The organism is Salmonella sp. NW38, assembly GCF_051807745.1.
Classification (GTDB): domain Bacteria; phylum Pseudomonadota; class Gammaproteobacteria; order Enterobacterales; family Enterobacteriaceae; genus Salmonella; species Salmonella enterica.
On record NZ_JAMMTO010000006.1, the window covers coordinates 173,015 to 288,357 of the forward strand.

General features: G+C 53.2%; 108 protein-coding genes, 1 other RNA gene, 2 pseudogenes and 1 other annotated feature (2 of these 112 running past the window's edge). Of the genes and pseudogenes, 60 read left to right on the top strand and 51 right to left on the bottom strand.

The window, feature by feature from the left end; all coding sequences use genetic code 11:
- From ribD to pgpA, 5 genes are all read left to right on the top strand, one after another.
- On the top strand, window positions 1-768 hold the 3' portion of the coding sequence (gene ribD / locus NA624_RS12620; protein ID WP_001150230.1) for a bifunctional diaminohydroxyphosphoribosylaminopyrimidine deaminase/5-amino-6-(5-phosphoribosylamino)uracil reductase RibD. The gene continues 336 nt to the left of window position 1, outside the view; only the last 768 of its 1,104 coding nucleotides appear in the window; the start codon falls outside the window, past its left edge; its stop codon occupies window positions 766-768.
- An 88-nt stretch (window positions 769-856) separates the two neighbouring features.
- Window positions 857-1,327 (top strand): 6,7-dimethyl-8-ribityllumazine synthase, encoded by a 471-nt coding sequence (gene ribH, locus NA624_RS12625; protein ID WP_001021370.1) that lies wholly within the window; start codon window positions 857-859, stop codon window positions 1,325-1,327.
- 20 nt (window positions 1,328-1,347) lie between these two features.
- A complete protein-coding gene (nusB, locus tag NA624_RS12630; RefSeq protein WP_000801129.1) occupies window positions 1,348-1,767 on the top strand; it encodes a transcription antitermination factor NusB in 420 nt (139 codons plus the stop codon).
- Window positions 1,768-1,845: 78 nt separating this feature from the next.
- Window positions 1,846-2,823, top strand: a complete 978-nt coding sequence (gene thiL / locus NA624_RS12635) for a thiamine-phosphate kinase (protein WP_000752148.1) — start codon at window positions 1,846-1,848, stop codon at window positions 2,821-2,823.
- On the top strand, window positions 2,801-3,316 hold the full coding sequence (gene pgpA, locus NA624_RS12640; RefSeq protein WP_000154063.1) for a phosphatidylglycerophosphatase A: 516 nt from the start codon (window positions 2,801-2,803) through the stop codon (window positions 3,314-3,316). Before thiL ends, pgpA begins: the two co-directional genes overlap by 23 nt.
- Before the next feature lie 4 nt (window positions 3,317-3,320).
- Here the strand turns inward: pgpA and NA624_RS12645 are convergent.
- From NA624_RS12645 to xseB, 5 genes and pseudogenes are all read right to left on the bottom strand, one after another.
- Window positions 3,321-3,412: pseudogene (locus NA624_RS12645) on the bottom strand (hypothetical protein); the annotation flags it as partial.
- 7 nt (window positions 3,413-3,419) lie between these two features.
- Window positions 3,420-4,394 (bottom strand): aldo/keto reductase, encoded by a 975-nt coding sequence (locus tag NA624_RS12650; RefSeq protein ID WP_001199877.1) that lies wholly within the window; start codon window positions 4,392-4,394, stop codon window positions 3,420-3,422.
- A gap of 56 nt (window positions 4,395-4,450) precedes the next feature.
- A complete protein-coding gene (gene dxs / locus NA624_RS12655) occupies window positions 4,451-6,313 on the bottom strand; it encodes a 1-deoxy-D-xylulose-5-phosphate synthase (RefSeq protein WP_000006786.1) in 1,863 nt (620 codons plus the stop codon).
- A 23-nt stretch (window positions 6,314-6,336) separates the two neighbouring features.
- Window positions 6,337-7,236 carry a (2E,6E)-farnesyl diphosphate synthase gene (gene ispA, locus NA624_RS12660; protein WP_000348074.1) on the bottom strand — a complete coding sequence of 300 codons (900 nt, stop codon included), beginning with the start codon at window positions 7,234-7,236 and terminating at the stop codon, window positions 6,337-6,339.
- The gene (gene xseB, locus NA624_RS12665) at window positions 7,237-7,479 is read right to left on the bottom strand and encodes an exodeoxyribonuclease VII small subunit (RefSeq protein WP_001124944.1); all 243 of its coding nucleotides are present in this window, start codon (window positions 7,477-7,479) and stop codon (window positions 7,237-7,239) included. It lies immediately after the preceding gene.
- Window positions 7,480-7,688: 209 nt separating this feature from the next.
- Between xseB and thiI the strand changes: the two genes are divergently transcribed.
- Window positions 7,689-9,137, top strand: coding sequence for a tRNA uracil 4-sulfurtransferase ThiI (thiI, locus tag NA624_RS12670; protein WP_000668655.1), 1,449 nt, complete (start codon window positions 7,689-7,691; stop codon window positions 9,135-9,137).
- Between the two features lie 43 nt (window positions 9,138-9,180).
- Here the strand turns inward: thiI and phnV are convergent, their stop codons facing one another.
- The 5 genes from phnV to phnR all read right to left on the bottom strand — a co-directional run bounded on the left by phnV (window position 9,181) and on the right by phnR (window position 13,889).
- On the bottom strand, window positions 9,181-9,978 hold the full coding sequence (gene phnV, locus NA624_RS12675; RefSeq protein WP_000909791.1) for a 2-aminoethylphosphonate ABC transport system, membrane component PhnV: 798 nt from the start codon (window positions 9,976-9,978) through the stop codon (window positions 9,181-9,183).
- A gap of 2 nt (window positions 9,979-9,980) precedes the next feature.
- Entirely contained in the window at window positions 9,981-10,841 is an 861-nt protein-coding gene (gene phnU, locus NA624_RS12680) for a 2-aminoethylphosphonate ABC transporter permease subunit (protein ID WP_000052716.1), read from the bottom strand.
- A 2-nt stretch (window positions 10,842-10,843) separates the two neighbouring features.
- Window positions 10,844-11,953, bottom strand: coding sequence for a 2-aminoethylphosphonate ABC transport system ATP-binding subunit PhnT (phnT, locus tag NA624_RS12685; protein ID WP_000928795.1), 1,110 nt, complete (start codon window positions 11,951-11,953; stop codon window positions 10,844-10,846).
- A 5-nt stretch (window positions 11,954-11,958) separates the two neighbouring features.
- Complete coding sequence (gene phnS, locus NA624_RS12690; protein ID WP_000778014.1) at window positions 11,959-12,972, bottom strand: 2-aminoethylphosphonate ABC transporter substrate-binding protein; 1,014 nt, start codon at window positions 12,970-12,972, stop codon at window positions 11,959-11,961.
- Between the two features lie 197 nt (window positions 12,973-13,169).
- Complete coding sequence (gene phnR / locus NA624_RS12695) at window positions 13,170-13,889, bottom strand: phosphonate utilization transcriptional regulator PhnR (RefSeq protein ID WP_000836268.1); 720 nt, start codon at window positions 13,887-13,889, stop codon at window positions 13,170-13,172.
- A gap of 139 nt (window positions 13,890-14,028) precedes the next feature.
- Here phnR and phnW point away from each other — a divergent pair, with 139 nt between their 5' ends.
- The 3 genes and pseudogenes from phnW to NA624_RS12710 form a co-directional block, all read left to right on the top strand.
- Entirely contained in the window at window positions 14,029-15,132 is a 1,104-nt protein-coding gene (gene phnW / locus NA624_RS12700) for a 2-aminoethylphosphonate--pyruvate transaminase (RefSeq protein ID WP_000203956.1), read from the top strand.
- 9 nt (window positions 15,133-15,141) lie between these two features.
- Complete coding sequence (gene phnX, locus NA624_RS12705) at window positions 15,142-15,951, top strand: phosphonoacetaldehyde hydrolase (RefSeq protein WP_001550221.1); 810 nt, start codon at window positions 15,142-15,144, stop codon at window positions 15,949-15,951.
- Between the two features lie 5 nt (window positions 15,952-15,956).
- A pseudogene (locus NA624_RS12710) lies at window positions 15,957-16,039 on the top strand (hypothetical protein); the annotation flags it as partial.
- Window positions 16,040-16,047: 8 nt separating this feature from the next.
- Here NA624_RS12710 and yajL read toward each other — a convergent pair.
- Entirely contained in the window at window positions 16,048-16,638 is a 591-nt protein-coding gene (gene yajL, locus NA624_RS12715) for a protein deglycase YajL (RefSeq protein ID WP_001275807.1), read from the bottom strand.
- The gene (gene panE, locus NA624_RS12720; RefSeq protein ID WP_000705816.1) at window positions 16,601-17,512 is read right to left on the bottom strand and encodes a 2-dehydropantoate 2-reductase; all 912 of its coding nucleotides are present in this window, start codon (window positions 17,510-17,512) and stop codon (window positions 16,601-16,603) included. Before panE ends, yajL begins: the two co-directional genes overlap by 38 nt.
- A 125-nt stretch (window positions 17,513-17,637) precedes the next feature.
- On the opposite strand from panE, the gene NA624_RS12725 reads away from it, so the two are divergent.
- Window positions 17,638-18,129, top strand: coding sequence for a YajQ family cyclic di-GMP-binding protein (locus tag NA624_RS12725; protein ID WP_001138913.1), 492 nt, complete (start codon window positions 17,638-17,640; stop codon window positions 18,127-18,129).
- 46 nt (window positions 18,130-18,175) lie between these two features.
- Here NA624_RS12725 and NA624_RS12730 read toward each other — a convergent pair whose 3' ends face one another.
- The 8 genes from NA624_RS12730 to NA624_RS12765 all read right to left on the bottom strand — a co-directional run bounded on the left by NA624_RS12730 (window position 18,176) and on the right by NA624_RS12765 (window position 27,104).
- Entirely contained in the window at window positions 18,176-19,540 is a 1,365-nt protein-coding gene (locus NA624_RS12730) for an MFS transporter (RefSeq protein ID WP_001000935.1), read from the bottom strand.
- 220 nt (window positions 19,541-19,760) lie between these two features.
- Window positions 19,761-20,651, bottom strand: a complete 891-nt coding sequence (gene cyoE, locus NA624_RS12735) for a heme o synthase (protein ID WP_000971352.1) — start codon at window positions 20,649-20,651, stop codon at window positions 19,761-19,763.
- A gap of 11 nt (window positions 20,652-20,662) precedes the next feature.
- Window positions 20,663-20,992, bottom strand: coding sequence for a cytochrome o ubiquinol oxidase subunit IV (locus tag NA624_RS12740; RefSeq protein ID WP_000019878.1), 330 nt, complete (start codon window positions 20,990-20,992; stop codon window positions 20,663-20,665).
- Window positions 20,992-21,606 (bottom strand): cytochrome o ubiquinol oxidase subunit III, encoded by a 615-nt coding sequence (locus tag NA624_RS12745; protein WP_000179833.1) that lies wholly within the window; start codon window positions 21,604-21,606, stop codon window positions 20,992-20,994. The genes NA624_RS12740 and NA624_RS12745 overlap by 1 nt, the downstream gene beginning before the upstream one ends.
- Window positions 21,596-23,587 (bottom strand): cytochrome o ubiquinol oxidase subunit I, encoded by a 1,992-nt coding sequence (cyoB, locus tag NA624_RS12750; protein WP_000467162.1) that lies wholly within the window; start codon window positions 23,585-23,587, stop codon window positions 21,596-21,598. The genes NA624_RS12745 and cyoB overlap by 11 nt, the downstream gene beginning before the upstream one ends.
- Before the next feature lie 10 nt (window positions 23,588-23,597).
- Window positions 23,598-24,554: a cytochrome o ubiquinol oxidase subunit II gene (gene cyoA / locus NA624_RS12755; protein ID WP_001239448.1), complete on the bottom strand. Its 957-nt coding sequence runs from the start codon at window positions 24,552-24,554 to the stop codon at window positions 23,598-23,600.
- Between the two features lie 452 nt (window positions 24,555-25,006).
- Window positions 25,007-26,482, bottom strand: coding sequence for a muropeptide MFS transporter AmpG (ampG, locus tag NA624_RS12760; RefSeq protein ID WP_000098483.1), 1,476 nt, complete (start codon window positions 26,480-26,482; stop codon window positions 25,007-25,009).
- Between the two features lie 43 nt (window positions 26,483-26,525).
- Window positions 26,526-27,104 carry a lipoprotein gene (locus NA624_RS12765; RefSeq protein WP_001539323.1) on the bottom strand — a complete coding sequence of 193 codons (579 nt, stop codon included), beginning with the start codon at window positions 27,102-27,104 and terminating at the stop codon, window positions 26,526-26,528.
- Window positions 27,105-27,407: 303 nt separating this feature from the next.
- Here NA624_RS12765 and bolA point away from each other — a divergent pair, with 303 nt between their 5' ends.
- The 9 genes from bolA to fadM all read left to right on the top strand — a co-directional run bounded on the left by bolA (window position 27,408) and on the right by fadM (window position 37,972).
- Complete coding sequence (bolA, locus tag NA624_RS12770; RefSeq protein ID WP_000973433.1) at window positions 27,408-27,725, top strand: transcriptional regulator BolA; 318 nt, start codon at window positions 27,408-27,410, stop codon at window positions 27,723-27,725.
- Window positions 27,726-28,071: 346 nt separating this feature from the next.
- A complete protein-coding gene (gene tig, locus NA624_RS12775; protein WP_001198406.1) occupies window positions 28,072-29,370 on the top strand; it encodes a trigger factor in 1,299 nt (432 codons plus the stop codon).
- Window positions 29,371-29,616: 246 nt separating this feature from the next.
- Window positions 29,617-30,240, top strand: a complete 624-nt coding sequence (gene clpP, locus NA624_RS12780; RefSeq protein WP_000122257.1) for an ATP-dependent Clp endopeptidase proteolytic subunit ClpP — start codon at window positions 29,617-29,619, stop codon at window positions 30,238-30,240.
- Window positions 30,241-30,491: 251 nt separating this feature from the next.
- Window positions 30,492-31,763: an ATP-dependent protease ATP-binding subunit ClpX gene (clpX, locus tag NA624_RS12785; RefSeq protein WP_000130314.1), complete on the top strand. Its 1,272-nt coding sequence runs from the start codon at window positions 30,492-30,494 to the stop codon at window positions 31,761-31,763.
- Window positions 31,764-31,948: 185 nt separating this feature from the next.
- Window positions 31,949-34,303, top strand: coding sequence for an endopeptidase La (gene lon / locus NA624_RS12790; RefSeq protein WP_001067723.1), 2,355 nt, complete (start codon window positions 31,949-31,951; stop codon window positions 34,301-34,303).
- A gap of 190 nt (window positions 34,304-34,493) precedes the next feature.
- A complete protein-coding gene (gene hupB / locus NA624_RS12795) occupies window positions 34,494-34,784 on the top strand; it encodes a nucleoid-associated protein HU-beta (protein WP_254888479.1) in 291 nt (96 codons plus the stop codon).
- A 290-nt stretch (window positions 34,785-35,074) separates the two neighbouring features.
- Window positions 35,075-36,946 carry a peptidylprolyl isomerase gene (ppiD, locus tag NA624_RS12800; protein ID WP_000969426.1) on the top strand — a complete coding sequence of 624 codons (1,872 nt, stop codon included), beginning with the start codon at window positions 35,075-35,077 and terminating at the stop codon, window positions 36,944-36,946.
- Window positions 36,947-37,095: 149 nt separating this feature from the next.
- A complete protein-coding gene (locus NA624_RS12805; protein WP_000680322.1) occupies window positions 37,096-37,470 on the top strand; it encodes a helix-hairpin-helix domain-containing protein in 375 nt (124 codons plus the stop codon).
- Window positions 37,471-37,573: 103 nt separating this feature from the next.
- Complete coding sequence (fadM, locus tag NA624_RS12810) at window positions 37,574-37,972, top strand: long-chain acyl-CoA thioesterase FadM (protein ID WP_001194543.1); 399 nt, start codon at window positions 37,574-37,576, stop codon at window positions 37,970-37,972.
- Between the two features lie 105 nt (window positions 37,973-38,077).
- On the opposite strand, the gene queC is transcribed toward fadM, so the two are convergent.
- Both queC and NA624_RS12820 read right to left on the bottom strand, forming a co-directional pair.
- Complete coding sequence (gene queC, locus NA624_RS12815) at window positions 38,078-38,773, bottom strand: 7-cyano-7-deazaguanine synthase QueC (protein WP_000817201.1); 696 nt, start codon at window positions 38,771-38,773, stop codon at window positions 38,078-38,080.
- Between the two features lie 64 nt (window positions 38,774-38,837).
- Window positions 38,838-40,538: an SgrR family transcriptional regulator gene (locus tag NA624_RS12820; RefSeq protein WP_001238171.1), complete on the bottom strand. Its 1,701-nt coding sequence runs from the start codon at window positions 40,536-40,538 to the stop codon at window positions 38,838-38,840.
- A gap of 100 nt (window positions 40,539-40,638) precedes the next feature.
- Between NA624_RS12820 and cof the strand changes: the two genes are divergently transcribed.
- On the top strand, window positions 40,639-41,457 hold the full coding sequence (cof, locus tag NA624_RS12825) for an HMP-PP phosphatase (protein ID WP_000113030.1): 819 nt from the start codon (window positions 40,639-40,641) through the stop codon (window positions 41,455-41,457).
- Between the two features lie 49 nt (window positions 41,458-41,506).
- Here cof and cdsH read toward each other — a convergent pair whose 3' ends face one another.
- Window positions 41,507-42,562 carry a cysteine desulfhydrase gene (gene cdsH / locus NA624_RS12830; RefSeq protein ID WP_000987849.1) on the bottom strand — a complete coding sequence of 352 codons (1,056 nt, stop codon included), beginning with the start codon at window positions 42,560-42,562 and terminating at the stop codon, window positions 41,507-41,509.
- 112 nt (window positions 42,563-42,674) lie between these two features.
- Here cdsH and decR point away from each other — a divergent pair, with 112 nt between their 5' ends.
- The 5 genes from decR (at window position 42,675) to amtB (ending at window position 48,589) form a co-directional block, all read left to right on the top strand.
- Window positions 42,675-43,133: a DNA-binding transcriptional regulator DecR gene (gene decR, locus NA624_RS12835; protein WP_000884593.1), complete on the top strand. Its 459-nt coding sequence runs from the start codon at window positions 42,675-42,677 to the stop codon at window positions 43,131-43,133.
- A 40-nt stretch (window positions 43,134-43,173) separates the two neighbouring features.
- Window positions 43,174-44,946 (top strand): SmdA family multidrug ABC transporter permease/ATP-binding protein, encoded by a 1,773-nt coding sequence (locus NA624_RS12840; protein ID WP_001235560.1) that lies wholly within the window; start codon window positions 43,174-43,176, stop codon window positions 44,944-44,946.
- Window positions 44,939-46,720 (top strand): SmdB family multidrug efflux ABC transporter permease/ATP-binding protein, encoded by a 1,782-nt coding sequence (locus NA624_RS12845; protein ID WP_001256070.1) that lies wholly within the window; start codon window positions 44,939-44,941, stop codon window positions 46,718-46,720. Before NA624_RS12840 ends, NA624_RS12845 begins: the two co-directional genes overlap by 8 nt.
- A gap of 212 nt (window positions 46,721-46,932) precedes the next feature.
- The gene (gene glnK, locus NA624_RS12850) at window positions 46,933-47,271 is read left to right on the top strand and encodes a P-II family nitrogen regulator (RefSeq protein WP_000780341.1); all 339 of its coding nucleotides are present in this window, start codon (window positions 46,933-46,935) and stop codon (window positions 47,269-47,271) included.
- 31 nt (window positions 47,272-47,302) lie between these two features.
- Window positions 47,303-48,589: an ammonium transporter AmtB gene (gene amtB, locus NA624_RS12855; protein ID WP_000684917.1), complete on the top strand. Its 1,287-nt coding sequence runs from the start codon at window positions 47,303-47,305 to the stop codon at window positions 48,587-48,589.
- Window positions 48,590-48,688: 99 nt separating this feature from the next.
- On the opposite strand, the gene tesB is transcribed toward amtB, so the two are convergent.
- A complete protein-coding gene (gene tesB / locus NA624_RS12860; protein WP_000084176.1) occupies window positions 48,689-49,549 on the bottom strand; it encodes an acyl-CoA thioesterase II in 861 nt (286 codons plus the stop codon).
- 214 nt (window positions 49,550-49,763) lie between these two features.
- Here tesB and NA624_RS12865 point away from each other — a divergent pair, with 214 nt between their 5' ends.
- Window positions 49,764-50,333 carry a YbaY family lipoprotein gene (locus NA624_RS12865; protein ID WP_000779802.1) on the top strand — a complete coding sequence of 190 codons (570 nt, stop codon included), beginning with the start codon at window positions 49,764-49,766 and terminating at the stop codon, window positions 50,331-50,333.
- A 32-nt stretch (window positions 50,334-50,365) separates the two neighbouring features.
- On the opposite strand, the gene NA624_RS12870 is transcribed toward NA624_RS12865, so the two are convergent.
- A complete protein-coding gene (locus tag NA624_RS12870) occupies window positions 50,366-50,755 on the bottom strand; it encodes an MGMT family protein (RefSeq protein ID WP_000961285.1) in 390 nt (129 codons plus the stop codon).
- A gap of 84 nt (window positions 50,756-50,839) precedes the next feature.
- Between NA624_RS12870 and ffs the strand changes: the two genes are divergently transcribed.
- Window positions 50,840-50,936, top strand: an RNA gene (gene ffs / locus NA624_RS12875) — signal recognition particle sRNA small type.
- A gap of 49 nt (window positions 50,937-50,985) precedes the next feature.
- Here the strand turns inward: ffs and NA624_RS12880 are convergent.
- On the bottom strand, window positions 50,986-52,536 hold the full coding sequence (locus NA624_RS12880; RefSeq protein WP_000213135.1) for an EAL domain-containing protein: 1,551 nt from the start codon (window positions 52,534-52,536) through the stop codon (window positions 50,986-50,988).
- Between the two features lie 224 nt (window positions 52,537-52,760).
- Here NA624_RS12880 and NA624_RS12885 point away from each other — a divergent pair, with 224 nt between their 5' ends.
- On the top strand, window positions 52,761-53,024 hold the full coding sequence (locus tag NA624_RS12885) for a type B 50S ribosomal protein L31 (protein ID WP_000801416.1): 264 nt from the start codon (window positions 52,761-52,763) through the stop codon (window positions 53,022-53,024).
- Window position 53,025: 1 nt separating this feature from the next.
- Window positions 53,026-53,166 (top strand): type B 50S ribosomal protein L36, encoded by a 141-nt coding sequence (ykgO, locus tag NA624_RS12890; protein WP_001197749.1) that lies wholly within the window; start codon window positions 53,026-53,028, stop codon window positions 53,164-53,166.
- Between the two features lie 55 nt (window positions 53,167-53,221).
- On the opposite strand, the gene NA624_RS12895 is transcribed toward ykgO, so the two are convergent.
- From NA624_RS12895 to acrA, 6 genes are all read right to left on the bottom strand, one after another.
- Entirely contained in the window at window positions 53,222-53,692 is a 471-nt protein-coding gene (locus tag NA624_RS12895) for a YlaC family protein (protein ID WP_000136183.1), read from the bottom strand.
- Window positions 53,693-53,809: 117 nt separating this feature from the next.
- Entirely contained in the window at window positions 53,810-54,361 is a 552-nt protein-coding gene (gene maa, locus NA624_RS12900) for a maltose O-acetyltransferase (RefSeq protein WP_001278791.1), read from the bottom strand.
- 178 nt (window positions 54,362-54,539) lie between these two features.
- On the bottom strand, window positions 54,540-54,758 hold the full coding sequence (locus tag NA624_RS12905) for an HHA domain-containing protein (RefSeq protein ID WP_001280991.1): 219 nt from the start codon (window positions 54,756-54,758) through the stop codon (window positions 54,540-54,542).
- A 27-nt stretch (window positions 54,759-54,785) separates the two neighbouring features.
- A complete protein-coding gene (gene tomB, locus NA624_RS12910) occupies window positions 54,786-55,160 on the bottom strand; it encodes an Hha toxicity modulator TomB (protein WP_000344807.1) in 375 nt (124 codons plus the stop codon).
- 495 nt (window positions 55,161-55,655) lie between these two features.
- A complete protein-coding gene (acrB, locus tag NA624_RS12915; protein ID WP_001132508.1) occupies window positions 55,656-58,805 on the bottom strand; it encodes an efflux RND transporter permease AcrB in 3,150 nt (1,049 codons plus the stop codon).
- A gap of 22 nt (window positions 58,806-58,827) precedes the next feature.
- A complete protein-coding gene (gene acrA / locus NA624_RS12920) occupies window positions 58,828-60,021 on the bottom strand; it encodes a multidrug efflux RND transporter periplasmic adaptor subunit AcrA (RefSeq protein ID WP_001039202.1) in 1,194 nt (397 codons plus the stop codon).
- 141 nt (window positions 60,022-60,162) lie between these two features.
- On the opposite strand from acrA, the gene acrR reads away from it, so the two are divergent.
- Window positions 60,163-60,816, top strand: coding sequence for a multidrug efflux transporter transcriptional repressor AcrR (gene acrR / locus NA624_RS12925; protein ID WP_000101755.1), 654 nt, complete (start codon window positions 60,163-60,165; stop codon window positions 60,814-60,816).
- 118 nt (window positions 60,817-60,934) lie between these two features.
- On the top strand, window positions 60,935-64,297 hold the full coding sequence (gene mscK / locus NA624_RS12930; RefSeq protein WP_000178245.1) for a mechanosensitive channel MscK: 3,363 nt from the start codon (window positions 60,935-60,937) through the stop codon (window positions 64,295-64,297).
- 41 nt (window positions 64,298-64,338) lie between these two features.
- On the opposite strand, the gene NA624_RS12935 is transcribed toward mscK, so the two are convergent.
- From NA624_RS12935 to priC, 3 genes are all read right to left on the bottom strand, one after another.
- Complete coding sequence (locus NA624_RS12935; RefSeq protein WP_000440521.1) at window positions 64,339-65,274, bottom strand: Rpn family recombination-promoting nuclease/putative transposase; 936 nt, start codon at window positions 65,272-65,274, stop codon at window positions 64,339-64,341.
- Window positions 65,275-65,343: 69 nt separating this feature from the next.
- Window positions 65,344-65,511, bottom strand: coding sequence for a pleiotropic regulatory protein RsmS (gene rsmS, locus NA624_RS12940; protein ID WP_000051161.1), 168 nt, complete (start codon window positions 65,509-65,511; stop codon window positions 65,344-65,346).
- Window positions 65,512-65,524: 13 nt separating this feature from the next.
- Window positions 65,525-66,052 carry a primosomal replication protein N'' gene (gene priC / locus NA624_RS12945; RefSeq protein WP_001575715.1) on the bottom strand — a complete coding sequence of 176 codons (528 nt, stop codon included), beginning with the start codon at window positions 66,050-66,052 and terminating at the stop codon, window positions 65,525-65,527.
- A 68-nt stretch (window positions 66,053-66,120) separates the two neighbouring features.
- Here priC and NA624_RS12950 point away from each other — a divergent pair, with 68 nt between their 5' ends.
- The 8 genes from NA624_RS12950 (at window position 66,121) to hemH (ending at window position 74,242) form a co-directional block, all read left to right on the top strand.
- On the top strand, window positions 66,121-66,498 hold the full coding sequence (locus NA624_RS12950) for a DUF454 family protein (protein WP_001189860.1): 378 nt from the start codon (window positions 66,121-66,123) through the stop codon (window positions 66,496-66,498).
- A gap of 152 nt (window positions 66,499-66,650) precedes the next feature.
- Entirely contained in the window at window positions 66,651-67,202 is a 552-nt protein-coding gene (apt, locus tag NA624_RS12955; RefSeq protein ID WP_000127350.1) for an adenine phosphoribosyltransferase, read from the top strand.
- A gap of 113 nt (window positions 67,203-67,315) precedes the next feature.
- Entirely contained in the window at window positions 67,316-69,244 is a 1,929-nt protein-coding gene (dnaX, locus tag NA624_RS12960; protein WP_000121958.1) for a DNA polymerase III subunit gamma/tau, read from the top strand.
- Window positions 68,577-68,641, top strand: a sequence feature (DnaX frameshifting element). (Overlaps the previous gene by 65 nt.)
- 45 nt (window positions 69,245-69,289) lie before the next feature.
- The gene (locus tag NA624_RS12965) at window positions 69,290-69,619 is read left to right on the top strand and encodes a YbaB/EbfC family nucleoid-associated protein (protein ID WP_000467098.1); all 330 of its coding nucleotides are present in this window, start codon (window positions 69,290-69,292) and stop codon (window positions 69,617-69,619) included.
- Window positions 69,619-70,224: a recombination mediator RecR gene (gene recR, locus NA624_RS12970; protein ID WP_001195023.1), complete on the top strand. Its 606-nt coding sequence runs from the start codon at window positions 69,619-69,621 to the stop codon at window positions 70,222-70,224. Before NA624_RS12965 ends, recR begins: the two co-directional genes overlap by 1 nt.
- Before the next feature lie 110 nt (window positions 70,225-70,334).
- Window positions 70,335-72,209 carry a molecular chaperone HtpG gene (htpG, locus tag NA624_RS12975; RefSeq protein WP_001543201.1) on the top strand — a complete coding sequence of 625 codons (1,875 nt, stop codon included), beginning with the start codon at window positions 70,335-70,337 and terminating at the stop codon, window positions 72,207-72,209.
- A gap of 241 nt (window positions 72,210-72,450) precedes the next feature.
- On the top strand, window positions 72,451-73,095 hold the full coding sequence (gene adk / locus NA624_RS12980; protein WP_001220239.1) for an adenylate kinase: 645 nt from the start codon (window positions 72,451-72,453) through the stop codon (window positions 73,093-73,095).
- A gap of 184 nt (window positions 73,096-73,279) precedes the next feature.
- Window positions 73,280-74,242 carry a ferrochelatase gene (gene hemH, locus NA624_RS12985; protein WP_001250078.1) on the top strand — a complete coding sequence of 321 codons (963 nt, stop codon included), beginning with the start codon at window positions 73,280-73,282 and terminating at the stop codon, window positions 74,240-74,242.
- Here hemH and aes read toward each other — a convergent pair.
- Complete coding sequence (aes, locus tag NA624_RS12990; RefSeq protein WP_000801786.1) at window positions 74,239-75,210, bottom strand: acetyl esterase; 972 nt, start codon at window positions 75,208-75,210, stop codon at window positions 74,239-74,241. The genes hemH and aes overlap by 4 nt on opposite strands.
- 152 nt (window positions 75,211-75,362) lie before the next feature.
- Here aes and gsk point away from each other — a divergent pair, with 152 nt between their 5' ends.
- Window positions 75,363-76,667, top strand: a complete 1,305-nt coding sequence (gsk, locus tag NA624_RS12995; RefSeq protein ID WP_000671592.1) for an inosine/guanosine kinase — start codon at window positions 75,363-75,365, stop codon at window positions 76,665-76,667.
- 48 nt (window positions 76,668-76,715) lie between these two features.
- On the opposite strand, the gene ybaL is transcribed toward gsk, so the two are convergent.
- Both ybaL and NA624_RS13005 read right to left on the bottom strand, forming a co-directional pair.
- Window positions 76,716-78,392, bottom strand: a complete 1,677-nt coding sequence (gene ybaL / locus NA624_RS13000; protein WP_000546209.1) for a YbaL family putative K(+) efflux transporter — start codon at window positions 78,390-78,392, stop codon at window positions 76,716-76,718.
- A 214-nt stretch (window positions 78,393-78,606) separates the two neighbouring features.
- Entirely contained in the window at window positions 78,607-79,827 is a 1,221-nt protein-coding gene (locus tag NA624_RS13005) for an MFS transporter (protein ID WP_001251593.1), read from the bottom strand.
- 172 nt (window positions 79,828-79,999) lie between these two features.
- Here NA624_RS13005 and ushA point away from each other — a divergent pair, with 172 nt between their 5' ends.
- Window positions 80,000-81,652, top strand: coding sequence for a bifunctional UDP-sugar hydrolase/5'-nucleotidase UshA (ushA, locus tag NA624_RS13010; protein WP_000670403.1), 1,653 nt, complete (start codon window positions 80,000-80,002; stop codon window positions 81,650-81,652).
- A gap of 116 nt (window positions 81,653-81,768) precedes the next feature.
- Here ushA and ybaK read toward each other — a convergent pair whose 3' ends face one another.
- The 4 genes from ybaK to copA all read right to left on the bottom strand — a co-directional run bounded on the left by ybaK (window position 81,769) and on the right by copA (window position 86,812).
- Window positions 81,769-82,248: a Cys-tRNA(Pro)/Cys-tRNA(Cys) deacylase YbaK gene (ybaK, locus tag NA624_RS13015; protein ID WP_000186616.1), complete on the bottom strand. Its 480-nt coding sequence runs from the start codon at window positions 82,246-82,248 to the stop codon at window positions 81,769-81,771.
- A gap of 201 nt (window positions 82,249-82,449) precedes the next feature.
- Entirely contained in the window at window positions 82,450-83,244 is a 795-nt protein-coding gene (locus tag NA624_RS13020; protein ID WP_000421861.1) for a TraB/GumN family protein, read from the bottom strand.
- Complete coding sequence (locus NA624_RS13025) at window positions 83,222-84,157, bottom strand: lysozyme inhibitor LprI family protein (protein WP_000488542.1); 936 nt, start codon at window positions 84,155-84,157, stop codon at window positions 83,222-83,224. The genes NA624_RS13020 and NA624_RS13025 overlap by 23 nt, the downstream gene beginning before the upstream one ends.
- Before the next feature lie 153 nt (window positions 84,158-84,310).
- Window positions 84,311-86,812: a copper-exporting P-type ATPase CopA gene (gene copA, locus NA624_RS13030; RefSeq protein WP_000083913.1), complete on the bottom strand. Its 2,502-nt coding sequence runs from the start codon at window positions 86,810-86,812 to the stop codon at window positions 84,311-84,313.
- 109 nt (window positions 86,813-86,921) lie between these two features.
- On the opposite strand from copA, the gene cueR reads away from it, so the two are divergent.
- A complete protein-coding gene (gene cueR / locus NA624_RS13035) occupies window positions 86,922-87,338 on the top strand; it encodes a Cu(I)-responsive transcriptional regulator (RefSeq protein WP_001026760.1) in 417 nt (138 codons plus the stop codon).
- On the opposite strand, the gene NA624_RS13040 is transcribed toward cueR, so the two are convergent.
- Together NA624_RS13040 and NA624_RS13045 are read right to left on the bottom strand one after the other, a co-directional pair.
- Window positions 87,339-87,791: an NfeD family protein gene (locus NA624_RS13040; RefSeq protein ID WP_000561177.1), complete on the bottom strand. Its 453-nt coding sequence runs from the start codon at window positions 87,789-87,791 to the stop codon at window positions 87,339-87,341. It abuts the gene before it with no gap.
- Entirely contained in the window at window positions 87,788-88,705 is a 918-nt protein-coding gene (locus tag NA624_RS13045) for an SPFH domain-containing protein (protein ID WP_000906146.1), read from the bottom strand. Before NA624_RS13045 ends, NA624_RS13040 begins: the two co-directional genes overlap by 4 nt.
- Window positions 88,706-88,851: 146 nt before the next feature.
- Between NA624_RS13045 and fetA the strand changes: the two genes are divergently transcribed.
- Complete coding sequence (fetA, locus tag NA624_RS13050; protein ID WP_000140191.1) at window positions 88,852-89,529, top strand: iron efflux ABC transporter ATP-binding subunit FetA; 678 nt, start codon at window positions 88,852-88,854, stop codon at window positions 89,527-89,529.
- Complete coding sequence (gene fetB / locus NA624_RS13055; RefSeq protein WP_001002130.1) at window positions 89,516-90,295, top strand: iron efflux ABC transporter permease subunit FetB; 780 nt, start codon at window positions 89,516-89,518, stop codon at window positions 90,293-90,295. The genes fetA and fetB overlap by 14 nt, the downstream gene beginning before the upstream one ends.
- Window positions 90,296-90,380: 85 nt before the next feature.
- Here fetB and cnoX read toward each other — a convergent pair whose 3' ends face one another.
- The 3 genes from cnoX to tesA all read right to left on the bottom strand — a co-directional run bounded on the left by cnoX (window position 90,381) and on the right by tesA (window position 92,834).
- Window positions 90,381-91,235: a chaperedoxin gene (gene cnoX / locus NA624_RS13060; protein WP_000116060.1), complete on the bottom strand. Its 855-nt coding sequence runs from the start codon at window positions 91,233-91,235 to the stop codon at window positions 90,381-90,383.
- Window positions 91,236-91,294: 59 nt separating this feature from the next.
- A complete protein-coding gene (locus tag NA624_RS13065; protein ID WP_001172804.1) occupies window positions 91,295-92,065 on the bottom strand; it encodes an SDR family oxidoreductase in 771 nt (256 codons plus the stop codon).
- A gap of 154 nt (window positions 92,066-92,219) precedes the next feature.
- Window positions 92,220-92,834 (bottom strand): multifunctional acyl-CoA thioesterase I/protease I/lysophospholipase L1, encoded by a 615-nt coding sequence (gene tesA, locus NA624_RS13070; RefSeq protein ID WP_001010574.1) that lies wholly within the window; start codon window positions 92,832-92,834, stop codon window positions 92,220-92,222.
- Between tesA and ybbA the strand changes: the two genes are divergently transcribed.
- The 6 genes from ybbA to NA624_RS13100 all read left to right on the top strand — a co-directional run bounded on the left by ybbA (window position 92,805) and on the right by NA624_RS13100 (window position 100,013).
- Entirely contained in the window at window positions 92,805-93,491 is a 687-nt protein-coding gene (ybbA, locus tag NA624_RS13075; protein WP_001110598.1) for a putative ABC transporter ATP-binding protein YbbA, read from the top strand. The genes tesA and ybbA overlap by 30 nt on opposite strands.
- Window positions 93,488-95,902: a putative ABC transporter permease subunit YbbP gene (ybbP, locus tag NA624_RS13080; protein ID WP_439040270.1), complete on the top strand. Its 2,415-nt coding sequence runs from the start codon at window positions 93,488-93,490 to the stop codon at window positions 95,900-95,902. The genes ybbA and ybbP overlap by 4 nt, the downstream gene beginning before the upstream one ends.
- A gap of 185 nt (window positions 95,903-96,087) precedes the next feature.
- Window positions 96,088-97,221: a porin gene (locus NA624_RS13085; RefSeq protein ID WP_000152866.1), complete on the top strand. Its 1,134-nt coding sequence runs from the start codon at window positions 96,088-96,090 to the stop codon at window positions 97,219-97,221.
- A 256-nt stretch (window positions 97,222-97,477) separates the two neighbouring features.
- A complete protein-coding gene (locus NA624_RS13090) occupies window positions 97,478-98,308 on the top strand; it encodes a MetQ/NlpA family ABC transporter substrate-binding protein (RefSeq protein WP_000524317.1) in 831 nt (276 codons plus the stop codon).
- 36 nt (window positions 98,309-98,344) lie between these two features.
- A complete protein-coding gene (gene sfbB / locus NA624_RS13095; protein WP_000569660.1) occupies window positions 98,345-99,361 on the top strand; it encodes a virulence-associated ABC transporter ATP-binding protein SfbB in 1,017 nt (338 codons plus the stop codon).
- Window positions 99,354-100,013, top strand: coding sequence for a methionine ABC transporter permease (locus NA624_RS13100; RefSeq protein WP_000342251.1), 660 nt, complete (start codon window positions 99,354-99,356; stop codon window positions 100,011-100,013). Before sfbB ends, NA624_RS13100 begins: the two co-directional genes overlap by 8 nt.
- Before the next feature lie 38 nt (window positions 100,014-100,051).
- On the opposite strand, the gene mnmH is transcribed toward NA624_RS13100, so the two are convergent.
- Both mnmH and allS read right to left on the bottom strand, forming a co-directional pair.
- A complete protein-coding gene (mnmH, locus tag NA624_RS13105) occupies window positions 100,052-101,146 on the bottom strand; it encodes a tRNA 2-selenouridine(34) synthase MnmH (protein ID WP_001154069.1) in 1,095 nt (364 codons plus the stop codon).
- Between the two features lie 69 nt (window positions 101,147-101,215).
- A complete protein-coding gene (gene allS, locus NA624_RS13110) occupies window positions 101,216-102,142 on the bottom strand; it encodes an HTH-type transcriptional activator AllS (RefSeq protein WP_000460169.1) in 927 nt (308 codons plus the stop codon).
- A gap of 226 nt (window positions 102,143-102,368) precedes the next feature.
- Here allS and allA point away from each other — a divergent pair, with 226 nt between their 5' ends.
- From allA to glxK, 10 genes are all read left to right on the top strand, one after another.
- Complete coding sequence (gene allA / locus NA624_RS13115) at window positions 102,369-102,851, top strand: ureidoglycolate lyase (RefSeq protein ID WP_000764662.1); 483 nt, start codon at window positions 102,369-102,371, stop codon at window positions 102,849-102,851.
- Between the two features lie 78 nt (window positions 102,852-102,929).
- A complete protein-coding gene (gene allR / locus NA624_RS13120; protein ID WP_000141265.1) occupies window positions 102,930-103,748 on the top strand; it encodes an HTH-type transcriptional repressor AllR in 819 nt (272 codons plus the stop codon).
- An 84-nt stretch (window positions 103,749-103,832) separates the two neighbouring features.
- The gene (gene gcl / locus NA624_RS13125; protein ID WP_001096868.1) at window positions 103,833-105,614 is read left to right on the top strand and encodes a glyoxylate carboligase; all 1,782 of its coding nucleotides are present in this window, start codon (window positions 103,833-103,835) and stop codon (window positions 105,612-105,614) included.
- A gap of 12 nt (window positions 105,615-105,626) precedes the next feature.
- Window positions 105,627-106,403: a hydroxypyruvate isomerase Gip gene (gene gip / locus NA624_RS13130; RefSeq protein ID WP_000943595.1), complete on the top strand. Its 777-nt coding sequence runs from the start codon at window positions 105,627-105,629 to the stop codon at window positions 106,401-106,403.
- A gap of 100 nt (window positions 106,404-106,503) precedes the next feature.
- Window positions 106,504-107,382 (top strand): 2-hydroxy-3-oxopropionate reductase, encoded by an 879-nt coding sequence (gene glxR, locus NA624_RS13135; protein WP_000765810.1) that lies wholly within the window; start codon window positions 106,504-106,506, stop codon window positions 107,380-107,382.
- Between the two features lie 65 nt (window positions 107,383-107,447).
- Window positions 107,448-108,695: an MFS transporter gene (locus tag NA624_RS13140; RefSeq protein WP_000005070.1), complete on the top strand. Its 1,248-nt coding sequence runs from the start codon at window positions 107,448-107,450 to the stop codon at window positions 108,693-108,695.
- A 95-nt stretch (window positions 108,696-108,790) separates the two neighbouring features.
- Window positions 108,791-110,245 carry an allantoin transporter gene (locus tag NA624_RS13145; RefSeq protein WP_000401066.1) on the top strand — a complete coding sequence of 485 codons (1,455 nt, stop codon included), beginning with the start codon at window positions 108,791-108,793 and terminating at the stop codon, window positions 110,243-110,245.
- 78 nt (window positions 110,246-110,323) lie between these two features.
- Entirely contained in the window at window positions 110,324-111,685 is a 1,362-nt protein-coding gene (gene allB, locus NA624_RS13150) for an allantoinase AllB (protein WP_000006865.1), read from the top strand.
- A gap of 58 nt (window positions 111,686-111,743) precedes the next feature.
- Window positions 111,744-113,042 carry a uracil/xanthine transporter gene (locus tag NA624_RS13155; protein WP_000484499.1) on the top strand — a complete coding sequence of 433 codons (1,299 nt, stop codon included), beginning with the start codon at window positions 111,744-111,746 and terminating at the stop codon, window positions 113,040-113,042.
- Window positions 113,043-113,064: 22 nt separating this feature from the next.
- The gene (gene glxK, locus NA624_RS13160; protein WP_000706331.1) at window positions 113,065-114,213 is read left to right on the top strand and encodes a glycerate 3-kinase; all 1,149 of its coding nucleotides are present in this window, start codon (window positions 113,065-113,067) and stop codon (window positions 114,211-114,213) included.
- A 79-nt stretch (window positions 114,214-114,292) separates the two neighbouring features.
- On the opposite strand, the gene allE is transcribed toward glxK, so the two are convergent.
- Both allE and allC read right to left on the bottom strand, forming a co-directional pair.
- Window positions 114,293-115,078 carry a (S)-ureidoglycine aminohydrolase gene (allE, locus tag NA624_RS13165; RefSeq protein ID WP_000540985.1) on the bottom strand — a complete coding sequence of 262 codons (786 nt, stop codon included), beginning with the start codon at window positions 115,076-115,078 and terminating at the stop codon, window positions 114,293-114,295.
- A gap of 10 nt (window positions 115,079-115,088) precedes the next feature.
- Window positions 115,089-115,343 carry the end of an allantoate deiminase gene (gene allC, locus NA624_RS13170; protein ID WP_000589771.1) on the bottom strand. Its footprint extends 981 nt past the window's final position, so 255 of the gene's 1,236 nt are visible here — the last part of the coding sequence; its start codon lies beyond the right edge, outside the window — the gene reads right to left on this strand; its stop codon occupies window positions 115,089-115,091.

Consider the following 115,343-nt stretch of genomic DNA (forward strand, 5'->3'; position numbering starts at 1 on the left):
TATCGCCTGCAACAGGCGGGTATTGCGGTCAGCCACGGGTTAATGATGAGTGAAGCGGAGGCGCTCAATAAAGGCTTCCTCAAGCGGATGCGTACCGGATTCCCTTATCTTCAGCTTAAACTGGGCGCCTCCGTGGATGGACGGACGGCGATGGCCAGCGGCGAAAGCCAGTGGATCACCTCGCCGCAGGCCCGGCGCGACGTTCAGCGCTTGCGTGCGCAAAGTCACGCTATCTTAACCAGTAGCGCGACGGTATTGGCTGACGATCCGGCCTTGACGGTGCGTTGGGCGGAGTTAGACGCCTCTACGCAGGCGTCTTACCCGCAGGAAAATCTGCGCCAGCCGGTGCGAATTGTTATCGACAGCCAAAACCGGGTAACGCCTGCGCATCGTATTGTGCAGCAGCCCGGCGAAACGTGGATTGCGCGTACCCAGGAAGATAGCCGCACGTGGCCCGATTCGGTTCGTACTATCAGCGTGCCGGCGCACAATGGACATTTGGATCTGGTTGTGCTGATGATGCAGTTAGGCAGGCAGCAGATTAATAGCATATGGGTTGAAGCCGGACCGGGACTGGCGGGCGCGTTGCTGCAAGCCGGGCTGGTAGATGAACTGATTGTCTATGTCGCGCCTAAATTGTTGGGAACCCAGGCGCGGGGATTATGCGAATTGCCGGGGCTTGAGAAGCTCGCCGACGCGCCGCAATTTACCTTCAGCGAAATACGACATGTCGGCCCGGATGTTTGCCTGCATATGGTGAGCGCATGAGTTCTCCCGTCGAAAGGGGAGCAGCGCTCAAATTATTATGATAAAATCCGCCCCCCTGCGGGGCCAAATGAACCCTGGAAGAGAGAATATGAACATTATTAAAGCTAACGTTGCAGCCCCTGACGCTCGCGTCGCCATCACTATTGCGCGTTTCAATCAGTTTATCAACGACAGCCTGCTGGATGGCGCGGTTGATGCCCTGACGCGTATTGGTCAGGTAAAAGATGATAATATTACCGTAGTGTGGGTGCCTGGCGCCTATGAACTGCCGCTGGCGACCGATGCGCTGGCGAAAAGCGGTAAATATGACGCCGTGGTTGCGCTGGGAACCGTGATTCGCGGGGGGACTGCGCACTTTGAATATGTGGCAGGCGGCGCCAGCAATGGCCTGGCAAGCGTTGCCCAGGACAGTGGCGTGCCGGTAGCCTTTGGTGTTCTGACCACCGAGAGTATTGAACAAGCCATCGAACGTGCTGGTACAAAAGCCGGTAATAAAGGCGCAGAAGCTGCGCTGACCGCGCTTGAAATGATTAATGTATTGAAAGCCATTAAGGCCTGATTTTTTGTAAGGGGAATTCCGTGAAACCTGCTGCTCGTCGCCGCGCCCGTGAGTGTGCCGTCCAGGCGCTTTACTCCTGGCAGTTGTCCCAGAACGACATCGCTGATGTTGAATACCAGTTCCTGGCGGAACAGGACGTAAAAGACGTCGACGTTCTCTATTTCCGTGAACTGCTATCCGGGGTGGCGACTAACAGCGCGTACCTGGATGGTTTAATGAAACCGTATCTGTCCCGTCTGCTTGAAGAGCTGGGACAGGTTGAAAAAGCCGTGCTGCGTATTGCGTTGTTTGAGCTGTCAAAACGCAGCGATGTGCCTTATAAAGTGGCCATCAACGAAGCGATTGAACTGGCGAAAACCTTTGGCGCTGAAGACAGCCACAAATTCGTCAACGGCGTACTGGATAAAGCAGCTCCGGTGATTCGTCCCAACAAAAAGTGATTCACAGGCCGGAAAGATAGCGGGCGATCGATACCCGCCGTCTCCGGCCTTTTCTTTTTTTCTGCTGAGGCATAACGTATGGCATGTGGCGAGTTTTCCCTGATTGCCCGTTATTTTGACCGTGTAAGAAGCTCTCGTCTTGATGTTGAAACCGGTATTGGCGACGATTGCGCGCTCCTGAATATTCCTGAAAAGCAGACCCTGGCGATCAGTACCGATACGCTGGTGGCGGGCAACCACTTCCTCCCCAATATCGATCCTGCCGATCTGGCTTATAAAGCGTTGGCGGTGAATTTAAGCGATCTGGCCGCGATGGGGGCCGACCCGGCCTGGTTAACGCTGGCGTTAACGTTGCCGGAAGTGGATGAGCCGTGGCTGGAGGCTTTTAGCGACAGTCTGTTTGCGCTATTGAATTACTACGATATGCAGCTCATTGGCGGCGACACCACGCGTGGACCGCTGTCGATGACGCTGGGTATCCACGGTTATATCCCGGCAGGGCGCGCGCTCAAGCGATCTGGCGCGAAGCCGGGCGACTGGATTTATGTCACCGGTACGCCGGGCGACAGCGCTGCCGGGCTGGCGGTTTTGCAAAACCGGCTACAGGTGTCGGAGGAGACAGACGCTCACTATTTAATTCAACGGCATTTACGCCCGACGCCGCGTATTTTACACGGCCAGGCGCTGCGTGATATCGCCAGCGCGGCTATCGATCTTTCCGATGGTTTGATTTCCGATCTGGGGCATATCGTCAAGGCCAGCGGCTGTGGGGCAAGAGTAGATGTTGATGCGCTGCCAAAATCCGATGCGATGATGCTCCATGTTGATGACGGGCAGGCGCTGCGTTGGGCGCTTTCCGGCGGCGAAGACTATGAGCTGTGCTTTACGGTGCCGGAACTGAACCGTGGCGCGCTGGATGTCGCCATTGGTCAACTGGGTGTTCCCTTTACCTGCATAGGTCAAATGAGCGCAGATATTGAAGGGCTGAATTTTGTACGTGACGGAATGCCTGTCACCTTTGACTGGAAAGGATATGACCATTTTGCCACGCCATAAAGATGTTGCGAAAAGCCGCCTGAATTTGCGCAATCCGTGGCATCTGCTCGCTACCGGCTTTGGCAGTGGGCTGAGCCCCGTGGTGCCGGGCACGATGGGCTCGCTGGCGGCGATCCCCTTCTGGTATTTGATGACGTTTCTGCCGTGGCAGCTTTATTCGCTGGTCGTGATGTTTGGGATCTGCATTGGCGTTTATCTTTGCCATCAGACGGCGAAAGATATGGGCGTACACGACCACGGCAGTATTGTCTGGGATGAATTTATCGGTATGTGGATAACGCTAATGGCGTTGCCGACGACGGACTGGCAGTGGGTGGCAGCCGGGTTCGTTATTTTCCGCATTCTGGATATGTGGAAACCCTGGCCGATCCGTTGGTTTGATCGCAACGTGCACGGCGGCATGGGGATTATGATCGATGATATCGTCGCCGGGGTGATATCCGCCGGCATACTGTATTTTATCGGTCATCACTGGCCGCTCGGTATTATTTAAAGGGTTTGCCGGATGGCGGCGTAAACGCCTTATCCGGCCTCCCCCCGAACAATATGTCGATTTCGCAGGCCCGATAAGCGCCGCGCCATCGGGCAATGGCGGATTATTTAAATCCCACCACCGGATGTTGTTTGTACGGTGTTTCGAGTTCGGCAATCTGCTCCGGTTTGAGCGTTAAATCAACGGCATTCAGCAACTCATCTAACTGCTCTTCACGCGAAGCGCCGATAATCGGCGCGGCGACGCCTCGTTTGCTGAGCAGCCAAGCCAGCGCGACCTGCGCTCGCGTTGCGCCAAGCGCCTCGCTGACGCCAGCCAGCCGTTCCGCTATTTGCGCATCATTTTTATCGCTTTCAGCATATAAATTTTTGCCCACGTCATCCGAGACCTGGCGGGCCGTGGTTTCTCCCCAGGGGCGAGTTAAGCGCCCGCGCGCCAGCGGACTCCACGGAATCACGGCAACGCCTTCCTGCCAGCACAGCGGTAGCATCTCTCGCTCTTCTTCGCGGTAGATCAGGTTATAGTGATCCTGCATGGTGACAAACGGCACCCAGCCGTGTTGTTTTTGTAGCGCCAGTGCCTGGGCAAATTGTGAGGCGTGCATTGAGGAAGCGCCGATATAGCGGGCTTTACCCGCCTTCACCACGTCGTTTAGCGCTTCCAGAGTTTCTTCTATCGGCGTGGTGTAATCCCAGCGGTGGATTTGCAGGATATCGACATACTCCATTCCCAGACGGGTGAGGCTATCGTCAATAGAGCGCAGGATTTGCGCGCGGGACAATCCTTCCGGCAGATCGCCGACGCGATGGAAGACTTTCGTCGCTACCACCACCTCGTCGCGCCGGGCGAAATCACGCAGCGCGCGACCGACAATCTCTTCGCTGCTGCCGTCGGAGTAGCTGTTGGCGGTATCAAAAAAGTTAATGCCGCCCTCAAGGGCGCGCTTGATGATGGGACGGCTGCTCTCTTCGGGAAGCGTCCAGGCGTGATTGCCGCGACTCGGCTCGCCGAATGTCATACAGCCCAGACAAAGGCGGGACACCCGAAGATCTGTATTTCCTAACGTGTTGTATTGCATGACTCCGCTCCTGTTATACCCGTCACTCTTCAAGCATAGCAGGAGCAAAGAGGGGATTATGCCTGCCAGGCCTTGATTTTGGCTTCAATGCCTGCGGCGTCGAGCCCCAGTTCCGCGCGGGCTTCTTCCTGCGTTCCTTGCGGGATAAAGAAATCCGGAAGACCGATATTCAGCACAGGTACAGGTTTACGATGGGCCATTAGCACTTCGTTTACGCCGCTGCCAGCGCCGCCCATAATGGCGTTTTCTTCCAGCGTCACCAGCGCGTCATGCTGCGCGGCCATCTCCAGAATTAACGTGTCGTCCAGCGGCTTAACAAAGCGCATGTCGACCAGCGTGGCGTTCAGCGCTTCGGCGACTTTCGCCGCCTCAGGCATTAAGGTGCCAAAGTTCAGAATCGCCAGTTTTTCGCCATGACGCTTCACAACGCCTTTACCAATAGGCAGTTTTTCCAGCGGGGTTAGCGCCACGCCCTGTGCATTACCGCGTGGATAACGTACTGCCGTCGGGCCGTCGTTATAGTGATACCCGGTAAATAACATCTGGCGACATTCGTTTTCGTCGCTTGGCGTCATGATCACCATATCCGGGATGCAGCGCAGATAGGAGAGATCGAACGCGCCCTGGTGTGTTTGTCCATCCGCGCCAACGATACCGGCGCGATCGATGGCGAACATGACCGGCAGTTTCTGGATAGCGACGTCATGGATGACCTGATCGTAGGCGCGTTGCAGGAAAGTAGAGTAGATCGCCACGACGGGCTTATAGCCGCCAATCGCCAGACCTGCGGCGAAGGTGACGGCATGCTGCTCGGCGATGGCGACGTCAAAATAGCGATCCGGGAATTTACGTGAAAATTCCACCATGCCGGAACCTTCGCGCATTGCTGGGGTGATCGCCATCAGCTTGCTGTCTTTGGCGGCGGTTTCACACAGCCAGTCACCGAAGATTTTTGAATAACCGGGCAGACCGCCGCTGCTTTTCGGCAAACATCCGCTGGAAGGATCAAATTTAGGCACCGCATGGAAAGTGATCGGATCTTTTTCCGCGGGCTCATAGCCGCGGCCTTTCTTGGTCATGATATGCAGGAACTGCGGGCCTTTCAGGTCGCGCATGTTCTTCAATGTGCTGATAAGCCCCATGACATCGTGACCATCGACCGGCCCGATGTAGTTAAAGCCCAGCTCTTCGAACAGTGTGCCCGGCACAACCATGCCTTTAATATGTTCTTCGGTACGCTTGAGCAGTTCTTTAATTGGCGGTACGCCGGAGAAGACCTTTTTTCCGCCTTCGCGCAGAGAAGAGTAAAGCTTACCGGAAAGTAGCTGCGCCAGATGGTTGTTGAGCGCGCCGACGTTTTCCGAAATCGACATTTCATTGTCGTTCAGAATGACCAGCATGTCGGGCCGGATATCGCCTGCGTGATTCATTGCTTCAAACGCCATACCGGCGGTGATGGCGCCGTCGCCAATCACACAGACGGTGCGGCGATCTTTGCCTTCTTTCTCCGCCGCCACGGCAATGCCGATACCGGCGCTGATGGAGGTGGAGGAATGCCCAACGCTCAGCACATCGTATTCGCTTTCTCCGCGCCACGGGAACGGGTGCAGACCGCCTTTCTGGCGAATGGTGCCGATTTTGTCGCGACGACCGGTAAGGATTTTATGTGGATAAGCCTGGTGTCCAACATCCCAGATTAGCTGGTCAAACGGGGTGTTGTAGACATAATGCAGCGCCACGGTAAGTTCTACCGTGCCCAGCCCGGAAGCGAAGTGCCCGCTGGAACGGCTTACGCTGTCGAGTAAGTAGCGGCGTAGCTCGTCGCAGAGTTTCGGCAGACTCTCTTTCGGTAACAGTCGTAACTCCTGGGTGGAGTCGACCAATGCCAGGGTAGGGTATTTGGCTATATCAAAACTCATCGCAAGCTCATTGGATATGGGGTTTATTTATCACGCTGGATTATGTAGTTCGCTAGCGCTTCCAGTGCCGAGGTGTCCAGTGATTGCGCGGCCAGCTGATGTAACGACTGACGGGCGTCCTCTATCAGGTCCCGGGCTTTATTCCGGGCTTGCTCAAGACCCAGAAGTGCAGGGTAGGTACTTTTGCCAAGCTGCTGGTCTGCGCCCTGACGTTTACCTAACGTTGCAGTATCGCCCACCACATCCAGAATGTCATCCTGAACCTGGAAGGCAAGGCCGATACTCTCTGCATAGCGGTCAAGTATCGGCAGAGTATTCCGTCCTTTATCGCCCGCGCTCAATGCGCCAAGTCTAACGGCGGCGCGAATGAGCGCGCCGGTCTTATGGCGATGAATGCGTTCCAGCGCGTCCAGAGTGATCCGCTGGCCTTCTGCCGCCAGATCCAATGCCTGACCGCCGCACATACCGGCGATACCGCTGGCGTTCGCCAGTTCGGCGATCATCGCGATACGATCGCGATCGGCGACTTCCGGCATCGGCGCGTCGCTGATAATGGCAAACGCCAGCGTCTGCAACGCGTCTCCCGCCAGGATTGCGTTGGCTTCGCCAAATTTAATATGGCAAGTCGGCAGGCCGCGACGCAAATCGTCATCGTCCATTGCTGGCAGGTCGTCATGGATCAGCGAATAGGCATGAATGCATTCGACCGCCGCAGCTGGCGCATCCAGCGTTGCCGTACTGACGCCAAACATTTGACCGGTGGCGTAAACCAGAAATGGCCGCAGGCGTTTACCGCCTAATAATGCGCCATACTGCATGGCTTCGACCACGGGAGTGTTCTGAAAGGGCAGTGGCGCGATAAAACGGCTCAGCGCCTGATTCGCTTGCGTTACGCAAGCCTGTAGCTGCTGCGTAAAGTCCATTTACTCATTATCCGCGATAAAAGGCTCAGGTGAAGCCTCTTCATTATCAGACAGCAAAATTTGCACGCGCTGTTCCGCCTGCTGCAGTTTTGCCTGCCCCTGACGCGCCAGTTGTACGCCGCGCTCGAATTCATTCAGCGCGTCTTCCAGCGGCAAATCGCCGCTTTCCAGGCGGGTAACAATATGTTCCAGCTCGCTCAGCGCAGTTTCAAAGCTGGCGGGCGCCTCATTTTTCTTCGGCATGATGACTGTTTGACTCTCTGTAATGGCAGCACAAGTCTATGGTAACGGACTCACACTGATAAGCAAATAACGCGCAATGGTAAGGGGAAATGCGCAAGATGTCCGTGATAGTGATATACTTCCGCGCCTGGATGCAGCCGTAGGTATGGGCTGCTGTACTATTTCTCCACGACAAGCCTTAGATAGCTTGCTAAAGAACCATTGCCGCCATGAAGTTTATCATTAAATTGTTCCCGGAAATCACTATCAAAAGCCAATCTGTGCGTTTGCGCTTTATAAAAATTTTAACCGGGAACATCCGTAACGTTTTAAAGCACTACGATGAGACCCTCGCGGTTGTCCGTCACTGGGATAACATTGAAGTTCGCGCCAAAGATGAAAACCAGCGTCTGGCGATTCGCGACGCGCTGACCCGCATTCCGGGGATCCACCATATTCTTGAAGTCGAAGATGTGCCGTTCACCGATATGCACGACATTTTCGAGAAAGCGTTGGCGCAGTATCGCGAGCAGCTTGAAGGCAAAACCTTCTGCGTGCGCGTAAAACGTCGCGGTAAGCATGAGTTTAGTTCCATTGAGGTGGAGCGCTATGTCGGCGGCGGATTAAATCAGCATATTGAATCGGCGCGCGTGAAGCTCACTAACCCGGATGTGACGGTGCATCTGGAAGTGGAAGATGATCGCCTGCTGCTGATCAAAGGGCGTTATGAAGGTATTGGCGGTTTCCCGATTGGCACCCAGGAAGATGTGCTGTCGCTGATCTCCGGCGGTTTTGACTCCGGCGTCTCCAGCTATATGCTGATGCGTCGCGGCTGCCGCGTACACTACTGCTTCTTTAACCTTGGCGGCGCGGCGCATGAAATCGGTGTTCGCCAGGTGGCGCATTACCTGTGGAACCGCTTTGGCAGCTCCCATCGCGTGCGTTTTGTGGCGATTAACTTCGAACCGGTGGTCGGCGAGATTCTGGAGAAAGTTGACGACGGCCAGATGGGCGTGGTGCTCAAACGTATGATGGTACGCGCGGCGTCGAAAGTGGCGGAACGTTACGGCGTACAGGCGCTGGTGACCGGCGAAGCGCTGGGCCAGGTGTCCAGCCAGACGCTAACCAATTTGCGCTTGATCGATAACGTGTCTGACACGCTGATCTTGCGCCCGCTGATCTCTTACGATAAAGAGCACATTATCAACCTGGCGCGCCAGATTGGTACGGAAGATTTTGCCCGTACGATGCCGGAATACTGTGGCGTGATTTCAAAAAGTCCGACGGTGAAAGCCATTAAAGCGAAAATTGAAGCCGAAGAAGAAAATTTCGACTTCAGTATTCTCGATAAGGTGGTAGAAGAAGCGAGCAACGTCGATATTCGTGAAATCGCCCAGCAGACCCAGCAGGAGGTGGTGGAAGTAGAAACCGTGAGCGGTTTTGGCGCCAACGATGTGATTCTGGATATCCGTTCTGTGGATGAACAGGATGACAAGCCGCTGAAAGTTGAAGGTGTGGACGTGGTTTCGCTGCCTTTCTACAAGCTGAGCACTAAATTTGGCGATCTCGATCAGAGCAAAACCTGGCTGCTATGGTGCGAACGCGGCGTAATGAGTCGCCTGCAGGCGCTCTATCTGCGCGAGCAGGGGTTTGCCAATGTGAAGGTGTATCGCCCGTAATTCCTTTGCCGGGTGGCGGCTATGTCCTACCCGGCCTATCGTTTTATTTCTGCCCCAACCGTTTTGCAATGCGCTCCAGCTTCATCATCAGCAGCAGCGTAATGGCCACCAGCACAATGGTCAGCGCCGCGCCGTCGGCGATATTTCCACGGTCGGTCAGGCTAAAGATAGCCACCGGCAGCGTCGTCCAGCCCGGCGGATAAATCATCATCGTCGCGCCCAACTCCCCCATGGAGAGCGATAAACTCAGCGCCAGCGCTGACATCATCCACGGCATCAATAACGGCAACGTCACGTGACGCAGACGATACCAGGGCGATGCCCCCAGACTCGACGCGACGTTTTCAATATCGGCGGAAATTCGCGCCAGTCCGGTCGACACGTTACTGAAGGTAAAGGCGGAAATCAGCACAAAGTGCGCTGTCAGCACAATCCATAGGGTGCCGTTCATTTGCAATGGCCCCTGGCTGAAAGCAACCAGAATACCCAGGCCCACGGACACTGACGGAATCGCACTCGGCAGATAGAACACCATACTTAACCATTTCTGCGTTTTCACCCCATATTGACGCAGCGCCAGCGCCGCCCAAACGCCGCAAAGCAGCGCAAACAGGCTGGCGCAAAAGCCAATCGTGAGGCTGGCAAGTAGGGCATCCCATGCCGCACCGTGCAGAGCGTTAACAAAGTGGTTCAGCGTGAAGCCACTCGGCAGAATACCGTTCCACTGCTGGCTAAGGCTGGACATCAGAATCACCGCCAGCGGCAGGAAAAAGAACACGATAAACAGTACGCTAGCCACAACGCCCGCCGCTGCGCGTCCTTTAGGTGACCAAATTAGCATGGCTAGCTCCTTACGCCGGTACGCGATGCCGCCAGGCGATAGAGGGAGAACAGTCCCAGCGACAAGACAATGTTAATCAACGCAATCATGCAGGCGACCGTATAGTCGGACTCCAGAATCGCTTTGCTGTAAACCATCATCGGCAGGGTGTTAACTCCCTTCGCGCCAATAAACAGTACGATGCCAAACTCGTTAGTGGTCAACAGCAGGCACAGGCTGCCACCAGCCATCAGCGCCGGTAGCGCCGCCGGGAAAATCACCTGCCCAATCACCCGTAATGGGTGCGCCCCCAGAATGCTGGCTGCCTCTAGCTGGCTTTTATCAATTTGCCGCAGCGCGGCCATCAGTGGCCGCATCACCAGCGGAGTGAACACCGTGATCTCCGCCAGAATGACGCCCTGCATCGAGTAGAGAAAATCCACCGGCGGTAGCTCAAAGGCAAACAGGCTCATCAGCGTACCGTTGAGCAGACCCGCTGACCCATAAATAAAGGTGAACGCCAGCGTAATCAGGAAGGTCGGCAGCGCAATAAAAGTATCGACGACCCGACCAATCAACTCGCTGCCGGGGAAAGGAATAAACACCAGAATCAGCGACATCACGCTGCCCAGCAGCAGGCAACCGGCGGTGGCGAAAAAGGCGATTTGCAACGTGTTCAGCAACGCGCCGACAAAGCGTTTCGAGTCGACCACCTGGCGGAAGGTCTCGAGCCCGATCTCGCCATTGGCACCGCGTAGCGCCTGTTCAACGATGAGCGACAGAGGCCAGAAAAACAGTGTCGCCAGCACCAGCAACGGGAGCAGCAGCCACAGCAGCGGGCGTAGGTTAAGCGCCGGTTTTTCCAGAGGTAAAATGAGTGACATGGTTATACCTCAATCAGGACCGCATCATCCGGTTCGAACCACAGCGCCAGCTTGTCGCCCACGCGCGGCAGCGGATTGACATGCGTCAACACCATCCGCACCGTTTCGCCAGCAACGTCACACAACAGATGGGTTAAATCGCCCTGCCAGTGCACCGATTGCAGTGTGGCGTTGAAGCGGTTGCTGTAGGCCGAACGCGGCGTCAGGCTGAGGTGCTGAGGACGAATGCACAGCAGTTTGTTGTAACCGTGGTGGCTGCCCTGGCTGAACGCGCGAATCACCGCACCGCCGCAGCTGACGTCCACCAGCCCCGGAATCTCCGTTATCCCCAGCGCAATGGCGGAGAGAATATTGGCGCGACCTAAGAATTCGGCGGCAAAACGATTGGGCGGATGCTGATATAGCGCGCGGGTTTCGCCGTGAGCAATCAGCGAGCCATCCTTCATAATGCCGATTTTATCGGCCAGGGTGAGCGCTTCCGTTTGATCGTGGGTGACGTAGAGAATAGTGAGTTCCGGCAGCTCACGGTGAAGACGGGCGATTTCTTCCACCATATTATGACGAATCTGTGCGTCCAGCGCTGACAGTGGTTCATCCAGCAACAGCACGCGCGGGCGCACGGCAATCGCGCGGGCGATGGCCACGCGTTGCTGCTGGCCGCCGGAAAGTTGATGCGGATAACGGGTGGCGTAATCACTCATGCCAACCGTTTTCAGCGCCTGCGTGACACGCTCATTAATTAGCGCCTTTGGCTGCTTCTGCGCACGCAGACCAAAAGCGACGTTGTCTTCCACTTTCAGATGCGGGAACAAGGCGTAGTTCTGCACCACCATCGCCAACCCGCGTTTATAGGGTGGCAGATGGGTGACGTCCGTATCGCCAATCAGAATACGACCGCCTGCAGGCTGCACAAAGCCCGCAACCGCACGCAGCACCGTCGTTTTTCCAGATCCTGATGGGCCAATCAGCGCCAGCACTTCGCCAGGTTCAATCGTCAAAGAGAGCGGTTTAAGCACCACGTTGCCGTGATACGCAACGCGCAGCGAGTCGAGGACTATCCCCGATGTCCCCTGCGATGCAGGGGCGTGAACGGCGGTCGTTTTCATCAGCATCAGGCTTACTCGCTTTCGGTCACTTTGTGCCAACGGCTAATATCTGCCGACAGCGAAACGGCTACGTCATCCCAATTTGGCTGCCAGCTCTGCACGCCTTCTAACGCGGCAGTGGCGGCCTTGTAATGTTCGTCGCTCGGCGTCACGTCGCTGCGTACTGGCATTCCCCAGGAGAGTTCGCTGACGCGAGTCTGCGCTTCTTTACTCAGCAGGAAGTTAATCAGCTTTTTACCGTTTTCACTCTGCGGCGCCCCCTGGACCAGGCCAATGACATAAGGGATGGCCAGCGCGCTGCGCTCGCCTTTGTCGTTGGCCGGCCAGAAGATTTTCACGTTCGGGTTACGTTCCATCTGCGCGAGGTTCATTTGCAGGTCGCCGTTAGCGACGTAGATTTCACCTTTATTAACCAGCGCGGTTAGCTTGCCGGTAGAGGCAGATGGCCCGACGTTATTGGCCTGCAGCTTGCCGAGATACGCAAAACCGGCATCTTTACTGCCGAAGCTGTGGAAAGCCTGCAGCATCACCGCCGTGCCGTCAGCGGCTTGACCTGGCGTGGAATACTGGAGTTTATTTTTGAATTTACCGTCAAGCAGATCCTGCCAGCTCGCCGGGGCAGTTTTCAGCAGCTTGCTGTTGTAGATAAAGCTCAGATAGTTCTTTACCAGCGGCGAATAAAGGTTGTTGGCATCGGGGATAGCCGATGCGGCGTCGGTGTTAAAGTTCGCCAGCAGCTTTTCGGCGGCGGCGCGCTGAATGAATGGCGGCGCGGTTACCAGCACGTCGGCTTGCGGATTCGTACGCTCTTTTGCCAGACGTTCCACTACCACGCCACCACCGCCTTCAACATAGCGTACGGTAATGCCGGTCGCTTTAGTGAATGCGTCAAACTGCACCTGGTACCAGCTGTTATCGCCATCGTGCAGCCCGTCGATGGAGTACACCGTGACCACTGATTCCGCCCATGACGGGGCGCTGGCGAGAGCGAAGACAGACTGCAGAGCAAGTCGGGAAAGTTTCATCGTAATAGCCTCATAGCGTACATTGCATTTTCTGGCCTATACCAGGTTTGCTTTTTACGCTAAACGGCTTATGTGACAAAACGATGAAAAAGAAATAAATCAGTCCACGCCGGAGGATGCTGCGCTTATCCGGATAGCCGTGAGACGATACGATTGACAGGCCGGATAAGGCTCGCAGCCAACATCCGGCGCATCCGCTAGTGGGTATCTACCTCAATGCGCAGGCTGTCGTGACGCCAGTATTCGATATCCAGATCCAGCACTCGCCCGTGTTGATCGTAGTTCAGACGGCGCAGCAACAGCGCCGGGCGTCCTTCCATAACTCCCAGCGCCTGTGCGGCCTGCGCAGGCATGGCGGTGGGGTAGAACGACAGATGCATGCTGGTATAGACGAGGTTGTAGTGCGACTCGTATACCTCGGTCAGGCTGCCGTTGAGATCGTACTGCAGCAGCTCAGGCACGCGGGCGGGCAAACAATGGTTTTCGCAGTAGCACACGGCGCGGCCATCGGCGTAACGCAGACGGGTCAGAAGATAAATTTGATCAAACGGCTGGAGCTGGAGGGGCTCCATGACCTCGACAGGCACGGTGGTTAACACGCCGCTCAGTAGCGCGGTTTTTGGCTCCCGCCCCTGCTCGCGGCAAAGCTTATGGAAGTTGGTGTTCTGGGTCGGATCCAGCCACAGGCGTTCCGGCGTAACGAACCAACCGCGACGATCGGCGCGCCAGATAAGCCCACTGGACTCCAGCTGCGCCAGGCTTTCGCGAATAGTAATGCGCGTGGTGTTGAAGATCGCGCACAGTTCGCGTTCAGACGGCAGTTTATCACCGCTTTTCAACGCACCGCTCTGAATACGCGCCTGAAGCTGCGCCTTGATCAACAGGTACTGCGGGATATCGCCCGGGATAGATTTCATGCTTACTCGCTTCCGTTTTACCTGCCGCCATTATACAAGCAGAGATGAATTTTTTGTTGCAGCGCGATTTTCTCTTTGACCCGTCGCGGCAAAGATCGTCATGATAAATGCAATCTGGTATAGACCAAAGGTAAATAACATGACTTCGCGTAACTATCTGCTGCTGACTCCTGGCCCGCTCACCACCTCTCGCACCGTGAAAGAAGCGATGTTGTTCGATAGCTGTACCTGGGATGATGATTACAATATCGGCGTGGTAGAACAGATCCGCCAGCAGTTGACCGCACTGGCAACGGCCTCCGAAGGCTACACCTCCGTACTGCTGCAAGGCAGCGGCAGCTATGCTGTGGAAGCCGTACTGGGCAGCGCATTGGGGCCGCAGGATAAGGTGCTGATCGTCAGCAACGGTGCATACGGCGCACGAATGGTCGAGATGGCCGGCCTTATGGGTATCGCCCATCACGCTTACGACTGCGGCGAAGTTGCGCGCCCGGACGTGCAGGCGATCGACGCGATCCTCAACGCCGACCCGACGATCAGCCATATCGCCATGGTGCATAGCGAAACGACCACCGGGATGCTCAACCCCATTGATGAGGTGGGCGCTCTGGCGCATCGCTATGGCAAAACCTACATCGTTGACGCCATGAGCAGCTTCGGCGGCATCCCCATGGATATTGCAGCATTACACATCGATTATCTGATCAGCTCCGCCAATAAATGCATTCAGGGCGTGCCGGGTTTTGCTTTCGTGATTGCCCGCGAGCAAAAACTGGCCGCGTGCAAAGGGCGTTCCCGCTCGCTGTCGTTAGATCTCTACGCCCAGTGGCGCTGCATGGAGGATAACCACGGCAAATGGCGTTTTACTTCGCCCACTCATACCGTCCTGGCGTTTGCCCAGGCGTTGAAAGAGCTGGCGGAAGAAGGTGGCGTGGCGGCACGTCATCAACGCTATCAGCAAAATCAGCGCAGCCTGGTGGCCGGAATGCGGGCGCTGGGCTTTAACACGCTGCTGGATGACGAACTTCATTCGCCCATTATCACCGCCTTTTATTCACCGGAAGACCCGCAGTATCGCTTTAGCGAATTTTATCGCCGCCTCAAAGAGCAGGGCTTTGTTATCTATCCAGGCAAAGTGTCGCAAAGCGACTGCTTTCGCATCGGCAACATTGGTGAAGTATATGCCGCCGATATCACAGCCCTGCTGACCGCCATTCGTACCGCCATGTACTGGACGAAATAAGGAACCATGATGAACCGTATTCACGCTGTTATTCTCGACTGGGCGGGCACCACCGTCGATTTTGGCTCCTTCGCGCCGACGCAAATTTTCGTCGAGGCGTTCCGTCAGGCATTTGATGTGGAGATCACCCTCGCCGAAGCACGCGTGCCAATGGGGCTGGGTAAATGGCAACACATTGAAGCGCTGGGAAAATTACCTGCTGTTGACGCGCGCTGGCAGGCAAAGTTTGGCCGCTCCATGAGTGCAGCAGATATTGATGCCATCTATGCCGCCTTCATGCCGTTACAGATTGCTAAAGTTGTCGATTTTTCTTCTCCTATTGCCGGAGTTATCGACACGATCGCGGCGCTAAGAGCCGAGGGCATTAAGATAGGCTCCTGCTCCGGTTACCCACGAGCGGTGATGGAGCGCCTGGTCCCCGCCGCCGCTGAGCATGGTTATCGTCCGGATCATTGGGTGGCAACGGACGACCTGGTCGCGGGTGGTCGCCCGGGGCCGTGGATGGCGCTGCAAAACGTGATTGCGCTGGGCATTGATGCGGTCGCGCACTGTGTGAAGGTAGATGATGCCGCGCCGGGCATTAGCGAGGGGCTTAACGCGGGTATGTGGACGGTGGGGCTGGCGGTATCGGGTAACGAATTCGGCGCAACATGGGACGCCTATCAAACAATGTCGAAAGAGGACGTTGCGGTCCGCCGCGAGCACGCGGCCAGCAAGCTGTACGCCGCCGGGGCGCATTACGTGGTGGATTCACTGGCGGATTTACCTGGGGTGATTGCGCATATTAATGCGCGTCTGGCGCAGGGCGAACGCCCGTAAAATAACTGCCGGATGGCGCTGCCGCTTATTCGGCCTACAGACTGTACCGTTTTGTAGGCCGGATAAGGTGTTTACGCCGCCATCCGGCAATCATTCTTATTCGTAGTAGTTATAAATCCCCGCCGCCATCACCAGTTGCGAAGCCACTTCATGCGCTTTTTCACGACCAGCCAACAGGTCGATGATTTTCAAGCCAAAATCGATAGCGGTACCCGGTCCCTGGCTGGTTAATAATTTTACCCGCGCATCCCACACCACACGCTTATCCTGCCACTGTTCAGCGGGGATCTTATCTTTCAGCGCCGGAAAACCGGTCATATTGCCGATAGGGAAGATATCGTGCGGCACGAGCACTGTGGCGGCTGCGGCGCAAATGGCTGCGACAATGCGCCCGGAGCGGTGAAACTGTTTTACGGTTTCGACCAGCAGCGGGCTGTCGCGAAAGCACTCGGCGCCTTTAATTCCGCCGGGCAACACGATGATGTCATAATCGCCGTCGGCAACTTCAACCAGCGGCGCATCCGCCAGCAGCTTTACACCGCGCGAGCAGACAATCGTCAGGTTGCCATCGCTGGCGACGCTGGCGGTAGTGACGTGGATTCCGCCGCGAACCAGCAGATCGATAGTGGTGACCGCTTCGGTCTCTTCACTACCAGGGGCGAGGCATACCAGTGCCTGAGCGCTCATACTCACTCTCCTTTCGCTTTACCATTTCAAACAGGCGGCTATTTTCCGGAACGGCGAGACCGTGCACGCGGGCGCGCTTGAGTAAATAACCGGTGATGTAGTCAATTTCGGTATGGCGCATGGCGCGCACGTCCTGCAACATGGATGAGATGTTTTCTGCCGTACTGTCAATCACTTGCTCAACATAATAGCGTAAATCGTCTGCCGATGTGTGGTAGCCTTCACGTTCAATCACGGCGGCGACCTCTTCGCAAATCGCGTTGATTTCATCAGTATGATGGCGCAGCTCGCCGTTCGGGCAGTTCCAAAGCGCGGTGAGCGGGTTGATAACACAGTTGACCGCCAGTTTGCGCCACATCTCTGCGCGGATATTGTTATGCCAGGCGACATCGGGCAGTACCCCCTGCAGGATATCGGCGAGATAACTGTAATCGCCGTCTTGCTCGCGCGCCGGGCCAATATGCGTAGTACCGTTAGCGACATGAATAATGATATTACCGTCGCGGCGCGCAGCATGGGTGATAGTCCCCATCAACATCGGCTGCTGGATATTTTGCAGTTCTTCTATGGTTCCCATTCCATTATGAATGAGCAGGATAGGCGACGTCACCGGTAAGGTTGACGCCAGAGTTCGTACTGCGTCGGAAACCTGCCACGCTTTCAGCGTGACTAATAACAGTTCGCTCTTCGCCAAAAAATCCGGATCGTTTGCCGTCAGTGATTCGTTGAAAAAGGAACCATCGGTATCGATCAAATTTACGCTGCAATAAGGTTGTGGCACCCGTAGCCAGCCCTGTACGTCATGTCCGTGTTTGCACAGTGCCGAAAGCCAAAGTTGTCCTAAGGCTCCGCATCCCAGTACAGTAATTTTCATTGTTCCTCCTCACCTGCAACAGCGCCAGGTGTTATGGCGCTAATTATAGCGTCATCAGCTAAGCTTCTCGTTAAGCCTCGTTGCAGGTATTATGCAACGCAACGAAAATGAAGGGAGAAGAAAAGATGCCATCTTTCGATATTGTTTCTGAAGTTGATCTGCAGGAAGCGCGTAACGGCGTGGATAACGCGGTTCGCGAGGTTGAGTCTCGTTTTGACTTTCGTGGCGTAGAGGCGACTATTGAACTGAACGATGCCAATAAAACCATCAAGGTGCTGAGCGAGTCCGATTTCCAGGTCAATCAGTTGCTCGATATTCTGCGCGCCAAGCTGCTTAAACGCGGTATTGAAGGCGCTTCGCTGGATGTACCGGACGAGTTCGTGCATAGCGGTAAAACCTGGTATGTGGAAGCGAAGCTGAAGCAGGGCATTGAAAGCGCCGTGCAGAAGAAAATCGTCAAGCTGATTAAAGACAGCAAACTGAAGGTGCAGGCGCAAATTCAGGGGGAAGAGATTCGCGTGACGGGCAAATCACGTGACGATCTGCAATCGGTAATGGCGCTGGTTCGCGGCGGCGATTTGGGCCAGCCGTTCCAGTTCAAAAACTTCCGCGATTAAGTTGTTATGCCGGATAGAGCCTCGTCGCCATCCGGCAATGCTGCATTCATCCTTTGCTGATAAGCTGTTCAACTTCAAAGCGATTGGTCACTTTGCTGTCGATTTTGACGTAAGCGGAATGCTCTTCCGCCACGATCAGCGCTTCGCTTACGCCTTTCATTGCCAACAGTCGCTGTTTTAGCCTGTCGTCAGCAACGATATCCGCTGGAATTTCCACACGCAGGCTGCTGACATAGGGCGGCTCTTTCATGGTACTTGCCACCGCCAGCCATACCATCGCCAGTACGGCCCCGGCAAGAAAAACGGTTTGCCCATCAAACGTGCCGTCTATCCAGCCGCCCAGCGAGCCGCCAAGCGCCACGCCAAGAAACTGACTGGTAGAATAGACGCCCATCGCCGTTCCTTTATACCCCGCGGGCGACTCTTTGCTAATAAGAGAAGGCAGCAGCGCCTCCATCAAATTAAAGGCAAGGAAAAAGAGTTGTACGCCAATCACCAGCTCCCAGAAATGCTGGCCCGCTCCCCATAACACGATTTCTGCGACGATAATGAGCCCCACGCAGAACAGGAATACCTGCTTCATCCGCCGTTTGACTTCAGCATAGATAATAAAAGGCACGACGGCGGCAAAGGCGATCACCATGGTTGCCAGATACACCTTCCAGTGTTCGGCGGCAGGAAAACCGGCATCGGCAAGCTGGCCGGGCAGGGCGACAAAGGTGGACATCAATAAAATATGCAGACACATAATGCCGAAATTAAGCTTGAGCAGCCTCGGCTCCGCCAGCACTTTACTGAAGCTGCCTTTGACCATCCCGGATTCGCGATTCAGCACATGGTTGGTACTGTTGGGAACCACCCAGATCGTCAGAAGAATGCCCAGGGTGGCGAGGGCGGCGATCATCCAGAACAACGCGTTCAATCCCAGACTATGGGTAACAATTGGCCCTAATACCATCGCAATCGCGAAGGTGATACCAAAGCTGACGCCGATAAACGCCATCGCTTTGGTGCGGTTTTGCTCTCGGGTCAGGTCAGACAGGAGCGCCATGACGGCGGCGGCAATAGCGCCGGACCCTTGTAGCGCTCGCCCCAGAATAATGCCCCAGATTGAGTGGGAGAGCGCGGCAATGACGCTGCCCGCGACAAATACCGCCAGTCCGCCGACAATCAGTGGTTTACGGCCAATGCGGTCGGACAGCAGCCCAAAGGGAATTTGAAAGATAGCCTGCGCCAGCCCGTAAATGCCGATCGCAATGCCGATTAATGCTTCGCTGGCGCCCTGTAGCGCCATACCGTATGTGGTCAGTACCGGTAGAACCATAAACATGCCCAGCATACGCAACGAAAAGACGGTCCCTAAACCCCATGTGGCACGCAGCTCCCCTGGCGTCATTTTATAATCGTTCATTGCCACCTCTGTATGAAATTCGCACCTAGTGTAAAGCGCCAGGTTGGTTGGGTAAATATGCGCTTTATTAACAAATGTTGTGGTGGTGAGGGTAGGCCACGAGAGACGAAAAATGCCGGATGGCGATACTCACGTCGCTTATCCGGCCTACAGGTAACGTGCTTTTGTAGGCCGGATAAGGCATAAGCCGCCATCCGGCATAGAAGAGGTGACGATGAACTTACCAGACGTAAGTCAGCAGATTCTGCGAATTCGGCACCATAAAATCAACGGACATCATGATACTCAGCGCGGTAATCGCAATGATAGAGAAGCCGAACAGCTTGCGCGCCCAGACCTTATCATCTTCCACTTTGTAACCGCGTAGCGCCATGCCGAGCCACCAAACGCTGACCGCCGCGGCGACCACCAGGTATTTGTAACCGGCATAACCGCCCAACGTTAGCATTAGCGTTGCAACGGCAAATGCAATGATGTACAGCGTGATGTGGTTTTTAGCGACTGAGATTCCTTTTACCACCGGCAGAACCGGGATATTGGCCGCCTGATAGTCCTTAAAGCGGAAAATGGCGATGGCGTAAGAGTGCGGCATCTGCCAGAGGCTGAAAATAGCCAACAGAATCGCCGCGCCGCTGTCAAAGTCGCCCGTTACGGCGCAGTAGCCAATCACCGGCGGCGCTGCGCCGGAGAGAGAACCAATCAGCGTGCCGTAAACGGAGTGACGCTTCATGTACAAGCTGTACACGCCAACGTAGACCACGAAGCCCATCACCCCCAGCCAGCAGGCCAGAGGATTGGCGCCAAACCACAGCAGCATAAAGCCAGCAATACCCAGCAGGGTGGCGTATACCAGCGAGACGCCAGGAGAAATCAGGCCTTTGACCAGCACCCGATTCTTGGTCCTTTCCATCTTCCTGTCGATATCCCTGTCGATGTAGTTGTTAAATACACAACCCGACGCCACAACCAGTGACACCCCGACCAGCGTATAAATGAACAGGGGATAGTCAATGCTGCCCTTTGAGGCCAGCAGAAATCCCCCGATCACCGAGATCAGGTTGCCAAAGATGATGCCTGGTTTCGTTACTTGCAGGTATTGCTTAAACATCATACTCGCCGCTCTTAGTGCATCATCATGTTGTAGTTGAGGTTCCACATAATCCAGATGGAGCCCACAACCAGGATGGCGATGATCAGCACGGTAAAGATGAAGGCCGTCATGTTCCAGCCTTCATCAGATTTGGTGTTCATGTGCAGGAAACACACCAGATGCACCAAAATCTGCACCACTGCCATTGCCAGGATAGATCCCAGAATAACGGCCGGAGAGGCAGCGCCGGTCATCACCATCCAGAATGGAATAACCGTGAGGATGACCGACAGGATAAAGCCGGTCATGTACGTTTTTACGCTGCCGTGGGATGCGCCGCCGCTCTCGGTAGAATGACTCATTACATCGCCCCCATCAGATAAACAACAGTGAATACGCAAATCCAAATCACATCCAGGAAGTGCCAGAACAGGCTCAGGCACATGATGCGGGTACGGTTAGTGCTGGTCAGACCGCGACGGGCAACTTGCACCATCAGCACTGCCATCCAGATCAAACCGGAAGTGACGTGCAGACCGTGCGTGCCGACCAGCGCGAAGAACGCAGACAGGAAGCCGCTGCGATCCGGGCCCATACCGTTAACAATCAGGTGATGGAATTCATAGAGTTCCATCCCGATAAATCCGGCACCGAACAAGAAGGTCAACGCCAGCCAGGAGATAACCTGGCTCTTGTTGTTCTTGTGCATGGCGATCGCCGCCATGCCGTAGGTAATGGAGCTAAATAACAGCAGGAAGGTTTCAACCAGAACGAACGGCAGTTCGAAAATGTCCTTACCTGTCGGGCCGCCAGCGGTGCCGTTCACCAGAACGGCATAGGTAGCAAACAGAATAGAGAACAGAATGCAGTCGCTCATCAGGTAGACCCAAAATCCGAAGATTTTGTTCTGGCCTGCGTCATGGTGCCCGTGTTCGTGCGCGTGGGCAGTCGCGTGCGTTAAAGTATCAGTTGCCATTTTTCAGCCCTGCCTTAGTAATCTCATCGAAATGCTGGTTTTCCAGTTTTTCGACTTCCGGGACCGGCACGTAGTAATCCACATCTTCATCAAAGCTTTTTACAATCCAGCTGATGATCATGCCTGCGAAACCCACTATCGCCAGCCACCAGATATGCCAGATCATGGCGAAGCCAAATACCGTCGCGAAGGCGGCGATAACAATACCGGCACCGCTATTTTTCGGCATATGAATCTCTTCATACTGTCCAGGCTGTTGGTACGCTTCGCCTTTTTCTTTCATTTCCCAGAAGGCGTCACGTTCGTGAACGTGCGGCACAACGGCAAAGTTATAGAACGGCGGCGGAGAAGAGGTTGACCACTCCAGCGTACGGCCACCCCATGGGTCGCCGGTCAGATCGCGGTTCTGATCGCGGTCGCGAATAGAAACGAAGATCTGAGTCAGTTGGCACAGGATACCCAGCGCAATCAGCGCGGCGCCGGCGGCGGCAACCATCAGCATCGTATGGAACTGCGGATCAATTTGCTGGCTGAGGCGACGGGTCATGCCCATGAAGCCCAGTACGTACAGCGGCATAAAGGCTACAAAGAAACCGATAATCCAGAACCAGAAGGCGCGTTTACCCCAGGTTTCGTTCAGCTTGAAGCCAAACGCCTTCGGCCACCAGTAGGTCATACCCGCGAAGCAGCCAAACACCACGCCGCCGATGATCACGTTATGGAAGTGCGCAATCAGGAACAGACTGTTGTGCAGGACGAAGTCCGCGCCCGGTACCGCCAGCAGAACGCCGGTCATACCGCCGACCGAGAAGGTCACGATAAAGCCGATGGTCCACATCATTGCGGAATGGAAGACAATACGGCCCTGATACATGGTGAACAACCAGTTGAAGATCTTCACCCCGGTCGGGATGGCGATAATCATGGTGGTGATACCGAAGAAGGCGTTAACGTTCGCGCCCGCGCCCATCGTGAAGAAGTGGTGCAGCCAAACGATAAACGACAGTACGGTAATACAGACGGTCGCCCAAACCAGCGAGGTATAGCCGAACAGACGTTTACGCGAGAAGGTCGCTGCGATTTCGGAGAATACCCCGAAGACCGGCAGAATCAGAATGTACACTTCCGGATGGCCCCAGGCCCAAATCAGGTTGATGTACATCATCATGTTGCCGCCCATATCGTTGGTAAAGAAATGGGTGCCCAGATAGCGATCCAGGGTCAGCAACGCGACGGTAACCGTCAGAATCGGGAAAGAGGCGATGATCAGTACGTTGGCGCACAAAGAGGCCCAGGTAAAGACCGGCATCTTGAACATTGTCATACCCGGCGCACGCATCTTCAGGATCGTCACGAAGAAGTTGATACCGGTTAACGTCGTACCAATACCCGAGAGTTGCAACGCCCATATCCAGTAATCGACCCCGACGCTGGGACTGTACTCTATTCCCGATAGCGGCGGATAAGCCAGCCACCCTGTCTGCGCGAATTCACCCACGCCCAGTGAGAGGTTAACCAGGATAACGCCGACAACGGTGAACCAGAAGCTCAGGTTGTTCAGGAAAGGGAACGCAACGTCGCGCGCGCCGATCTGCAGCGGAACCACCAGGTTCATCAGACCGATAACGAAAGGCATCGCCACGAAGAAGATCATGATTACGCCGTGAGCGGTAAAGATCTGATCGTAGTGGTGCGGCGGTAGAAAACCCGCTTCGCCTGCGGAGGCAAGCGCCTGCTGGCTGCGCATCATGATGGCATCGGCGAAACCACGTAACAGCATCACAATCGCGACGATGATATACATGATGCCGAGGCGTTTATGGTCAACCGACGTTAACCACTCTTTCCATAGGTAGGTCCACTTACCGAAGTAAGTAATCGCTGCCAGTATCGCCAGTCCCCCGACGATAATTGCAGCGATCGTTACCATGACGATAGGTTCATGGAACGGTACTGCATCCAGTGATAATTTTCCGAACATCTTATCTTCCTCAACCCTTGGAGTTGGCGGATTCCGCGTGGCTCATGTCCATACCTTCCATTCCTTCATGCGAGCTGTGCTCACCTTCAGGTTGGGTCATGTCCATGCTCTTACCGTGGTCCATGAATTTGTTAATAACGTCCTTGAACAAATCTGGTTTCACGCTGGAGAAATATTCCACCTTGTTGTACTCGCTTGGCATAGCCACTTTCTCGAACGCCGCCATATCATTCATGGTGTTCGGAGACTGCTTCGCTTTTGCGACCCATTGGTCGAATTCTGCGCGGTCTTTGGTGGCGATAGCTTTAAACTTCATACCAGAGAAGCCCGGGCCGCTATAGCTGGCGGAGATGCCATCGTAGGTTCCGGGTTCGTTGGCGATCAGATGCAAACGTGTTTGCATACCGGCCATGGCATAAATCTGGCTACCCAGACGCGGGATAAAGAAGGAGTTCATCACGGAGTTGGAGGTCACTTTGAAATAAACCGGCGTGTTCGCCGGGAAGGCGATCTCGTTGACGGTGGCGATACCCTGCTCCGGATAGATGAAGAACCATTTCCAGTCCATGGAAACCACTTCGATGGTGATCGGTTTTTCGTCATGCGCCAGCGGCTTGCTTGGTTCAAGCGCGTGCGTGGTTTTCCAGGTCAGTACGGCAAGGAAAATGATGATCAAGATAGGCACCGTCCAGACCACGGCTTCCACTTTATTGGAGTGTGACCAGTTCGGGCTATACTTCGCATCCTTATTACTCGCACGATACTTCCAGGCGAAACCAACAGCCATCAAGATGGCGGGAATAACGACGATCAACATCAGGCCAAATGCCGTCAGTATCAGCGAACGTTGCTCCAGTCCAATCTGTCCTTTGGGATCCAGCAGCGCAGAATTACAGCCACTGAGTAATGCAGTGCCTGCAATTAATGACAACCATCCCAAACTTTTATTGTATTTCCTGAGTCTCATTTAACGACCTCAATTCCACGGGACCTGGTGGCGTTTAAAGTGTAGGGGCATTTTACGGTAAGGTTACATTACTGTAAACATGATTGGTTCTGTGTTACCAAGTTCTGCCGCGCATGTCACATATGTTGCCAAGTATGTCGAAATAACTTTAAGACACTGTTGAAACTTTGCGTTATAACGGATGAGGTCTGTAAGTGGGATGTTGAGGGATAATTGGTATAACCAATGTAAAAATAAAACAATTACTTAACAATTTATTATCAATAAAAGGACAATCAACGGCAGAAATTTAAATTTAATCGGCTGAATCGTGTAAAGAAAATAGGTAGCGTAGAAATTACCAATAATTTCCAAAATTCTGTTGCGCACAAAAAGACAAATATATTTTTTATCAATTGATGGTTATTTAGCCGTTATAATTCCGGGTCGTTATTACAACGGCAAATAATGTTTTAGAGCAGGCGTGTTTTTCGTAGCGCCAGGTAGTCCAGCAATCCGCCAAAGACAATGCCGCACACGGCAACCACTACCGCGGTCTCAAGCAATCCGGGCAGGAATGAGAAGTTAGTGTAATCCACCGCGTTCATGGTCAGCAGGAGTACCCATACCGCCAGCAAAGCGACGCCCGCGAGCAGGATTGAAAGCGCGAAATTGTAGGCGCCACGGTATTGCGTGCGGGGAATGAAACGCTCGCTCTGCCAGCTATATTCCAGCGTTTGCCGACAGACCAGCAACAGTAACAGCCCGGGAACGGCGGCGACAACCGAGAAGAGGTAGAATGTCGGCCAGCCGTGCGCTTCAACGAACCAGCCCGCTACGGGACCAACATAAACGCGGCCTACTGCGGAGAGGGCCGACAGTAGGGCAAACTGTGTTGCGGAAAACGACTTATTACATAGCGTCATTAATAAGGCGACAAAGGCGGCAGTCCCCATCCCGCCGCACAGATTTTCGAAAAAGACCGCCGCGCCCATGCTGAACATGTTTTTATCGGTAATGGAGAGCAACCAGTAACCGGCGTTGGACGCGCCTTGCAAAATGCCGAAAATCAGCAGCGCGCGAAACAGCGAAAGACGCTGCATTAATATGCCGCCGTATAACGCACCGACGATCGTTGCCAGCAGGCCCAGCGTTTTATTGACCACGCCGACTTCGCCGGCGTCAAAGCCGACGCCGCGAATCAAAAAGGTGGTGGTCAGGCTCATGGCGAAGGCGTCACCCAGTTTATAAAGCACAATGAGCAGTAAAATCAGCCAGGCGTTATTACGGCCAAAGAAATCGCGTAGCGGCGCGACGACGGCCTGTTCCAGCGATTTCGGGGACGGGATAGTATCGGTCGGTTCCGGCGCCAGTAAGGTGGCGATAATGCAGGGGATCAGCAATGCCGCCATCAGCCAGTACATGCCCTGCCAGCCGAGCCAGCGATCGGCCAGCCATAGCGCCAGTCCGCCGGAAACCAGCATCCCCAACCGGTAGCCAAGCACGCTGATTGCCGCGCCAGCGCCGCGTTCTTCTGCGGGTAAAACATCGGTTTTCCAGGCGTCGAACACGATATCCTGCGAGGCGGAGCAAAAAGCAATCACCACCGCCAGCGCCGCCATCCAGCGTAGCTGCGTGCCGGGTTCAAGAAAGCCCATCGCCGCAATCGCCGCCAGTAACAACAGTTGGGTGGCGAGTAACCAACCGCGACGACGACCTAAAAAAGGCGGCGTGTAGCGGTCCATCAGCGGGGACCAGAGAAACTTAAACACATAGGCCTGACCAACCAGCGAGAAGAAGCCAATCGTTTTAAGATCGATATTCTCGACGGTCATCCACGCCTGTAGCGTACCGGAGGTGAGCGCCAGCGGGAGGCCGGAGGCAAAACCCAATATCAGCAGAATGGCTGAACGCGGTTGCTGGAAAATACGTAAATATTGACTTGACATAGGCATCTACAGACCCGGCTTCTGCCGGGTCTTGTTGTTGCTATTAACGGGCGTTTTGCTTGATAAAATCGTGAATACTGGTGTCCTGAGACATATCAGCGATAGTATCGGTCAGAACACTGTTCACCGCGTCGGCAATATTCTGGTTAGAGGCCTGGAATGCCCCTTCAATAGAGTAGTTGGCGCGATAGTTTTTGGTCATCTTGTTGCCATTTGCCGCGGTCGCAATAATCGCGATATCCGCTTTGGTCGCGATGTTGTAGCGCACGCTGCCCTGGGAAACATCAGCATACAGTTGGTTAACAATAATCTGCAGATTAACCGCGCCGTTAGGCCCGATCATATAGCCCCGCGCCGTCATCTGTTTTTCCAGGACTTCTTGTAACAGGAAGCGTAAATCGCGGGAGGCGGTTAACGTTACCAGCTGGTTGTTACGCGTGACTTTCGCTAACGCTTGATCCTGGCGTTGGTCCGCGCCGGTAATGCTAACGGTGACGCCCATCAGGCTCGGATCCTGCTGTGGCAAGGTGATCTTCGGCGCGACGTCAATGGTCGTCGGCGGTGTGGCGCATCCTGCCAGCATAAACAGAGCGACTAACGGAAAGAGAAGTTTTTTTAACATATTCAGGCTCTCAATGACGCTTAAAACGTGATAGGTAAAAATTCCCGCCATCATAACACTGCTAACGGCGAGGGGAAGTGGTCAACGCAGGTAAATTCGTCGTAATGTCCGATTTGGTATTGATAACGGCGCGAGCGGGGATTTTGAGCGCTAAAAGAATGATTAAGGCAGTAAACTTCATACGTTTGGCTGAAATAATCAGACGAAAGCTAAATTTTTGTTGTCATGCTGTAATGGAAACGGTAAAAGCGGCTAGTATTTAAAGGGATGGGTGACATCACAGCGTTGTCGGAGGAGATTTTCATGATGATACGTGAGCAAATAGAAGAAAAATTAAGGACAGCGTTCGACCCCGTGTTTCTCGAAGTTGTGGATGAAAGCTATCGTCACAATGTTCCAGCAGGATCGGAAAGCCATTTTAAGGTCGTGCTGGTGAGCGATCGCTTTACAGGCGAACGTTTTCTTAATCGTCATCGGATGATTTACGGTACGTTAACGGCGGAACTTTCCACAACCGTACATGCGCTGGCACTGCATACTTATACCCTCAAAGAGTGGGAAGGATTGCAGGATACTATCTTCGCGTCGCCTCCTTGTCGCGGCGCGGGAAGCATCGCGTAGCAAAACGGATTTGCAACTACCTCCGCTTTTCCAGTATGTTGCTACAGAATTATGTGAAAACGGCCTGCGGGCCGTTTTGTTTTGTCTGAATTTTGAGCATGTCGTACAGTATTCAGACAAAAATTAGCCGAGAATTGTGAAAACCGCCGCAGCATCGCACAATCACCGTTCTCGACTCACAAAAGTGATGCCGCTATAATGCGCCGTCTTATATATGAACGTCTTCGGGATGATTCTGACGACAGGGAATGTGATTGATTATGAGAACATCCCGGTTCCGCGAAGCAAATAGCACGTGCTTGCGGAGTAGAGTTGACCGAGCACTGTGATTTTTTGAGGTAACAAGATGCAAGTTTCAGTTGAAACCACTCAGGGCCTTGGCCGCCGTGTAACGATTACAATCGCTGCTGACAGCATCGAGACCGCTGTAAAAAGCGAGCTGGTCAACGTAGCGAAAAAAGTACGTATTGACGGCTTCCGTAAAGGCAAAGTACCGATGAATATCGTCGCTCAGCGTTATGGCGCTTCTGTTCGCCAGGACGTGCTGGGCGATCTGATGAGCCGCAACTTCGTTGACGCGATCATCAAAGAAAAAATTAACCCGGCAGGCGCGCCGAACTATGTTCCGGGCGAATACAAAGTGGGTGAAGACTTCACTTACTCCGTCGAGTTTGAAGTCTATCCGGAAGTTGAACTGACCGGCCTCGAGTCCATCGAAGTTGAAAAACCGGTTGTTGAAGTCACCGACGCTGACGTTGATGTGATGCTGGACACCCTGCGTAAGCAGCAGGCGACCTGGAAAGAAAAAGACGGCGCTGCTGATGCGGAAGACCGCGTGACCATCGACTTCACCGGCTCTGTAGACGGCGAAGAGTTCGAAGGCGGCAAAGCGACCGATTTCGTTCTGGCGATGGGCCAGGGGCGTATGATTCCGGGCTTTGAAGACGGCGTTAAAGGCCACAAAGCTGGCGAAGAGTTCACTATCGATGTGACCTTCCCGGAAGAGTACCATGCTGAAAACCTGAAAGGTAAAGCGGCTAAGTTCGTTATCAACCTGAAGAAAGTTGAAGAACGCGAACTGCCGGAACTGACCGAAGAATTCATCAAACGTTTCGGCGTTGAAGATGGTTCCGTAGCCGGTCTGCGCGCTGAAGTGCGTAAAAACATGGAGCGCGAGCTGAAAGGCGCGGTACGTAACCGCGTTAAGTCTCAGGCGATCGAAGGTCTGGTAAAAGCTAACGACATCGACGTACCGTCTGCGCTGATCGACAGCGAAATCGACGTTCTGCGTCGTCAGGCTGCGCAGCGTTTTGGTGGTAACGAGAAACAGGCTCTGGAGCTGCCGCGCGAACTGTTCGAAGAACAGGCTAAGCGTCGTGTAGTTGTAGGTCTGCTGCTCGGCGAAGTCATTCGTACCAACGAGCTGAAAGCGGACGAAGAACGTGTTAAAGGCCTGATCGAAGAGATGGCGTCTGCTTACGAAGATCCGAAAGAAGTGATTGAGTTCTACAGCAAAAATAAAGAGCTGATGGACAATATGCGTAACGTCGCTCTGGAAGAACAGGCTGTTGAAGCGGTTCTGGCAAAAGCGAAAGTGTCTGAAAAAGCCACTTCCTTCAATGAGCTGATGAACCAGCAGGCGTAATTTTTCGCGTTAAAAGCACGAAATTTGCACAAAAACCCGTCACCTTTCAGTGACGGGTTTTTTTTGTCACGCATTTTGCATGGTAAGGGTGCGAAAACCGCGTTTCAGTGTTAGCGTTAGAGCAAAAGATTGTTATGCTTGAATTATGGCGATGCCGTACCCATTACAGAGGGACTGGCTGATAATCCGTCCATCAGGTTACAATCAGTACAGCAGGTTTTTTCAATTTTTATCCAGGAGACGGAAATGTCATACAGCGGAGAACGAGATAATTTGGCCCCTCATATGGCGCTGGTGCCGATGGTCATTGAACAGACCTCACGCGGTGAGCGCTCTTTTGATATCTATTCTCGTCTACTTAAGGAACGCGTCATATTTCTGACCGGCCAGGTCGAAGACCATATGGCTAACCTGATCGTGGCGCAGATGCTGTTCCTGGAAGCGGAAAACCCGGAAAAAGATATCTATCTGTACATTAATTCTCCTGGCGGCGTAATTACTGCGGGGATGTCCATCTATGACACCATGCAGTTTATTAAGCCAGACGTCAGCACCATTTGTATGGGACAGGCGGCCTCTATGGGGGCGTTTTTGCTGACTGCCGGGGCGAAAGGCAAACGTTTCTGCTTGCCGAACTCTCGCGTCATGATCCACCAGCCGCTGGGCGGCTACCAGGGCCAGGCGACGGATATTGAAATTCACGCCCGCGAAATTTTGAAAGTAAAAGGGCGCATGAATGAACTTATGGCGCACCATACGGGTCAATCTCTTGAGCAGATTGAACGTGATACTGAGCGCGATCGCTTCCTCTCCGCGCCTGAAGCGGTAGAGTACGGTTTGGTTGACTCAATTTTGACCCATCGTAATTGATGCCCTGGACGCAAGTGTGCCGCTATACACTTCATCCTTCACGCTACCTCGGTGTTGGTTGCCAGTGCGCCTCCCGGTGACTTACTTATGTAAGCGCCTGCGGAGTCGCTGAGTTGCCGCCTTGATGTAGCTCGAATGATTTTGTGTATATACTAATGAAGGGCGGCACAACGCTGATTAGCGGCTTGCGCCTGAGAATGGCATTTGCGTCGTCGTGTGCGGCACAAAGAACAAAGAAGAGGTTTTGACTCATGACAGATAAACGCAAAGATGGCTCGGGCAAATTGTTGTACTGCTCTTTTTGCGGCAAAAGCCAGCATGAAGTGCGCAAGCTGATTGCCGGTCCATCCGTGTATATCTGCGACGAATGCGTCGATTTATGTAACGACATTATTCGCGAAGAAATTAAAGAAGTTGCTCCGCACCGTGAACGTAGTGCGCTGCCGACGCCGCATGAAATTCGTACTCACCTGGACGATTACGTTATCGGCCAGGAGCAGGCGAAAAAAGTGCTGGCGGTGGCGGTCTATAACCACTACAAGCGTCTGCGTAACGGCGATACCAGCAATGGCGTCGAGTTAGGCAAAAGCAACATTCTGCTGATTGGACCGACCGGTTCCGGTAAAACGCTGCTGGCGGAAACGCTGGCGCGCTTGCTGGATGTGCCGTTCACTATGGCGGATGCGACCACGCTGACCGAAGCGGGTTACGTGGGTGAAGACGTCGAGAATATCATTCAGAAACTGTTGCAGAAATGCGACTACGACGTGCAAAAAGCGCAGCGTGGGATTGTCTACATTGATGAAATCGATAAGATTTCGCGTAAATCAGACAATCCGTCCATTACCCGCGATGTTTCCGGCGAAGGCGTACAGCAGGCGTTGCTGAAACTGATCGAAGGCACCGTCGCCGCGGTTCCACCGCAGGGCGGTCGCAAACATCCGCAGCAGGAATTCTTACAGGTAGATACCTCTAAGATTCTGTTTATCTGCGGCGGCGCGTTTGCCGGTCTGGATAAAGTGATCGCTAACCGTGTTGAAACCGGCTCCGGCATTGGTTTTGGCGCGACGGTGAAAGCGAAGTCCGACAAAGCCAGCGAAGGCGAGCTGTTGTCGCAGGTTGAACCGGAAGATTTGATCAAATTTGGTCTGATTCCTGAGTTTATCGGTCGTCTGCCAGTGGTGGCGACGTTGAACGAACTCAGCGAAGAAGCGCTGATTCAAATCCTGAAAGAGCCGAAAAATGCGCTGACCAAGCAGTATCAGGCGCTGTTTAACCTGGAAGGCGTCGATCTGGAATTCCGTGACGAAGCGCTGGACGCTATCGCCAGGAAAGCAATGGCGCGTAAAACCGGCGCCCGTGGCCTGCGTTCTATCGTCGAAGCGGCGCTGCTGGATACCATGTACGATTTGCCATCTATGGAAGACGTCGAAAAAGTGGTGATCGACGAGTCCGTTATTGCCGGTCAGAGTAAGCCGTTGCTGATTTACGGCAAACCGGAAGCGCAGGCTTCTGGCGAATAATTAAACATTCATACAATCAGTTAGCCAAAAAAGGGGGGATTTTATCTCCCCTTTCGTTTTTCCTGTAAACACGCCGTTGAATGTGTGGGAAACATCCCCATATACTGACGTACATGTTATAGGTGGTATGGAGCACAGCTATACTATCTGATTACCTGGCGGACACTAAACTAAGAGAGAGCTCTATGAATCCTGAGCGTTCTGAACGCATTGAAATCCCCGTATTGCCCTTGCGCGATGTGGTGGTTTATCCGCACATGGTCATACCCTTATTTGTAGGGCGGGAAAAATCTATCCGTTGTCTGGAAGCGGCTATGGACCATGATAAAAAAATCATGCTGGTCGCCCAGAAGGAAGCATCAACGGATGAGCCGGGTGTAAACGATCTTTTCACCGTCGGGACCGTGGCCTCTATTTTGCAGATGTTGAAACTGCCTGACGGCACCGTAAAAGTGCTGGTCGAGGGGTTACAGCGCGCGCGTATTTCCGCGCTGTCTGACAACGGCGAACATTTCTCCGCGAAGGCGGAGTACCTTGATTCGCCAGCCATTGATGAGCGAGAACAAGAAGTGCTGGTGCGTACCGCTATCAGCCAGTTCGAAGGCTACATCAAGCTGAACAAAAAAATTCCGCCGGAAGTGCTGACGTCACTCAATAGCATTGACGACCCCGCACGTCTGGCTGACACCATCGCCGCGCATATGCCGCTGAAACTGGCGGATAAACAGTCCGTACTGGAGATGTCCGACGTTAACGAACGTCTGGAATATCTGATGGCGATGATGGAATCTGAAATCGATCTGCTGCAGGTTGAGAAACGCATTCGCAACCGCGTGAAAAAGCAGATGGAGAAATCCCAGCGCGAGTACTATCTGAACGAGCAAATGAAAGCGATTCAGAAAGAGCTTGGCGAGATGGACGACGCGCCGGACGAAAACGAAGCGCTGAAGCGTAAGATCGACGCGGCGAAAATGCCGAAAGAGGCGAAAGAGAAAGCGGAAGCGGAACTGCAGAAGCTGAAAATGATGTCTCCGATGTCGGCGGAAGCGACCGTGGTGCGCGGCTACATCGACTGGATGGTGCAGGTGCCGTGGAATGCGCGTAGCAAGGTCAAAAAAGACCTGCGTCAGGCGCAGGAAATCCTCGATACTGACCATTATGGTCTGGAGCGCGTGAAAGACCGCATCCTTGAGTATCTCGCGGTTCAAAGCCGTGTAAATAAAATCAAGGGGCCGATCCTGTGTCTGGTGGGGCCGCCGGGGGTAGGTAAAACCTCGTTGGGCCAGTCCATCGCTAAAGCAACAGGGCGTAAATACATCCGTATGGCGCTGGGCGGCGTGCGTGATGAAGCGGAAATCCGCGGTCATCGCCGGACTTACATTGGCTCTATGCCGGGTAAACTGATCCAAAAAATGGCCAAAGTGGGGGTTAAAAACCCACTGTTCCTGCTCGATGAGATCGACAAAATGTCCTCGGACATGCGCGGCGATCCGGCTTCCGCACTGCTGGAAGTGCTGGATCCAGAGCAGAACGTGGCGTTCAGCGATCATTACCTGGAAGTGGATTACGATCTCAGCGATGTGATGTTCGTCGCCACCTCCAACTCCATGAACATTCCGGCGCCGCTGCTGGATCGTATGGAAGTGATCCGTCTGTCCGGTTATACCGAAGATGAGAAGCTAAATATTGCTAAACGTCACCTGCTGCCGAAGCAGATCGAGCGTAACGCGCTGAAGAAAGGCGAACTGACGGTCGACGATAGCGCGATTATCGGTATTATCCGCTATTACACGCGTGAAGCGGGCGTGCGTAGTCTGGAGCGTGAAATCTCCAAACTGTGCCGCAAAGCGGTTAAACAACTGTTGCTCGATAAGTCGTTAAAACATATCGAAATTAACGGCGATAATCTGCACGACTACCTCGGTGTCCAGCGCTTTGATTATGGCCGCGCGGATAGCGAAAACCGCGTAGGTCAGGTGACGGGGCTGGCGTGGACGGAAGTGGGCGGCGATCTGTTGACCATCGAAACCGCCTGCGTCCCGGGCAAAGGCAAGCTGACCTACACCGGCTCGCTCGGGGAAGTGATGCAGGAATCTATTCAGGCGGCGCTGACCGTGGTGCGCGCGCGCGCGGAAAAACTGGGTATTAATCCGGACTTTTACGAAAAACGCGATATCCACGTTCACGTGCCGGAAGGCGCAACGCCGAAAGACGGTCCAAGTGCCGGTATCGCGATGTGTACCGCGCTGGTTTCCTGCCTGACCGGTAATCCGGTGCGCGCAGATGTGGCAATGACCGGTGAGATCACGCTGCGTGGTCAGGTGTTGCCGATCGGCGGCCTGAAAGAAAAACTGTTGGCGGCGCATCGCGGCGGGATTAAAACGGTCTTAATTCCATTCGAAAATAAACGTGACCTGGAGGAAATTCCGGACAACGTGATTGCCGATCTGGATATTCACCCGGTTAAGCGTATTGAGGAAGTTCTGACGCTTGCTCTGCAAAACGAACCGTCTGGAATGCAGGTTGTAACCGCAAAATAGTGACCTCGCGCAAATAGCGCTAATAAAAACAGGGCTGGCAGGCTATTTCGGACTTGCCAGCCTTTTTTTGTATAGCTAATTTAGATGGTTGATTGGGTCTGCCACCATTAACGGGTGTTGTAAGGGCGTGGCAGGCCTGATATAACTGCTGCGCGGTCGTACTTCGAAGGATTCAGGTGCGATATAAATTATAAAGAGGAAGAGAAGAGTGAATAAATCTCAACTGATCGAAAAAATTGCTGCAGGGGCTGATATCTCTAAGGCTGCGGCTGGACGTGCGTTAGATGCGATTATTGCTTCTGTTACCGAATCTCTGAAAGAAGGGGATGACGTTGCACTGGTAGGCTTTGGTACTTTTGCTGTTAAAGAGCGTGCTGCCCGTACTGGTCGCAACCCGCAAACAGGTAAAGAGATCACCATCGCCGCTGCCAAAGTGCCGAGTTTCCGTGCAGGTAAAGCGCTGAAAGACGCGGTAAACTAAGCGTGATCCCCTCGGGGGATGTGACAAAGTACAAGGGCGCATCAACTGATGTGCCTTTTTTATTGGCGATTCGGGACTTTCTGTGCGTTGCGGGCTGACAATTGCCCTCGTTTCTTGTCACAATAGGCTTTTGCGCGCCGCGTTCAGAAAATGCGATGCGCGTGAAGTCTATATACGCAAATCATTCAGGTTGCGTCGACGCGGCAACTGAGCGAATCACTCGGTAGCCAGCAGAGAAGCCGCCTGAAAGATAAAGTGTAAAGTCACCTACAGCGGAGTGTGGTTACACCATGATGGACAGCTTACGCACGGCTGCAAACAGTCTCGTGCTCAAGATTATTTTCGTTATCATTATCGTGTCGTTCATTTTGACCGGCGTTAGTGGTTACCTGATTGGCGGAAGCAATAACTACGCCGCAAAAGTGAATGGCCAGGAAATCAGCCGGGCACAGTTTGAGAATGCGTTTAATAACGAACGTAACCGTATGCAGCAGCAGTTGGGCGACAGGTATTCTGAACTGGCGGCCAACGAAGGTTATATGAAAAGCCTGCGCCAGCAGGTGCTGAATCGTCTGATAGATGAAGCGTTGTTGGATCAATATTCCCGCGAACTGAAACTGGGCATCAGCGATGAGCAGGTAAAGCAGGCGATTTTCGCCACTCCCGCTTTTCAGGTGGACGGTAAGTTTGACAACAACCGCTATAACGCGATTGTGAATCAGATGGGAATGACCGCCGATCAGTACGCTCAGGCGCTGCGTAACCAGCTTACCACTCAGCAACTGATCAACGGCGTGGCCGGTACTGATTTTATGCTGAAAGGGGAAACCGACGAACTGGCGGCATTAGTCTCTCAACAGCGCGTGGTGCGTGAAGCCGTTATTGATGTCAATGCGCTGGCGGCGAAGCAGCAGGTGACCGATCAGGAAGTGTCCAGCTACTACGATCAGAATAAAGCCCGCTTTATGACGCCGGAACAGTTCCGCGTAAGCTATATCAAGCTGGATGCCGCGACGATGCAGGCACCGGTCAGCGATGCGGATATTCAGGCCTATTATGACCAGCATGTAGATCAGTTTACTCAGCCGGAGCGCATTCGTTACAGCATTATTCAGACCAAAACGGAAGATGATGCGAAAGCGGTACTGGATGCGCTGAACAAGGGCGAAGATTTCGCCACGCTGGCGAAAGAGAAATCTACCGATATCATCTCTGCGCGTAATGGCGGCGATATGGGCTGGCTGGAAGAGTCTGCCACGGTGCCGGAACTGAAAAACGCCGGATTAAAAGAAAAAGGCCAGATATCTGGTGTGATTAAGTCGTCTGTCGGTTTTCTGGTGGCGCGTCTGGATGATATTCAGCCTGCCAAAGTGAAACCGTTAAGCGAGGTTCGCGACGACATTGCCGCGAAAGTGAAACAAGAAAAAGCGCTGGATGCTTACTATGCGTTGCAGCAGAAGGTGAGCGATGCGGCAAGCAACGACAATGAGTCGTTAGCAGGCGCTGAACAGGTCGCTGGCGTAAAAGCCGTTGAAACCGGCTGGTTTAGCCGTGACACCTTACCGGAAGAGCTGAACTTCAAACCGGTAGCCGATGCTATCTTTAATGGCGGTCTGGTAGGCGAAAACGGTACGCCGGGGCCGAATTCAGACATTATCACCGTAGATGGCGACCGGGCTTTTGTCGTGCGCGTGAGTGAATATAAACCTGAGGCCGTGAAGCCGTTGGCAGAAGTGAAAGAACAGGTCACTGCCCTGGTGAAGCATAACAAAGCGGAACAACAGGCGAAGCTGGATGCGGAAAAACTGCTGGTCGAGCTGAAAGCGGGCAAAGGCGCGGAAGCGATGAAAGCGGCGGGTCTGAGTTTTGGCGAGCCTAAAACGTTAAGTCGTACCAGTCAGGATCCGGTGAGTCAGGCGGCCTTTGCATTAAGCCTTCCGACGAAAGATAAGCCAGTTTATGGCGTGGCGAACGATATGCAGGGTAACGTCGTTCTGCTGGCGTTTGACGAGGTGAAAGCGGGTGCCATGCCGGAAGCGCAGAAAAAAGCGATGGTGCAGGGCATCACGCAGAACAATGCGCAAATTGTCTTTGAAGCGCTGATGAGTAATCTGCGTAAAGAGGCGAAAATCAAAATCGGCGACGCTCTGGAACAGCAGTAATCGTCGAGGCGCTTCGCAAAAAATTGCAAAACGTTGTATCCCACAAAGGCCGCTTTCGCGGCCTTTTCCATTTCTGAGAATTGCCGTTTGTTCGTTTTTCTCCGCCCCGCTATCGTGGCTGCACTGTTAACAAACAAGGAGAAAACAGTATGAAACACGGAATTAAAGCACTGCTTATTACACTTTCTTTAACCTGCGCGGGCATGGCCCATAGCGCACTGGCGGCGACGCCTGTCGCAAAAAATGCAGCGGTGGAAACAAAAGCGGATACGCCTTCTTCATCCTCCGCCAAAGCGGCATTACCTGCTAAAGCCAGCGATGATGAAGGTACCAGGGTGAGCATTAATACCGCGTCTGCGGAGGATCTGGCGCGGGTGATGAACGGCGTTGGGCTGAAAAAAGCGCAGGCTATTGTGAGCTATCGGGAGGAGTATGGTCCTTTTAAAACGGTGGATGATTTAAAGCAGGTGCCGGGAATGGGAAGCGCGCTGGTGGAGCGTAATCTGGCAGTTTTAACATTGTAATCACTTGCACAGTGGCCAAAATTTGCCAGACTGTAGAGGTCATACCAGTTATGACCTCTGTACTTGTCGTTTACTTATAACAACAACGTAAGGTTATTGCGCTATGCAAACACAAATCAAAGTTCGTGGATATCATCTTGATGTTTATCAACATGTTAATAATGCCCGCTATCTGGAGTTTCTGGAAGAGGCCCGTTGGGATGGGCTGGAAAACAGCGACAGCTTTCAGTGGATGACGGCCCGCAATATTGCTTTTGTGGTGGTAAACATCAACATAAATTACCGTCGCCCGGCGGTATTGAGCGATCTACTGACCGTGACCAGCCAGGTACAACAGCTTAACGGTAAAAGCGGCGTATTAAGCCAGACGATTACGCTGGAGCCAGAAGGGCAGGTGGTGGCCGATGCGCTCATCACGTTTGTTTGTATTGATTTAAAAACGCAAAAAGCGCTGCCGCTGGAAGGCGAATTGCGTGAAAAGCTGGAACAGATGGTGCAATAACGCCTCGCTGTCTGATGGCGTTGAACTGATCCGACCTGGCGATATTGACCATGGTGAATATCGCCAGGCCGGATAAGGTGCATGCGCCGCCATCCGGCAAAACAATCACCTTAACCCGGTTTTTTGCTTCATTGCCGCCATCACCGCCGCTTTATTCGACAGATAATGATTCAGGCCGTTAGCGCGCAGATTACAGGCCGCGCAATGACCACAGCCATCGCCTTTAATGCCGTTATAGCAGGTCAGCGTCTCTTCGCGAACCAAATCCAGTTGGCCCCAATAATCGGCCAGCGCCCAGGTTTCAGCTTTATCAATCCACATTAAGGGCGTTTCGAAACGGATATCTTTCGCCATGCCCAGATTCACCGCGTGATTCAGCGCTTTGACGAACTCATCGCGACAGTCTGGATAGCCGGAAAAATCGGTCTCGCAAACGCCGGTGATCACCGCTTCGGCTTTGACCTGATAAGCGTAAATCGCCGCCAGCGTCAGAAAGAGAATATTGCGTCCCGGTACGAAAGTATTGGGGATACCGTCAGCGTTTGGTTCATAGTCCGGCACCGGAATGCTATCCCGCGTCAGGCTGCTGACCGCCAGTTCGTTCAGCAAAGTGACATCCAGCACTTTATGCGCGCGTGCGCCAAGTTTTAACGCCAGCGCGCGCGCGACATCAATCTCTGCGCGGTGGCGCTGACCATAATCAAACGTGACACAATGCACTTCATCATACTGATGCCGCGCTTGCGCCAGACAAGTGGTGGAGTCCTGACCTCCACTAAATACAACAACGGCGCGTTTCATAGTTATCCTGATCAATGACGAAAACCAATATGGTAACGCGTACGGATAATCCCGACCAGCTTCTTCACGGCGAAGGCGGCGGAAGCCAGGCTTCGCTAAATTCAAACCAGCCGCGAGGGGTGAGTCGAACGCCGTTAACGCCCGGTGGGGCGCTGATGCGATAGTGATAATTAAACAGCGGCGTAAGTGTGGCGTCATCCATCAGGTTGGCAAAAACTTGTTGTAGCGCGGCGCGGCGATCTTTTTCATTGGGCTGAATTTGCAGAGCGTCAAGCGTAGCCTGCAGATGGGAAAACGCAGGCGCGTCCAGGACATGTGACCAGATCTGATCGCAACGTAGCCACTGCTCCAGCGTATATTCCGGCGCTTCGCCGATCAGCCTGTCGCCCATCATCAGATCCGCTTGCGCCAACGCAGGGCAGTTATCCCAGTTTTTGGCATTATGAAAAATCAATGTTAACTCACAGCCGAGCGTCGCCAGGTAATGTCGAAGCTGTTCCGCCATCGTATGCAGCTCTACGGGAAGGTGGTACGCCAGGGTAAGTTTTTTCGGCAATGGCGTTTCATCAACGTCCTGCCATTGCGGGATTGTCCAGCCGGGTAGCAGCCCCTGACTTGGCATAATCAAGTTCTCATCTACCGGCAAGGTTTTCAGCAGCGAAGTATGATGGATAATATGTATCAGACGCCGCGCCTGCTGTACGTTGAGCCGTGAGCCCTTTTTGAGGGTTAAATAGCAAAAACCCAGACTAATACCACTACTTACCTGACTCAGCGTCGCCAGCTCTTCCGGTTTGCCGATGGCAATCTGCACCGGATGGCGGCAACTGGTGCCCAGATCCTGGGCAAACAGTTGCGGGGTGATCCAGAATTCAATCGCTTTCAGCAGCGGATGGCTGAGGTGATAATGGTCATGACTTTCCAGACGCACCAGTTCCGGCGTGAACAATGCCAGGCGAAAAGGACCGGTGCCGATAAGCGGCAGGTCAGGATGCGCCAGACCGCTACAATAGCTCGCCAGACGATGCGCCAGCCAGTGATCAGGTCGGTGAAGGAGAAAGGTCAGGCACTGAGGATGCGTTACTTCGATCCGTGCGACGCTAATAAACAATTTGCTTAGCGCGGGTAGGGTAAGCAGCCTTTCCAGGCGTTCGTGTAGCTGCGCGGTATCCACCGCATCGCCATTATGCCAGTGCAGCGTGGAGCGAATATAAAAATCCCAGCGTAAACCGTCGGCGGAAATCTTCCAGTGATGCGCCAAATCCCCGCAAGGATATTGACTGTCGCGGTCGAAGCGCGTTAACCCGGAAAAAACTTGCCCTGCGAGATGCTGTTCCGCGCGTCCTGGCAGAAAACCCGGCTGCAGCGGATCAAGCGGACGATAGTAGGGAATACGCAATGTCGGCGTATCGTTTTGCCATTGGCCGCCCATAAAAGGCTGGAGCATCGCCCGTAACTCGCCCGGCGCCAGCTGCGCCAGTTCCAGTACGTTGAGCTGCTGCCCTTTTTCCAGCGCCTGTTCCATCATGGCGGTGCGGAGCGATTCCGGCGTGACCAGAAACTGGAGCCGTCCACGTTTCCCGCGCCCGGACTGCGCCTCCCATCTTAGCCAACCCGCCTGCTGGGCCTGACGCAGCAGCGTTCGCAGATGGCGCTCGCTACAAAAACAGCGTTCGGCCAGTTCGCTAACGGTGACATGTTGCGTTTCCCCGGCGGAAGGCTGCCAGAGGCGTTGATATTGATTAAGCCGATTCAGTAGCCTCATAGAAACCCGGAACACTTCCTTTTATCTGTTCACTATTACTTCCGTATATCTCAGGTAATACTGAACAACAAGTTAACCGCGTCACAGTGTGGAGAAAGAGATGGCCCGTCTGGCAGCATTTGATATGGATGGCACGTTATTAATGCCCGATCACCATTTGGGTAGAGAAACGATCGCCACGCTGGCGCGTCTGCGCGAACGCGATATCACTCTGACATTCGCTACGGGTCGTCATGTGCTGGAAATGCGGCATATTCTGGGGACGCTTTCACTGGATGCTTATCTTATTACCGGTAACGGGACGCGAATTCACTCGCTGGAAGGCGACGTGCTGCATCGTCAGGATCTCGATCCTCAGGTTGCCGATACGGTGATGCATCATGCCTGGGATACCCGAGCCAGTATGCATGTGTTTAATGACAACGGCTGGTTTACAGGCCAGGAGATCCCCGCGCTACTCCAGGCGCACGTCTACAGCGGCTTTCGTTATCAGGTTATCGATATAAAAAGCATTCCGGCCCATCAGGTGACGAAGATCTGTTTTTGCGGCGATCATGACGATCTGATCCGTTTGCGCATTCAGCTCAATGAGGCGCTGGAAGAACGCGCGCACCTCTGTTTCTCTGCCGTCGACTGCCTGGAAGTGCTACCGCTGGGGTGCAATAAAGGATCGGCGCTGGCGGTATTGAGCAATCATTTAGGGCTTTCACTGGCAGATTGCATGGCGTTTGGCGACGCGATGAACGATCGGGAAATGCTGGGCAGCGTCGGGCGGGGGCTCATTATGGGCAATGCCATGCCGCAGCTTATCGCCGCGCTGCCACACCTTTCGGTTATCGGACATTGTGGTAATCAAGCGGTATCACACTTTTTGACGCATTGGCTGGACAATCCGCATCTACCTTATTCCCCCGAATGAGAGATCTCTCCCAGCAAGCCAGACATTCAGTCTGGCTTTTTTTTGGTGTCTAGTCGCCGGTAAGTAATTTTGCGATGGCCGCTGACCACGGCGTCAAATCGCCGATATGGTCGCTAACCCAGGCCGGATGGTAATAGGTATCCAGATAGCGATCGCCGCTATCGCACAATAACGTCACGATAGCGCCGGTTTCTCCAGCCTCACGCATCCGGGCCGCAAGCTGCAGCGCTCCCCACATATTCGTGCCGGTAGAGGCGCCGACTTTACGGCCCAGCTGCGTTTCCAGCCAGTGTGCGGTGGCAACGCTGGCGGCGTCCGGCACGCGCAGCATCTCATCCACGACATCCGGAATAAAAGAAGGCTCTACTCGCGGACGACCAATTCCTTCAATTTTACTGCCCACCGGGCTGCGTAATGAAGCGTCGCGATCCTGCCAGTAAGGTAAAAAGACGGAATTTTCCGGATCCACCACCATGAGCTGAGTATCATAGCCCTGGCAGCGAATATAGCGCCCAATCGTCGCAGAGGTTCCGCCCGTTCCGGCGCTCATGACGATAAATCGCGGTACCGGATGGGGTTCGTTGCGCATCTGGCGGAAAATACTGTCGGCAATATTATTGTTGCCCCGCCAGTCGGTAGCTCGTTCTGCGTAGGTAAACTGGTCCATATAGTGACCGTTCAGTTCATGCGCCAGCCGCTCGGAGGCGGCATAAATTTCGCAGGCGCTCTCCACAAAATGACAGTGGCCGCCGTAAAATTGAATCTGTTCGATTTTACGTTTTGCGGTACAGGCGGGCATGACGGCGATGAACGGCAGTCCCAGTAAACGCGCGAACCAGGCTTCGGAAATCGCCGTTGAGCCTGATGACGCTTCAATAATCGGAGTGCCTTCTTTAATCCAGCCATTGCACAGCCCATAAAGGAACAGCGAGCGCGCCAGACGATGCTTGAGGCTACCGGTGGGATGCGTGCTTTCGTCTTTCAGGTAAAGCTGGATACCCGGAAATGCCGACAGGGGCAAACGAATAAGATGCGTATCCGCCGAGCGCTGGTGGTCAGCGTTAATTTCATTAATGGCATTTTTAACCCAATTGCTACTCATCATTAATATCCATTTATCATTTTGTGCCAAGAGTAGCGAAAAGTACGGAAAAAATTGTTGCTATTTGACCTTTAAATTACAATGTAAGGAGAAAAATATTCTCTATGGGGTGGGTATGTTAGATAAAATTGACCGTAAACTGCTTTGCTTATTGCAGCAGGACTGTACCCTCTCTTTGCAGGCGCTGGCGGATGCCGTTAATCTGACGACAACACCTTGCTGGAAGCGGCTTAAACGCCTGGAAGATGACGGTATCCTGCTTGGCAGGGTCGCGCTGCTGGACCCGGAAAAACTGGGGCTGGGATTAACCGCTTTTGTGTTGATAAAAACGCAGCACCACAGCAGTGAATGGTACTGTCGGTTCGTGACCGTCGTCTCTGAGATGCCGGAAGTGCTTGGCTTCTGGCGGATGGCGGGGGAATACGACTATCTGATGCGAGTTCAGGTGGCCGACATGAAGCGGTATGACGACTTCTATAAACGTCTGGTCAATAGCGTCCCAGGACTGTCAGACGTCACCTCCAGTTTTGCGATGGAACAGATTAAGTACACCACCTCTCTGCCCATTGAATAATTCTCCCGGTATTGCCGGAAATCATATCAGGAAATAACGCGTGCGATTATTTGCTCAATTAAGCTGGTACTTTCGCCGGGAATGGCGTCGCTATCTTGGCGCGGTGGCCCTGCTTATGCTTATTGCGATGCTTCAGCTAATCCCGCCCAAAGTGGTGGGGATTGTCGTGGATGGCGTAACCGCACAGCATTTTACTCCAGGCCGAATAGCGATGTGGATTGGCACCATTGCCCTGATCGCCGTAGTGGTCTATTTGTTGCGCTATGTCTGGCGCGTGCTGCTATTTGGCGCTTCTTATCAATTAGCCGTCGAACTGCGTGAAGATTATTATCGCCAGCTGAGTCGTCAGCATCCTGAATTTTATCAGCGCCATCGGACGGGCGATCTTATCGCGCGTGCGACGAATGATGTGGATCGCGTCGTATTTGCGGCGGGCGAGGGCGTTCTGACGCTGGTTGACTCGCTGGTAATGGGCTGCGCGGTACTGATTGTCATGTCGACGCAAATTAGCTGGCAGCTAACGCTATTAGCGCTGTTGCCGATGCCGATTATGGCGCTGATGATCAAACGTTACGGCGATCGGCTGCATGACTATTTCAAACTGGCGCAGGCCGCCTTCTCCAGCCTGAACGACCGCACGCAGGAGAGTCTGACCAGCATCCGCATGATCAAAGCGTTTGGTCTGGAGGACCGCCAGTCTTCGCTGTTTGCGGCGGATGCCGAAGATACCGGCAAGAAAAATATGCGCGTGGCGCGTATTGACGCGCGTTTTGATCCAACCATTTACATCGCCATTGGCATGGCGAACCTGCTCGCGATTAGCGGCGGAAGCTGGATGGTGGTTAACGGCAGCCTGACGCTGGGCGAACTCACCAGCTTTATGATGTATCTGGGGTTGATGATTTGGCCGATGCTGGCGCTGGCCTGGATGTTTAATATCGTGGAGCGGGGGAGCGCCGCTTACAGCCGCATCCGCGCCATGCTGGCGGAAGCGCCGGTAGTTAAGGATGGTGAAGAGCCGGTCCCGGCGGGGCGCGGCGAACTGACGGCGGCCATTCGTGAGTTTTGCTATCCGCAAACGACGCATCCGGCGCTGGAGAATGTGAACTTTCGCCTTAAACCGGGTCAGATGCTGGGGATATGCGGTCCGACCGGCGCGGGGAAAAGCACAATCTTGTCGCTTATCCAGCGCCATTTTGATGTGACGCAGGGAGAAATCCGATTCCATGACATGCCGTTGACGCATCTGCAACTGGATAGCTGGCGTAGCCGACTGGCGGTCGTCAGCCAGACGCCGTTTTTGTTCTCGGACTCTATTGCCAATAATATTGCGCTCGGACGCCCGGAGGCGACCCAGGAAGAGATTGAACAGGTGGCGCGTTTAGCCAGCGTACATGAGGATATTCTCCGTTTGCCTCAGGGCTACGACACGCAGGTAGGTGAACGTGGCGTCATGTTATCGGGAGGGCAAAAACAGCGTATCTCGATTGCCAGAGCGCTGCTGTTGAATGCGGAAATTCTGCTTCTTGATGATGCGCTCTCAGCAGTAGATGGTCGCACGGAGCATCAGATTTTGCATAATTTGCGCCAGTGGGGCGAAGGGCGTACGGTCATCATCAGCGCGCATCGTTTATCCGCGCTGACCGACGCCAATGAAATTATCGTTATGCAACATGGTCATGTTGTTCAGCGCGGCGATCACGATCAACTGGCGCAGCAGATTGGCTGGTATCGCGATATGTATCGCTATCAGCAACTGGAGGCCGCTCTGGATGACGCGCCGGAACGCGGCGAGGAGGCGGTGAATGCGTAGTTTTGGACAGCTATGGCCGACGCTGAAACGGTTGCTGGCGTATGGCTCGCCATGGCGAAAACCGCTCTCTGTCGCGGTGATGATGCTGTGGATTGCGGCAGCGGCGGAGGTTAGCGGTCCGCTGCTGATCAGCTATTTCATTGATAACATGGTGGCCCGCCACCATTTACCGTTGGGCAAGGTCGCGGGGCTGGCGGCCGCCTATGTGGGGCTACAGTTTCTGGCGGCGGGTCTGCATTACGCCCAGTCTTTATTATTTAACCGGGCGGCCGTTGGCGTGGTTCAGTCCTTGCGCACGGACGTCATGGATGCCGCCTTGCGCCAGCCGCTAAGCGCCTTCGACACGCAGCCTGTCGGACAATTAATTTCACGTGTGACCAACGATACGGAAGTCATCCGCGATCTGTACGTCACGGTCGTCGCGACGGTATTACGTAGCGCGGCGTTGATCGGCGCCATGCTGGTCGCTATGTTCAGCCTTGACTGGCGGATGGCGCTGGTGGCGATTTTGATTTTTCCGGCGGTATTGACCGTGATGATCATTTATCAGCGCTACAGCACGCCGATTGTACGCCGCGTGCGGGCATATCTGGCGGATATTAACGACGGCTTTAACGAAATCATCAACGGGATGAGCGTAATCCAGCAGTTTCGCCAGCAGGCGCGCTTCGGCGAACGCATGGGCGAGGCCAGCCGCTCGCACTACATGGCGCGGATGCAGACGCTACGCTTAGACGGCTTTTTATTGCGTCCGCTGCTTAGCCTCTTTTCCGCGCTCATTTTGTGTGGTTTGTTAATGCTTTTCAGCTTTACGTCTGCCGGCACGATTGAGGTCGGGGTGCTGTATGCGTTCATTAGCTATTTGTCACGTCTGAACGAGCCGCTCATTGAACTGACCACCCAGCAATCCATGCTACAGCAGGCGGTTGTGGCGGGAGAGCGTGTTTTTGAACTGATGGATCGCCCGCGCCAGCGCTATGGCAGCGACGACAGGCCGTTACAAAGCGGGGCGATTGATATTGATCATCTGTCGTTTGCTTATCGCGACGATAATCTTGTTTTACAGGACATTACGCTATCAGTACCGTCCCGTAGCTTTGTGGCGCTGGTGGGGCACACCGGCAGCGGGAAGAGCACGCTCGCCAGCTTATTAATGGGGTATTACCCCCTGACACAAGGCGAAATTCGGCTGGATGGGCGAGAAATCGCCTCTCTTAATCATCGCGTTTTACGCCAGGGCGTGGCGATGGTTCAACAGGACCCGGTAGTGATGGCGGATACCTTTCTGGCTAATGTGACGCTGGGGCGCGATGTCTCCGAGGCGCAGGTGTGGCAGGCGCTGGAAACGGTACAACTGGCAGACCTGGCGCGCGGCCTGAGCGACGGGCTGCATACGCATCTCGGCGAGCAGGGAAATACGCTGTCCGTCGGGCAAAAACAGCTACTGGCGCTGGCGCGCGTGCTGGTTGACGCCCCGCAAATATTAATTCTTGATGAAGCGACGGCCAGCATCGATTCCGGCACTGAGCAGGCGATACAGCAGGCGCTGGCGGCGATTCGCGAGCGCACCACGCTGGTGGTTATTGCCCATCGGCTATCGACAATCGTGGAGGCGGATACCATTCTGGTTCTCCATCGCGGCCAGGCGGTGGAGCGCGGGACGCATCAACAATTGCTGGCGGCGCAAGGGCGCTACTGGCAAATGTATCAATTACAGCTAGTTGGCGAGGAGTTAGCCGCCAGCGTACACGAAGAACCCGGCCCTGCGGCGTAAGGTTTTGCGCCACAGGGCAAAACCTCGCCCATCATGCACCGTCGTGGTGCGTTTTTCTTTCCCTGCTTCAATGTTGGGGCGCGTCAATATAAAGACGCGCCGCTAACCGCGCCTTTCCTCGCTCGCCAGCTTCTGGCACATCCTTTGCAATATCCATTCTGAAGAGTCCATGCGCGGCGGCAGCCGTTACCTAATTCTGACTGGAGGGTTCTATGAAGCTGGTTACCGTGATTATCAAACCGTTCAAGCTGGAGGACGTGCGGGAGGCGCTTTCTTCCATTGGCATTCAGGGACTGACCGTCACCGAAGTGAAAGGGTTTGGCCGTCAGAAAGGACACGCCGAACTGTATCGCGGCGCGGAGTACAGCGTGAATTTCCTGCCGAAGGTCAAAATTGATGTGGCTATCGCCGACGACCAACTGGAAGAGGTGATCGATATCATCAGTAAAGCGGCTTACACCGGAAAAATTGGCGACGGCAAAATTTTCGTCGCGGAGCTCATGCGCGTTATTCGGATTCGTACCGGCGAAGCTGACGAAGCAGCGCTGTAAGACCCGCCACACAGCAACAGGAAATGAAAAAATGAAGATAGCGATGATAAAAACCACACTGGCTTCACTGGCGCTGCTGCCTGGGCTAACGATAGCCGCGCCGGCGGTTGCCGATAAAGCGGATAGTGCTTTTATGATGATTTGTACCGCGCTGGTGCTGTTCATGACGATACCGGGTATCGCGCTGTTTTACGGCGGATTAATTCGCGCTAAGAACGTGCTGTCAATGTTAACGCAAGTGACCGTCACCTTTGCGCTGGTCTGTATTTTATGGGTGGTGTACGGCTATTCGCTGGCTTTTGGCGAAGGGAATCATTTCTTCGGTAATACCGATGGGGCGATGTTGAAGAATATCGCGTTGACGGCGGTAACGGGTACGATTTATCAGTATATTCATGTCGCGTTTCAGGGATCTTTCGCCTGTATTACCGTCGGGCTGATTGTCGGCGCGCTGGCGGAGCGTATTCGTTTTTCGGCGGTACTGATTTTTGTCGTGGTGTGGTTCACGCTCTCTTATATCCCGATTGCGCACATGGTGTGGGGCGGCGGCCTGCTGGCTGCTCACGGCGCGCTGGATTTTGCCGGTGGTACGGTGGTGCATATTAACGCCGCAATCGCCGGGCTGGTGGGGGCTTATTTAATTGGCAAACGCGTCGGCTTTGGGAAAGAAGCATTTAAACCCCATAACCTGCCGATGGTCTTTACCGGTACTGCGATTCTGTATATCGGCTGGTTTGGATTTAACGCGGGTTCTGCTGGTAGCGCAAACGAGATAGCAGCGCTGGCCTTTGTAAACACCGTGGTGGCGACCGCCGCCGCGATTCTGGGGTGGATTATCGGCGAGTGGACGCTACGCGGTAAGCCTTCCCTGCTGGGGGCGTGTTCCGGCGCGATTGCCGGTCTGGTCGGCGTGACGCCAGCCTGTGGCTATGTTGGCGTTGGCGGCGCGCTGGTTATCGGCGTTATTGCGGGTCTGGCGGGATTGTGGGGAGTCACCATGCTTAAACGTCTGTTACGGGTAGATGATCCGTGCGACGTATTTGGCGTTCACGGCGTTTGCGGAATAGTCGGCTGTATCCTGACCGGCGTTTTTGCCGCCAGTTCGCTGGGCGGCGTTGGCTTTGTCGACGGCGTTACGATGGGACATCAGGTGATGGTACAGCTGGAAAGTATTGCTATTACGGTCGTCTGGTCCGGCGTTGTCGCGTTTGTTGGTTACAAACTGGCGGATATCCTTGTTGGACTGCGTGTACCGGAAGAGCAGGAGCGCGAGGGGCTGGATGTGAACAGTCACGGCGAGAATGCGTATAACGCGTGATTGCGCAACATGCCTGATGGCGCTGCGCTTATCCAGTTTACCGTAGGCCGGATAAGCGCAGCGTCATCAGGCCATTAACGCCGCATAGCGGCATGTTTTTTAATTGTGATTGCGCATTACCCCTTCCTGCACGGTTGAAGCGACCAACGCGCCATCCTGAGTATAAAACTCGCCGCGAACAAAGCCCCGGGCGCTGGAGGCGGAAGTGCTCTCCACGCTATAAAGTAGCCATTCATTAAAATTGAACGGACGATGGAACCACATAGAGTGATCGATAGTGGCGATCTGAATGCCCTTTTCCAGAAAACCGATGCCGTGAGGCTGAAGCGCGACGGGAAGGAAATTCAGATCCGAGGCGTATCCCAGTAAATATTGATGGACGCGAATGTCATCCGGAACGGTGCCGTTGGCGCGAATCCATACCTGACGCACAGGCGCGGCGACGTGACCTTTCAACGGATTGTGAAATTCGACGGGACGAATTTCCAGCGGGCGATCGCAGAGAAACTTTTCTTTCAGAATCGGCGGCAGTAAATGCGCCAGCGATTGCGCGATTTCCGTTTCTGACGGTAGTCCTTCCGGCCCGACTGCCGTCGGCATGGTTTTTTGATGTTCAAAACCCGGTTCCGGCGCCTGGAATGAGGCGGTCATATAAAAGATGGGTTTCCCGTTCTGAATAGCGGCAACGCGGCGGGCGCTGAAGCTGTTCCCATCGCGCAGCACTTCTACGTCATAGATAATGGGTTTTTGGCTGTCGCCTGGCCGCAGAAAATAACTGTGGAATGAATGCACCAGTCGCGCTTCCGGCACCGTTTCTTTGGCGGCATAGAGCGCCTGGCCCACCACCTGACCGCCAAATACTTGGCGCAGCCCTAAGTCTTCACTTTGGCCCCGAAAGAGTCCTTCTTCAATTTTTTCCAGATTCAATAATGTCAGCAAATTATTCAGTGTCTGACTCATACATACTCTCCAGGTGACAACGATGCCGAAGCGAGGTAGGGCAGAGTATAACGCAATTTTGCAAGTGGTCCGATGGGTACAAAAGTCTGAATAACAGACCAATTCCAGGCAAAAATGAGTGACATGTGCCACACTTAATCACGTTATGTTTCTGTTAACCACTCTTCCGGCGGGGGGAAAGGCCTGCTGGTGCATTGATGATAAGGAGAATTGAATGAAACTCGTGCACATCGTAAGTGGTTTAGCGGTTGCGATATCTCTGGCGGCCTGCGCTGATAAAAGCGCTGATATCCAGACGCCTGCGCCAAACCCTAACATGTCGATTACAGCTAACCAGTCTACTATTCAGCAACCCAATGTTTCCGGTACCGTCTGGATCCGCCAGAAGGTCGCTCTGCCGCCAGATGCGGTGCTGACCGTGACGCTTTCAGATGCTTCGCTGGCTGATGCGCCGTCTAAGGTGCTGTCGCAAAAAGCGGTACGTACCGAAGGTAAACAGGCGCCTTTCAGTTTTGTGTTGCCGTTTAACCCATCAGATATTCAACCTAACGCGCGTATTCTCCTGAGCGCGGCCATCACCGTTGACAATAAGCTGGTATTTATTACCGATAGCGTGAAACCGGTGATTAACAATGGCGGCACTAAAGCGGATCTGACGCTGGTACCGGTACAGCAAACGGCGGTGCCTGTGCAGGCCAGCGGTGGTGCGACGACGACGGTTCCATCGACTTCGCCGACCCAGGTCAATCCGTCTTCTGCCGTTCCTGCGCCTACCCAGTATTAATCCTGCGCCAACCCTCTCCGTTACGGAGAGGGTTAATATACCCAGCGATAGCGTTGTAAATCGATTTGTCCGCTTCCCGACACCACCACGCCTTCCGCCAGTAATGCCTGACGTTGCCGCTGTAGATCCGGCCCGGTAAGTGATATTGCGCCGTGGCGGTTCACCACCCGATGCCATGGTAAAGTGCTGCCTTCCGGCAGACGTTTTAACACTCCGCCGACCTGACGCGCCGCCCGAGGGGAACCGGCAAGCCGGGCGACATCACCGTAGGTCGTGACAAATCCTTCCGGGATCGAGGCGACGATTTGCCAGACGCGTTGAGGAAAAGTGTCCTGAATATCCATAATAGAATCCTGCGTTAATGCTTCAGGATAATCTGGAATAAGGGGGGAGGAAAGCCCGGATGCGCAAGAAACCAGCATCCGATGCCTGATGGGTTGCAATTGCACGATATAGCAGTGATAATGCGCCTGCGCGTTGGTTCACAACGCTCTCAATGGGGGCTCTGTTGGTTCTCCCGCAACGCTACTCTGTTTACCAGGTCAGGTCCGGAAGGAAGCAGCCAAGGCAGATGACGCGTGTGCCGGGATGTAGCTGGCAGGGCCCCCACCCATTTGTGCCTCTCCACACTGTTTTTTTCTGCTGTGCGACGTTATAGCCGCTGTTCCGCCCAAAGAATAAATGCCGTAGCGGGTAGGGGCTTACTGTATAACCAGCCCTGACCATAATGTACGCCATGCTGGCGTAGCCACTGTTCTTGCCTGGTCGTTTCGATGCCTTCTGCGACCATCTTAAGTTTGAGCGTTTTCGCCATTTCAATAATATGCGGCGTGACGTTTTTATATTCCAGCGCATCGACAAAAGATTTATCAATTTTAAGGACATCTACATCCAGATTTTGTAAGTAGCTGAGGCTGGAATAGCCGGTGCCAAAGTCATCAATATAAATTGAATGTCCCGCGTTACGGTATCTGGCGACAATTGGCGCGCTGGTTTTCGGATCGGCGAACTCGCGTTCTGTTAATTCAAGCGCGATTTGCGACGGAGAAATTTGGCTACGGTTCAGCAGCGTGCTTAACAGCGCCGGCAGCGTTTCTGACGCCAGATCGGATGCCTCAAGATTGATTGAAATATGTTGTTCGGGATGGGACTTTAACCAACTCCCCATGTCTTCAAAAACGGTTTCGATGATTAGCCGGGTTAGCGGCTCCGTGAGCCCGGTTTGTTCAGCCAGCGCGATAAAAATTTCCGGCGAAAGGAAGGTGCCGTCCGCCTGTTGCCAGCGAGCTAAAGCTTCGGCACCGACAATTTTTCCGCTGCTCAGGGAGACAATAGGCTGATAGTGTACGTTAATTTCGCGATTGTCTATCGCATCCTGGAGACGGTGGCGGGGCGACTGTAGCCGACGCAAAATACGCAGAATAAAGGCCGCAGCCAGCAGACCCGTTACGATGCCCGCCGGTAGCCAGATAAATGCCTGTCGATACCAGCTCCTTTCCAGCGGAGCGGTCGGTGCCCAGCTTACGATAGTAATGCCCATTTCCGGAAAGGGGTGAATAGCATACTGAATGCCTCGGTTTTCCAGCCGCAGGGGCGTCTCATGGTGAATGAGCGGAAGAATAGCGAGGTCAAGGTTACCGCTGCTGGCAACCACAGTATTGCGTTCCCGGCCAATAATAGCGACGTCAATCGGCCATGCGCCAAACGGAATCACATCGATAAAGGACGCCGGGTCGATCATCACGATATAGCTGTCGCTCCCGAGTGCCGCCATATAGCGTTTTATACCCAGATCGTTTTGCGCCGTAAACCAGGCGCGATAACCGTCGCGAGTGATTTTCATGGGCGGAGGGAAAGCGGGAATATGGCTCTCTTTTTCAAGTGAGGAGCAAACGGGAATCGAATTTTTAAGATACAGAACTTCCTGGACATACCGAAAGCTATAAGACACGCGGCGCATGGCGAGTAAATGGGCGCTGCTGCAGGGCTCGCCTTTAAAGGAGGCAATATGCGTTAACGCGGCTTTTGCCTGGTCACTGACCCTTTCTGTACGTAGCGCCACCCGGGACGAGAAGATATCCAGCTCTTCGTTAAACCTTTTTTCAACTTGACGGTGCGCCAGCCACAGACTCAATCCTATCGGGAAAAGGACAGACAGGATAAGCACTCCCGTTACCAGGCTGACCAGATGTCGTGTTGTCACAGTGATGTCCTTATAAACACAGCGTAGAGAAAGTATATCCGATCGTAAATCGCGCCCTCGAATGATAAAGCTATTTTATCGATTTTACAGATATAGGGGCCAGACTAACGCGTTACGCCACATTGCTTTTGCCGCCAGGAAGAGATCGTGAATGTTTACCGGTTGAAAAAGGAGCGTTGATAGCGTATTTTATTGTTATGTTATAACATAATTGAGAGGGCGCAATGAAACCTGATATTCATCCTGTATACCGCACCGTCGTATTTCACGACACCAGCGCAAATGAATATGTGAAAGTGGGATCAACTATCAAAACTGAACGTGAAATCGAACTGGACGGCGTGACATATCCGTATGTCACTATTGATGTGTCATCAAAATCGCATCCTTTTTATACCGGTAGACAGAAAACGTTTGATAGCGAAAGTAGCGCCGCACGCTTCCAGAAACGTTTTGGTCATTTTATCGGCGCTAAAAGGGGTAAATGAAATGCAGGTGTTAAACTCACTTCGCAATGCAAAACAACGGCATCCGGATTGCCAGATAGTCAAACGCAAAGGACGCTTATACGTGATTTGTAAAACAAATCCGCGTTTTAAGGCGGTTCAGGGGCGTAAAAAAAGACGTTAAAAAACCAACAGTTCAGGGAAAGCAGTGCGTACCAGGGAGGGTGCGCACTTTTTTATTACCGGCTGGCTTCTGCGCGGGCCAGCGTAAAAATATCGTAGAAGGAAAGTTCGCCCTTACGGGCAACCATTTTTTGCAGCTGGACTTTATGTTCATTATCCACCTGTGGAGACTGAAGAATCGTCTCAATGAGCGTGGGGGGAACAAAGCGGGTGTTGTACCATTCGCCGTTGTAACAGACCCGGAGGTCCAGCACATCGATGTCGTTATAGTGATAACGCGGGGCGATGTCGAAAAAGAAGAAGCCATTAAATGCGATAAATAACACCACTAACAGCCACACTGACCCCACCAGCGTTTCTGATTGCAGCATGACCGCCAGCGTCGCAAACCAGGCCGCATACATCGCGATAAATAACCCAGGATGCTTGCGGATAAAACTGATACTAAAACGCGGCCTGTTATCGCGTTTTTCACGGACGTTTAAGTCATCAATAGTTTCGCTAAGCAGGCGCTGTATCTCTGTCATCTTTTGCCTTCATGATTTCTGCGACATAGGAGGTAATAACAGCCCATTTTAAAGGGAGGTGTAACGTGAAAAAAGTAACAGATTAGCCCCGAATTAGCATAACAGTTATCATTTTGGCTACAATTTTTTAATGATTCGCGCCGGGTTTCCGCCTACCACGACGTCTGGCGGTACGTTTTTTGTCACCACAGCGCCTGAAGCGACGACGACGTTATCGCCGATGGTTACGCCAGGATTAACGACGGCTCGTCCGCCTATCCAGACGTTATTTCCAATAGTGACGGGTTTACCGAATTCTCTGCCGCTGTTGCGTTCGACGGCGTCCAGCGGGTGCGTGGCGGTATAGATATGTACCCCTGGCGCGAGCATACAATTATCGCCAATATGAATTGGGCAAACATCAAGCATGACGCAGTCGAAGTTAGCGTAAAAGGAGTGACCAAGAAAAATATTATAGCCGTAGTCGCAACGAAAGGAAGGTTCAATATAGGCGTCTTCGCATCGACCCAACAGGTCGCGTAAAATCGCCTGACGCTTATTTATTTCATCAGGCGTAGTATAATTGTATTGATGGATGAGTTGACGCGCCCGCAGTCGATCCTGGCATAAAGTTTCATCGGTCGGGCAATACAGTGCCCCAGCGATCATTTTTTGTTTTTCGTCACTCATCGCGCGCTCCCCTTGGTGGATATTATCGCAATAGAAGCAATAATAAAGTATTAGAGGGAACGTTCCCTGCTATTGGTATGTGATCTATATCACTGTTTTATAATAGCCCGTTGTGTTATTAGCCAGAACGAGGAGGCAGATAACACCTGCGTGTTCTCTAAAAAGTAATGTAGCGTGATTAACGAATGAATTTCCATACTGAAGAGGGGATCTTGTCGTAGAGTTTGTTCATTGTCAATTCTGCAAGACGGTGATCCGCAGCTGAGTAAAATACAGCCAGCTCATTGTCGGACAATTCATATTTATTTTTCTCAATGACGCGCTCCAGAGTGTCAATTGTCTGACAGCGCCGTAAACGCATCAAATAATCAGTTTTAGTTAATGGTTTATCAGACATAAATTCTACCTATGATTGTAATAATTTTTAACAAGACAAACTAACAGGATTAGCCCTGGTGGCGTTGACGAAACAACGGAACAGGCGGTTGCCCGATTTACGCCATTTTTGCAAATCCTGCGTATTAATACCATAGCTGCTGAACAACATAAAGGTGTCGTCCAGGTATTCATCTATCTGCGCAATCAATTTATTGTCTTCATTGTACTTAATTTTATAATTAAGAGCGAAAGTTGCAATATGTTCTATCAGCTCATTGAGCTGCAGGTTGACTGCTGAGGTCGGGTCATTAACCCAGCCATGGTTGCTTTCTTCAAGGTTTGCAAGACAGTCATGATACAGGGTTTCGCAAAGAAATTTAAGCTGTGCTATATCATGTCTTTTGGGTGAGTATTCGTCCATAATGCATCCCCTTTTTAGTGGCTTAAACTAACCGAACACCTTCGGGATGGATACAACTAACTAACCTGGTACTTCCCACGTCACCTTATGATTTAACTATAATCTACTCTAAAAAACTTTTCATCGTCATATTACGAAAAATTACAATTGCGTGAAAGCCGCGTGTTGCCATACTTTTTCGAATTTTAACAGTGATCGTCGGTCGCCTAAAAAGGAACCAGTTTTATTGTTTGTGTAATCATTGGGTTAACGTTTTTTAGCTTTTCAGGCTAAAACAATAGACTCTGACAGGAGAAAATAGCCAGGAATATTCTTAATATTTCTTAATTAATGGCTGAATTAAGAAATGGCCAACTTTCCTAAGAAAAGCCTTTAACGCAGTAAGGATTATACCTTTTATTAATATGGCAAAAAATAATCAATCTAACAATAAGCGTATTTTATGATTTTTGCGTAAAAAAGGCCGCTTGCGCGGCCTTATCTACAGTGAGCAAATCAGCGATGTTCTGTCGAATGACTATGCTCAATATCTTCGCTTTTACGGCTAAAGCGGCGGCGTACCACCACAAAGAAGACCGGTACGAAGAAAATAGCCAGTACGGTTGCCGTTACCATCCCGCCCAGTACGCCAGTACCTACCGCATTCTGCGCGCCGGAACCCGCGCCGGAACTGATAACCAGCGGCATAACCCCCAGCATGAACGCTAACGAGGTCATCAAAATCGGGCGCAAACGCATCCGGACAGCCTCCAGCGTCGCTTCTACCAGACCTTTCCCTTCTTTATCCATTAAGTCTTTGGCGAATTCGACGATAAGTATCGCGTTCTTCGCCGACAACCCAATGGTTGTGAGCAGGCCCACCTGGAAGTAAACGTCGTTAGTCAGTCCGCGGAAGGTCGCGGCCAGCAGCGCGCCGATAACCCCAAGCGGAACAACCAGCATTACGGAGAACGGGATAGACCAGCTCTCATACAATGCCGCCAGACACAGGAAGACGACGATCAGCGAGATAGCATACAGGGCAGGGGCCTGGTTGCCGGACAACCGTTCCTGGTAGGACATCCCGGTCCAGTCATACCCAATGCCTGACGGCAGCTTGCTGGCCAGTTCTTCCATCATCGCCATCGCTTCACCGGTACTCTTGCCTGGCGCCGCCTGACCCAGAATTTCCATCGAAGGCAGACCGTTATAGCGTTCCAGACGCGGCGAACCATATTCCCAGCGGGAAGAGGAGAATGCGGAGAACGGCACCATCTGACCATCGCTACCACGAACGTACCAGTCGTTAATATCATCCGGCAACATGCGGTATTTCGCTTCGGACATCACGTAAACTTTCTTCACACGACCGCGATCGATAAAGTCGTTTACATAGCTGCCGCCCCATGCTGCGCCCAGCGTGGTATTAATGTCGCTAATAGACACGCCCAGCGCCTGAGCTTTTTCCTGGTCGATATCGATTTTAAACTGCGGCGTATCTTCCAGACCGTTAGGTCGAACGCCGACCAGCAGATCAGGATATTTCGCCACCTCGCCGAACAACTGATTACGTGCCTGGGTCAGTTTTTCATGACCAAGTCCCGCCTGGTCAATCAACTCGAAGTCAAACCCGGTTGCGGTGCCCAGTTCAACAATCGCCGGCAGGTTAAAGGCGAAGACCATCGCATCTTTAATTTGTGAAAACGCTGCGGTTGCCCGCTGGGTAATCGCTTCAACCTTGTTTTTTTCGCCTGGACGATCGGCCCAGTCTTTCAACGACACGAATGCAATACCGGTATTCTGACCGCGCCCTGCAAAACCGAAGCCGTTGACGGCGAATACCGATTCAACGTTGGCTTTCTCTTTGTTCAGATAGTAATCCGTGACCTCATCCAGCACTTTTTGCGTGCGCTCTTGCGTCGCGCCGGCGGGGAGCTGGACCATTGTCAGGAATACGCCCTGGTCTTCATCCGGCAAGAAAGAGCTTGGCAGACGAACGAACAGATAAGCCATACCGACGACGATAATGAGATAGAGCAGCAGATAACGCCCGGTGCTGCGCAGAATATTGCCTACGCTATCGGTGTAGTGATGCGTGCTCTTATCAAACAGGCGGTTAAACCAGCCGAAAAAGCCTTTTTTCCCTTCGCCATGATCGCCTTTGGCGACGGGTTTGAGCATCGTCGCGCACAGCGCGGGCGTCAGGATCAGCGCGACCAGCACCGACAGCGCCATCGCCGATACGATGGTGATAGAGAACTGACGATAAATTGCCCCGGTTGAGCCGCCAAAGAAGGCCATCGGAATAAATACCGCCGACAGTACCATCGCGATACCCACCAATGCGCCCTGAATCTGGCCCATGGATTTGCGCGTCGCTTCCTTCGGCGGAAGGCCTTCTTCCGTCATAACACGTTCGACGTTCTCGACCACCACGATGGCGTCATCCACCAGCAAGCCGATGGCGAGCACCATCCCGAACATCGTCAGCGTGTTTATCGAGAAACCGAATGCCGCAAGCACGGCAAAGGTTCCCAACAACACCACCGGAACCGCAATAGTCGGAATCAACGTCGCGCGGAAGTTCTGCAGGAACAGGTACATCACCAGGAACACGAGGATAATCGCTTCGACCAGCGTTTTTACCACTTCATGAATAGAGATCTTCACGAACGGCGTGGTGTCATACGGGTAGACGATTTTCATCCCTGGCGGGAAGAACGGTTCCATTTTTTTCAGTTCGGCGCGAATAGCGGTAGCGGTATCCAGCGCGTTGGCGCCGGTAGCCAGTTTGATGCCAAGACCTGACGCTGGCTGACCGTTAAATTTCGCGATGACGTCGTAGTTTTCGCCGCCAAGCTCAATTTTCGCTACATCCCGCAGACGAACCTGAGAGCCATCCTGATTCACCTTCAGCAGGATTTTGCCAAACTCATCCGTTGAGGTCAGACGCGTTTGGGCAATAATCGATGCGTTAAGCTGCTGGCCTTTTACCGGCGGCGTACCACCGAGCTGACCTGCCGCGACCTGGGCGTTCTGCGCTTTGATCGCGTTAATCACGTCGACCGGCGTCAGTTGGTATTTGGTCAGCTCTGTCGGATTCATCCAGATACGCATCGCATACTGCGAACCAAACAGCTGGACGTCGCCCACCCCAGAGGTACGGCTGATCGGATCTTTCATATTGGCGGCAACGTAATCCGAAATATCCTCCTGGGTCATGGTGCCGTCGGTGTTAATGACGCCCACTACCATCAGGAAGCTACTTGAGGACTTCTCAACGCTTACGCCCTGTTGCTGTACTTCCTGGGGAAGTAACGGCATTGCCAGTTGCAACTTGTTCTGAACCTGAACCTGCGCGATGTCCGCATCGGTACCGGATTCAAAGGTCAGCGTGATCTGCACGGTCCCCGTGGAGTCACTGTTGGAGGACATATACATCAGGTTATCGATACCGTTCATGTTCTGTTCGATAACCTGCGTGACGGTATCCTGTACCGTTTTCGCATCAGCGCCAGGGTAGGTTGCGGAGATCGTCACTGCTGGTGGCGCAATCGTCGGATATTGCGCTACCGGCAATTTGAGGATCGCGAGCCCCCCTGCCAACATGATGATGATGGCGATCACCCACGCAAATATAGGGCGATCGATAAAGAAATTAGGCATGTCTTAACGGCTCCTGTTTAAGTTAAGACCTGGGCTGAGCAGGTTGATCACCGCTTGCGGCTTGCTGTTTGTTATCCGCGGTAATTTCCTGCACTTTAACCTGTGCGCCAGGACGTACTTTTTGCAGCCCGCTGACGACTACGCGGTCGCCCGCTTTCAACCCGTCAGTCACCAGCCACTTATCGCCGATCGCCTGGCTTGCGACGATTTGGCGGGTTTCCACTTTGTTATCAGCGCCAACCACCAGCACCGTGGCATCGCCGCGTGGAGTACGGGTAACGCCCTGTTGTGGAACCAGTAATGCCGTTGGTTTTGTCCCTTCCTGCAGACGTGCGCGAACGAACATTCCTGGCAATAAGGTGTGATCCGGGTTAGGGAAGATGGCGCGCAAAGTAATAGATCCGGTGGTTTGGTCAACGGTCACGTCGGAGAACTCAAGCGTACCGGATTGCGGGAATTTGATACCGTCGCTGGTCACCAGATCGACCTTCGCTTTGCCGTTTTCCTGCTTCAGCGAACCATTTGCCAGCTCCTGCTTCAGGCGCAGGAAATCATTGCTGGACTGGGTCACATCGACATAAATAGGGTCCAGCTGCTGCACTGTCGCCAGCGCCGACGCCTGACCGTTCTGTACCAGCGCGCCTTCCGTTACGGATGACTTACCAATACGACCGCTAATCGGTGAGGTGACTTTGGTATACGCCAGGTTGATACGTGCGGTTTCAACGGCGGCTTTTGCTGCGACAACGGCGGCAGTCGCTTGTTGCGCGTCAGCCAGCGCCTGATCGTATTCCTGCTTACTGATGTACTGCGTACCCAGCAGCTTTTGATAACGCTTCACCGTCAGTTCAGCGATATTCGCGGCGGCCTGCGCTTTTGCCAGATCGCCCTTAGCGCTGTCGTAAGTCGCCTGGTAGGTCGCAGGATCAATCTGATAGAGAGAGACTCCCGCTTCGATATCACTTCCCTCAACGAAATTACGCTTCAGGATAATGCCGCTTACCTGCGGGCGAACTTCGGCGATACGGTAAGCAACGGTACGACCCGGAAGTTCAGTTGTGATTTGCAGTGGTTCCGTTTTTAGTGTGACAACTCCAACTTCTGGCATCTGCTGGCCGCCTTGCTGGTCCTGTTTGTCGTCACATCCTGTTAGCGCTAAGCTGCCTGAGAGCATCAGAACGACCGCCAGAGGCGTTAACCCTCTGTTTTTGTTCATATGTAAACCTCGAGTGTCCGATTTCAAATTGGTCAATGGTCAAAGGTCCTTAAACCCATTGCTGCGTTTATATTATCGTCGTGCTATGGTACATACATCCATAAATGTATGTAAATCTAACGCCTGTAAATTCACCGACATATGGCACGAAAAACCAAACAACAAGCGCTGGAGACACGACAACACATCCTGGATGTGGCCCTGCGTTTGTTCTCGCAGCAAGGCGTATCAGCAACCTCGCTGGCGGAGATTGCGAACGCTGCTGGCGTGACGCGCGGCGCAATCTATTGGCATTTCAAAAATAAGTCGGATTTATTCAGTGAGATCTGGGAGCTATCAGAATCCAATATTGGTGAGCTTGAGATTGAGTATCAGGCAAAATTCCCCGACGATCCACTATCTGTATTAAGAGAAATTTTAGTCCATATTCTTGAAGCTACTGTAACAGAAGAACGACGCCGCTTATTGATGGAGATTATATTCCATAAATGTGAGTTTGTCGGAGAAATGGTTGTGGTTCAACAGGCGCAACGTAGCCTTTGTCTGGAAAGTTACGATCGGATTGAACAAACGTTAAAACATTGTATTAATGCTAAAATGCTGCCTGAAAATCTGCTGACCCGTCGTGCGGCGATACTGATGCGCAGCTTTATTTCAGGGCTCATGGAAAACTGGTTATTTGCTCCGCAATCGTTTGATTTAAAAAAAGAAGCTCGCGCCTACGTCACGATCCTGCTGGAGATGTATCAATTGTGTCCGACGCTGCGCGCGTCGACGGTCAACGGCTCCCCCTGATAATATTCCAGGAAAACTCCTGGACATTTTCTGTGTCGCTATTCTGTTTGTTACAGGCGTGATATTCTTGCGACTCAATTATTTCCGGTCTGCTTGCCGGTTCAGACACTTCATTCTCATGACTATGTTGCAGCTTTATAAACGTTCACAGCATTTTGTTTTTATTACAATTAGCGTCCTTATTATCCTGCTGTCCTGTCAGTCTCTGGCATTTGCCCGGGGGCAAACGAATGGCGACCTGCCGTCAAAAGCGGATGTGCAAAACCAGCTGGATACGCTGAATAAGCAAAAAGATCTCTCCGCCCAGGATAAGCTCGTCCAGCAGGACCTTATTGATACGTTAGCTACGCTGGAGAAAATCGAGCGGGTGAAAGAGGAGACCGTACAGCTACGGCAGAAAGTGGCGCAGGCGCCTGAAAAAATGCGCCAGGCGACGGCTGCGTTGAATGCGCTGAGCGATGTCGATAATGATGATGAAATGCGAAAAACGCTGAGTGCGCTTTCGTTACGTCAGCTTGAGCTGCGTGTGGCGCAGGTACTGGATGATTTGCAAAATTCGCAAAACGATCTTGCAGCTTATAACAGCCAGCTTGTTTCGCTACAGACCCAGCCTGAGCGCGTGCAAAACGCCATGTATACCGCCTCGCAGCAAATACAGCAAATCCGTAACCGTCTGGACGGCAATAACGTCGGGGAAGCCGCGCTTCGCCCCAGCCAACAGGTGTTATTACAGGCACAACAGGCGCTGCTTAATGCACAGATCGACCAGCAACGTAAGAGTCTTGAAGGAAATACCGTTTTGCAGGACACCCTGCAAAAACAGCGCGATTACGTGACGGCCAACAGTAATCGCCTTGAACATCAGCTTCAACTTTTACAGGAGGCGGTCAACAGCAAACGACTTACGCTAACGGAAAAAACGGCCCAGGAGGCCATTTCGCCGGACGAAACGGCGCGTATCCAGGCGAACCCGCTGGTAAAACAGGAACTGGATATTAACCATCAACTCAGCCAGCGTCTGATTGTCGCGACCGAAAACGGCAATATGTTGATGCAGCAAAACATTAAAGTGAAAAACTGGCTCGATCGCGCGCTGCAGTCGGAAAGAAATATCAAAGAACAGATTGCCGTCTTAAAAGGCAGCCTGTTGCTGTCGCGTATTCTTTATCAACAGCAGCAAACCCTGCCCTCCGCCGACGAACTCGAAGATATGACCAACCGCATTGCGGATTTGCGTCTGGAGCAGTTTGAAATCAACCAGCAGCGTGATGCCTTATTCCAAAGCGATGCCTTTGTCGACAAGCTGGAGGAGGGGCATACCAGCGAGGTGAATGATGAAGTTCATGATGCGTTGCTTCAGGTAGTGGAGATGCGCCGTGAGCTATTGGATCAGCTAAATAAACAGTTGGGTAACCAGCTGATGATGGCGATTAACCTGCAAGTTAACCAGCAGCAGTTGATGAGCGTCTCGAAAAATCTGAAAGCCATTCTGACGCAGCAGATTTTTTGGGTGAACAGTAACCGCCCTATGGACTGGGACTGGCTTAAAGCGTTCCCCCAAACGTTAAAAGAGCAATTCAGCGCCATGAAAATCACGGTGAACTGGCAAAAAGCCTGGCCCGCGGTGTTTATTGCTTTTTTGGCCGGGTTGCCGCTCTTGCTCATCGCCGGTTTAATCCGCTGGCGTCTGAAATGGTTAAAAGCGTATCAACAGAAGCTGGCCGCCGCCGTGGGATCGCTGCGTAACGATAGTCAGCTCAATACGCCAAAAGCTATTCTGATCGATCTGATCCGCGCGCTGCCGGTGTGCCTGATTATTCTCGCGCTTGGACTGATCCTGCTGACCATGCAGCTAAATATCAGCGATCTGCTTTGGGCCTTTAGTAAAAAGCTCGCAATGTTCTGGCTGGTCTTTGGGCTGTGCTGGAAGGTGCTGGAAAAAGAGGGCGTGGCGATACGCCATTTTGGTATGCCAGCGCAGTTGACCAGCCACTGGCGTCGCCAGATTGTACGCATTAGCCTCGCATTGCTGCCGCTGCACTTTTGGTCTGTGGTGGCGGAGTTGTCGCCGCTGAATCTGATGGATGACGTGCTGGGGCAGGCGGTTATTTTCCTCAATCTGCTGGTCATAACATTGCTGGTGTGGCCACTGTGCCGGGAAAGCTGGCGCGATAAAGAATCTCACGGCATTCGACTGGTGACCGTGACGATTCTTTCCATTATTCCGGTGGCGTTAATGGTATTAACGGCGACCGGCTATTTCTATACCACGCTGCGCCTGGCGGGACGCTGGATTGAAACCGTCTATCTGGTCATTATCTGGAACCTGCTTTATCAAACGGTGCTGCGCGGGTTAAGCGTAGCGGCGCGCCGGATTGCCTGGCGACGCGCGCTGGCTCGTCGTCAGAACCTGGTAAAAGAGGGAGCGGAAGGCGCGGAACCACAGGAGGAACCCGCCATCGCGCTGGAGCAAATTAACCAGCAAACATTACGTATCACGATGCTGCTAATGCTTGCCCTGTTCGGCGTCATGTTCTGGGCGATTTGGTCCGATTTGATCACCGTATTCAGCTATCTTGATAGCATCACGCTGTGGCACTACAACGGCTCCGAAGCTGGCGCTGCGGTGGTGAAAAGCGTGACGATGGGTAGCTTGCTATTCGCCATTATTGCCGCGATGGTGGCCTGGGCGCTCATCCGCAACTTACCCGGCCTGTTGGAAGTGCTGGTGCTTTCACGCCTCAATATGCGCCAGGGGGCTTCGTATGCGATCACCACGATCCTTAACTACGTCATTATCGCTGTTGGCGCGATGACAGTATTCGGATCGCTCGGCGTCTCGTGGGATAAACTCCAGTGGCTGGCGGCGGCGTTGTCGGTGGGTCTCGGCTTTGGGCTACAGGAGATCTTCGGTAACTTTGTCTCGGGCTTAATCATCCTCTTCGAACGTCCGGTACGCATTGGCGATACGGTAACGATCGGCACCTATTCCGGTACGGTCAGTAAGATTCGTATTCGCGCCACCACTATTACCGATTTTGATCGTAAAGAAGTGATCATTCCGAACAAAGCGTTCGTAACGGAGCGGCTGATTAACTGGTCCCTCTCCGATACCACGACTCGTCTGGTGATCCGGCTTGGCGTGGCCTATGGCTCGGATCTGGAGAAAGTGAAAAGAGTCCTGCTACAGGCGGCGATGGAGCATCCGAAGGTGATGCACGATCCGGAACCTGCCGTATTCTTCACCACCTTTGGCGCCAGCACTCTGGATCATGAACTGCGTCTGTACGTGCGTGAATTGCGCGATCGTAGCCATACGGTGGATGAACTGAACCGCGCGATCGATCGACTATGCCGTGAAAATGATATCAATATCGCCTTTAACCAGCTTGAGGTGCATCTGCATAACGCGAAGGGTGACGAAGTCACTGAAGTGAAGCGCGATCTCAACGGCGGCGATCTGGCGCCGGCGGCAAGCTAAAAGGCGGTGGGCCGCGCGCTTTATGAGTGCGCGCGGCGCCGCTAATGTGAAAGCGTAGAAAGCTCTTCCGGCGTAATGCCGGTGACGCTGGCGATGAGCCCGGGTTCCAGCCCGTTGGCAAGCATTTTGCGGGCAATAGCGCGCGCTTCGGCCTCACGGCCTTGTGCTAACCCTTGCTCAAGGCCTTTTTGCAGGCCCTTTTGCAACCCTTCCGTTCGGCCTTTTTCTTCCAGCCATTCCGCTATTGTCATCAGTTGTTCCTTATACTGCGGCGCGCCCTGCGCCAGTTGACGAATTAGCGCCCCGGGTTCTGCGGCGTTTCCTGCTTTCAACATATAGTTGATCAGCACACTGAGCTGCGCGTCCGTCAAATGATCCTGCGTTAAAAGCGTGATAAGGGGGTCGAGCAGTTCGCTTAAATCGCGTTGACGAATATGTTTTTGCAGGAGCTCTAACATCGCTATCCGCCGATGCTGCAAAAGCTGATTATCCGGCATTGTCGTCAGGTCGACCAGCGCAAATTCGCGGCTGTATAAGGCCTTCGCCATATCCGGTTTCACAAACATATTATGCCAGTTAAGGCTATAGGGCCACGGGCTTTCCGGACCGTGATAAAAGAGGATTGGCACCACCAGCGGCAAGGTGTCATGACCGGCATCCAGATGACGCTGCATGGCGGCAATGGCGTAACGCATCAGGCGAAAAGCCATCAGCCGGTCTGATTTGCTCTGATGTTCAATGAGCGCGTAAACATACCCGGGGCCGTGTTGGGTATGTAAAGAGTAGAGGATATCTGAATAGCGGCTGCGTAAATTGTCTTCAACAAAACTCCCTGACTCCAGCTTCAGTGAATCCAGATCGCAGATTGCAAGAAAGTCTTCTGGCAAGTGGATAGCCAGAAAGTCGCGGGCGACCTCTTTTTGCATCAGCATCTGTCGAAATACCGCATCGTGCGGCGTGGTGGGTAGACGTTCCATGACCCGTCCCTTGTTGCCTGACTGTAGCGACCACTCTGTCAGCGACAACGAGGACAAACCAGAGGGCAATTACTCTGTTTGCGAGTCGTCTTCCGTACTTTTTAACTTGTTTTCATAATCTCGCATAACTATTTCCAGCGCGCGTAGCACCGTTCGTGCCGGTAAGCGATTCTCTTCAAGCAGCACAATTAAATCCACGGCCAGTTTGACTTCATCAGGGGCATTTTCAAGCGACATACTTTCTCCAGGGTTAACGGGTTAAACGCGCCAGTACGTTTTCTATTTTCTCCAGCGCATGTCGACAGCGCGCCAGCCGTCCTTCATAGATCTCGACTTCCTTTTGCAGCGTTTGTTGTTCGACAAGGCCGGTCGCCTGCGCCAGACGAATTTTGCGCTCCTGTGTCATCGCCAGTAGTCGACGTTCAAACTCCTGATGCTGTATTCGTCTGCGCTGCCAACGGCCAAGCCCTGGCGCGGCGGCGTCCCACTGGCGCAGCGACCAGGCGGCGGTTTCACGCGATATCGCCTCCAGTTGCGAAGCCAGATGTTCCGCCAGCCAGGCGACTTGCGGCAGTTGCTCATGTTTTACCGCCTGACGCAACGCGGCGAGATTGGCGTCTGCCTCTTCCAGATATCCCTGCAACAGAGTACTGCGGGTACGGAAAAGGTGTCGGTCAAAGCGCGCGCTTAACGTCGCATGTTGCGCCAGCGGCGCGCAGCGTTGGCGTAGCGTCGCCAGCCTCTCTTCCAGCGTCTGTAACAGCATAGCGGTTTTCAATTCAACACCCCGATGAAAATAAGACAGGCTGTGCTACAGTAGCCTTCTGTTTGATAACGATTCGCATTATGCAACGTACTATTTTAATCATCATTGGCTGGCTGGCGGTAGTATTAGGGACACTGGGCGTGGTTTTGCCCCTGTTGCCGACTACGCCGTTCATTTTACTGGCGGCCTGGTGTTTCGCCCGCTCGTCGCCGCGTTTCCATGCCTGGTTGTTATACCGCTCATGGTTTGGCGGTTATCTGCGCCACTGGCAGCGCTATCGGGCCATGCCGCCGGGAGCGAAACCGCGAGCGATCGCGTTGATATTGCTGACCTTTGGTATATCGCTGTGGCTGGTGAATATGATGTGGGTGCGGGTGCTGCTGTTGGTTATTTTGGCCTGTCTGCTGATTTTTATGTGGCGGATACCGGTGATTGATGAAAAGCAACAAAAGCGCTGAAGCACACGAATCGCTGTTGCAATTGTCGTTCACAGCCAGTAAATTCGACCGTTTTCGAGCACAGGCGCAGGCGGTCAAAGAGTAACCGAGCGTTACCCCTGACTGAAAAGTATTGCGCCGTGAGTAACACCGTACTTAGCAGGCATATATCCATGACCGCGACTGCACAGCAGCTTGAGTTTCTCAAAAACAGCATCAAAAGCATTCAGGATTACCCGAAACCGGGCATTCTTTTCCGTGATGTCACCAGCTTACTGGAAGACCCGAAAGCCTACGCGCTCAGTATTGAACTGTTGGTTGAGCGTTATAAAAATGCGGGTATCACCAAAGTGGTCGGCACCGAAGCGCGTGGCTTCCTGTTTGGCGCGCCGGTTGCGCTTGGGCTGGGCGTTGGTTTTGTTCCGGTACGTAAACCGCGCAAATTACCGCGTGAAACTATTGCCGAGACCTATGAATTAGAGTACGGCACCGATCAGCTGGAAATCCATGTCGACGCGATTAAACCTGGCGACAACGTGCTGGTCGTGGATGATCTGCTGGCGACTGGCGGCACCATTGAGGCGACCGTGAAGCTGATCCGTCGTCTGGGCGGGAAAGTCACCGATGCGGCGTTCATCATCAATTTGTTCGATCTGGGCGGCGAGCAGCGTCTGGAAAAGCAGGGGATTACCTGTTATAGCCTGGTGCCGTTTCCAGGGCATTGATTCAGGCTATCCGCACTGCTATTTTAGCCAGAGAGACAACCTCGCTGTATCGGCGAGGTTGTGTTAGCATTACCCTTCTATGAATCCACCTTCCAGCGTTTCAGAGCCTGCCAATGAGTTATCAGGTCTTAGCCAGAAAATGGCGCCCACAAACCTTTGCTGACGTCGTCGGCCAGGAACATGTGCTGACCGCACTGGCGAACGGCTTGTCGTTAGGGCGCATTCATCACGCATATCTTTTTTCCGGCACGCGCGGCGTCGGTAAAACCTCTATCGCCCGACTGCTGGCGAAGGGGCTGAACTGCGAAACCGGTATTACCGCGACGCCGTGCGGCGTTTGCGATAACTGTCGGGAAATTGAGCAGGGGCGTTTTGTCGATCTCATTGAGATTGACGCCGCATCGCGTACCAAAGTCGAAGACACCCGCGACCTGCTGGATAACGTCCAGTACGCGCCTGCGCGCGGTCGCTTTAAAGTCTATCTGATCGATGAAGTCCACATGCTGTCGCGCCACAGCTTTAATGCGCTACTTAAAACGCTTGAAGAGCCGCCAGCGCATGTGAAATTTTTACTGGCGACCACCGATCCGCAGAAGCTGCCGGTGACCATTTTGTCGCGCTGCCTACAGTTTCATCTCAAAGCGCTGGATGTTGAACAGATTCGCCATCAGCTTGAGCATATTCTCAATGAGGAACATATCGCTCACGAACCCCGCGCGTTGCAGTTGTTATCACGCGCGGCTGACGGCAGCCTGCGCGATGCCTTAAGTCTGACTGACCAGGCGATCGCCAGCGGCGACGGGCAGGTTTCGACGCAGGCGGTAAGCGCCATGCTCGGTACGCTGGACGACGACCAGGCTTTGTCATTAGTCGAGGCAGTGGTTGACGCTAACGGCGAACGCGTCATGTCGCTTATCAACGAGGCGGCGGCGCGCGGTATTGAATGGGAAGCGCTGCTGGTCGAAATGCTTAGCCTGCTGCACCGTATTGCGATGGTGCAACTTTCGCCTGCCGCGTTAGGCAGCGATATGGCGGCTATCGAGCAACGGATGCGCGAACTTGCCCGGACGGTGCCTCCCGGCGACCTTCAGCTCTATTATCAGACGTTGTTGATTGGTCGCAAAGAATTGCCCTGGGCGCCGGACCGGCGGATGGGCGTTGAAATGACGTTACTGCGTGCGCTGGCGTTTCACCCGCGTATGCCCTTGCCGGAGCCTGAAACGCCGCGGCAGTCTTTTGCGGCCGTGGCCCCAACGGCGGTAATGACGCCGCCACAGGTGCAGCAGCAGTCGGCGCCCGCGCCGCAGACATCGCCAGCGCCGCTGCCGGCGTCTACCAGTCAGGTGCTGGCGGCGCGCAATCAGCTACAGCGCGCGCAGGGAGTAACCAAAACAAAAAAGAGTGAACCGGCAGCCGCATCCCGCGCGCGGCCGGTGAATAACTCTGCGCTGGAGCGGCTGGCCTCGGTTTCGGAGCGCGTACAGGCGCGCCCGGCGCCGTCTGCGCTGGAAACGGCGCCAGTAAAGAAAGAGGCTTATCGCTGGAAGGCCACCACGCCGGTAGTACAAACCAAAGAAGTGGTGGCTACGCCAAAAGCGCTTAAGAAAGCTCTGGAGCATGAAAAAACGCCGGAGCTGGCGGCTAAACTGGCGGCGGAAGCGATTGAGCGCGATCCGTGGGCGGCGCAGGTAAGCCAGCTTTCTTTGCCTAAGCTGGTGGAGCAGGTGGCGCTTAATGCCTGGAAGGAGCAGAACGGCAACGCGGTTTGTCTGCATCTGCGCTCGACGCAGCGGCACCTCAATTCCAGCGGCGCGCAGCAAAAGCTGGCGCAAGCGCTCAGCGATCTGACGGGAACGACGGTTGAACTGACCATCGTTGAAGATGATAATCCCGCGGTGCGTACGCCGCTGGAATGGCGTCAGGCCATTTATGAAGAGAAACTCGCGCAAGCGCGTGAGTCAATTATCGCGGATAATAACATTCAGACGCTGCGTCGATTCTTCGACGCCGAGCTGGATGAAGAGAGTATCCGCCCCATTTGATCGTAAGCCCGGCTTGCGATTGTGAACCATCAAGAGAGAGAGCTTATGTTTGGAAAAGGCGGTCTGGGCAATCTGATGAAGCAGGCCCAGCAGATGCAGGAAAAAATGCAGAAAATGCAGGAAGAGATTGCGCAGCTGGAAGTGACCGGCGAATCCGGCGCGGGTCTGGTGAAGGTTACCATCAACGGCGCGCATAACTGCCGCCGCGTGGAAATTGACCCAAGCCTGCTGGAAGATGACAAAGAGATGCTGGAGGATCTGGTCGCTGCGGCCTTCAACGATGCGGCGCGCCGCATTGAAGAGACGCAAAAAGAGAAGATGGCCTCCGTCTCTTCCGGTATGCAACTGCCGCCAGGCTTTAAGATGCCATTCTGATGCAAACCAGTCCGCTGTTAACTCAGCTTATGGAAGCGTTGCGCTGCCTTCCGGGCGTCGGCCCTAAGTCGGCGCAGCGGATGGCGTTTACCCTGTTGCAGCGCGATCGCAGCGGCGGAATGCGCCTGGCGCAGGCGCTGACCCGGGCGATGTCGGAAATCGGCCACTGCGCCGACTGCCGCACCTTTACCGAGCAGGATGTTTGTAATATCTGTTCGAACCCGCGGCGTCAGGAAAACGGCCAGATTTGCGTGGTGGAGAGTCCTGCGGATATCTACGCCATTGAGCAGACCGGGCAATTTTCCGGGCGGTATTTCGTGCTGATGGGCCACCTGTCGCCGCTGGACGGCATCGGGCCGGATGATATCGGTCTCGATCGTCTGGAACAGCGGCTGGCGTCAGAAAAAATCAGCGAGCTGATCCTCGCGACCAACCCGACGGTTGAAGGGGAGGCTACCGCGAACTATATTGCCGAGCTGTGCGCGGAGGCCGGCGTCGAAGCCAGTCGTATCGCCCACGGCGTGCCGGTTGGCGGCGAACTGGAGATGGTCGACGGTACGACGCTGTCCCACTCGCTGGCGGGACGCCATAAGATTATTTTCTGAACAAACGGAGGCGGCATTCGCGGCCTCCGCTTGAAATCATACCCGCTTGTCCCCATCTCACCCTCAACGTATTTTTACCATTAAAAATGGCATTGTTGAGGTCTATCCACATGAAAGGACAAGAAACGCGTGGTTTTCAGTCAGAAGTTAAACAGCTTCTGCACCTGATGATCCATTCTCTTTATTCCAATAAAGAAATCTTCCTGCGTGAACTCATCTCTAACGCCTCAGATGCGGCGGATAAGCTGCGTTTCCGCGCTCTGTCAAACCCGGACCTGTATGAAGGAGATGGCGAGCTGCGTGTGCGCGTCTCTTTCGATAAAGATAAGCGTACGTTGACCATTGCCGATAACGGCGTGGGGATGAATCGTGATGAGGTGATTGACCACTTAGGCACCATTGCCAAGTCCGGCACCAAATCTTTCCTCGAATCAATGGGGTCCGATCAGGCGAAAGATAGCCAGCTCATTGGTCAGTTTGGCGTAGGCTTCTACTCCGCGTTTATTGTGGCCGATAAAGTGACCGTACGTACTCGTGCGGCAGGCGACAAGCCGGAAAATGGCGTGTTCTGGGAATCGGCAGGCGAAGGCGAATACACCGTTGCCGATATCACCAAAAATGACCGTGGTACGGAAATCACCTTACACCTGCGTGAAGGCGAAGATGAATTCCTCGATGACTGGCGCGTACGCTCGATTATCAGTAAATATTCCGATCACATCGCATTGCCGGTAGAGATTGAAAAACGGGAAGAAAAAGACGGCGAAACCGTGATTTCCTGGGAGAAAATCAACAAGGCCCAGGCGCTGTGGACCCGTAACAAGTCGGAAATTAAAGACGACGAGTACAACGAGTTTTACAAGCACATCGCGCATGATTTCACCGATCCGCTGACCTGGAGCCACAACCGCGTGGAAGGTAAGCAGGAGTACACTAGCCTGCTGTATATCCCGTCGCAGGCGCCGTGGGATCTGTGGAACCGCGATCACAAACATGGTCTGAAGCTGTACGTACAGCGCGTGTTCATTATGGACGATGCCGAGCAGTTCATGCCGAACTATCTGCGCTTCGTGCGCGGCCTGATTGATTCTAACGACCTGCCGTTGAACGTCTCCCGTGAAATCCTGCAGGACAGCACGGTAACGCGTAATCTGCGCAGCGCCCTGACCAAACGCGTTCTGCAAATGCTGGAAAAACTGGCGAAAGACGACGCGGAAAAATACCAAACCTTCTGGAAACAGTTCGGTCTGGTGCTGAAAGAAGGCCCGGCGGAAGATCACGCCAACCAGGAAGCGATCGCCAAACTGTTGCGCTTTGCCTCCACCTATACCGACTCTTCCGCCCAGACCGTGTCGCTGGAAGATTACGTCTCCCGGATGAAAGAAGGGCAGGAAAAAATCTACTACATCACCGCAGACAGCTATGCGGCGGCGAAAAACAGCCCGCACCTGGAACTGCTGCGTAAGAAAGGCATCGAAGTGCTGCTGCTCTCCGATCGCATCGACGAGTGGATGATGAACTACCTGACCGAGTTTGACGGTAAAGCATTCCAGTCGGTCGCTAAAGCCGATGAGTCCATCGAAAAACTGGCGGATGAAGTCGACGAAAACGCGAAAGAAGCGGAAAAGGCGCTTGAGCCGTTCGTGGAGCGTGTCAAAACCCTGCTGGGCGATCGCGTGAAAGAGGTGCGTCTGACGCACCGTTTAACCGACACGCCGGCGATTGTCACCACCGATGCGGATGAAATGAGCACCCAGATGGCGAAACTGTTCGCCGCGGCCGGTCAGTCCGTGCCGGAAGTGAAATACATCTTTGAGCTCAACCCGGATCATGTGCTGGTCAAACGCACTGCCGATACCGAGGATGAAGCGCAGTTTAAAGAGTGGGTCGAGCTGCTGCTGGATCAGGCGCTGTTCGCTGAACGCGGTACGCTGGAAGATCCGAACCAGTTTATCCGCCGTATGAACCAGTTGCTGGTGTCCTGATAACGCTCATCTGATTGCCGGATAGCGACGCGAAGCATCTTATCCGGCCTACGGGCGAGTACTGTTTGTAGGCCGGATAAGCGCCAGCGCCATCCGGCATTTTTTATAATACCTTCTCTTTTCTCGATTTCTCTTCGTTAACCGTTTCAGCATCAGGCGGCTTCCTTGAGCGAAATGCGTGATGGTGGTATCGTTTAGCGCTTTTTAAAAAATATCGACAACCTTTGAGGGGATTTTCGTAATGCGTATTATTCTGCTTGGCGCTCCGGGCGCGGGTAAAGGAACTCAGGCTCAGTTCATCATGGAGAAATATGGTATTCCGCAAATCTCCACTGGCGATATGCTGCGTGCCGCAGTGAAATCAGGCTCCGAGTTGGGCAAACAGGCGAAAGATATCATGGACGCCGGTAAACTGGTGACCGATGAACTGGTGATTGCGCTGGTTAAAGAGCGTATCGCCCAGGAAGACTGCCGTAACGGTTTTCTGCTGGACGGTTTCCCGCGCACGATCCCGCAGGCTGACGCGATGAAAGAAGCGGGTATTGTCGTGGATTACGTGCTGGAATTCGACGTACCGGACGAACTGATCGTTGACCGTATTGTGGGTCGTCGCGTACACGCCGCCTCTGGCCGCGTTTACCACGTAAAGTTTAATCCGCCGAAAGTGGAAGGCAAAGATGACGTCACCGGCGAAGATCTGACCACCCGTAAAGACGATCAGGAAGAGACCGTTCGCAAACGTCTGGTGGAATATCATCAGATGACCGCGCCGCTGATTGGCTACTACCAGAAAGAAGCGGAAGCGGGCAACACCAAATACGCTAAAGTTGACGGTACGCAGGCCGTTTCCGACGTGCGCGCAGCGCTGGAAAAAATCCTCGGTTAATTTTTTCGCGTAGTGAACCGCTTATCAGGCCTGCCATTATCCCGCAGGCCTGAACGCCTTATCTGGCCTACTGGCATCGTTAGCGCCATTCGGCAAATTCTCGTCTTACCTCTCGCAGCAATTAGTTCTTCTTTATCACTTTTCCGCTACAATTATCAACAATTTGAATAGATAAGAGGCGGCAATGCGTCAGACGAAAACCGGTATCCTGCTGGCTAACCTTGGCACGCCAGATGCCCCAACTCCCGAAGCGGTAAAGCGCTACCTGAAACAATTTTTAAGCGACAGACGCGTGGTGGATACTCCTCGTCTGCTGTGGTGGCCGCTGCTGCGTGGCGTTATTTTACCGCTGCGTTCGCCGCGCGTCGCGAAACTCTATCAATCTATCTGGATGGATGGCGGTTCGCCGCTCATGGTATATAGCCGCGAACAGCAACAGGCGCTGGCCGCGCGGTTGCCAGACACGCCCGTCGCGCTGGGGATGAGCTACGGCTCGCCCTCGCTGGAAAGCGCTGTCGATGAACTGTTAGCAAGCGACGTCGACCATATCGTCGTGCTGCCGTTGTACCCGCAATACTCTTGCTCAACGGTGGGCGCAGTCTGGGACGAACTGGGGCGGATACTGGCGCGTAAACGCCGTATTCCCGGTATCTCATTTATTCGCGATTACGCGGATGACGGCGCTTATATCGATGCGCTGGCGAAAAGCGCGCGTGAGTCGTTCGCCAGACACGGCGAGCCGGATGTGCTTCTGCTCTCCTATCACGGCATTCCACAACGTTATGCGGATGAAGGCGATGACTACCCGCAGCGCTGTCGCGATACCACGCGTGAACTGGTTTCCGCATTGGGACTGCCGCCGGAAAAGGTAATGATGACGTTCCAGTCGCGCTTTGGCCGTGAACCGTGGCTGACGCCGTACACCGATGAAACGCTAAAAATGTTGGGTGAAAAGGGGACTGGCCATATTCAGGTCATGTGTCCGGGATTTGCCGCGGATTGTCTGGAGACGCTGGAAGAGATAGCGGAACAGAACCGCGAGATTTTCCTTGAAGCGGGCGGTAAAAAATATGCGTACATTCCGGCGCTGAACGCGACGCCGGAACATATTGATATGATGTTAAAACTCACGGCGCCGTACCGTTAACGCGGCGTCTTCATCCTCGCCATAAAGAAGCGCGCGCCGTCCTGCAAGGCATCGTCGGCGATTGTCATCATTCGCGAATAGTGCAGAAAGGCGTGCAGCGTGCCGGGATACATTTTGTATTCGCAGGGCTGCTGGTGCGCCTGTAATGTCTGGTGCAGCAAGCGGCTGTCATCAATGAGCGGATCAAACTCCGCGCTGGCAATAAAGCAGGGCGGCACATCGCGCGTGAGATCGTTATTAAACAGACAATACCAGGGCGATTCCCGATCTTCATCGTTACGCAGATAGGCCTTTTCGTACATGTCCAGATCTTCACGCGTCAGGCCGTCCCACGCGCCGCCGAACAGACGGCGGCTTACCGAATCCTGCAACCCATACAGCCCATACCACAACAGAATCGCGATAACGTTACCGCAGCGAATGTGCTTATCACGTAGCCAGAGCGCGCTGGCAAGCGCCAGCATGGCGCCTGCGGAATCCCCGGCGAAACCGATTTTCTCCACGTTGAGCGAGTATTCATCGGCATGTTGAGAGAAGTAGCTGCATACCGCGACGGTTTCTTCGATGGCCTGCGGATAACGCGCTTGCGGCGACAGCGAATAATCAATACCGATCACGGTGCAGCCGGTATAACGCGCCAGCAGACGCATTATCCGGTCATGCGTATCCAGATTACCGAGGATAAATCCGCCGCCGTGCAGATAGTATAAGGTGGCCTGACTGGTCGGCTGCGGCGAGTAGAGCCGGGTTGTTACATCGCCATAAGGCGTAGGGACGGCGCAGGTGCGGGTGGTCATGGACGGCGCGTCGGCATTCCAGAAACGGCGCTCAAGAAGATAATACTGACGCTGAGTCTCAATATCGCCATCGGCAGGCCAGGGGGGAAGGCCTGGTTGCTGGAAGTTTACGACGGCTGTCATTTCGTCTGACAGTCGGGTGAGTACGGGAATTTTATTTTCCGGCTTCATAAAACGCTCCTTGTGAAAGTGAACCATTGTAAAAAACGCGGCCGGAGAAACTGCGATCTCGTCGTCCGATATTGAAACGCCATCGTCCGTCGCGCGCAGCGGGGGGAATGTGCTACCATGCAGCGCTCCGTTATTCATCCGTAAGCACAATCATGAAATTTCCCGGTAAACGTAAATCCAAACACTATTTTCCCGTCAATGCGCGTGACCCGTTGTTGCAACAAATTCAGCCAGAACAGGAAACCAACGCCTCCTGGGTCGTCGGTATCGACCAGACGTTGGTGGATATTGAGGCGAAAGTGGATGACGATTTTATTACACGCTATGGATTAAGCGCCGGGCATTCTCTGGTGATAGAAGACGAGGTGGCGGAGAAGCTGTATCAGGAACTGACGCGGGAAAATCTGATCACCCATCAGTTTGCTGGCGGCACCATAGGCAATACGATGCACAATTACTCGGTACTGGCGGATGACCGTTCGGTGTTACTGGGCGTGATGTGCAGCAATATTGAGATTGGCAGCTACGCTTATCGCTACCTGTGTAATACTTCCAGCCGTACCGACCTGAATTATCTGCAAGCGGTAGATGGCCCGATTGGCCGCTGTTTCACGCTGATTGGCGAATCCGGCGAGCGTACCTTCGCTATCAGCCCCGGCCATATGAATCAGTTACGGGCGGAAAGTATTCCGGAAGCGGTGATCGCTGGCGCTTCCGCGCTGGTGTTGACCTCATATCTGGTGCGCTGTAAGCCTGGCGAACCGATGCCTGACGCGACGATGAAAGCGATCGAATACGCGAAAAAGCATAACGTGCCGGTTGTCATGACGCTGGGCACCAAATTTGTGATCGCCGATAATCCGCAGTGGTGGCAGGCGTTTCTCAAAGAGAATGTCTCGATTCTGGCAATGAACGAAGAAGAAGCGGAAGCGCTGACCGGCGAAAACGACCCGCTGCTGGCGGCGGATAAGGCGCTGGACTGGGTCGACCTGGTGTTATGCACCGCCGGACCGATAGGGTTATATATGGCAGGCTTCACCGAAGAGGAAGCAAAACGTAAAACCCAGCATCCGCTGCTGCCGGGGGCTATTGCTGAATTTAACCAGTATGAATTTAGCCGGGCAATGCGCCATAAAGATTGTATTAATCCGCTGCGCGTTTATTCGCATATTGCGCCGTATATGGGCGGGCCGGAAAAAATCATGAACACCAACGGCGCGGGCGATGGCGCGCTGGCGGCGCTGCTGCACGATATTACGGCGAACAGTTACCATCGTAGCAACGTACCGAACTCCAGTAAGCACAAATTCACCTGGCTGACCTATTCGTCGCTGGCGCAGGTGTGTAAATATGCTAACCGTGTCAGTTATCAGGTACTGAACCAGCACTCTCCGCGTCTGACACGCGGGCTGCCGGAGCGTGAGGACAGCCTGGAAGAGTCATACTGGGATCGCTAATCTGGCTTGCCCGATGGCGCTGCGCGCATCGGGCCGTCCGGCAAACCCTTAACTGGCGACGACTTCACCCGCGGGCGGCGTTTCAAGCAGTTCCAGCATCGCCCGGGCAATTTCTCGCTCGCCCATCACTACCTGATTAGCTCCCCGCTCGGTAATATATTTCACTTCATCATCATAGTGCGCGCGGGCGATTATCTCGATATCAGGACTTTTTTCCCGCGCTGAGGCGACAATCTCACCGGCTTCGTAACCGTTGGGGATGGTCAACAACAGCCAGCGGGCGCAGTCCAGATGCGCCAGATTCATGATTTCTTCGTTAGCGGCGTTGCCCAGCACGGCGCGAATCCCGCGTTCGCGCAGTTCATCCACGCGGGTACGGGACGTTTCGATAACCACCAGCGGAATCCCCGCCGCCAGTAGTTTTTCTCCCAGCAGACTGCCTACGCGGCCAAAACCCACCAGCAGGGCATGATTACAGATATCCACCGGAATTTGCTTCTCTTCTTCGATAGCCTCTTCCAGAGTTTGCTCTTCCAGCGTTTCGGTTTTCGCCAGATACTTCTCCAGCAGGGTAAACAGTACGGGATTAAGCATAATCGACAAAATAGCGCCAGCCAGCACCAGGTTCTGTCCCGCTTGCGGCAGCAGGTTAAGCGCCATGCCGAGTCCGGCGAGAATAAAGGCGAACTCGCCGATTTGCGCCAGGCTGGCTGCAATGGTCAGCGCGGTTCGCGGCGAGTGGCCGAACATACGCACCAGGAAAAACGCAGCGATCGATTTACCAAAGACGATAATGGCAAGCGTCGCCAGCACCGCCAGCGGCTGTTGGATCAAGACTAACGGATCGAACAACATGCCGACGGAAACAAAAAACAGGACGGCAAAGGCGTCGCGCAGCGGCAACGTATCGTGCGCCGCCCGGTGACTCAGTTCCGACTCATTAAGCACCATTCCAGCGAAGAACGCGCCCAGCGCAAAAGAGACGTCAAACAGTTCTACCGCGCCAAACGCAATGCCTAACGCCAGGGCCAGTACGGAAAGGGTAAATAATTCGCGCGAGCCGGTGGCGGCGCTGCGGGCCATAATCCACGGCACCAGGCGGCGTCCGACCAGCATCATGATGGCGATAAACGCTACCACTTTACCAATGGTTATCCCCATATCGACCGTCAGCGAGGCTATGCCGACATCGCCTTTTTCCACCATGCCGGCAACGGCGGGCAGCAAGACCAGCGTCAGCACCATCACCAGATCTTCGACAATCAGCCAGCCGATGGCGATTTGTCCGCGCTGGCTATCAAGGAGTTGTCGCTCCTCAAGCGCGCGCAGCAGGACGACGGTACTGGCGGTAGACAGACAGAGCCCAAAAACGATGCCGGTCATTAATGACCATCCCAGCACGGCGGAAAGCGCCATACCCAGCAGCGTCGCCACCGCTATCTGAGCGACAGCGCCGGGAATGGCGATAGACTTTACCGCCATCAAATCCTTCAGCGAAAAATGCAGCCCGACGCCGAACATCAATAGAATCACGCCGAGCTCCGCCAGCTCCGGCGCCAGTTTGGTATCCGCAACAAAACCAGGGGTAAAAGGTCCCGCCAGAACGCCCGCTAACAGATATCCCACCAGTGGAGAAATACGCAATTTGTTGGCAATCATGCCGAGAATAAAAGCGAGCACAAGGCCGCCGACAATGGTGGTGATAAGCGGGGTAGCGTGATGCATTCCGTCTCCTTTGGTTGCTGGACTCCAAAACTCCGGGTAATAGTTTATGACAATTTCAATCAGGATGTTTATAAAAAATGGTTGTGTTTTATAAAAAGATACGATCTGAAGGCAAAAAGAGCACGGAACGTAAAAGTGATAAGTATGGGATGGACAAAGCAAGATGGCATCAGGATGTACAGGCGGTTAAAGCGTACCTTTAACCGCCATAAAATCACGCTTTATGTCGATTATCAGGTAAGAATATGGTCAGTATCCCCAGAAGCGGCAGGAAAGCACAGATTTTATAAACTAAATAGATACTGGTATGGTCGGCAATCAGCCCCAACACCGCTGCGCCCAGGCCTCCCATTCCGAAGGCAAACCCGAAAAACAGGCCGGAAACCATACCGATGCGTCCTGGCAGCAGCTCCTGGGCATACACCAGAATGGCGGAAAACGCCGACGCGAGAATAAAGCCGATAATCACCGTTAAAATCCCCGTCCAGTACAGCGTGGCGTAGGGTAAAACAAGGGTAAACGGCGCGACGCCGAGAATAGAGCCCCAAATCACATATTTTCTGCCGATTTTATCGCCCACCGGCCCGCCGATTACCGTCCCGGCAGCCACCGCAAACAGGAAGGCAAACAGATGGAGCTGCGCGTTTTGTATTGATAATCCGAATTTTTGCATCAGATAAAAGGTGTAATAGCTACTGATGCTCGCCATATAAAAATATTTCGAGAAAATGAGTAGCAATAACACGCTGACCGCCAGCACGACTTTATTGCGCGGCAGCGGGTTAGCGATTATCGCTTTTGGCTTGCCTTTCGCTATCCGGTGCTGGGCTGCATACCAGCGGCTGATCTGCGCCAGCACCACGATCGCCAGCAGCGCGGCCAGCACAAACCAGGCGACATTCCCTTTGCCATAGGGCGCGATAATCACGGCGGCCAGCAGCGGGCCCAATGAACTGCCGAAGTTTCCGCCGACCTGGAAGATAGACTGCGCCAGACCATGACGTCCGCCGGAGGCCATGCGCGCCACGCGGGACGATTCCGGGTGAAAAACGGACGAGCCGGTACCCACCAGCGCCGCAGCGAGCAATACGCCGCCAAAACTTCCCGCCATTGCCAGCAGTACCAACCCGCTCAGGGTAAAACACATGCCGACAGGCAGCGACCACGGCATGGGATACTTATCCGTCCAGTAGCCGACGACCGGTTGCAGTAGCGATGAGGCGAGCTGGAACGTCAGGGTGATCAAACCTATCTGGACGAAGGTCAGCGAGAACTCCGCCTGCAACAGGGGATAAATGGCTAAGATTAGCGACTGGATCATATCGTTCAGCAGATGGGAAAGACTGATCGCGCCCAAAATACCAAACGAAGTACGTGCTTTAGCGGCCGCTGCGGGCGCGCCGGCTAACGGCTGGGTTGGTTCACTCATGGCCATAGAAAGTCACTTAAATTTTATGCGATGTTGGAGATAGTAGGATGTGTAATTATTACTTGCCTAACATACCTGTGAAATGTGTTTGAAGGAAGTCTCAATTCTGAAAACATATTTGTCTATTATTGCAAGGAAAGGTAATTTCTGCGGTTGATATTGAGTCAGGGAGAGAAAGATGAAATTTTTGAAACGGGGTGTGGCGCTGGCGTTACTGGCGGCGTTCGCGCTGACGACTCAGCCTGCACAGGCTTACGAAAAAGATAAAACCTATAAAATTACTATCCTGCATACCAACGATCACCACGGTCACTTCTGGCGCAGCGAATATGGCGAATATGGTCTGGCGGCGCAAAAAACGCTGGTGGACAGTATCCGTAAAGAGGTGGCGCAAGAGGGGGGAAGCGTCCTGTTGTTATCCGGCGGCGACATTAATACCGGGGTGCCGGAATCCGATCTCCAGGATGCGGAGCCCGATTTCCGCGGGATGAATCTGATTGGCTACGACGCTATGGCCGTCGGTAATCATGAGTTTGATAACCCGCTCACCGTATTGCGCCAGCAGGAAAAGTGGGCGAAGTTTCCCTTTCTTTCCGCCAATATTTATCAAAAAAGTACCGGCGAGCGTCTGTTTAAGCCGTGGGCTATTTTTACACGCCAGGATATAAAAATCGCGGTAATTGGCTTAACCACCGATGACACGGCGAAAATAGGCAACCCGGAATATTTCACCGATATTGAGTTTCGTAAACCTGCTGAAGAAGCAAACGTGGTGATTCAGGAACTTAATATGAATGAAAAACCGGACGTGATTATCGCGACCACGCATATGGGACATTATGACAACGGCGATCACGGTTCGAATGCGCCGGGCGACGTTGAGATGGCGCGTAGCCTGCCTGCCGGTTCGCTGGCGATGATTGTGGGCGGTCACTCACAAGACCCGGTATGCATGGCGTCGGAAAATAAAAAACAGGTGAATTACGTACCGGGAACGCCCTGCGCGCCGGATAAGCAAAATGGTATCTGGATCGTGCAGGCGCATGAGTGGGGTAAATATGTGGGCCGCGCGGATTTCGAATTCCGTAACGGCGAGATGAAAATGGTTAACTACCAGCTTATTCCGGTAAATCTCAAGAAAAAAGTGACCTGGGATAACGGGAAAAGCGAGCGTGTACTTTACACGCCGGAAATCGCAGAAAATCCGCAAATGCTCTCGTTATTAACGCCGTTCCAGAATAAAGGTAAAGCGCAACTGGAGGTGAAAATTGGTAGCGTGAATGGCCTTCTTGAAGGCGATCGCAGTAAGGTCAGATTTGTCCAGACCAATATGGGACGGGTGATTCTGGCTGCGCAGATCGCGCGCACCGGCGCCGATTTTGGCGTGATGAGCGGCGGCGGTATTCGCGACTCGATTGAGGCGGGAGATATTACCTATAAAAGCGTGCTCAAGGTACAGCCGTTCGGCAACATTGTGGTGTATGCCGATATGAGTGGCAAAGAGGTGGTTGATTATCTCACCACCGTAGCGCAGATGAAACCGGACTCCGGCGCTTATCCACAGTTCGCCAATGTGAGCTTTGTCGCCAAAGAGGGCAAGCTCACCGATCTGAAAATCAAAGGCGAGCCTGTTGATCCGGCCAAAACCTACCGCATGGCGACGCTGAGTTTCAACGCCACGGGCGGCGATGGTTATCCGCGCATCGATAACAAACCGGGCTACGTGAATACCGGGTTTATTGACGCGGAAGTGCTGAAAGAGTTTATTCAGCAAAATTCACCGCTGGATGCGGCGGCGTTTACGCCAAAGGGTGAGGTGAGCTGGCTGTAGCGGTACGGATAGCCATTTCTGCCTGATGGCGCGCAGCCTTAAGGCCTACGGATTATGTCTGCTGTAGGCCGGATAAGGCGTTTGCGCCGCTATCCGGCAATGTATTTTACGCAGGCTTAATCCCGACGCGCGATATCAGCGAATTTAGCACCCAGTATGGCGGCCAAATCGTCAGCCGCCAGTTCAATATCCAGCCCGCGTTTACCACCGGAAACATAAATAGTGGCAAACGCGCGGGCAGGCGCGTCAATCAGTGTGGGCAGCCGTTTCTTCTGTCCCAGCGGACTGATCCCGCCGACCAGATATCCCGTGGTGCGTTGCGCCACCATCGGGTCGGCCATATCGACCTTTTTCGCGCCCAGAGCTTTGGCGACTTTTTTCAAATCCAGCTGCCCGGCTACAGGCGTCACGGCGACGGCCAGTTGCTTCATATCGCCATTCACGGCGACCAAAAGCGTTTTATACACCTGATCGGCGTTTAGCCCGAGCTTACGCACCACTTCATCGCCAAAGTTAGTTTCATTCGGATCGTGATCGTAGGTGTGAATGTTAAACGGAATCTTGTTTTTTTCGAGTAACTTAACTGCGGGTGTCATAACGTTCCTTCTTACTACAGACGTGATTTGCCATCAGCATACGCCCGAAAGCGGACTAAAAAATAGTATAATCTTGTGCATTAGGTCTTGGCAGTTGCGGCAACTTTGAGCGACAATCTGAAGATCCGAAGCGAAAGCGTCGGGATAATAATAACGATGAAATTCCTCTTTGACGGGCCAATAGCGATATTGGCCATTTTTTTATTTCAATATTTGCGGTAGGTTGCCTTCGCCGTACAGATGTAGCGCCCCTACGGCTACCACGTAGCGTCCCGGCGGCAGTGCCAGCAGCGCGTCGCGCCAGGCTTCATTGCGTTTCACCATCAGTACATCATACAGCGGTTGGCTAAACGTTCTGGGGAGCGAAGCGCCGACGCTGGTCGGCGGCTGCTCAAGCCACCAGCCGATCATCACCTGCAAAAGCCGTGCGTTGGTGTGCCAGTGCGTCAGCGTGTCGTCGAGCAGCGCCATCCCGCCATCGGGCAGATCGCATAGTAGTTCGAGCTGGTGTTTCGCCCCTTCCAGCTCTTGCACCGGCAGCGACATTTCGCGGGCAGCCTGTAATAGCTGATAATCAATGCCATAGTCCGGACGCAATCCCAGCCGTTGCGCCTGCGTGGCCTGTAGCACCATAGCTATCTGCCATAAAGGTTGATTATCAAAATGGATCAGCGGCATACCCAACTCGCTGACCCGTTTTTCCAGTGCGCTTAGCTGCCCGGCGCTGAGACGTTCGACCAACGGCGGACATTTGGGGAGATTGCTGAATGGCGTTTCGTTACCGGAAATATCCGCTTCAACGACCAGCGCGTCGGCCTGGCGTAGCTTTTTCACCAGCTTTGCTGGAAGAGGAGCCATATCGCGCGTCCCCATATGAATACTGCCAACCAGATGCAGATGACGACCGCCGGGCAGGGAGAGATCGATAGCAGGCCAACTATTTGGGGTACCACGCAGCGCGCGCCATAAACGTTTAAGTTGATTTAATAACTCCATACGCGCTCCCTTTGAAAAAGCTCATGCTAGCGCGTTGGAGAAAAGGGCGCAATGCGCCCTGACTGGAGGTCAACGATCGGTCGGGTAGTTCGCTGCCGTCGAGATAGGCCGTTCTGGCGATGGTCATTTCAAGCTGGCATGTATAAATACTGATGCGCTTTTCAGCAGGTAAGGCCTCGGATTTTGCATCGCTAAGTTTGCCGCACTGCTGCTCTTTTTTGGTCACCCAGACTCGCTGCTCTTGTTTTAATGCCGTTCGGGCAGAGGCGGGTAGTGAATTCCAGACCTGATTAAGCTCGCGATCTCTACTCTCAAATTTCTTTGCTGCGATTTCAATCAGTGAGCTATTTTTTTTCTTTATGAGATTATCACCAGATACCGTCATTCTTGCCATTACATAAATAGACCACGCCAATTTATCGGTTTTTTTCACCGGTGTGACGACAATATCTTTGTTGTTGTCAGCAAGCTGGATATTGTAGTTAACCTCTTTCCAGGTCACCGTATTGTTTATTACCTGTCCATTCCCTTGTGAAATATAGAATAGAGTATCTGGTAAGTATTTAATTACTTTAAACAATGACTGAGGAATACCCATGGCGACGGTAGCCGAGCAAATTCGTAGGTTGGCATTTTCTGATTGAGGATTTTGCGTTATTACATCACTGAATTGAACAGGAATAGCCCGGAGTTGCTGCTCGTACTGAGTCTGGGGGATATCGAAGAAAAGCGTGGAAGGCGCTTTAATATAGTCTTGCTGTAAACGACCTAATGCTTCATTGTAAATCCATTCTTTTGCCGCCGTGACTGCATTATCGTTGCCACATTTTAACTCTGGAGTGGAATCAAATAACCCTGCATAACTAACTGCGGGAGAAAGCAGGAAAAGAAGCGTAACTGCTTTTCTAAACATAAATAACACATCCTTATGATTCAAAAAAAACATTATAAAATGTTGTTTTTTATTTTTCTACAGGATGTGCGGTTAAATTTTTATATATTGATACGGTAAATTACTGATGGCTTAATAATATATCAGGCAGCTAATGCTGCCTGATAGGACTTTTTACGCTTTCGGTTTAAAGCGCAATAGCCGGTTGGCATTGCTCACGACGGTAATGGAAGACAGCGCCATTGCCGCACCCGCTACTACCGGGTTTAACAAGGTACCGGTAAACGGCCACAGAATACCGGCGGCCACCGGGATACCAATGCTGTTGTAGATAAATGCGCCAAGCAGGTTTTGCTTCATATTGCGCAACGTCGCGCGCGAAATGGCCAGCGCATCCGCCACGCCCATCAGACTATGGCGCATCAGCGTAATCGCCGCGGTTTCAATCGCCACATCACTGCCGCCGCCCATCGCGATACCGACGTCCGCCTGCGCCAGCGCGGGCGCATCGTTGATACCATCGCCGACCATCGCAACCTGACGACCCTGGCTTTGCAGACGTTTAATCGCATCGGCTTTGCCATCCGGCAGAACGCCCGCAATCACTTCATCAATACCCGCTTCTTTGGCAATCGCGTTAGCCGTCGTTGGGTTATCCCCGGTGAGCATCACCAGACGGTATCCGGCGTTGTGCAGGCGTTCAAGCGCGGCAATACTATCGCTGCGCAATGGATCGCGTACCGCCAGTAACGCCGCCGCTTTACCGTCAATCGCCAGCAGGACCGGAGTAGAGCCTTGCGAGGCCTGCGCGGTGATTTCCGCCGTCATATCATCCGTGGCGACGTGCTGTTCGTTCAGCAACGCCTGGTTCCCCAGAAGCAGTTGATGACCTTCCGCTTCACCGCTGACGCCCAGTCCGCGCAGCGTTCTGAAACCGTTCACCTGAGGCAGTTTATCGTCGCCGGCTTTTTCCAGAATCGCATGGGCCAGCGGGTGGCTGGAGCCTTGTTCGAGCGCGGCTGCCAGACGTAATGCCTGAGCTTCCTCAACGCCGTTAAAGGTTTTTACCGCCACCACTTGCGGCTTGCCTTCCGTCAGTGTCCCGGTTTTATCAAAAACGAGGGTATCCAACGTACTGGCGCGTTGCAGGGCATCGGCGTCGCGTACCAGCACGCCGAATTCGGCAGCGCGGCCTACGCCGGAAATAATCGACATTGGCGTCGCCAGGCCTAATGCGCAAGGGCAGGCGATAATCAGTACGGTGGTGGCGATGACCAGCGTATAAACAATTTGCGGCGCCGGCCCGAAGAAATACCAGATAGCGGCGCTGAACAGCGCAATGGCCACGACGACGGGAACGAATACCGCAGAGATTTTATCGGCCAGTTGGCCAATTTCCGGTTTACTGCTTTGCGCCTGGCGTACCATGCGAATAATGCGTGACAGCGTGGTATGACTGCCCACCGCGCTGGCGCGGAACAGGACGCTGCCGTCCTGGACGACGGTACCGGCATGAACGCTGTCGCCTTCGCCTTTTTGCTGCGGAATGGGTTCGCCGGTCAGCATGGCTTCATCAAGCCAGGCTTCGCCCTGGGTAATTTCGCCATCCACCGGCACGCGATCGCCGGTAGTGAGCCGCAGTAGCATCCCTGGCTGAACGTCCGCCAACGGGACGCTTTTTTCGCCGTCTTCTGTCACGACGCGTGCGGTGGGCGGGGTGAGATCGAGTAATTTTTCCAGCGCTTTTGAGGAACGCTGACGGGCGCGCGCTTCCAGCATGTGTCCGAGATTAATCAGACCGATAATCATCGCGCTGGCTTCGTAATAAAGGTGCCGCGCTTCCATCGGGAACCACTGCGGCCACAGGTTGACGCTCATGGAGTAGAGCCAGGCGACCCCGGTGCCGAGCGCCACCAGCGTATCCATCGTCGCCGTGCCGTTCAGCAGGCTTTTCCACGCGTTACGGTAAAAATGACCGCCCGCAAAGACCATCACCGCAAGCGTGATCAGGCCAATAGCCAGCCACAGGCTGCGGTTGTCGCCGGTCACCATCATGTTATCGCCGATCATCCCCCAGACCATGACCGGTATACCGACCGCCAGAGCGACGATGGCCTGCCAGCGAAAACGTTTCATGGTGGCGATGGCGGTTTCCTGCTGGCGCTCGCGGCGTTTGATGTCATCTTCAATCGCCTCTGCGCCGTAGCCGGCTTTTTCCACCGCCTGCACTAAATCAGCGGCGGACGCGCTGCCCATCACCAGCGCAGTGCGTTCCGCCAGGTTTACCCGTGCCTGCGTGACGCCCGGTACGCTTTGTAGCGCATGTTGTACGCGGGTGACACAACTGGCGCAGCTCATGCCGCTTAACAGCAACTGTTGGCTTTCTTCATCGGCCGTCGCTACCGGAAGCTCATGAGGAACCGCTGCCAGTGCTTCCGACGGGATTGATGACTCCGTCAGCGGTTTAGCCTTTGGGTGGCTTAACGTCGCGCCATACCCGGCTTGTTTGATGGTTTCAATTAACGCGTCCGCACTGGCGGTACCGGTAACGTGCGCTTCGGTTACGGTGACGTCCGCCAGCTCAACATCCGGACGTTGTTCAAGACTTTCTTTCACGCGTTTAACGCAATGACCGCAGGACAAACCGTCCAGGGTCAGGTCGATAGTTTGAGACATAGTAAAAACTCCTTTATGATTGGTCATCAATTCATTGACCTTAGTAATCGTAGTGACTCACTGTGATAAAGGTTAAACCTTCCAGCAAGGTTAAGGTCAAGGGGGAAATATGAATATTAGCGATGTGGCGAAAAAAACCGGTTTAACCAGCAAAGCCATTCGGTTTTATGAAGAGAAAGGTCTGGTGACGCCGCCATTACGTAGCGAAAATGGTTATCGCACCTACACGCAGAAGCATTTAAACGAGCTGACGTTGCTGCGACAGGCGAGGCAGGTGGGGTTTAATCTGGAAGAGTGTGGCGAACTGGTCAATCTGTTTAACGATCCGCGACGCCATAGCGCAGATGTGAAAAAGCGGACGCTGGAAAAGGTCGCGGAGATCGAGCGCCATATCAGCGAGCTGCAATCAATGCGCGATCAATTGCTGGCGCTGGCGGAGAGTTGTCCCGGCGATGACAGCGCCGACTGCCCGATTATTGATAATCTTTCCGGCTGCTGTCATCACAAGGCGCAAAAGCCACGTTGATTAAACGGCGCGAATGCGTAAGGTGATGCCTTCCACGGCGATCACTTCGACATGCGTACCTGCGCGCAGGTCTTCGTCAGCGCATACCGGCCACGAGCTGTCGCCGACACGCATATGACCCCGTCCGTTCACTAACGCGGCATCAAGCATAAACCGGCGGCCTACCAGTTGTTGTCCGCGTTGGTTAAGGCGGCTGTCGGTCGGCTTCTGTTCCCGCACGCGACGCGCCAGCCAGCGCCACCAAAGCCAGGCCGCCAGTAACGTTAAGGCCGCAAACAGCACGCCCTGCCATTCCCAGCCGAGCGGTAAGAGCCAGACGGTTAAGCCGGTAATCACTGCCGCCACGCCGCTCCACAGCAAATAGCCGTTACCGCCGAGCATTTCCGCAGCCAACAACAGGCCGCCGAGGCTAAGCCAGAAGATATGCGGATGTACCAGAATCATCGCTATCATGCTTTTTTCCGTTCGCTGGCGCTGTCCTTAACCAGCTCGCTGATCCCGGCGATAGCGCCCATCAGACTGCTGGCATCCAGCGGCATCATGACCACTTTGCTGTTATTCGCCGAGCCGATTTGCTGTAACGCTTCGGTGTATTTCTGCGCCACGAAGTAGTTTATCGCCTGAATATCCCCGGCGGCGATGGCTTCAGACACCATCTGCGTAGCGCGGGCTTCCGCTTCGGCGGAACGTTCGCGCGCTTCCGCCTGCAGGAAAGCGGACTGACGTTCGCCTTCGGCTTTCAGAATCTGCGACTGTTTTTCCCCCTCGGCTTTCAGGATTTCCGCCTGACGTACCCCTTCGGCCTCAAGAATATAGGCGCGTTTGGTACGTTCCGCTTTCATCTGGGCGTTCATAGAGGAGATCAATTCCGCCGGAGGGCGGACATCGCGAATTTCGATACGGGTAACTTTAATTCCCCACGGGTTGGTGGCTTCATCGACAATATGCAGCAGCCGCGTGTTGATGCTGTCGCGCTGGGAGAGCATTTCATCCAGCTCCATCGAACCGAGCACCGTACGGATATTGGTCATGGTCAGGTTAATGATCGCCAGTTCCAGGTTACTGACTTCATAGGCGGCGCGCGGCGCATCGATAACCTGAATAAAACAGACCGCATCGATAGTGACGTTGGCGTTATCTTTTGAGATCACCTCCTGCGACGGAATATCCAGCACTTGCTCCATCATATTGATCTTTCTGCCAATTCTGTCCATAAACGGTACAACAAGGCTTAATCCCGGCTGCAGGGTTTTGGTGTAACGTCCAAAGCGCTCCACCGTCCACTGGTATCCCTGTGGAACGATTTTGACGCCCGCGCCGACGATCACCAGCGCGACGAAAATGAGAATAGGGATAAGAATGAGCATAGCTAAACCTCCTGTTGCGTTGTCCATAAACCGATTTTGCTGACGAATTAAGCGAATTATACCTGATTCAGTAAAGCATGTTCCCCCCTTATTAATTACAGGGATACACTATCGCTATAAAAATATGAACAACGGATGCGCAATAAATGACAGAACGTAGCATGTTGCTTGAGTTAAAGCAGGTCGGTTACCGGACTGCGACGACAAAAATAGTGAATAACATCAGTTTTACGCTGCAACGCGGCGAATTTAAGTTAATTACCGGTCCTTCTGGCTGCGGAAAAAGTACGTTGTTGAAAATGGTGGCCTCGCTAATAAGCCCTGATATCGGCGTGATTCTTTTTGAGGGGCACGATATTACTACTCTGAGTCCGGAAGCCTATCGCCAGCAGGTTTCTTATTGCGCTCAGACGCCAGCGCTATTTGGCGATACGGTTTACGATAACCTGATTTTTCCCTGGCAAATTCGCCATCAGCGCCCGCAGCCGACAGCCTTCGCAGACGATCTGGCGCGTTTTGAACTGCCGGAGAAGATTCTGCAAAAACCGATTACCGCGCTTTCCGGCGGAGAAAAACAGCGTATTGCTCTAATTCGTAATCTACAGTTTCTGCCGAAAATACTGTTACTCGACGAAATAACCAGTGCGCTGGATGAACATAACAAACGGAATGTGAATGATATTATTCATCGCTATGTTCGCGATAAGCAGGTCGCTGTCTTGTGGGTAACGCATGATAAAGATGAAATTCAACACGCGGATAAGGTGATAACGTTAACGCCATCTGCCGGAGAGATGCAGGAGGCGCGTTATGAACGAGCATAATATTACCAATACCTCGCTGGCGTTATCGATGCTGCTAGTGGTGGTCGCGATGCTCATCAGTCACAAGGAAAAGCTGGCGCTGGAAAAAGATATTCTGTGGAGCGTATGCCGGGCGGTGATACAGCTCATTATTGTCGGCTATGTACTGAAATACATCTTTGGCGTTAATCATGCCGCCCTGACGCTGCTAATGGTGCTGTTCATCTGTTTTAACGCCGCCTGGAACGCGCAAAAGCGCAGTAAATATATCGATAAGGCATTTCTCTCCTCGTTTATCGCCATCACCGTCGGCGCCGGACTAACGCTGACGGTACTGGTGCTTACCGGTTCGATTGAATTTGCGCCGATGCAGGTGATTCCCATCGCTGGCATGGTCGCCGGCAATGCGATGGTGGCGGTAGGGCTGTGCTACAACCAACTGGGGCTGCGTTTTCATAGCGAGCAGCAGCAAATCCAGGAAAAGTTAAGTTTGGGCGCAACGCCGAAAATGGCCTCCGCCGGGCTTATCCGCGATAGCATCCGCGCATCGCTTATCCCGACGATCGACTCGGCAAAGACCGTTGGGCTGGTGAGCCTGCCGGGGATGATGTCCGGGCTGATTTTTGCCGGGATCGATCCGGTAAAAGCGATTAAATATCAAATTATGGTAACGTTTATGCTGTTGTCGACAGCCAGCCTGTCTACCATCATTGCCTGCTATTTAACCTACCGGAAGTTCTATAATTCGCGTCATCAGTTGGTAGTGATGCCGCTCAAGAAATCATGATAGTTGCCGGATGATGGCGCAAGCGCCTTATCCGGCCTGAGGACGACAGGTAGGCCAGATAAGCGCGCCATCAGGCAAGAGAGGATTAATACAGTAACGCGTACAACTGGCGGCGGTATTTCGACGCCAGCGCGTCGCCGGTGCCGAGCGCGGCAAGGATCTCCTGGAAGGTTTTGCGCGTCTGTCCCTCGGCGGCGGCAAGATCTTTTCTCAGATGGCTGAACAGCAATTCCAGCGCTTCTTCATTACGTCCGACCTGGTGCAACTGCAACGCCAGTTGCGTTGCCAAAGCCGCATCCTGCGGATTCTCCGCGACTTGCTGCTGAAGTTGCTGAATTTCCGGCGTATCCGCCGCCTGTTTAAGCAGTTCGATCTGCGCAACCAGCCCCTGATAACGGGTATCCTGATCCTGTAGCGGGATAGTTTTTAATACCGCTTCGGCCTCTTCAGAGCGGTTCAGCGCAATTTGCGCTTCCGCCAGTAACAGGCCAATCTCACTGTTCTGCGAAGAGAGCTGCCAGGCGTCTTTGAGCAACGGCAGCGCGTCAATGTAGTTGCCCTCCTGCATTAACTGCATCGCTTGTTGCGCTTTTAGCTCTTCTTCACGCGGCAGTACTTTATCCAGCAGAGCGCGGATCGCCTCTTCCGGCTGCGGTCCCTGGAAACCATCGACCGGTTGGCCATTCTGGAACAGATAGACTGTCGGGATGGCGCGCAGACCAAACTGAGCGGCGATCATCTGTTCGGCGTCGCAGTCCAGCTTTGCCAGAATAAACTGACCGTGGTACTGGGCAGCCAGACTTTCCAGCACTGGCGTTAATTGCAGACAGTGTTGGCTGCGTTCAGACCAGAAATAGAACAGTACCGGCGTGGTCATGGACTGCTCTAAGGTCTGCTGCAGGTTGGATTCATTAATATTGACAATGTTCTGTACGGACATGGCGTCGCTCTCTTTTGTCTGTGTCACGTTTACATGGGGGCTGACGGGCGCGCTTCAACTCAGCTTTGTAAAATTTTATCCAGCATCCGGCCCGGCAATAGGCGTTTCAGCGCCATCACTGCCCAGGTGACCAGCGTAACGGGATAGCGCAGCCTGGGTTTATCGCTTGCAAAAGCATGACGCACTTTCGCTACTACCGCGTCAGGATCGCGGGTGAAACGTGCGGCGATGCCGGGATTTTCTACCGGTTTATCACGCTGCGTCTGGTTAACGTTATCCGTAAAACGGGTACGAATTGGTCCCGGTTCTATCAGACTCACTTTAATGCCTGTGTGCCGTAGCTCCATACGTAGCGCGTCAGACCAGGCTTCGAGCGCATATTTGCTGGCGGCGTAAGCGCCGCGCCCTGGGGTGGAAATTAGCCCCATCACCGATGAGGTCATCACAATGCGTCCTTCGCCATGCGGCAACATGGCGGGAAGTAAGCGCATGGTAAGCTGATGCGCGCCGAAGAAATTACTGGAAAACTGTTGCTCCATCTGCTCACGGCTGATGGTGGAAAGGGGGCCATACACGCCGTAGCCGGCATTGTTAAAGATCCCATACAGACGATTATCGGTCAGGGCGATCACTTCATCGGCGGCACGATCCACGCTTTCAGGGGAGTCGAGATCGATCAACACGCCGGTAAATCCCATACTGTTCATCCGGGCGACATCATCAGGTTTGCGGCAGCCCGCCAGGATTTGAAAGCCCTGGCGTTTAAGTTCAAGCGCGCTGTCCAGACCGATTCCGCTGGAACATCCTGTTATTAAGACCGATTTTTGCATAACTTTACCTGTCAGGATCTCCGTTGATTTAAGAGTCGTGGTTAACTATATCCGTCATACTTCAAGTTGCCTGTGCGTTCGTTTACTCCAGTCACATAGGTATCTATGCTCCTGGACATTCTCTTACGTGCCGCCTTCATGCAACTCGAATTATTCAGGAGAGAAAAGGGGTCAACTGCTTCGCCATCCAGTCGGCAATAAACGGCTGGGCGTCGCGGTTGGGATGAATGCCGTCATCCTGCATCCACTGCGGTTTCAGATATACCTCTTCCATAAAAAACGGTAACAGAGGAATATCGAACTCTTTGGCGAGCTTAGGATAAATGGCGCTAAAGGATTCATTATAACGGCGACCGTAGTTAGCGGGCAGATGAATTTGCATCAGTAACGGTTGGGCATCGGCGGCTTTCACCGTCTGAATGATTTTACGTAGCGTCTGTTCGGTTTGCGCAGGCGCAAAACCGCGTAGGCCATCGTTGCCGCCAAGCTCCACCACTACCCAGCGCGGGTGATGCTGTTGCAACAGTGCCGGCAAACGCGCCAGTCCCTGCTGCGAGGTATCTCCGCTTATACTGGCATTAACGACCGACGTTTTGTTTTGCCATTTATCATTAAGGAGCGACGGCCATGCCGCGCTGGCGGCCATACGGTAACCGGCGCTGAGGCTATCGCCCAGAATTAATAAGGTGTCTGCGGCGGCGGCACGGAAAGTTAACAGGATCAAAAACAGGAAGGGCAAATGCCAGCGGAAAACAGTGTTGAAGTTCATCGTCTCAGGAAGTCCGTCGGTCAGGGTGAGCATGAGCTTTCCATCCTTACCGGAGTTGAACTGGTTGTCAAACGCGGCGAAACCATTGCGCTGATTGGCGAATCAGGATCGGGAAAATCTACGCTGCTGGCGATTCTCGCCGGACTGGATGACGGCAGTAGCGGAGAGGTCAGTCTGGTGGGGAAACCGCTTCACCAGATGGACGAAGAGGCGCGGGCGCAGCTTCGCGCTCAGCATGTCGGTTTTGTTTTTCAATCCTTCATGCTTATTCCTACGCTTAACGCGCTGGAAAACGTTGAGCTACCGGCCCTGCTACGCGGTGAAAACAGCGGTCAGAGTAAGGCGGGGGCGAAAGCGCTGCTCGAACAACTGGGACTGGGAAAACGGCTTGACCACCTTCCGGCACAGCTTTCTGGCGGCGAACAGCAGCGCGTAGCGCTGGCGCGCGCGTTTAACGGGCGTCCTGATGTGCTGTTTGCCGATGAGCCGACGGGCAACCTTGACCGTCAGACCGGAGATAAAATCGCCGACCTGCTATTTTCGCTTAACCGCGAACACGGCACCACGCTGATTCTGGTGACGCACGACCCGGCGCTGGCGGCGCGCTGCGACCGGCGGCTGCGGTTGGTCAACGGTCAGTTACAGGAGGAGGCATGATAGCTCGCTGGTTCTGGCGCGAATGGCGCTCGCCGTCGCTGATTATTGTCTGGCTGGCGTTGAGCCTGGCGGTGGCCTGCGTACTGGCGCTCGGCAGTATCAGCGACCGGATGGAAAAAGGGTTAAGTCAGCAAAGCCGCGAGTTTATGGCAGGCGATCGGACGCTGCAAAGTTCGCGGGAGGTACCGAAAGCCTGGCTTGAAGAGGCGCGTAAACGCGGTCTTAACGTGGGCGAGCAGTTAACCTTTGCGACCATGACGTTTGCCGGCGATACGCCGCAACTGGCCAGCGTGAAGGCGGTAGATAGCGTTTATCCGATGTACGGCGAATTGCAAACCCGTCCTGACGGAGTGAAACCGCAGCCGGGTAGCGTACTGCTGGCGCCGCGTCTGATGGCGCTGCTTAATTTGAAAACGGGCGATACCATTGATGTCGGCGACGTGACCTTGCGTATTGCCGGTGAAGTGGTGCAGGAGCCGGATTCCGGGTTTAACCCTTTTCAGATGGCGCCGCGTCTGATGATGAATATGGCCGATGTGGCAAAAACCGGTGCGATACAGCCGGGGAGTCGCGTGATGTGGAGGTATAAATTCGGCGGAACGCCGCAACAGCTTGCTGGCTATGAAAGCTGGCTGTTACCGCAGCTTAAACCGGAACATCGCTGGTACGGACTGGAGCAGGATGACGGGGCATTGGGGAAATCGCTCGAACGTTCGCAGCAGTTTTTGCTGCTTTCGGCGTTATTAACGCTACTGCTGGCGGTAGCTGCCGTCGCGGTGGCGATGAGCCATTACTGCCGTAGCCGCTACGATCTGGTGGCGATTTTAAAAACGTTGGGCGCGGGCCGGGCCCAGTTGCGTAAACTTATCATCGGACAGTGGTTGATGGTGCTGGGGCTTTCCGCCGTCACGGGAGGCGCGATTGGGTTACTGTTTGAAAACATATTGCTGGTGCTGCTAAAACCGGTATTGCCCGCCGATTTGCCGCCCGCCAGCCTGTGGCCCTGGCTGTGGGCGCTGGGTGCGATGACGGTCATCTCTCTGCTGGTCGGTTTACGACCTTATCGATTGTTGCTGGCGACCCAGCCGCTACGGGTGCTGCGCCGCGATGTTGTCGCTCGCGTCTGGCCGTTAAAAATTTATTTGCCTGTCGCCTGCGCCGTCGTGGTGGCGCTGCTCGCCGGATTGATGGGCGGAAGTATGCTGTTGTGGGCGGTTCTGGCGGGTGCAGTGATACTGGCGCTGCTGTGCGGTCTGGTGGGCTGGATGCTGCTTAACGTGCTGCGCGGCATGACGTTGACGTCGCTACCGCTGCGTCTGGCCGTCAGCCGACTTCTGCGTCAGCCGTGGTCAACGTTGAGTCAGCTTTCGGCGTTTTCGCTTTCGTTTATGCTGCTGGCGCTCTTGCTGGTGCTGCGCGGCGACCTCCTTGATCGCTGGCAACAGCAGCTCCCGCCGGAAAGCCCGAACTATTTCCTTATCAATATTGCTTCAGAGCAGGTCGCGCCGCTGAAAGCCTTTTTGGTGGAACATCAGGTGATTCCGCAGACGTTTTATCCGATTGTGCGGGCGCGGTTAACCAGGATAAATGGTAATCCGACGGAAGGTCAGCAGGATGAGTCGCTCAACCGTGAACTGAATTTGACCTGGCAGGATACGCGCCCGGCGCATAATCCGCTGGTCGCCGGTCACTGGCCGCCAAAACCGGGCGAAGTCTCTATGGAAGAGGGGCTGGCGAAGCGGCTGAACGTCAAACTCGGCGATAGCGTAACCTTTATGGGCGATACCCAGGCATTTAGCGCTAAAGTCACCAGCCTGCGTCAAGTGGACTGGGAAAGCCTGCGGCCCAACTTTTTCTTCATTTTTCCTTCCGGGGCGCTGGACGGGCAACCGCAAAGCTGGTTGACCAGTTTTCGCTGGGAGAATGGCAACGGCATGTTAACGCAGCTTAACCGCGAGTTTCCTACCGTCAGCCTGTTAGATATCGGGGCGATCCTGAAACAGGTGGGACAGGTGCTGGAGCAGGTCAGCCGGGCGCTGGAGGTGATGGTTGTGCTAGTCACCCTCTGCGGCATGTTGCTATTACTGGCCCAGGTACAGGTCGGGATGCGTCAGCGCCATCAGGAGCTGGTGGTGTGGCGCACGTTAGGAGCCGGAAAGAAACTGTTGCGTACCACACTCTGGTGCGAATTCGCCATGCTGGGATTAGTTGCCGGGCTGGTCGCCGCGATTGGCGCGGAAACGGCGCTGGCGATCTTACAAATCAACGTTTTTGATTTCCCCTGGGAGCCGGACTGGCGTTTATGGGGCGTACTGCCGTTTTGCGGCGCGCTGCTGCTTTCCGTATGCGGCGGCTGGCTTGGCGTTCGTTTGCTGAAAGGCAAAGCGCTATTCCGCCAGTTTAGCGGATGATTCATGATGTGAATAATTTCGCGCCGGTTTTTAAAACGGCGCGTACTTTTTTAGTCGCACAAATTGATAACTCCTTGATTTTTAGTAGCACAAATCATTAAAAAATACACAACACGTAAGGTTTTATAACAGTTATTATTTGCCTGCTAAATGATTTGGATTGGCTATCTATCAAGGAAAATATAATGACAATTAAAATAACAGCGTTGGCGGCATCGATCGGCGCGGCAGTGGCTTTCATGCCTTTCGCTACTCAGGCGGAAATCACCGTTTTAAAACAAGATCCCCAGGCGGGTAATCCACTCAGCCGACTCAATTTCACCGTCGGCGGGAGTATTCGTCCGCAGTTCCAGAATATGACCGGCAATGACGGCGCGAACGGTTATAAACGTAATGGTTTTGATGGCGGGACGCGTTTCCGCTTCGCCGCGGATTACTATCTGTTTGATGATATCAGTTGGATTAGCTATTACGAGCTGGGCGTCAATATCCCTGCGGTATTTGACTGGGATAACCATTATGCGAAGGGTGCGACTGATACCACTCGCCGTATGCTGTATACCGGCTTCAAGAGCGCGACGTGGGGAACGCTGACCTTCGGTCAACAGAACAGCATTTATTACGATGTGGTGGGCGCAAAAACCGATATCTGGGATTACGACATGATAGGTCAGGCGCCGGGCAACGGGATTAACGGCGACTACGATGGTTCTTATCGCACGCGTAAATCATTGAAGTATAAGAAAAGCATTGGTAATGTCGATCTCTACGCGTCTTATCTGTTCAGCGACGATTATAATGCCAATAACGGCCTGAATTACAAACGTAAAGGCGGCGGTTCTTTAGGCGCGGATTACCATCTCACCGACGATCTGACCTGGGGGACGGCATGGAACTATACCCGTGCGGAGATGCGCGGCAACGGCAATAAAACTTACGATCAAAATATTGTCGGTACCGCGTTAAGCTGGACGCCGGAAAACTGGACTATTGCCGCAGGCGGCGGTTGGTATCAGAACTTTATGACGACCAAAAAAGTGTCTGTGAATGATTACTTTGCCGGCGATGCGTGGGGTCTGGAATATTTTGTCGGTTACGCTTTCCCGATTGGTCAGTATGCCGTAAAAGCTATTCAACCGTACTTTATGGGCGACCGCATTGAATATGTGAATGGCCGCGACTATCTGCGTACCGATAACGGCGTGGGGATCACCTTCCAACTGGATTATGGTTTCCGCGTTGATTATGAACATGTTTTCACCTCCAGCACTGATAATCTGGGCGATATGAACCTGGTGCGTCTGCGTTACGATTTCTAAAGCGTTTTCCTCTGCCGGATGTTGGCGTTAAGACCTCTTATCCGGCATTTCCCTTTACGCCATTCCCGCCTGACACACGCCTGAGCGCCTGCCTCGTACATTTAACGACACACCAGGAAACATCATGAAATAATTTCAAGGACAGCAGGCTGTGATCTGTGTCATGTTAAGAAATAGCCTTTCGTTTGGGCCAAAACAGACGATGCCGCATGAACGGCATCCGGCACAGCATCACACTATTTAAAATGGAGAAATTATGGGATTGCGTCAGAGTTTACGCATTGCGGCCAGCACGCTATTACTGGCCTGCGGATTACAGTTTGCCCATGCCGATAGTTCCCCGCAAACGATCGTATTTGGCGTCGCGCCAGGGCCGTATGGCGACATGGTGAAGCAGGCGATTGCGCCGACATTAAAAGAAAAAGGGTATAAGGTCGTGGTGCGCGAGTTTAGCGACTATGTCCAGCCCAATATGGCGTTAGCTAACGGCAGCATTGACGCCAACCTCTTTCAACATACCCTCTATTTTGACAAATTCACCGCTGACAAAGGGTTGAAGCTCAGCAAACTTATTGTGGTACCGACCGCCGGGATGGGCTTCTATTCACGTAAAATCAACAGTCTGGATGCGCTTAAAAAAGGGGACATTATTACCCTCTCCAACGATCCGACCAACCTGGCGCGCGGCCTTCGCTTCCTGCAATCGTTGGGGCTTATCACGATTAAGGACAATATCGATCCGACCAAAGCCTCTGAACGAGATATCGCCAGCAATCCAAAAGGACTGGTTTTCAAACCGCTGGAAGCCGCACAGCTACCGCGCACGCTGGATGGCGTGACCGGCGCGCTGGTTAACGGGAACTTTGCGGTGGCGGCAGGACTGGATCTTTCCAGCGCGATTAAGCAGGAACACCTGGATGAGAATCTGAAAAATATCATTGCGGTACGCAGTGAAGATGCCGATAAGCCGTTTGCCAAAGATATTGTCGAGGCGGTGAAATCGCCGGCTTATCGCGCGGTCATCGACGATCCAAAGAATATTTATAGCGCCTTCCAGAAACCGGAATGGATGACCGCGACACCCTGATCGCAGCGGTAGCCATCCCCAATTTCTGAGGTGAATATGATTGAAATAGAAAAAGTCTGCGTCGATTTTACCGCCGGTCGCGGTACCCCCACGCGCGCGGTGGATGATGTGAGCCTGCATATCGCCGCGGGCGAGATTTTTGGCATTGTTGGTACCAGCGGCGCAGGAAAAAGCACTCTGCTGCGTACCCTGAACGCCTTAACGCGTCCCAGCCAGGGGCGCGTCAACGTCAACGGCGTGGAAATTTCGGCGCTGGACGGAAAAGCGTTACGCCAGGCGCGGCAGCGTATTGGTATGATTTTCCAGCATTTTAACTTAATGCATACCCGGACAGTGGCGCAAAACGTTGCGTTTAGCCTGAAAGCGGCTGGCTGGGAACGCAGCAAAATCGCGCCGCGGGTGGCGGAAATTTTAACGCTGGTGGGCCTTGCCGATAAAGCGAACCGTTTTCCGGTACAGCTCAGCGGCGGGCAAAAACAGCGGGTGGGGATAGCCCGCGCCATCGCTAACCATCCGGATGTGTTGCTATGTGACGAACCGACTTCCGCTTTGGATCTGGAAACTTCCGCCACGATTCTGGCCCTGCTCAGACAGATCAATGCACAGCTCGGGATTACTATTGTGCTGATCACCCATGAAATGAACGTGATCAAATCTATTTGCGATCGCGTGGCGGTGATGTCGGGCGGTAAGGTTGTGGAATCGGGCGAGGTGTTTGATGTGTTTGCCCACCCGCAACACGCTTTCACACAGCAACTGGTGTCTCATACCCTTAATTTAACCCTGCCGGAACGTTTACGGGAACACCTGCCCGGGCAGTTGCTGAAAATTTTGTTTATCGGCGATTCGGCGGAGCAGCCGGTACTGTCGGAGGTGGCGATCAAGTTTGGCGTCGCGGTCAATATCCTGCATGGCAAGATTGAATATATCGGCGAACGCGCGTTGGGCATTCTGGTGGTGCAATTAACCGCGCCGCATAATCCAACGGCGGTGGCCGCCGCCGTGGAGCATATCCGTCAACGTACCGCACAGGTGGAGGTGATCCGTGGATGATTTATTGCCGGATTTAACGCTGGCGTTCAATGAAACTTTCCAGATGTTGAGTATTTCAACGGTGCTGGCGATTCTTGGCGGTCTACCGCTCGGTTTTCTGATTTTTGTCACCGATCGTCATCTGTTCTGGCAGAACCGTTTTATTTATCTCGTCGCCTCGGTTCTGGTGAATATTATCCGCTCGGTGCCATTTGTTATTTTACTGGTGCTGTTACTGCCGCTAACGCAGCTTTTGCTGGGCAATACGATTGGCCCGATTGCAGCCTCCGTCCCGCTGTCGGTGGCCGCAATCGCGTTTTATACACGCCTGGTAGATAGCGCGCTCCGTGAAGTCGATAAAGGGATTATTGAGGCGGCGCTGGCATTCGGCGCTAGTCCGATGCGTATTATCTGTACCGTACTGTTGCCGGAAGCCAGCGCAGGGCTGCTGCGCGGCCTGACGATTACCTTGGTAAGCTTAATCGGCTACTCGGCGATGGCCGGGATTGTCGGCGGCGGCGGGGTAGGCGACCTGGCGATTCGCTATGGCTACTACCGTTACGAAACCGAAGTGATGGTTGTTACCGTAGTGGCGCTGATTGTGCTGGTTCAGGTCGTTCAGATGCTGGGCGACTGGCTGGCAAAACGTGCCGACAAGCGCGACAGACACTAAGCCGGCTCAATGTAGCGTCAGCCGACAATAAAAATAAGCTATTGCGCTTTTAGCCAGTTGGCAACGTCTTGCCATGTGCCGCGAAAAACGATATTCGCGGCTTTTTTCTCCAGTTGATAGCGATACATTGGGTCGTAATATTCGTTAAGTAGCGGAACCAGCCATGACATATGGCCGTCGGTGCTGCCGCTGGATAATTGTTCCGCCAGCGCCCTATCCAGCGTGTCCGTCAGTTCGGCAAAGCGTTGCAACCCCAGACGGCGGCGAATAGCGAACAGTCCATGATGAAGATATTCACTATACGCCTGCCAACCGGCTTCATCGCCGTAGGCGTGGGTGAAGTCGTGATGCATACGGATGAAATACTCTTCACGCAGTCGTTCCAGACGAAGCGCAAACGGATCTTCCACTACCGCAATGGGGGCCTGCGCCATTCTTTCGCGTAAACACTCAGGCAGATGGTTGGCGCCGATCGTTCGCCCTTCATCTTCCAGTACCCACCTTTTTAGCGTCTGACGCGCGTTAATTTTCAGCAATTCAACGGCAAGTTTGTTTTCAAAACTGGCCTGGCTGAGCTGGGGTTTCAGCGTGCGGCCAAAAGAGGAGCCGCGATGACGCGCGAGACCTTCCAGATCCACGCCGTTGGGCTGTTGTCGCACCAGTTGCGTTTTGCCGCTGCCCGTACAGCCGCCAATTAAAAGTATCGGTTTTTGCGCCAGTTGCCAGGTCGCCTGAATTGCTGTCTGGCGCAGCGCTTTATAGCCGCCTTCAATAAGCGGGCAGTCAATCCCTGTTTCTTGCAGCCAACGTTGTACGATATGTGACCGCTGACCGCCGCGCGCGCAGCACAGATACCCATTGGGGAAACGTTGATACGCGGCTTTCCAGGCCTCAAGCCGCTGCTGGCGAATGTCGCCGCAAACCAGCCGATGCCCCAACGCTAACGCCGCATCCGCGCCCTGACGTTTGTAGCAGGTGCCGACGGCGGCTCGCTCGTCGTCCATCATCAATGGCAGGTTGATGGCGCCCGGCATGGCGCCCTGTTCAAACTCAATCGGCGCGCGTACATCAATTAAAGGCGTATCGGCAAGGAGGAGCGCGCGATAGTCCTGTGCTTTTTGTCTGTCTTGCATAACGTAAAACGTAACCTTAAATCATCCTTTGCGCTATTTTACGCGCCAATTCGCAAAGTGGCTTGATTTTTAACAGCGTACCGTGTTGAAAATGGATAAAAAACCGGCTATTTCGGGTTGTCGTTGGGTAAATAATTTCACAATGTCTTCTACCGCTTTGCCTCCGCCAAATTTATGCCAGGCGAGGCTTAACGGTGAGGGCGGACGCATCGTCGGGATGGTACAGCTTACCAGTTCGTTTTTGTCGATCAGCGTTTGACAGAGCGGCTGCGGGACAAAACCGATACCGACGCCTGCCAGATGAGCGGCGATTTTGGTTTCCATATCAGGCACGATAATTTCCTTCTGCCCCGGAAGGCGCCAGGCTACCCGTTTGGTCAGCGTACGCGCGCTGTCTTCGATATTAATTGCCGGGAAACGGCGCAACTGCGCTTCTGTTAGAGGCCCGCTGACGTGAGCTAAAGGATGATCCGCAGACATCACAAAACGCCATTGTACGGAACCTAAAGGATCGAGCATAAAGGTATTAGCCAACGGCTCGGTGCCAGTTACGCCAATCGCCAGCGAAAAACCTTCATACAGGAGCGAATCCCAGACGCCCATATAAATTTGCCGGGAAAAGTGAAACTGAGTGAAGGGGTAACGCGCATTAAGCCACGATAAGAGACTGGCGACCGCTTGCGGGCTATAGAGCAGGTTATTCACCACAATATTGACCTGACGCTCTACGCCGTCGTTAACCTGGCGTAGCTCGTCAGGCATGCTGTCCAGCCACGCAAGCCAGTCTTTTGCCTGAGAGAGAAGGTGAGAGCCCGCCGCCGTCAACGAGACGCTTCGCGTTGTGCGAAAGAACAGCCCTACGCCGGTATTTTCCTCCAGCAGTTTGATGCGGTAGCTAATGGTTGCCGTGGTTTTACACAGGCGCTCCGCCGCTTTGGAGAAACTCCCCGTTTCGGCAACGCTGATAAAGGTACGCAGTGTTTCCGGGTCAAACATCGTCAGATGCCTCCTTACGATCCTGATAAAACCAGAATTGTTTTCCTATGATTTTTAAGTAGTTTTACATAATAGCCATGTTTGATTTGTGGTCTAAATCTACTTTTGGAAAAATATTCCAACTTTTATGTTGATGTTAAATCCCGAAGGTTTTAGATTGCATGGTATTGAAACCGGACAGAGTCCAAACCGCGGTTAAACGGAATCGAGCTACAAGGGAAAAATAATGAAACTTGAGGTATTACCGTTAGATCAGAAGACGTTCAGCGCTTATGGCGATGTTATTGAGACGCAGGAACGTGACTTTTTTCATATAAACAACGGGTTAGTTGAGCGATATCACGACCTGGCGAAGGTTGAAGTTCTGGAGCAGGATCGCACGCTGATCAGTATTAACAGGGCGCAACCGGCCTCGATGCCTATTGTGGTACATGAACTGGAACGTCATCCTTTAGGTACGCAGGCGTTTGTGCCGATGAACGGCGAGGCTTTTGTCGTTATTGTCGCGCTCGGCGATGATAAACCCGATCTCTCCACGCTGCGGGCGTTTATTAGCAATGGACGGCAGGGCGTCAATTATCACCGTAATGTATGGCATCACCCTCTGTTTGCGTGGCAGACGGTTACCGATTTTCTGACGGTGGATCGCGGTGGCAGCGATAACTGTGATGTTGAAAGTATCCCGACACATGAACTCTGTTTTGCGTGACGCTATTGGCCTTCTTGCATAAGATGAACATATTGTTCATTGTTTATGCTCATATTTTGGGCCGGAGTTAACGTAAATATGACGGAAGTAAGACGACGCGGCAGGCCAGGACAGGCAGAGCCGACTGCGCAGAAAGGCGCTCAGGCGCTGGAGAGGGGCATAGCGATATTGCAATATCTCGAAAGAAGCGGCGGCAGTTCATCAGTTAGCGATATTTCCGGCAGCCTGGATTTACCGCTTTCTACGACGTTTCGCCTGTTAAAGGTACTGCAAGCGGCTGATTTTGTGTACCAGGATAGCCAGCTTGGCTGGTGGCATATTGGTTTAGGCGTATTTAATGTGGGCTCTGCGTATATTCATAATCGCGATGTCCTCTCGGTGGCCGGACCCTTTATGCACCGACTTATGCTGCTTTCTGGCGAGACGGTCAACGTAGCGATTCGCAACGGTAATGAAGCGGTGTTAATCGGTCAAAAGGAGTGCAAATCGATGGTCAGAATGTGCGCGCCCTTAGGGAGTCGTCTGCCGTTACATGCTTCCGGCGCCGGAAAAGCGCTGCTTTACCCGCTCACCGAAGAAGAGCTGGTGGGGATCGTCGTCAATACCGGTTTGCGGCGGTTTACGCCGACCACTCTGGTGGATTTACCTATCCTGCTTAAAAATCTGGAGCAGGCGCGTGAACAGGGCTACACCGTCGACCAGGAAGAACATGTTGTCGGGCTGAATTGTATCGCCTCCGCTATCTATGACGATGCGGGCAGCGTGGTCGCCGCTATCTCAATATCGGGACCGGCTTCCCGGCTGACGGAAGATCGCTTTATCAGCCAGGGTGAACTGGTACGGGATACCGCGAAAGACATCAGTACGGCGCTTGGGCTAAAACCCCCTGTAGCCTGAGCCGCATCCCGCTCGCTGGAGCGGGACTTTTTTAAAATTTTTAAAAGTTGGAAACTTTTTCCAATAAAAAGAGGTAGCAATAAAATGGCAAAAATGAGAGCCGTGGATGCGGCAATGTATGTGCTGGAAAAAGAAGGTATCACCACAGCATTCGGCGTTCCTGGGGCTGCAATCAACCCCTTCTATTCTGCAATGCGTAAGCATGGAGGCATTCGCCATATACTGGCGCGTCATGTGGAAGGCGCTTCGCATATGGCTGAGGGCTACACACGTGCGGCGGCAGGTAATATTGGGGTCTGCCTGGGCACTTCCGGCCCGGCGGGAACCGACATGATCACCGCGCTCTATTCCGCTTCTGCCGACTCTATCCCGATTTTATGCATTACCGGTCAGGCGCCACGAGCGCGTCTGCACAAGGAAGATTTCCAGGCAGTCGATATTGAAGCGATTGCAAAACCAGTTAGCAAGATGGCGGTGACGGTTCGTGAGGCGGCGCTGGTGCCGCGCGTATTACAACAGGCTTTTCATCTGATGCGCTCAGGCCGCCCAGGTCCTGTGCTGGTTGATTTACCGTTTGATGTCCAGGTTGCGGAAATCGAATTCGATCCGGATATGTATGAGCCGCTGCCGGTATATAAGCCAGCCGCCAGCCGCGTACAGATTGAAAAGGCGCTGGAGATGCTGATTCAGTCCGAGCGTCCGGTAATTGTCGCGGGCGGCGGGGTTATTAACGCCGACGCCGCGCCACTGCTGCAGCAGTTTGCCGAACTGACCAGCGTACCGGTGATCCCTACTCTGATGGGCTGGGGCTGTATCCCGGACGATCACCCCTTAATGGCGGGGATGGTCGGCCTGCAAACGGCGCACCGCTACGGCAACGCCACTCTGCTGGCATCTGATATGGTTTTTGGCATCGGTAACCGTTTCGCCAACCGTCATACGGGGTCCGTTGAGAAATATACTCAGGGGCGAAAAATCATCCATATCGATATTGAACCAACGCAAATTGGCCGCGTGTTGTGCCCGGATCTGGGCATCGTTTCTGACGCCAAAGCGGCGCTAACGTTGCTGATCGATGTCGCGCAGGAGATGCAAAAAGCGGGGCGTTTGCCATGCCGGAAGACCTGGGTGGACGAATGCCAGCAGCGTAAACGGACTTTGCTGCGTAAAACCCACTTTGACAACGTGCCAGTGAAGCCGCAGCGCGTCTATGAAGAGATGAACAAAGCCTTTGGTCGCGATGTGTGCTATGTCACCACCATTGGATTGTCGCAAATCGCGGCAGCGCAGATGCTGCATGTGTTTAAAGACAGACACTGGATCAACTGCGGCCAGGCGGGGCCTCTTGGCTGGACAATCCCGGCGGCATTAGGGGTATGTGCTGCCGATCCGCAACGCAATGTGGTGGCGATTTCCGGCGATTTCGACTTCCAGTTCCTGATTGAAGAGTTAGCCGTTGGCGCGCAGTTTAACATTCCGTATATCCATGTGCTGGTTAACAACGCTTATCTTGGTCTGATTCGCCAGTCGCAACGTGCATTTGACATGGACTACTGCGTACAGCTCGCCTTTGAAAATATTAACTCCAGCGAAGTGAATGGCTATGGCGTTGACCATGTAAAAGTGGCGGAAGGGTTAGGCTGTAAAGCCATTCGTGTCTTTAAACCGGAAGATATTGCGCCTGCATTTGAACAAGCCAAAGCGCTAATGGCGCAATATCGCGTTCCGGTGGTGGTGGAAGTCATTCTGGAACGCGTAACCAATATTTCCATGGGCAGCGAACTGGATAACGTAACCGAGTTTGAAGAGGTTGCGGATAGTGCGAAAGATGCGCCAACAGAAACCTGTTTTATGAAATATGAGTAAGGGAGGTAATCGATGTTACGTTTCTCTGCCAATCTTTCTATGCTGTTTACGGAATATGATTTCCTGGAACGCTTTGATAAAGCGGCGTTGTCGGGATTTCGCGGCGTGGAATTCATGTTTCCCTACGATAACGACATCGAAGTGTTAAAACGTAAGCTCAGGGATAATAATCTGGAACATACGTTACATAATTTACCGGCTGGCGACTGGGCGACTGGCGAACGTGGAATTGCCTGTATTCCTGGGCGCGAAGAAGAGTTTCGCGATGGCGTAGCGGCCGCAATCCGTTATGCACGTGCGTTAGGCAATAAGAAAATAAATTGTCTGGTGGGTAAAACGCCGTCAGGATTCTCCGCAACGGAGATCCACGACACGTTGGTCGAAAACCTGCGCTATGCGGCAAATATGCTGGCGAAAGAAGACATTTTATTACTTATCGAACCTATTAATCACTTTGATATGCCGGGATTCCATCTCACCGGCACTCAACAGGCGTTAGCCTTAATTAAGGATATCGGCAGCGATAATATCAAAATTCAGTATGATATTTATCACATGCAACGCATGGAAGGGGAATTAACACAAACCATGACGGCATGGGCCGATAAAATAGGCCATTTACAGATTGCTGATAACCCGCGTCGCGGCGAGCCGGGGACCGGGGAAATTAATTATGACTTTATTTTTAATGTCATTAAACAGTCTGGTTATGATGGCTGGGTTGGCTGTGAATATAAACCACTGACTACCACGGAAGCGGGATTATCGTGGATTAATCAGTACCGTTAAAACGCAGAATAATTCGGGCAGCGTTTTTTTTTCCACTGTGTTGGAAGGGGATTGTGTTGCCTGAATCTGGAAACACCGAAAGCAATAAAAGAGGTTGTATATGAAACTGGGATTTATTGGCCTGGGAATTATGGGCTCGCCAATGGCTATCAATTTGGCACGCGCCGGTCATCAATTACACGTTACGACTATTGGTCCGGTCGCGGACGAATTGCTCTCGCTGGGGGCGGTAAATGTTGAGACTGCACGTCAGGTAACTGAATTTGCAGACATCATCTTCATAATGGTGCCGGATACGCCGCAGGTTGAAGACGTGTTATTTGGCGAACACGGTTGCGCTAAAACATCGCTTCAGGGAAAAACCATCGTCGATATGAGTTCTATTTCTCCTATCGAAACCAAACGTTTTGCCCAGCGCGTTAATGAAATGGGCGCTGATTACCTGGATGCCCCGGTTTCCGGGGGAGAAATCGGGGCGCGTGAAGGCACTCTGTCGATTATGGTCGGCGGCGAGCAGAAAGTCTTTGACCGCGTTAAACCGCTCTTTGACATTCTGGGAAAAAATATCACCCTGGTGGGCGGCAATGGGGATGGGCAAACCTGTAAGGTGGCTAACCAAATTATTGTTGCGCTGAATATTGAAGCGGTTTCTGAAGCCTTAGTGTTTGCTTCAAAAGCAGGTGCCGATCCGGTACGCGTGCGCCAGGCGTTAATGGGCGGGTTCGCCTCTTCACGCATTCTGGAAGTTCACGGCGAGCGGATGATCAACCGGACGTTCGAGCCTGGTTTCAAAATCGCGCTTCATCAGAAAGACCTTAATCTTGCATTGCAAAGCGCAAAAGCGCTGGCGCTGAATTTACCGAATACGGCGACCTGCCAGGAATTATTCAATACCTGTGCGGCAAATGGCGGGAGCCAGCTTGATCATTCGGCAATGGTACAGGCGCTGGAATTAATGGCCAATCATAAATTGTCCTAATTATGTGTATCGCTGCGGCTGCAGCGATACCTGTTCACAAGGAACACTCTGTAAAGGTGAAGAACATGAGTGAAACTAAAAAATCCGGAATTGATTACTGGAAACAAATTGTTGTCGTAATGAGTCTGGGCTGGGTAGCGATTTGGATCTATCGCACCGTGCTTACGCCAATTTATCCAGAAATTCAGGCATCTTTAGACAATGTAAGTAATGCTGAAATAGGCGCCATTGCAAGTTTTTACTTTTTTGCTTACTGCAGTATGCAAATCCCTTGCGGAATATTGGTCGATAAATTCGGTCAAAAAATCATGCTGATGGCCGGATTTACGCTTTTTATTATTGGTACACTCTGTATCGCGAAAGCCAATGGCCTGACCATGATCTATATAGGGTCGCTAATGGCAGGTGGCGGATGCGCTTCTTTCTTTAGCTCGGCTTATTCACTCTCTTCGGCAAACGTGCCGCAGGCCCGTCGGGCATTAGCCAACGCGATTATCAACAGCGGGTCGGCTATAGGGATGGGGATTGGCTTAATCGGTTCCAGCGTATTAGTAAAAAACATGAGCATGGCCTGGCAGAATGTACTGTATATCGTGGCCGCGATATTAGTAATCATGCTGTGCGTCTTTACGCTGATCATTCGCGGTAAAGCCAAAAGCGACTCTGCGCAAGCGGAAAAGCAAACCCAAACCGTTACGGAAGATGAGAAACGCGCACCTTTATTCTCTGGTTTATTGTGTAGCGTTTACTTCCTCTATTTCTGTACCTGCTACGGTTACTATTTGATAGTGACCTGGCTGCCCTCTTATCTACAGACTGAAAGAGGATTTGATGGCGGAGCTATCGGGCTGGCATCAGCGCTGGTAGCGGTGGTTGGCGTACCGGGGGCGTTATTTTTTAGCCATCTGTCAGATAAATTCCGTAACAGTAAAGTTAAGGTTATTCTCGGTCTGGAAATTGTGGCGGCAGCAATGTTGGCGTTTACGGTTTTGTCCCCGAATACCACGATGCTGATGGTCAGCCTGACGCTATACGGCTTGCTGGGGAAAATGGCAGTAGACCCGATCCTGATCTCCTTTGTATCTGAACAGGCTTCGGCAAAAAGTCTGGGAAGAGCTTTCAGCCTTTTTAATTTCTTTGGCATGAGTTCAGCGGTTGTCGCCCCAACGTTGACCGGATTTATTTCGGATGTAACGGGGTCGAAGGAGATCAGTTTTGTGATTTCAGCATGTTTAGTGGTCACCGGAACACTGATCTTTGCTGTCGTCACTTTATATAAAAAGAAAGCAACGCAACGTATTGCTTCAGCTTAAAAATAATTATATCTACTAATTCTTTATTTTATATTTATTTGTTCCTCATAGCTAAACCCATAACAACGTTATCCGATGCGTGAACAGAGGGATTTATGGAACATCAAAGAGAGCTATACCAGCAGCGCGGTTATAGCGAAGACTTATTACCTAAAACAGAAACCCAACGAAACTGGAAGGCATTTAACTATTTCACCTTATGGATGGGATCTGTACATAACGTGCCAAATTACGTTATGGTCGGCGGTTTTTTTATACTGGGGCTATCAACATTTAATATCATGTTGGCCATTATTATCAGCGCATTATTTATTGCGGCGGCGATGGTAATGAATGGCGCGGCAGGCAGCAAATATGGCGTTCCTTTTGCTATGATATTGCGAGGTTCTTACGGCGTCCGCGGCGCGCTATTCCCTGGATTATTGCGAGGGGGAATCGCGGCAATTATGTGGTTCGGCTTGCAGTGTTACGCGGGATCGCTGGCATTTCTTATTTTGATTGGGAAGATCTGGCCAGGATTTCTGACATTAGGTGGAGATTTCAAGCTGCTGGGTCTTTCACTGCCAGGGCTAATTACTTTTCTAATTTTTTGGATTATTAACGTTGGCATCGGTTTTGGCGGTGGTAAAGTATTAAATAAATTTACCGCTATCCTCAATCCATGTATTTACATTGTCTTTGGCGGCATGGCTATTTGGGCAATATCGCTGGTCGGCATTGGCCCGATTCTGGACTATCTGCCTTCAGGCGTGCAAAAAGCAGAGCACAGCGGCTTTCTGTTCCTGGTGGTGATTAACGCCGTAGTCGCCGTCTGGGCAGCGCCAGCGGTGAGCGCGTCCGATTTCACGCAAAACGCGCATTCATTTCGCGCTCAGGCATTGGGACAAACGCTGGGGCTTATCGTAGCGTATATATTATTCGCCGTAGCCAGCGTGTGCATTATTGCCGGAGCCAGTATTCATTATGGTATGGATACCTGGAACGTGCTGGATATTGTGCAGCGCTGGGACAGTCTGTTTGCTTCATTCTTTGCGGTGCTGGTGATTCTGATGACGACAATTTCAACCAACGCCACCGGTAATATTATACCTGCGGGGTATCAAATTGCGGCGCTTGCCCCGACAAAGCTTAACTATAAAAATGGCGTAATGATTGCCAGTATTATCAGTCTACTGATTTGCCCATGGAAATTAATGGAGAATCAGGACAGTATTTATCTGTTCCTCGATATTATCGGCGGTATGCTTGGCCCGGTAATCGGCGTAATGTTAGCTCATTATTTTGTGGTAATGCGTGGAAAAATTAATCTTGATGAGCTGTACACCGCCAGCGGTGATTACAAATATTATGATAATGGATTTAACCTGACTGCATTTTCAGTCACCCTGGTCGCAGTCATTCTGTCATTAGGCGGCAAGTTTATACCATTTATGGAGCCTTTATCCCGCGTGTCCTGGTTTGTAGGCGTAATAGTTGCGTTCGTTGCTTATGCGCTATTGAAGAAACGCACGCGTTTTGAAAATACAGGAGAGCAAAAACTCGTAGGTTAACTATTGAAAAAGCATTAAGCGTATTTAATGAAGTGTGCGCTATTTAAAAACTATCTGTATCCATACAAGGAGTTTGTTATGTCTTTTGATTTAATTATTAAGAACGGTACTGTCATCTTAGAAAACGAAGCGAGAGTTATCGATATCGCCGTCCAGGGCGGAAAAATCGCCGCGATTGGCGAAAACCTGGGGGAGGCGAAAAATGTGCTGGATGCGACGGGATTGATCGTTTCGCCGGGCATGGTTGACGCGCATACCCACATTTCTGAACCGGGCCGTACCCACTGGGAAGGCTATGAAACCGGTACGCGCGCGGCGGCGAAAGGCGGTATTACCACGATGATTGAGATGCCGCTCAATCAGCTGCCGGCGACGGTCGATCGTGAGACGATTGAACTCAAGTTTGACGCGGCAAAAGGTAAATTGACCATCGACGCCGCGCAGTTGGGCGGTTTGGTTTCTTATAACCTGGATCGGCTGCATGAGCTGGACGAAGTGGGCGTTGTCGGCTTCAAGTGCTTTGTTGCCACCTGCGGCGATCGTGGCATCGATAATGATTTTCGCGACGTTAATGACTGGCAGTTTTACAAAGGCGCGCAGAAACTGGGGGAGATGGACCAGACGGTACTGGTACATTGCGAAAATGCTCTGATTTGCGATGAGCTGGGCGAGGAAGCTAAACGCGAAGGTCGCGTAACGGCGCATGATTATGTCGCCTCACGTCCGGTATTTACTGAAGTGGAAGCCATTCGTCGCGTGCTGTATCTGGCGAAAGCGGCAGGTTGTCGTCTGCACGTTTGCCATATCAGCAGCCCGGAGGGGGTAGAGGAAGTAACGCGCGCGCGTCAGGAAGGCCAGGATGTCACCTGTGAATCGTGCCCGCACTATTTTGTCCTCGATACCGATCAGTTCGAAGAGATTGGCACCCTGGCAAAATGTTCTCCGCCAATTCGCGACCAGGAAAACCAGAAAGGGATGTGGGAAAAACTGTTTAACGGCGAAATCGACTGCCTGGTATCCGACCACTCTCCATGCCCTCCGGAAATGAAAGCAGGCAATATCATGCAAGCATGGGGCGGAATTGCCGGACTGCAAAACTGCATGGACGTCATGTTTGATGAAGCGGTGCAAAAACGCGGTATGTCGTTGCCGATGTTTGGCAAATTAATGGCGACCAACGCCGCCGATATTTTTGGTCTGAAACATAAAGGACGTATTGCCCCCGGCAAAGATGCTGACCTGGTCTTTATTCAGCCTGACAGCAGCTATGTTCTGAAAAATGAAGATCTGGAGTATCGCCATAAAGTCAGTCCGTATGTTGGCCGTACTATTGGCGCGCGTATTACCAAAACGATTTTGCGCGGCGATGTTATTTATGACATCGAGCATGGCTTCCCTGTGCCGCCAAAAGGTCAGTTTATCCTTAAACATCAGCAGTAATCCGGTGTGATTTAATGCCCGTCGTCACGACGGGCATTCTCTATTTTAAGGTGTGGATATGTTCCCTGTTATTAACCGCGAAAGTGTGTTGTCCGGCTTTCAGTGGTTTTTCTTTATTTTCTGTAACACGGTTGTGGTTCCCCCTACCTTGCTGTCCGCTTTTCATCTTCCCGCTGATAACTTGTTAATGCTCACACAATACGCTTTTTTGACCACCGCGTTGGCCTGCCTGGCTCAGGCATTTTGCGGCCATCGCCGCGCCATTATGGAAGGGCCGACAGGGCTGTGGTGGGGCGCTATTCTTACGATTACGCTTGGCGAGGCGTCTCGCGGCACGCCGCTGAACGATATCGCCTCCAGCCTGTCGGTCGGGATCGCGATCTCCGCGATGGTGACGATATTTATCGGCATTAGCGGCTTAGGACACCGTCTGGCTCGCCTGTTTACGCCGGCGGTGATGGTTTTTTTCATGCTGCTTTTGGGCGCGCAGCTGACCTCAATATTTTTTAAAGGCATGCTGGGGCTGCCTTTTGGCATTGCCGATACCAGCGCCAGAATCAAATTGGCCCCCTTTGGGTTGGCGGTCGCGGTGATGTGTTTTATCCTCGCGATGATTATTTTCCTGCAACAGCGTATCTCCCGTTACGCGTTACTGGTAGGGACCGTGGTCGGGTGGGGGCTATGGCGGTTATGCTTTCCTTCATCACACTTACCGCCGGGTGAATTAAGCTGGCGATGGTTTCCGCTGGGCAGCCACGGCACGCTGATGCCGGGTATTATTGTGACGGCGGTGATGACGGGGTTAGTCAACATCAGCAACACTTACGGCGCCATCCGCGGTACCGATATCTTTTATCCGCATCAAGGGTCGGGCAGTTCTCGTTATCGCCGAAGTTTTATGATTTCCGGACTGATGACGTTAGTGACGGTGCCTTTCGCGGTCGTGCCTTTTTCGCCTTTTGTATCTTCCATTGGTTTATTAACGCAAACCGGCGACAGTTCTCGCAAATCCTTTATCTGCGGTAGCGCGCTGTGTCTGCTGGTTGCCATTATAACGCCGTTAACCCGCTTATTTTGCGCTATTCCACTGGCGATCAGCAGCGCCGTTATGCTGGTCTCTTATTTACCTTTACTTTATTCCGGTTTGGTTTTTAGCCAGCAAATTACGTTTACCGCGCGGAATATTTATCGCCTGGCATTACCGCTTTTTGTCGGCATTTTTTTGATGGGGCTTCCTCCGGTCTATTTACAGGATCTTCCACTGATGATTCGTCCTTTGCTTAGCAACGGATTACTGGTGGGAATCTTACTGGCAGTGCTTATGGAAAATCTTATTCCGTGGGAACGCATTAAATAACATGAGAAAACAAGGAGACATGATGAAGATTGTAATTGCGCCAGATTCATTTAAAGAGAGCTTAAGCGCTGATAAATGCTGTCAGGCTATTAAAGCGGGATTTTCAACCGTATTTCCTGATGCGCGCTATGTCTGTTTACCGATCGCCGATGGTGGAGAAGGAACCGTGGACGCGATGGTGGCAGCGACCGGCGGGAAACGGGTTTCTGTGGACGTTAGCGGGCCGATGGGGGAAAAAGTAAACGGATTTTATGGCCTGACCGGCGATGGCAAAACGGCGATTATTGAAATGGCGGCGGCGAGCGGATTGATGCTGGTGGCGCCCGAGGCGCGTAATCCGCTGCTGGCATCCAGTTTCGGCACCGGCGAATTGATTCGTCACGCCCTGGACGCGGGGATTCGCCATATTATTTTGGGTATCGGCGGCAGCGCCACGGTGGATGGCGGAATGGGAGTAGCGCAGGCGCTCGGTGTGCGTTTTCTGGACGCGCAGGGAACGCCGCTTGGCGCCGGAGGGGGCAATTTATCGCGCCTGGCGAGCATTGACCTGCAGGGGTGCGATCCGCGAATTTCAGAATGTCGTATTGAGGTCGCCTGTGATGTTGATAACCCGTTGGTGGGGCCACGCGGCGCGGCGGCGGTATTCGGTCCGCAGAAAGGGGCGACGCCTGAAATGGTTGAGACGCTGGAAAATGGATTACGTAATTATGCCCGTGTTTTACATGCCCTGACCGGACGCGACATGTCTCAAATACCGGGCGGTGGAGCGGCCGGAGGAATGGGGATTGCTGCTATCGTCTTCCTGGAAGCGGAAATGAAGCCCGGTATTGAGATTGTTATGCAGGCGGTGAAGCTGGAGGAGGCGGTAAAAGAGGCCTCGCTGGTGATTACCGGAGAAGGGCGAATCGACTCGCAAACGGCGGGAGGAAAAGCGCCGATAGGCGTCGCGTCAGTGGCGAAACGGCATCACGTCCCGGTTATCGGCATTGCCGGCGTACTGGGCGACGGCGTGGAAGTGGTCCATCGCCACGGTATTGATGCGGTATTCAGTATTTTGCCGCGGCTGGCGCCTTTGCCGGAAGTTCTGGCGAACGGTGAACAAAATCTCTACCACAGCGCCTGTAATATTGCCCGCGTCATCAAACTTGGCCAGGACATCGGGACTCGTTAAGCATAAAAAAAGCCACGGTTCTCACCGTGGCAAAATCCAACATAGCTAAATTAAAAATAATCAGGAGGGCTGCCCGCCGTTAAATCATAACGTCGCGGTTACAGTCTTTGGAGTAGATGTAGCTGAATGCTTCGCCACGACCTACACCGTATCCGGCCTGCAGGGAATAAGCGCCCATGAAGATGTAGTCGCCTTTTTTCACCGGCACCCAGTTGTTGTCGAGGTTATAAACCCCCTGGCCGGAAAGGATATAAGCGCCATGTTCCTGGACGTGGGTTTCAATATAGCCGTGGCTGGCGCCAGGTTCGAACGACAGAATATGCATATTCATATCGAAGCCCAGCTCTTTAGGCAGGAAATCCAGCAGAATAACATCTTCCATGCCTTCATAATGAATACGCTCCAGCTGGCTGGCATTGCCGGAAACCAACCACGGTGCATGCCCCTCGACAGGAGTATAGCGGCGTTTATATAAAAATAGCTGGCTGTCTTCCGTTTGAGCGTTGCTAAAGGTCATCATCTCGCCCGGTGGACAATAGAGGTATCCGCCCTGAGTTAAAGAGAATGTTTTTCCTTCTGCTTTAGCTTCAATATTTCCCGTAATGACATAGAGAAAAGTTTCAATCCCCTCGCCGCCAAAGCCCTGCTGGTTGCCGCCATTCTGATGTAAGGTGACCAGATAATCGACGAAAGAAGCACCCAGCTTCGGCGTCGAAAGGATGGTGACGTCACAGTTTTCAAAGCCGGGAATAATATTTTTCACCAGACCGTCCGGCGTTAAGAGCGCATAGTTACCGTGTTTCACAATGGCGCGGTTCGCCAGTAAATCATCGCGGTAACCCGTGACGTTATTCAGATATCCCATTGATGGCTCCTTATTTTTGCCAGGCAAGTTGATGCAGCATTAATGCCAGAGTTTTGACCCCTTCAGCAAGGTCATTAATGTTGGTACGTTCCGCCGGGTTATGGCTGATACCATTAATGCTGGGGACGAAAATCATACAGGTAGGGACGCGCGGCGCGAAAATTTGCGCGTCATGACCTGCGCCGCTATGCATTATGCGATAGTTCAGTTGTTCGGTTTCACACAGCCCGGTGAGGGCCGCGACCAGTTCGGCGTTCATCGGCAC

Bases quoted from the DNA above. Each gene is read 5' to 3' on its own strand.
- ribH (WP_001021370.1), top strand. From the start codon at position 857: ATGAACATTATTAAAGCTAACGTTGCAGCCCCTGACGCTCGCGTCGCC.
- thiL (WP_000752148.1), top strand. From the start codon at position 1,846: ATGGCATGTGGCGAGTTTTCCCTGATTGCCCGTTATTTTGACCGTGTA.
- pgpA (WP_000154063.1), top strand. From the start codon at position 2,801: ATGACCATTTTGCCACGCCATAAAGATGTTGCGAAAAGCCGCCTGAAT.
- NA624_RS12650 (WP_001199877.1), bottom strand. From the start codon at position 4,394: ATGCAATACAACACGTTAGGAAATACAGATCTTCGGGTGTCCCGCCTT.
- dxs (WP_000006786.1), bottom strand. From the start codon at position 6,313: ATGAGTTTTGATATAGCCAAATACCCTACCCTGGCATTGGTCGACTCC.
- ispA (WP_000348074.1), bottom strand. From the start codon at position 7,236: ATGGACTTTACGCAGCAGCTACAGGCTTGCGTAACGCAAGCGAATCAG.
- xseB (WP_001124944.1), bottom strand. From the start codon at position 7,479: ATGCCGAAGAAAAATGAGGCGCCCGCCAGCTTTGAAACTGCGCTGAGC.
- thiI (WP_000668655.1), top strand. From the start codon at position 7,689: ATGAAGTTTATCATTAAATTGTTCCCGGAAATCACTATCAAAAGCCAA.
- phnV (WP_000909791.1), bottom strand. From the start codon at position 9,978: ATGCTAATTTGGTCACCTAAAGGACGCGCAGCGGCGGGCGTTGTGGCT.
- phnU (WP_000052716.1), bottom strand. From the start codon at position 10,841: ATGTCACTCATTTTACCTCTGGAAAAACCGGCGCTTAACCTACGCCCG.
- phnT (WP_000928795.1), bottom strand. From the start codon at position 11,953: ATGCTGATGAAAACGACCGCCGTTCACGCCCCTGCATCGCAGGGGACA.
- phnS (WP_000778014.1), bottom strand. From the start codon at position 12,972: ATGAAACTTTCCCGACTTGCTCTGCAGTCTGTCTTCGCTCTCGCCAGC.
- phnR (WP_000836268.1), bottom strand. From the start codon at position 13,889: ATGAAATCTATCCCGGGCGATATCCCGCAGTACCTGTTGATCAAGGCG.
- phnW (WP_000203956.1), top strand. From the start codon at position 14,029: ATGACTTCGCGTAACTATCTGCTGCTGACTCCTGGCCCGCTCACCACC.
- phnX (WP_001550221.1), top strand. From the start codon at position 15,142: ATGAACCGTATTCACGCTGTTATTCTCGACTGGGCGGGCACCACCGTC.
- yajL (WP_001275807.1), bottom strand. From the start codon at position 16,638: ATGAGCGCTCAGGCACTGGTATGCCTCGCCCCTGGTAGTGAAGAGACC.
- panE (WP_000705816.1), bottom strand. From the start codon at position 17,512: ATGAAAATTACTGTACTGGGATGCGGAGCCTTAGGACAACTTTGGCTT.
- NA624_RS12725 (WP_001138913.1), top strand. From the start codon at position 17,638: ATGCCATCTTTCGATATTGTTTCTGAAGTTGATCTGCAGGAAGCGCGT.
- NA624_RS12730 (WP_001000935.1), bottom strand. From the start codon at position 19,540: ATGAACGATTATAAAATGACGCCAGGGGAGCTGCGTGCCACATGGGGT.
- cyoE (WP_000971352.1), bottom strand. From the start codon at position 20,651: ATGATGTTTAAGCAATACCTGCAAGTAACGAAACCAGGCATCATCTTT.
- NA624_RS12740 (WP_000019878.1), bottom strand. From the start codon at position 20,992: ATGAGTCATTCTACCGAGAGCGGCGGCGCATCCCACGGCAGCGTAAAA.
- NA624_RS12745 (WP_000179833.1), bottom strand. From the start codon at position 21,606: ATGGCAACTGATACTTTAACGCACGCGACTGCCCACGCGCACGAACAC.
- cyoB (WP_000467162.1), bottom strand. From the start codon at position 23,587: ATGTTCGGAAAATTATCACTGGATGCAGTACCGTTCCATGAACCTATC.
- cyoA (WP_001239448.1), bottom strand. From the start codon at position 24,554: ATGAGACTCAGGAAATACAATAAAAGTTTGGGATGGTTGTCATTAATT.
- ampG (WP_000098483.1), bottom strand. From the start codon at position 26,482: ATGTCAAGTCAATATTTACGTATTTTCCAGCAACCGCGTTCAGCCATT.
- NA624_RS12765 (WP_001539323.1), bottom strand. From the start codon at position 27,104: ATGTTAAAAAAACTTCTCTTTCCGTTAGTCGCTCTGTTTATGCTGGCA.
- bolA (WP_000973433.1), top strand. From the start codon at position 27,408: ATGATGATACGTGAGCAAATAGAAGAAAAATTAAGGACAGCGTTCGAC.
- tig (WP_001198406.1), top strand. From the start codon at position 28,072: ATGCAAGTTTCAGTTGAAACCACTCAGGGCCTTGGCCGCCGTGTAACG.
- clpP (WP_000122257.1), top strand. From the start codon at position 29,617: ATGTCATACAGCGGAGAACGAGATAATTTGGCCCCTCATATGGCGCTG.
- clpX (WP_000130314.1), top strand. From the start codon at position 30,492: ATGACAGATAAACGCAAAGATGGCTCGGGCAAATTGTTGTACTGCTCT.
- lon (WP_001067723.1), top strand. From the start codon at position 31,949: ATGAATCCTGAGCGTTCTGAACGCATTGAAATCCCCGTATTGCCCTTG.
- ppiD (WP_000969426.1), top strand. From the start codon at position 35,075: ATGATGGACAGCTTACGCACGGCTGCAAACAGTCTCGTGCTCAAGATT.
- NA624_RS12805 (WP_000680322.1), top strand. From the start codon at position 37,096: ATGAAACACGGAATTAAAGCACTGCTTATTACACTTTCTTTAACCTGC.
- fadM (WP_001194543.1), top strand. From the start codon at position 37,574: ATGCAAACACAAATCAAAGTTCGTGGATATCATCTTGATGTTTATCAA.
- queC (WP_000817201.1), bottom strand. From the start codon at position 38,773: ATGAAACGCGCCGTTGTTGTATTTAGTGGAGGTCAGGACTCCACCACT.
- NA624_RS12820 (WP_001238171.1), bottom strand. From the start codon at position 40,538: ATGAGGCTACTGAATCGGCTTAATCAATATCAACGCCTCTGGCAGCCT.
- cof (WP_000113030.1), top strand. From the start codon at position 40,639: ATGGCCCGTCTGGCAGCATTTGATATGGATGGCACGTTATTAATGCCC.
- cdsH (WP_000987849.1), bottom strand. From the start codon at position 42,562: ATGATGAGTAGCAATTGGGTTAAAAATGCCATTAATGAAATTAACGCT.
- decR (WP_000884593.1), top strand. From the start codon at position 42,675: ATGTTAGATAAAATTGACCGTAAACTGCTTTGCTTATTGCAGCAGGAC.
- NA624_RS12845 (WP_001256070.1), top strand. From the start codon at position 44,939: ATGCGTAGTTTTGGACAGCTATGGCCGACGCTGAAACGGTTGCTGGCG.
- glnK (WP_000780341.1), top strand. From the start codon at position 46,933: ATGAAGCTGGTTACCGTGATTATCAAACCGTTCAAGCTGGAGGACGTG.
- amtB (WP_000684917.1), top strand. From the start codon at position 47,303: ATGAAGATAGCGATGATAAAAACCACACTGGCTTCACTGGCGCTGCTG.
- tesB (WP_000084176.1), bottom strand. From the start codon at position 49,549: ATGAGTCAGACACTGAATAATTTGCTGACATTATTGAATCTGGAAAAA.
- NA624_RS12865 (WP_000779802.1), top strand. From the start codon at position 49,764: ATGAAACTCGTGCACATCGTAAGTGGTTTAGCGGTTGCGATATCTCTG.
- NA624_RS12870 (WP_000961285.1), bottom strand. From the start codon at position 50,755: ATGCTGGTTTCTTGCGCATCCGGGCTTTCCTCCCCCCTTATTCCAGAT.
- NA624_RS12885 (WP_000801416.1), top strand. From the start codon at position 52,761: ATGAAACCTGATATTCATCCTGTATACCGCACCGTCGTATTTCACGAC.
- ykgO (WP_001197749.1), top strand. From the start codon at position 53,026: ATGCAGGTGTTAAACTCACTTCGCAATGCAAAACAACGGCATCCGGAT.
- NA624_RS12895 (WP_000136183.1), bottom strand. From the start codon at position 53,692: ATGACAGAGATACAGCGCCTGCTTAGCGAAACTATTGATGACTTAAAC.
- maa (WP_001278791.1), bottom strand. From the start codon at position 54,361: ATGAGTGACGAAAAACAAAAAATGATCGCTGGGGCACTGTATTGCCCG.
- NA624_RS12905 (WP_001280991.1), bottom strand. From the start codon at position 54,758: ATGTCTGATAAACCATTAACTAAAACTGATTATTTGATGCGTTTACGG.
- tomB (WP_000344807.1), bottom strand. From the start codon at position 55,160: ATGGACGAATACTCACCCAAAAGACATGATATAGCACAGCTTAAATTT.
- acrB (WP_001132508.1), bottom strand. From the start codon at position 58,805: ATGCCTAATTTCTTTATCGATCGCCCTATATTTGCGTGGGTGATCGCC.
- acrA (WP_001039202.1), bottom strand. From the start codon at position 60,021: ATGAACAAAAACAGAGGGTTAACGCCTCTGGCGGTCGTTCTGATGCTC.
- acrR (WP_000101755.1), top strand. From the start codon at position 60,163: ATGGCACGAAAAACCAAACAACAAGCGCTGGAGACACGACAACACATC.
- mscK (WP_000178245.1), top strand. From the start codon at position 60,935: ATGACTATGTTGCAGCTTTATAAACGTTCACAGCATTTTGTTTTTATT.
- NA624_RS12935 (WP_000440521.1), bottom strand. From the start codon at position 65,274: ATGGAACGTCTACCCACCACGCCGCACGATGCGGTATTTCGACAGATG.
- rsmS (WP_000051161.1), bottom strand. From the start codon at position 65,511: ATGTCGCTTGAAAATGCCCCTGATGAAGTCAAACTGGCCGTGGATTTA.
- NA624_RS12950 (WP_001189860.1), top strand. From the start codon at position 66,121: ATGCAACGTACTATTTTAATCATCATTGGCTGGCTGGCGGTAGTATTA.
- apt (WP_000127350.1), top strand. From the start codon at position 66,651: ATGACCGCGACTGCACAGCAGCTTGAGTTTCTCAAAAACAGCATCAAA.
- dnaX (WP_000121958.1), top strand. From the start codon at position 67,316: ATGAGTTATCAGGTCTTAGCCAGAAAATGGCGCCCACAAACCTTTGCT.
- NA624_RS12965 (WP_000467098.1), top strand. From the start codon at position 69,290: ATGTTTGGAAAAGGCGGTCTGGGCAATCTGATGAAGCAGGCCCAGCAG.
- recR (WP_001195023.1), top strand. From the start codon at position 69,619: ATGCAAACCAGTCCGCTGTTAACTCAGCTTATGGAAGCGTTGCGCTGC.
- htpG (WP_001543201.1), top strand. From the start codon at position 70,335: ATGAAAGGACAAGAAACGCGTGGTTTTCAGTCAGAAGTTAAACAGCTT.
- adk (WP_001220239.1), top strand. From the start codon at position 72,451: ATGCGTATTATTCTGCTTGGCGCTCCGGGCGCGGGTAAAGGAACTCAG.
- hemH (WP_001250078.1), top strand. From the start codon at position 73,280: ATGCGTCAGACGAAAACCGGTATCCTGCTGGCTAACCTTGGCACGCCA.
- aes (WP_000801786.1), bottom strand. From the start codon at position 75,210: ATGAAGCCGGAAAATAAAATTCCCGTACTCACCCGACTGTCAGACGAA.
- gsk (WP_000671592.1), top strand. From the start codon at position 75,363: ATGAAATTTCCCGGTAAACGTAAATCCAAACACTATTTTCCCGTCAAT.
- ybaL (WP_000546209.1), bottom strand. From the start codon at position 78,392: ATGCATCACGCTACCCCGCTTATCACCACCATTGTCGGCGGCCTTGTG.
- NA624_RS13005 (WP_001251593.1), bottom strand. From the start codon at position 79,827: ATGGCCATGAGTGAACCAACCCAGCCGTTAGCCGGCGCGCCCGCAGCG.
- ushA (WP_000670403.1), top strand. From the start codon at position 80,000: ATGAAATTTTTGAAACGGGGTGTGGCGCTGGCGTTACTGGCGGCGTTC.
- ybaK (WP_000186616.1), bottom strand. From the start codon at position 82,248: ATGACACCCGCAGTTAAGTTACTCGAAAAAAACAAGATTCCGTTTAAC.
- NA624_RS13020 (WP_000421861.1), bottom strand. From the start codon at position 83,244: ATGGAGTTATTAAATCAACTTAAACGTTTATGGCGCGCGCTGCGTGGT.
- NA624_RS13025 (WP_000488542.1), bottom strand. From the start codon at position 84,157: ATGTTTAGAAAAGCAGTTACGCTTCTTTTCCTGCTTTCTCCCGCAGTT.
- copA (WP_000083913.1), bottom strand. From the start codon at position 86,812: ATGTCTCAAACTATCGACCTGACCCTGGACGGTTTGTCCTGCGGTCAT.
- cueR (WP_001026760.1), top strand. From the start codon at position 86,922: ATGAATATTAGCGATGTGGCGAAAAAAACCGGTTTAACCAGCAAAGCC.
- NA624_RS13040 (WP_000561177.1), bottom strand. From the start codon at position 87,791: ATGATAGCGATGATTCTGGTACATCCGCATATCTTCTGGCTTAGCCTC.
- NA624_RS13045 (WP_000906146.1), bottom strand. From the start codon at position 88,705: ATGCTCATTCTTATCCCTATTCTCATTTTCGTCGCGCTGGTGATCGTC.
- fetA (WP_000140191.1), top strand. From the start codon at position 88,852: ATGACAGAACGTAGCATGTTGCTTGAGTTAAAGCAGGTCGGTTACCGG.
- fetB (WP_001002130.1), top strand. From the start codon at position 89,516: ATGAACGAGCATAATATTACCAATACCTCGCTGGCGTTATCGATGCTG.
- cnoX (WP_000116060.1), bottom strand. From the start codon at position 91,235: ATGTCCGTACAGAACATTGTCAATATTAATGAATCCAACCTGCAGCAG.
- NA624_RS13065 (WP_001172804.1), bottom strand. From the start codon at position 92,065: ATGCAAAAATCGGTCTTAATAACAGGATGTTCCAGCGGAATCGGTCTG.
- ybbA (WP_001110598.1), top strand. From the start codon at position 92,805: ATGCCAGCGGAAAACAGTGTTGAAGTTCATCGTCTCAGGAAGTCCGTC.
- tesA (WP_001010574.1), bottom strand. From the start codon at position 92,834: ATGAACTTCAACACTGTTTTCCGCTGGCATTTGCCCTTCCTGTTTTTG.
- ybbP (WP_439040270.1), top strand. From the start codon at position 93,488: ATGATAGCTCGCTGGTTCTGGCGCGAATGGCGCTCGCCGTCGCTGATT.
- NA624_RS13085 (WP_000152866.1), top strand. From the start codon at position 96,088: ATGACAATTAAAATAACAGCGTTGGCGGCATCGATCGGCGCGGCAGTG.
- NA624_RS13090 (WP_000524317.1), top strand. From the start codon at position 97,478: ATGGGATTGCGTCAGAGTTTACGCATTGCGGCCAGCACGCTATTACTG.
- sfbB (WP_000569660.1), top strand. From the start codon at position 98,345: ATGATTGAAATAGAAAAAGTCTGCGTCGATTTTACCGCCGGTCGCGGT.
- mnmH (WP_001154069.1), bottom strand. From the start codon at position 101,146: ATGCAAGACAGACAAAAAGCACAGGACTATCGCGCGCTCCTCCTTGCC.
- allS (WP_000460169.1), bottom strand. From the start codon at position 102,142: ATGTTTGACCCGGAAACACTGCGTACCTTTATCAGCGTTGCCGAAACG.
- allA (WP_000764662.1), top strand. From the start codon at position 102,369: ATGAAACTTGAGGTATTACCGTTAGATCAGAAGACGTTCAGCGCTTAT.
- allR (WP_000141265.1), top strand. From the start codon at position 102,930: ATGACGGAAGTAAGACGACGCGGCAGGCCAGGACAGGCAGAGCCGACT.
- gcl (WP_001096868.1), top strand. From the start codon at position 103,833: ATGGCAAAAATGAGAGCCGTGGATGCGGCAATGTATGTGCTGGAAAAA.
- gip (WP_000943595.1), top strand. From the start codon at position 105,627: ATGTTACGTTTCTCTGCCAATCTTTCTATGCTGTTTACGGAATATGAT.
- glxR (WP_000765810.1), top strand. From the start codon at position 106,504: ATGAAACTGGGATTTATTGGCCTGGGAATTATGGGCTCGCCAATGGCT.
- NA624_RS13140 (WP_000005070.1), top strand. From the start codon at position 107,448: ATGAGTGAAACTAAAAAATCCGGAATTGATTACTGGAAACAAATTGTT.
- NA624_RS13145 (WP_000401066.1), top strand. From the start codon at position 108,791: ATGGAACATCAAAGAGAGCTATACCAGCAGCGCGGTTATAGCGAAGAC.
- allB (WP_000006865.1), top strand. From the start codon at position 110,324: ATGTCTTTTGATTTAATTATTAAGAACGGTACTGTCATCTTAGAAAAC.
- NA624_RS13155 (WP_000484499.1), top strand. From the start codon at position 111,744: ATGTTCCCTGTTATTAACCGCGAAAGTGTGTTGTCCGGCTTTCAGTGG.
- glxK (WP_000706331.1), top strand. From the start codon at position 113,065: ATGAAGATTGTAATTGCGCCAGATTCATTTAAAGAGAGCTTAAGCGCT.
- allE (WP_000540985.1), bottom strand. From the start codon at position 115,078: ATGGGATATCTGAATAACGTCACGGGTTACCGCGATGATTTACTGGCG.